Origin of the sequence: Spirosoma validum (assembly GCF_014699035.1) — a bacterium.
Classification (GTDB): Bacteria; Bacteroidota; Bacteroidia; order Cytophagales; family Spirosomataceae; genus Spirosoma; species Spirosoma validum.
On record NZ_JACXAA010000008.1, the window covers coordinates 57,672 to 173,014 of the forward strand.

111 protein-coding genes (2 of these 111 cut by a window edge) are annotated in these 115,343 nt (G+C 47.1%); 62 read left to right on the plus strand and 49 right to left on the minus strand.

Annotation, left to right across the window (positions count from 1 at the left end; genetic code table 11):
- The 6 genes from IC230_RS20535 to lepA form a co-directional block, all read right to left on the minus strand.
- Positions 1–1,075, minus strand: partial view of an AI-2E family transporter gene (locus IC230_RS20535; RefSeq protein WP_191040929.1) — the 5' portion only. 5 nt of this gene lie to the left of the window's left edge; only the first 1,075 of its 1,080 coding nucleotides appear in the window; the start codon lies at positions 1,073–1,075; its stop codon lies beyond the left edge, outside the window.
- 140 nt (positions 1,076–1,215) lie between these two features.
- Positions 1,216–2,598: an L-serine ammonia-lyase gene (locus IC230_RS20540; protein WP_191040930.1), complete on the minus strand. Its 1,383-nt coding sequence runs from the start codon at positions 2,596–2,598 to the stop codon at positions 1,216–1,218.
- 96 nt (positions 2,599–2,694) lie between these two features.
- Complete coding sequence (locus IC230_RS20545) at positions 2,695–3,450, minus strand: oxygenase MpaB family protein (protein WP_191040931.1); 756 nt, start codon at positions 3,448–3,450, stop codon at positions 2,695–2,697.
- A gap of 46 nt (positions 3,451–3,496) precedes the next feature.
- Positions 3,497–4,087 (minus strand): pyridoxamine 5'-phosphate oxidase family protein, encoded by a 591-nt coding sequence (locus tag IC230_RS20550; protein WP_191040932.1) that lies wholly within the window; start codon positions 4,085–4,087, stop codon positions 3,497–3,499.
- A 132-nt stretch (positions 4,088–4,219) separates the two neighbouring features.
- Entirely contained in the window at positions 4,220–4,867 is a 648-nt protein-coding gene (locus tag IC230_RS20555) for a carbonic anhydrase (RefSeq protein WP_191040933.1), read from the minus strand.
- 457 nt (positions 4,868–5,324) lie between these two features.
- On the minus strand, positions 5,325–7,112 hold the full coding sequence (lepA, locus tag IC230_RS20560) for a translation elongation factor 4 (protein ID WP_191040934.1): 1,788 nt from the start codon (positions 7,110–7,112) through the stop codon (positions 5,325–5,327).
- A gap of 462 nt (positions 7,113–7,574) precedes the next feature.
- Here lepA and IC230_RS20565 point away from each other — a divergent pair, with 462 nt between their 5' ends.
- The 4 genes from IC230_RS20565 (at position 7,575) to IC230_RS20580 (ending at position 10,758) form a co-directional block, all read left to right on the plus strand.
- Entirely contained in the window at positions 7,575–8,069 is a 495-nt protein-coding gene (locus IC230_RS20565; RefSeq protein WP_191040935.1) for an Lrp/AsnC ligand binding domain-containing protein, read from the plus strand.
- 118 nt (positions 8,070–8,187) lie between these two features.
- Entirely contained in the window at positions 8,188–8,727 is a 540-nt protein-coding gene (gene hslV, locus IC230_RS20570) for an ATP-dependent protease subunit HslV (protein WP_191040936.1), read from the plus strand.
- 134 nt (positions 8,728–8,861) lie between these two features.
- A complete protein-coding gene (locus IC230_RS20575) occupies positions 8,862–10,340 on the plus strand; it encodes a sensor histidine kinase (RefSeq protein WP_223860746.1) in 1,479 nt (492 codons plus the stop codon).
- Positions 10,294–10,758: a response regulator gene (locus IC230_RS20580; protein WP_191040937.1), complete on the plus strand. Its 465-nt coding sequence runs from the start codon at positions 10,294–10,296 to the stop codon at positions 10,756–10,758. The genes IC230_RS20575 and IC230_RS20580 overlap by 47 nt, the downstream gene beginning before the upstream one ends.
- Positions 10,759–10,845: 87 nt before the next feature.
- Here IC230_RS20580 and dacB read toward each other — a convergent pair whose 3' ends face one another.
- On the minus strand, positions 10,846–12,381 hold the full coding sequence (dacB, locus tag IC230_RS20585; protein WP_191040938.1) for a D-alanyl-D-alanine carboxypeptidase/D-alanyl-D-alanine endopeptidase: 1,536 nt from the start codon (positions 12,379–12,381) through the stop codon (positions 10,846–10,848).
- Between the two features lie 132 nt (positions 12,382–12,513).
- On the opposite strand from dacB, the gene IC230_RS20590 reads away from it, so the two are divergent.
- The 4 genes from IC230_RS20590 to IC230_RS20605 all read left to right on the plus strand — a co-directional run bounded on the left by IC230_RS20590 (position 12,514) and on the right by IC230_RS20605 (position 17,015).
- Positions 12,514–13,953 (plus strand): MBL fold metallo-hydrolase RNA specificity domain-containing protein, encoded by a 1,440-nt coding sequence (locus IC230_RS20590; protein WP_191040939.1) that lies wholly within the window; start codon positions 12,514–12,516, stop codon positions 13,951–13,953.
- A gap of 89 nt (positions 13,954–14,042) precedes the next feature.
- Positions 14,043–15,011, plus strand: coding sequence for an acetyl-CoA carboxylase carboxyltransferase subunit alpha (locus IC230_RS20595; RefSeq protein ID WP_191040940.1), 969 nt, complete (start codon positions 14,043–14,045; stop codon positions 15,009–15,011).
- A gap of 102 nt (positions 15,012–15,113) precedes the next feature.
- On the plus strand, positions 15,114–16,286 hold the full coding sequence (locus IC230_RS20600; RefSeq protein ID WP_191040941.1) for a hypothetical protein: 1,173 nt from the start codon (positions 15,114–15,116) through the stop codon (positions 16,284–16,286).
- Positions 16,287–16,304: 18 nt separating this feature from the next.
- Positions 16,305–17,015, plus strand: a complete 711-nt coding sequence (locus IC230_RS20605; protein ID WP_191040942.1) for a glycosyltransferase family 2 protein — start codon at positions 16,305–16,307, stop codon at positions 17,013–17,015.
- A 15-nt stretch (positions 17,016–17,030) separates the two neighbouring features.
- Here IC230_RS20605 and IC230_RS20610 read toward each other — a convergent pair whose 3' ends face one another.
- The gene (locus IC230_RS20610; RefSeq protein ID WP_191040943.1) at positions 17,031–17,990 is read right to left on the minus strand and encodes a sugar phosphate isomerase/epimerase family protein; all 960 of its coding nucleotides are present in this window, start codon (positions 17,988–17,990) and stop codon (positions 17,031–17,033) included.
- A 275-nt stretch (positions 17,991–18,265) separates the two neighbouring features.
- Between IC230_RS20610 and IC230_RS20615 the strand changes: the two genes are divergently transcribed.
- From IC230_RS20615 to IC230_RS20640, 6 genes are all read left to right on the plus strand, one after another.
- A complete protein-coding gene (locus IC230_RS20615; protein ID WP_191040944.1) occupies positions 18,266–18,907 on the plus strand; it encodes an HAD family hydrolase in 642 nt (213 codons plus the stop codon).
- A 57-nt stretch (positions 18,908–18,964) separates the two neighbouring features.
- Positions 18,965–20,116, plus strand: a complete 1,152-nt coding sequence (locus IC230_RS20620; RefSeq protein WP_191040945.1) for a site-2 protease family protein — start codon at positions 18,965–18,967, stop codon at positions 20,114–20,116.
- 127 nt (positions 20,117–20,243) lie between these two features.
- Entirely contained in the window at positions 20,244–20,825 is a 582-nt protein-coding gene (locus tag IC230_RS20625; RefSeq protein ID WP_191040946.1) for an RNA polymerase sigma factor, read from the plus strand.
- 6 nt (positions 20,826–20,831) lie between these two features.
- Entirely contained in the window at positions 20,832–21,584 is a 753-nt protein-coding gene (locus IC230_RS20630; protein ID WP_191040947.1) for a hypothetical protein, read from the plus strand.
- A gap of 19 nt (positions 21,585–21,603) precedes the next feature.
- Complete coding sequence (locus tag IC230_RS20635) at positions 21,604–23,502, plus strand: S8/S53 family peptidase (RefSeq protein ID WP_191040948.1); 1,899 nt, start codon at positions 21,604–21,606, stop codon at positions 23,500–23,502.
- Between the two features lie 145 nt (positions 23,503–23,647).
- Positions 23,648–26,449 carry a CHAT domain-containing protein gene (locus IC230_RS20640; protein ID WP_191040949.1) on the plus strand — a complete coding sequence of 934 codons (2,802 nt, stop codon included), beginning with the start codon at positions 23,648–23,650 and terminating at the stop codon, positions 26,447–26,449.
- Here IC230_RS20640 and IC230_RS20645 read toward each other — a convergent pair.
- The 4 genes from IC230_RS20645 to rpiB form a co-directional block, all read right to left on the minus strand.
- A complete protein-coding gene (locus tag IC230_RS20645) occupies positions 26,439–27,056 on the minus strand; it encodes a 3'-5' exonuclease (protein ID WP_191040950.1) in 618 nt (205 codons plus the stop codon). The genes IC230_RS20640 and IC230_RS20645 overlap by 11 nt on opposite strands.
- Before the next feature lie 144 nt (positions 27,057–27,200).
- A complete protein-coding gene (locus IC230_RS20650; RefSeq protein ID WP_191040951.1) occupies positions 27,201–29,330 on the minus strand; it encodes an FUSC family protein in 2,130 nt (709 codons plus the stop codon).
- Positions 29,331–29,357: 27 nt separating this feature from the next.
- On the minus strand, positions 29,358–31,121 hold the full coding sequence (locus IC230_RS20655; RefSeq protein WP_191040952.1) for an ABC transporter ATP-binding protein: 1,764 nt from the start codon (positions 31,119–31,121) through the stop codon (positions 29,358–29,360).
- Positions 31,122–31,233: 112 nt separating this feature from the next.
- A complete protein-coding gene (gene rpiB, locus IC230_RS20660; protein WP_191040953.1) occupies positions 31,234–31,668 on the minus strand; it encodes a ribose 5-phosphate isomerase B in 435 nt (144 codons plus the stop codon).
- A gap of 131 nt (positions 31,669–31,799) precedes the next feature.
- Between rpiB and zwf the strand changes: the two genes are divergently transcribed.
- From zwf to IC230_RS20705, 9 genes are all read left to right on the plus strand, one after another.
- On the plus strand, positions 31,800–33,299 hold the full coding sequence (gene zwf / locus IC230_RS20665) for a glucose-6-phosphate dehydrogenase (protein WP_191040954.1): 1,500 nt from the start codon (positions 31,800–31,802) through the stop codon (positions 33,297–33,299).
- A gap of 111 nt (positions 33,300–33,410) precedes the next feature.
- Positions 33,411–33,752: a cupin domain-containing protein gene (locus IC230_RS20670; RefSeq protein WP_191040955.1), complete on the plus strand. Its 342-nt coding sequence runs from the start codon at positions 33,411–33,413 to the stop codon at positions 33,750–33,752.
- A gap of 41 nt (positions 33,753–33,793) precedes the next feature.
- Entirely contained in the window at positions 33,794–34,516 is a 723-nt protein-coding gene (gene pgl, locus IC230_RS20675) for a 6-phosphogluconolactonase (protein WP_191040956.1), read from the plus strand.
- Positions 34,517–34,608: 92 nt separating this feature from the next.
- Positions 34,609–36,099: a capsule assembly Wzi family protein gene (locus tag IC230_RS20680; protein WP_191040957.1), complete on the plus strand. Its 1,491-nt coding sequence runs from the start codon at positions 34,609–34,611 to the stop codon at positions 36,097–36,099.
- Positions 36,100–36,552: 453 nt separating this feature from the next.
- Positions 36,553–37,785 carry an O-antigen ligase family protein gene (locus IC230_RS20685; RefSeq protein ID WP_317171809.1) on the plus strand — a complete coding sequence of 411 codons (1,233 nt, stop codon included), beginning with the start codon at positions 36,553–36,555 and terminating at the stop codon, positions 37,783–37,785.
- A 17-nt stretch (positions 37,786–37,802) separates the two neighbouring features.
- Positions 37,803–38,906, plus strand: a complete 1,104-nt coding sequence (locus tag IC230_RS20690) for an acyltransferase family protein (protein ID WP_191040959.1) — start codon at positions 37,803–37,805, stop codon at positions 38,904–38,906.
- A gap of 47 nt (positions 38,907–38,953) precedes the next feature.
- Positions 38,954–40,036 carry an acyltransferase family protein gene (locus IC230_RS20695; protein WP_191040960.1) on the plus strand — a complete coding sequence of 361 codons (1,083 nt, stop codon included), beginning with the start codon at positions 38,954–38,956 and terminating at the stop codon, positions 40,034–40,036.
- A gap of 28 nt (positions 40,037–40,064) precedes the next feature.
- Complete coding sequence (locus tag IC230_RS20700) at positions 40,065–41,264, plus strand: glycosyltransferase family 4 protein (protein ID WP_191040961.1); 1,200 nt, start codon at positions 40,065–40,067, stop codon at positions 41,262–41,264.
- Between the two features lie 50 nt (positions 41,265–41,314).
- Positions 41,315–42,421, plus strand: a complete 1,107-nt coding sequence (locus tag IC230_RS20705) for a glycosyltransferase family 4 protein (protein WP_191040962.1) — start codon at positions 41,315–41,317, stop codon at positions 42,419–42,421.
- A gap of 1 nt (position 42,422) precedes the next feature.
- On the opposite strand, the gene IC230_RS20710 is transcribed toward IC230_RS20705, so the two are convergent.
- Positions 42,423–43,274 (minus strand): polysaccharide deacetylase family protein, encoded by an 852-nt coding sequence (locus IC230_RS20710; RefSeq protein ID WP_191040963.1) that lies wholly within the window; start codon positions 43,272–43,274, stop codon positions 42,423–42,425.
- A 101-nt stretch (positions 43,275–43,375) separates the two neighbouring features.
- On the minus strand, positions 43,376–44,140 hold the full coding sequence (locus IC230_RS20715) for a methionyl-tRNA formyltransferase (protein WP_191040964.1): 765 nt from the start codon (positions 44,138–44,140) through the stop codon (positions 43,376–43,378).
- 298 nt (positions 44,141–44,438) lie between these two features.
- On the opposite strand from IC230_RS20715, the gene IC230_RS20720 reads away from it, so the two are divergent.
- The 4 genes from IC230_RS20720 to IC230_RS20735 all read left to right on the plus strand — a co-directional run bounded on the left by IC230_RS20720 (position 44,439) and on the right by IC230_RS20735 (position 48,080).
- On the plus strand, positions 44,439–45,371 hold the full coding sequence (locus IC230_RS20720; protein ID WP_191040965.1) for a glycosyltransferase family 2 protein: 933 nt from the start codon (positions 44,439–44,441) through the stop codon (positions 45,369–45,371).
- Positions 45,372–45,426: 55 nt separating this feature from the next.
- Positions 45,427–45,990, plus strand: coding sequence for a WcaF family extracellular polysaccharide biosynthesis acetyltransferase (locus IC230_RS20725; protein ID WP_223860764.1), 564 nt, complete (start codon positions 45,427–45,429; stop codon positions 45,988–45,990).
- Positions 45,987–46,754: a glycosyltransferase family 2 protein gene (locus IC230_RS20730; protein WP_191040967.1), complete on the plus strand. Its 768-nt coding sequence runs from the start codon at positions 45,987–45,989 to the stop codon at positions 46,752–46,754. Before IC230_RS20725 ends, IC230_RS20730 begins: the two co-directional genes overlap by 4 nt.
- A gap of 114 nt (positions 46,755–46,868) precedes the next feature.
- Positions 46,869–48,080 (plus strand): glycosyltransferase family 4 protein, encoded by a 1,212-nt coding sequence (locus IC230_RS20735; RefSeq protein WP_191040968.1) that lies wholly within the window; start codon positions 46,869–46,871, stop codon positions 48,078–48,080.
- Between the two features lie 824 nt (positions 48,081–48,904).
- Here the strand turns inward: IC230_RS20735 and IC230_RS20740 are convergent.
- The 4 genes from IC230_RS20740 to IC230_RS20755 all read right to left on the minus strand — a co-directional run bounded on the left by IC230_RS20740 (position 48,905) and on the right by IC230_RS20755 (position 52,678).
- On the minus strand, positions 48,905–49,687 hold the full coding sequence (locus IC230_RS20740; RefSeq protein WP_191040969.1) for a LytR/AlgR family response regulator transcription factor: 783 nt from the start codon (positions 49,685–49,687) through the stop codon (positions 48,905–48,907).
- Positions 49,684–50,808 (minus strand): sensor histidine kinase, encoded by a 1,125-nt coding sequence (locus tag IC230_RS20745; protein ID WP_191040970.1) that lies wholly within the window; start codon positions 50,806–50,808, stop codon positions 49,684–49,686. Before IC230_RS20745 ends, IC230_RS20740 begins: the two co-directional genes overlap by 4 nt.
- A gap of 162 nt (positions 50,809–50,970) precedes the next feature.
- A complete protein-coding gene (locus IC230_RS20750; RefSeq protein WP_223860747.1) occupies positions 50,971–52,065 on the minus strand; it encodes a sensor histidine kinase in 1,095 nt (364 codons plus the stop codon).
- 181 nt (positions 52,066–52,246) lie between these two features.
- Entirely contained in the window at positions 52,247–52,678 is a 432-nt protein-coding gene (locus tag IC230_RS20755; protein WP_191040971.1) for a DUF1801 domain-containing protein, read from the minus strand.
- Positions 52,679–52,871: 193 nt separating this feature from the next.
- Here IC230_RS20755 and IC230_RS20760 point away from each other — a divergent pair, with 193 nt between their 5' ends.
- Together IC230_RS20760 and IC230_RS20765 are read left to right on the plus strand one after the other, a co-directional pair.
- A complete protein-coding gene (locus tag IC230_RS20760; protein WP_191040972.1) occupies positions 52,872–53,945 on the plus strand; it encodes a sensor histidine kinase in 1,074 nt (357 codons plus the stop codon).
- A gap of 146 nt (positions 53,946–54,091) precedes the next feature.
- A complete protein-coding gene (locus IC230_RS20765; RefSeq protein ID WP_317171810.1) occupies positions 54,092–55,216 on the plus strand; it encodes a sensor histidine kinase in 1,125 nt (374 codons plus the stop codon).
- A 146-nt stretch (positions 55,217–55,362) separates the two neighbouring features.
- Here IC230_RS20765 and IC230_RS20770 read toward each other — a convergent pair whose 3' ends face one another.
- The 4 genes from IC230_RS20770 to IC230_RS20785 all read right to left on the minus strand — a co-directional run bounded on the left by IC230_RS20770 (position 55,363) and on the right by IC230_RS20785 (position 58,511).
- Complete coding sequence (locus IC230_RS20770; protein ID WP_191040973.1) at positions 55,363–56,397, minus strand: hypothetical protein; 1,035 nt, start codon at positions 56,395–56,397, stop codon at positions 55,363–55,365.
- 152 nt (positions 56,398–56,549) lie between these two features.
- Positions 56,550–56,924: a YtxH domain-containing protein gene (locus IC230_RS20775; protein ID WP_191040974.1), complete on the minus strand. Its 375-nt coding sequence runs from the start codon at positions 56,922–56,924 to the stop codon at positions 56,550–56,552.
- Between the two features lie 389 nt (positions 56,925–57,313).
- Entirely contained in the window at positions 57,314–57,754 is a 441-nt protein-coding gene (locus IC230_RS20780) for a DinB family protein (protein ID WP_191040975.1), read from the minus strand.
- Positions 57,755–57,806: 52 nt separating this feature from the next.
- Complete coding sequence (locus IC230_RS20785; protein WP_191040976.1) at positions 57,807–58,511, minus strand: esterase family protein; 705 nt, start codon at positions 58,509–58,511, stop codon at positions 57,807–57,809.
- A gap of 146 nt (positions 58,512–58,657) precedes the next feature.
- Here IC230_RS20785 and IC230_RS20790 point away from each other — a divergent pair, with 146 nt between their 5' ends.
- The gene (locus IC230_RS20790) at positions 58,658–59,512 is read left to right on the plus strand and encodes an alpha/beta hydrolase (RefSeq protein ID WP_191040977.1); all 855 of its coding nucleotides are present in this window, start codon (positions 58,658–58,660) and stop codon (positions 59,510–59,512) included.
- A gap of 78 nt (positions 59,513–59,590) precedes the next feature.
- Here IC230_RS20790 and IC230_RS20795 read toward each other — a convergent pair whose 3' ends face one another.
- On the minus strand, positions 59,591–59,860 hold the full coding sequence (locus tag IC230_RS20795) for a hypothetical protein (RefSeq protein WP_191040978.1): 270 nt from the start codon (positions 59,858–59,860) through the stop codon (positions 59,591–59,593).
- Positions 59,861–60,107: 247 nt separating this feature from the next.
- Between IC230_RS20795 and IC230_RS20800 the strand changes: the two genes are divergently transcribed.
- From IC230_RS20800 to IC230_RS20825, 6 genes are all read left to right on the plus strand, one after another.
- Positions 60,108–60,875 (plus strand): glycoside hydrolase family 16 protein, encoded by a 768-nt coding sequence (locus IC230_RS20800; RefSeq protein WP_394355502.1) that lies wholly within the window; start codon positions 60,108–60,110, stop codon positions 60,873–60,875.
- Between the two features lie 97 nt (positions 60,876–60,972).
- Positions 60,973–62,292 (plus strand): S8/S53 family peptidase, encoded by a 1,320-nt coding sequence (locus tag IC230_RS20805; RefSeq protein ID WP_191040980.1) that lies wholly within the window; start codon positions 60,973–60,975, stop codon positions 62,290–62,292.
- Between the two features lie 74 nt (positions 62,293–62,366).
- A complete protein-coding gene (locus tag IC230_RS20810) occupies positions 62,367–63,206 on the plus strand; it encodes a hypothetical protein (protein ID WP_191040981.1) in 840 nt (279 codons plus the stop codon).
- An 8-nt stretch (positions 63,207–63,214) separates the two neighbouring features.
- Positions 63,215–63,880 (plus strand): hypothetical protein, encoded by a 666-nt coding sequence (locus IC230_RS20815; protein WP_191040982.1) that lies wholly within the window; start codon positions 63,215–63,217, stop codon positions 63,878–63,880.
- Positions 63,877–65,001 (plus strand): sensor histidine kinase, encoded by a 1,125-nt coding sequence (locus tag IC230_RS20820; RefSeq protein WP_223860748.1) that lies wholly within the window; start codon positions 63,877–63,879, stop codon positions 64,999–65,001. The genes IC230_RS20815 and IC230_RS20820 overlap by 4 nt, the downstream gene beginning before the upstream one ends.
- A 158-nt stretch (positions 65,002–65,159) precedes the next feature.
- A complete protein-coding gene (locus IC230_RS20825; RefSeq protein WP_191040983.1) occupies positions 65,160–65,783 on the plus strand; it encodes a response regulator in 624 nt (207 codons plus the stop codon).
- A 6-nt stretch (positions 65,784–65,789) separates the two neighbouring features.
- On the opposite strand, the gene IC230_RS20830 is transcribed toward IC230_RS20825, so the two are convergent.
- Entirely contained in the window at positions 65,790–67,682 is a 1,893-nt protein-coding gene (locus tag IC230_RS20830) for a sensor histidine kinase (RefSeq protein ID WP_191040984.1), read from the minus strand.
- Between the two features lie 367 nt (positions 67,683–68,049).
- Here IC230_RS20830 and IC230_RS20835 point away from each other — a divergent pair, with 367 nt between their 5' ends.
- From IC230_RS20835 to IC230_RS20905, 15 genes are all read left to right on the plus strand, one after another.
- Positions 68,050–68,457, plus strand: a complete 408-nt coding sequence (locus IC230_RS20835; RefSeq protein ID WP_191040985.1) for a hypothetical protein — start codon at positions 68,050–68,052, stop codon at positions 68,455–68,457.
- Positions 68,458–68,550: 93 nt separating this feature from the next.
- Positions 68,551–69,060, plus strand: a complete 510-nt coding sequence (locus IC230_RS20840; protein WP_191040986.1) for a hypothetical protein — start codon at positions 68,551–68,553, stop codon at positions 69,058–69,060.
- Positions 69,061–69,106: 46 nt separating this feature from the next.
- Complete coding sequence (locus IC230_RS20845) at positions 69,107–70,120, plus strand: porin family protein (RefSeq protein ID WP_191040987.1); 1,014 nt, start codon at positions 69,107–69,109, stop codon at positions 70,118–70,120.
- Between the two features lie 119 nt (positions 70,121–70,239).
- Complete coding sequence (locus tag IC230_RS20850) at positions 70,240–71,088, plus strand: DUF3575 domain-containing protein (protein WP_191040988.1); 849 nt, start codon at positions 70,240–70,242, stop codon at positions 71,086–71,088.
- A gap of 62 nt (positions 71,089–71,150) precedes the next feature.
- Positions 71,151–71,729, plus strand: a complete 579-nt coding sequence (locus IC230_RS34510; RefSeq protein WP_191040989.1) for a hypothetical protein — start codon at positions 71,151–71,153, stop codon at positions 71,727–71,729.
- A 145-nt stretch (positions 71,730–71,874) separates the two neighbouring features.
- Positions 71,875–72,405, plus strand: a complete 531-nt coding sequence (locus IC230_RS20860; RefSeq protein WP_191040990.1) for a hypothetical protein — start codon at positions 71,875–71,877, stop codon at positions 72,403–72,405.
- An 18-nt stretch (positions 72,406–72,423) separates the two neighbouring features.
- Entirely contained in the window at positions 72,424–73,626 is a 1,203-nt protein-coding gene (locus tag IC230_RS20865; protein WP_191040991.1) for an IPT/TIG domain-containing protein, read from the plus strand.
- Between the two features lie 12 nt (positions 73,627–73,638).
- Positions 73,639–74,154, plus strand: coding sequence for a hypothetical protein (locus IC230_RS20870; RefSeq protein WP_191040992.1), 516 nt, complete (start codon positions 73,639–73,641; stop codon positions 74,152–74,154).
- On the plus strand, positions 74,151–74,468 hold the full coding sequence (locus IC230_RS20875) for a hypothetical protein (RefSeq protein WP_191040993.1): 318 nt from the start codon (positions 74,151–74,153) through the stop codon (positions 74,466–74,468). Before IC230_RS20870 ends, IC230_RS20875 begins: the two co-directional genes overlap by 4 nt.
- A complete protein-coding gene (locus tag IC230_RS20880) occupies positions 74,468–74,605 on the plus strand; it encodes an NDNF family FN3 domain-containing protein (RefSeq protein ID WP_191040994.1) in 138 nt (45 codons plus the stop codon). The genes IC230_RS20875 and IC230_RS20880 overlap by 1 nt, the downstream gene beginning before the upstream one ends.
- A gap of 38 nt (positions 74,606–74,643) precedes the next feature.
- Complete coding sequence (locus IC230_RS20885; protein ID WP_191040995.1) at positions 74,644–75,234, plus strand: hypothetical protein; 591 nt, start codon at positions 74,644–74,646, stop codon at positions 75,232–75,234.
- 25 nt (positions 75,235–75,259) lie between these two features.
- Positions 75,260–75,775 (plus strand): T9SS type B sorting domain-containing protein, encoded by a 516-nt coding sequence (locus IC230_RS20890; protein ID WP_191040996.1) that lies wholly within the window; start codon positions 75,260–75,262, stop codon positions 75,773–75,775.
- Between the two features lie 163 nt (positions 75,776–75,938).
- Entirely contained in the window at positions 75,939–76,508 is a 570-nt protein-coding gene (locus IC230_RS34670; protein WP_191040997.1) for a collagen-like triple helix repeat-containing protein, read from the plus strand.
- Between the two features lie 190 nt (positions 76,509–76,698).
- Positions 76,699–77,298 (plus strand): hypothetical protein, encoded by a 600-nt coding sequence (locus IC230_RS20900; protein ID WP_191040998.1) that lies wholly within the window; start codon positions 76,699–76,701, stop codon positions 77,296–77,298.
- A gap of 88 nt (positions 77,299–77,386) precedes the next feature.
- Positions 77,387–79,102 (plus strand): hypothetical protein, encoded by a 1,716-nt coding sequence (locus IC230_RS20905; RefSeq protein ID WP_191040999.1) that lies wholly within the window; start codon positions 77,387–77,389, stop codon positions 79,100–79,102.
- 53 nt (positions 79,103–79,155) lie between these two features.
- Here the strand turns inward: IC230_RS20905 and IC230_RS20910 are convergent, their stop codons facing one another.
- Entirely contained in the window at positions 79,156–79,791 is a 636-nt protein-coding gene (locus tag IC230_RS20910) for a LysE family translocator (protein WP_191041000.1), read from the minus strand.
- A gap of 173 nt (positions 79,792–79,964) precedes the next feature.
- Between IC230_RS20910 and IC230_RS20915 the strand changes: the two genes are divergently transcribed.
- Entirely contained in the window at positions 79,965–81,173 is a 1,209-nt protein-coding gene (locus tag IC230_RS20915; RefSeq protein WP_191041001.1) for an acyl-CoA dehydrogenase family protein, read from the plus strand.
- A 77-nt stretch (positions 81,174–81,250) separates the two neighbouring features.
- Here IC230_RS20915 and IC230_RS20920 read toward each other — a convergent pair whose 3' ends face one another.
- The 3 genes from IC230_RS20920 to IC230_RS20930 form a co-directional block, all read right to left on the minus strand.
- Positions 81,251–81,628 carry a VOC family protein gene (locus tag IC230_RS20920; protein ID WP_191041002.1) on the minus strand — a complete coding sequence of 126 codons (378 nt, stop codon included), beginning with the start codon at positions 81,626–81,628 and terminating at the stop codon, positions 81,251–81,253.
- 34 nt (positions 81,629–81,662) lie between these two features.
- Positions 81,663–82,094 (minus strand): SRPBCC family protein, encoded by a 432-nt coding sequence (locus tag IC230_RS20925; RefSeq protein ID WP_191041003.1) that lies wholly within the window; start codon positions 82,092–82,094, stop codon positions 81,663–81,665.
- 72 nt (positions 82,095–82,166) lie between these two features.
- Positions 82,167–83,132, minus strand: a complete 966-nt coding sequence (locus IC230_RS20930; protein WP_191041004.1) for a helix-turn-helix transcriptional regulator — start codon at positions 83,130–83,132, stop codon at positions 82,167–82,169.
- A 100-nt stretch (positions 83,133–83,232) separates the two neighbouring features.
- Here IC230_RS20930 and IC230_RS20935 point away from each other — a divergent pair, with 100 nt between their 5' ends.
- On the plus strand, positions 83,233–83,538 hold the full coding sequence (locus tag IC230_RS20935) for a GNAT family N-acetyltransferase (RefSeq protein ID WP_191041005.1): 306 nt from the start codon (positions 83,233–83,235) through the stop codon (positions 83,536–83,538).
- An 8-nt stretch (positions 83,539–83,546) separates the two neighbouring features.
- Positions 83,547–84,503 carry a polysaccharide deacetylase family protein gene (locus tag IC230_RS20940; RefSeq protein ID WP_191041006.1) on the plus strand — a complete coding sequence of 319 codons (957 nt, stop codon included), beginning with the start codon at positions 83,547–83,549 and terminating at the stop codon, positions 84,501–84,503.
- 69 nt (positions 84,504–84,572) lie between these two features.
- Here the strand turns inward: IC230_RS20940 and IC230_RS20945 are convergent, their stop codons facing one another.
- Genes IC230_RS20945 through IC230_RS20960 form a run of 4 tightly spaced genes read right to left on the minus strand, consistent with a single transcriptional unit; the run spans position 84,573 to position 88,181 of the window.
- Positions 84,573–85,316, minus strand: coding sequence for an ion transporter (locus IC230_RS20945; protein ID WP_191041007.1), 744 nt, complete (start codon positions 85,314–85,316; stop codon positions 84,573–84,575).
- Positions 85,313–86,014: a hypothetical protein gene (locus IC230_RS20950; protein WP_191041008.1), complete on the minus strand. Its 702-nt coding sequence runs from the start codon at positions 86,012–86,014 to the stop codon at positions 85,313–85,315. The genes IC230_RS20945 and IC230_RS20950 overlap by 4 nt, the downstream gene beginning before the upstream one ends.
- Positions 86,015–86,058: 44 nt before the next feature.
- A complete protein-coding gene (locus IC230_RS20955) occupies positions 86,059–87,465 on the minus strand; it encodes a carbohydrate porin (RefSeq protein ID WP_191041009.1) in 1,407 nt (468 codons plus the stop codon).
- 35 nt (positions 87,466–87,500) lie between these two features.
- The gene (locus IC230_RS20960; protein ID WP_191041010.1) at positions 87,501–88,181 is read right to left on the minus strand and encodes a response regulator transcription factor; all 681 of its coding nucleotides are present in this window, start codon (positions 88,179–88,181) and stop codon (positions 87,501–87,503) included.
- A 258-nt stretch (positions 88,182–88,439) separates the two neighbouring features.
- On the opposite strand from IC230_RS20960, the gene IC230_RS20965 reads away from it, so the two are divergent.
- From IC230_RS20965 to IC230_RS20975, 3 genes are all read left to right on the plus strand, one after another.
- Positions 88,440–89,774, plus strand: coding sequence for a TolC family protein (locus tag IC230_RS20965; protein ID WP_191041011.1), 1,335 nt, complete (start codon positions 88,440–88,442; stop codon positions 89,772–89,774).
- Positions 89,775–89,778: 4 nt separating this feature from the next.
- Entirely contained in the window at positions 89,779–90,882 is a 1,104-nt protein-coding gene (locus tag IC230_RS20970) for an efflux RND transporter periplasmic adaptor subunit (RefSeq protein ID WP_191041012.1), read from the plus strand.
- Positions 90,883–90,981: 99 nt separating this feature from the next.
- Complete coding sequence (locus tag IC230_RS20975) at positions 90,982–94,131, plus strand: efflux RND transporter permease subunit (RefSeq protein WP_191041013.1); 3,150 nt, start codon at positions 90,982–90,984, stop codon at positions 94,129–94,131.
- A gap of 44 nt (positions 94,132–94,175) precedes the next feature.
- Here the strand turns inward: IC230_RS20975 and IC230_RS20980 are convergent, their stop codons facing one another.
- Positions 94,176–94,379, minus strand: coding sequence for a hypothetical protein (locus IC230_RS20980; RefSeq protein WP_191041014.1), 204 nt, complete (start codon positions 94,377–94,379; stop codon positions 94,176–94,178).
- Positions 94,380–94,393: 14 nt separating this feature from the next.
- Positions 94,394–95,275, minus strand: coding sequence for a sterol desaturase family protein (locus tag IC230_RS20985; RefSeq protein ID WP_191041015.1), 882 nt, complete (start codon positions 95,273–95,275; stop codon positions 94,394–94,396).
- Between the two features lie 201 nt (positions 95,276–95,476).
- On the opposite strand from IC230_RS20985, the gene IC230_RS20990 reads away from it, so the two are divergent.
- Complete coding sequence (locus IC230_RS20990; protein WP_191041016.1) at positions 95,477–96,169, plus strand: RHS repeat protein; 693 nt, start codon at positions 95,477–95,479, stop codon at positions 96,167–96,169.
- A gap of 71 nt (positions 96,170–96,240) precedes the next feature.
- On the opposite strand, the gene rho is transcribed toward IC230_RS20990, so the two are convergent.
- Entirely contained in the window at positions 96,241–98,460 is a 2,220-nt protein-coding gene (rho, locus tag IC230_RS20995) for a transcription termination factor Rho (protein WP_191041017.1), read from the minus strand.
- Positions 98,461–99,021: 561 nt separating this feature from the next.
- Here rho and IC230_RS21000 point away from each other — a divergent pair.
- Genes IC230_RS21000 through lptC form a run of 3 tightly spaced genes read left to right on the plus strand, consistent with a single transcriptional unit; the run spans position 99,022 to position 101,689 of the window.
- On the plus strand, positions 99,022–99,813 hold the full coding sequence (locus tag IC230_RS21000; RefSeq protein WP_191041018.1) for a type III pantothenate kinase: 792 nt from the start codon (positions 99,022–99,024) through the stop codon (positions 99,811–99,813).
- On the plus strand, positions 99,770–101,065 hold the full coding sequence (locus tag IC230_RS21005; RefSeq protein ID WP_223860749.1) for a hypothetical protein: 1,296 nt from the start codon (positions 99,770–99,772) through the stop codon (positions 101,063–101,065). The genes IC230_RS21000 and IC230_RS21005 overlap by 44 nt, the downstream gene beginning before the upstream one ends.
- A 12-nt stretch (positions 101,066–101,077) precedes the next feature.
- A complete protein-coding gene (gene lptC / locus IC230_RS21010; protein ID WP_191041019.1) occupies positions 101,078–101,689 on the plus strand; it encodes an LPS export ABC transporter periplasmic protein LptC in 612 nt (203 codons plus the stop codon).
- A 42-nt stretch (positions 101,690–101,731) separates the two neighbouring features.
- Here the strand turns inward: lptC and IC230_RS21015 are convergent, their stop codons facing one another.
- The 10 genes from IC230_RS21015 to IC230_RS21060 all read right to left on the minus strand — a co-directional run bounded on the left by IC230_RS21015 (position 101,732) and on the right by IC230_RS21060 (position 111,506).
- Entirely contained in the window at positions 101,732–102,151 is a 420-nt protein-coding gene (locus IC230_RS21015; RefSeq protein ID WP_191041020.1) for a c-type cytochrome, read from the minus strand.
- Positions 102,148–102,825, minus strand: coding sequence for an SCO family protein (locus IC230_RS21020; RefSeq protein WP_191041021.1), 678 nt, complete (start codon positions 102,823–102,825; stop codon positions 102,148–102,150). The genes IC230_RS21015 and IC230_RS21020 overlap by 4 nt, the downstream gene beginning before the upstream one ends.
- Positions 102,782–103,234 carry a viral A-type inclusion protein gene (locus tag IC230_RS21025; RefSeq protein ID WP_191041022.1) on the minus strand — a complete coding sequence of 151 codons (453 nt, stop codon included), beginning with the start codon at positions 103,232–103,234 and terminating at the stop codon, positions 102,782–102,784. Before IC230_RS21025 ends, IC230_RS21020 begins: the two co-directional genes overlap by 44 nt.
- A gap of 87 nt (positions 103,235–103,321) precedes the next feature.
- Positions 103,322–104,992: a DNA repair protein RecN gene (gene recN, locus IC230_RS21030; protein WP_191041023.1), complete on the minus strand. Its 1,671-nt coding sequence runs from the start codon at positions 104,990–104,992 to the stop codon at positions 103,322–103,324.
- A 115-nt stretch (positions 104,993–105,107) separates the two neighbouring features.
- Positions 105,108–106,022 carry a type IX secretion system protein PorD gene (porD, locus tag IC230_RS21035; protein WP_191041024.1) on the minus strand — a complete coding sequence of 305 codons (915 nt, stop codon included), beginning with the start codon at positions 106,020–106,022 and terminating at the stop codon, positions 105,108–105,110.
- 115 nt (positions 106,023–106,137) lie between these two features.
- Positions 106,138–107,382: a bifunctional phosphopantothenoylcysteine decarboxylase/phosphopantothenate--cysteine ligase CoaBC gene (gene coaBC / locus IC230_RS21040; protein ID WP_191041025.1), complete on the minus strand. Its 1,245-nt coding sequence runs from the start codon at positions 107,380–107,382 to the stop codon at positions 106,138–106,140.
- Between the two features lie 103 nt (positions 107,383–107,485).
- Positions 107,486–107,800, minus strand: a complete 315-nt coding sequence (locus IC230_RS21045; protein WP_191041026.1) for a DNA-directed RNA polymerase subunit omega — start codon at positions 107,798–107,800, stop codon at positions 107,486–107,488.
- 80 nt (positions 107,801–107,880) lie between these two features.
- Entirely contained in the window at positions 107,881–108,777 is an 897-nt protein-coding gene (locus IC230_RS21050; protein WP_191041027.1) for an outer membrane protein assembly factor BamD, read from the minus strand.
- Between the two features lie 123 nt (positions 108,778–108,900).
- A complete protein-coding gene (locus tag IC230_RS21055) occupies positions 108,901–109,560 on the minus strand; it encodes a T9SS type A sorting domain-containing protein (RefSeq protein WP_191041028.1) in 660 nt (219 codons plus the stop codon).
- Positions 109,561–109,655: 95 nt separating this feature from the next.
- Entirely contained in the window at positions 109,656–111,506 is a 1,851-nt protein-coding gene (locus IC230_RS21060) for an OstA-like protein (RefSeq protein ID WP_191041029.1), read from the minus strand.
- Positions 111,507–111,541: 35 nt separating this feature from the next.
- Between IC230_RS21060 and tilS the strand changes: the two genes are divergently transcribed.
- Entirely contained in the window at positions 111,542–112,879 is a 1,338-nt protein-coding gene (gene tilS / locus IC230_RS21065) for a tRNA lysidine(34) synthetase TilS (RefSeq protein WP_191041030.1), read from the plus strand.
- A 62-nt stretch (positions 112,880–112,941) separates the two neighbouring features.
- Here tilS and IC230_RS21070 read toward each other — a convergent pair whose 3' ends face one another.
- The 4 genes from IC230_RS21070 to IC230_RS21085 form a co-directional block, all read right to left on the minus strand.
- The gene (locus IC230_RS21070) at positions 112,942–113,130 is read right to left on the minus strand and encodes a lipoprotein (protein WP_191041031.1); all 189 of its coding nucleotides are present in this window, start codon (positions 113,128–113,130) and stop codon (positions 112,942–112,944) included.
- A 93-nt stretch (positions 113,131–113,223) separates the two neighbouring features.
- Positions 113,224–113,751 carry a DinB family protein gene (locus IC230_RS21075; RefSeq protein ID WP_191041032.1) on the minus strand — a complete coding sequence of 176 codons (528 nt, stop codon included), beginning with the start codon at positions 113,749–113,751 and terminating at the stop codon, positions 113,224–113,226.
- Between the two features lie 28 nt (positions 113,752–113,779).
- Positions 113,780–114,562, minus strand: a complete 783-nt coding sequence (locus IC230_RS21080) for a glucose 1-dehydrogenase (RefSeq protein WP_191041033.1) — start codon at positions 114,560–114,562, stop codon at positions 113,780–113,782.
- 101 nt (positions 114,563–114,663) lie between these two features.
- On the minus strand, positions 114,664–115,343 hold the 3' portion of the coding sequence (locus IC230_RS21085) for a hypothetical protein (protein ID WP_191041034.1). The gene runs 532 nt beyond the window's last position; only the last 680 of its 1,212 coding nucleotides appear in the window; its start codon lies beyond the right edge, outside the window; its stop codon occupies positions 114,664–114,666.

Here is a 115,343-nt window from a genome sequence, read left to right on the forward strand (position 1 = left end):
CGTTTGCCCGTTTACCAATTTCAGCCGCTTCTTCTACTTTCGCTTCCGCCGTTGCTGCTTCTTTTTCCTGTTTCCTGTTATCACGCTCGAATACGCCAATCAGTACAATAAAGTAGGAGAGGAGCAGAGGCCCCACTACCAGACCAAGAATGCCAAAAATAGGTACGCCCAGTACAATACCTGCCAACGTAACGAGCGGGTGGATATCGCCCATGCGTTTCGCCAGCATGATACGTAGCAGATTGTCAATATTGATAATTACAATAACGCCGACCAGTAAAATACCAACTCCCTGACTAGTGTTACCCTGTGAGAGTTGAATCAGGCCAGCGGGTCCCCAGACAAGGGGTGTACCGAGTACGGGAATGAAGGCCATAAAAAACGCTACCGTTCCCCAGAAAAGCGCATCAGGCACCCCAAAAATCCATAGCGTTGCTCCTGTCAATACGCCCTGCACAAAACTTACCAGAGCTTGCCCTAATACGTTAGCATTCACGTTATTTTTGAGTGATTCGCCAAGTTCTTTCTGCGTGTCTTTTTTAAAAGGCAGGTATTTTTGCAGCCCCTTCTGAAAAGCTTCCTGGTCTACAAACATGAAATACATCGTGAAGAACATCAGACCGATGATCACGATAAAATCCAGTGCGCCACCGGCTAGAGAAGGCAGTAAACGACTCGCATAGGTACCACCCTGGCGAAGAATAGTTTGAACATTCTGCTGACTGGTGATCTTGTACCCTGTCAGATCTTCCGCTTTCTTAACCAGATTCAAAATGTCTTCCGTATGCTGACTGTAGTACTGAATCCGGTCAATAAGTAACAAACTCAGCGTCAGAAAAGGCATGATAATAACGACCAGCGAGAAAACGATCAGAAGCGACGTAACGAAAGGTCGGTTCCAGTTACGCTTGATCGCCAGCGCCGTAAACCAGGGTCTAAGAACGACGTAGAGAATGCCCGCTCCCAGAAAGGCTGAAATGTAGCCGCTGAGACCAAAAAGTATAAAACCAGCAATAATGATCAGGCTTGTAATGAGCAAAATCCGTTGTTGCTGGGGTGTGTAAATATTTGTCATAATTCAGAGTCCTTCCGCATATATTGGCGGCAGTAGATTAAAAACCTTTTAATAACCCTGAATTGTTTAAAAAAAGGAGGAGGGGAAGAAGGGGAGTAAAGGGAAGAAGAGAAGCCCTTCTACCCTTTACTCCCCTTTTCTTAACATTCTGTGGCACTCAACGCCAGTCCTGCTTCGGAAGTCTCCTTATATTTTGTCGACATGTCCCGGCCTGTTGCTTTCATAACCTTAATAACGGCGTCGAGCGAAATCTTCTGGAAGGAAGCGGCTCCTGACGTGGCCAGCAGAAAGGCGTTATACGCTTTCACCGCCCCCATGGCATTCCGTTCGATGCAGGGAATCTGGACGTAACCGCCAATTGGATCGCAGGTCATGCCAAGGTGGTGTTCGATGGCAATTTCAGCGGCTGCTTCGATCGGACCGATAGTTGCCTGATTCTGAACACAGCGGGTCAGGAAAGCAGCACCCATCGCCGAAGCTGTTCCTACTTCGCCCATGCAGCCCATCTCGGCACCGGAAATACTGGCATTGTGCTTTACTAGAAAACCGATCGCGGCTGCCGCCAGCATACCCGAACGTAGCGTAGCCCGGTCGTAGTGAAAATGGTGCTTCGCTAGATACGTCAGTCCCGGAATGACACCCGACGCGCCTGACGTTGGCGCGGTGACAACGATACCTCCGGCTGCATTCTCTTCGGAAGCGGCTAAACAATACGCATTCAGAAAAATCAGGAAACTGTCCGTGGACTGGCTCATTTCTTTGGCCTGCTGAAACAGAATCGGGGCTTTTCGGCTCAGCTTAATCGAACCAGGCAACGTTCCTTTATGCTTTAGCCCGCGACGAACCGCTTTGTGCATAAAGTCCAGAATCTGGTCGAGTCGTCCATTTACCTCCGCGCGACTACGTCCTGTCAAGGCCATTTCATTAGCCATCAACAGTTCATCTAACGTTAGGTTATGGTCAGTAAGCTGCTGCTTAAGCGCTGCCATTGTTCCGTAGGGGTAGGGTACCGTTTGCTGATCGGCATGAACTTCGGGTTCTCCTTTCCGGATGATAAATCCGCCACCAATGGAATAATATTCTTCCTCCACTAACGTAGCCTCACTCGATGTCAGTTTGAGCACCATTGTATTGGCATACGGCGAATCATAGCGTTTTCGCTCAAAATGAATCTGGTGCGAACCAACGTTAATTGTTCGATCACCCACCGGAACAGGATACGTAGTAGTTGGGTCACGTAACAGTTTCAACAACGCGTTGGGGTCAGTCGTTTCGGGTTGCCAGCCCATCAATCCGGCCACGATAGCGCGGTCGGTACCGTGACCTTTTCCCGTTGCGCTCAACGATCCATACAGGAAAATGTGAATAGCATCGGCTTGTTGTTGCTGCTCAACCGGCAAATTCGCCAACCGCTGCCGAAAATCGAAGGCCGCTTTCATCGGTCCAATAGTATGCGAACTCGACGGGCCTGGCCCAACTTTAAATAGATCAAAGACAGAAGTGGTAATAAACGAAGTATCCATGGTCGATGAAGTAGCGTAGGTTCGGTTTGTAACGTTGATTCATTGCTGTTACGTAATGTACTTAGTAACAACGAACAATAAGTCACAAACCGAAAACTATCTATCCAAAGCCCGGATCTGGTCCAGATAGTCAGTCGGCAGAAGCACGCGTTGTACTAGTGAGCGCAAGCCTAACGTATTGAGCATGCCATATAAACCAAGCGAATAGGTCAGTAGCGTTTTCTTTGGTAAATCGAGCAAACGACTTACTTGTTTTGGAACGAGCATGCCCTGAACCTGTCGAAGCAAATCGTACCGCCAATTTCCCAACTGCTCTCGATACCGCTGGAACAGCTTATCGGTAAATTCACTACGTACCAAATCCTGATTCAGATGGGCCTCACGGTCTACTTGCCAATCCGCATACGTGTTCGGAAGATCCGGTACGTGCATGCCTGCGCCAACCTCCCGAAACGTATGAAACAGTTCTTCCCGCTCCGAATTTGTAAGTGGACGATACAGCATTTCGTAGGCCCGTTCAGAATAATCAATCAGCATGTAAAGAACATCGCGGTAAGCCCAATCCGGAATTGAATACCCTCGTTTTTGTTCGACGCCTGTATGGATGGAGCCCATTCGGGCGATGGTCTGTCGGGCTTTGTCGTCCGGCTGAAAAACAATTTCCTGGGCGTACCGAACCGTTGAAAAGAGTCGGGCGATGGGATCTGCGGGTAACTTACCCGTAAAAAATAGCCAGTCTACCGCCCGGTTCAGGGCAAATTCGGCGGCTGACCCGGCAAATACTAATAATATTACGTCGGCATCGCCCCAAATTTGGCGAACGATGGAACCACGTTTCACAAAATAAGCCATTCCTTACTAGTCGTTAGTCGATAGCAGCGACAACGCTATAACGAATTCAGCCTATCGGTTCGTTTCCTGTTTCGGCTACTTTATCCTGTTGTAAGCCCAGGTGGGTTGGTAATCCATCGAGACTACTCAGATTCTTCTCCTGAATGTAGTCGAGTAAGCCATCCTGTCCTTTTTTCTCAGCCCAGGTAAAGTGAATATCGCGTTCCCCAACGTAGTTAAATAAAGGAACGCCAAAGCCGCAGGAGGTTTGCACCAATTCAATGTCGGCTACAATCAGTTGACGAGTACTTGGATAGATTTTAAAAGCAGGAGCGTACTGATGCCACTCAACTGTATCAGGCAGTACGGCACGACCTTTTCCATATAATCTGAGGATATTCGGAGCGCCTTCAAACGAGCAAAACATAAACGTAATACGTCCATTTTCGAGCGTATGCGCAGAGGTTTCGTTGCCGCTGCTAATCAGGTCCATATAAGCTACTTTTGTTTCACTTAACACCCGGAAGCAATCAAGTCCTTTGGGCGATACATTGACGTGACCATCAGCACTTAACGGCGCGGTACTGACGAAAAAAATAGATTGTTTTTCGATAAACGCCCGATGCGCCGGCTTGATGGAATCGTAAAATTTACCCACAGGTTTGTATGTATGTTGGTGATGCTGTATACATCCATGTTTTGTTGGCCACCGGGTTAATTGCGTTGAATCGCCTACGCTACTGGATTGCGAGCTGCATAAGCGATTCAACAGGCGAACTAACGAATATGCCTAACGTGGAACTCCGGCGTCTTTGAACCGGTAAATTTCCAGGTTTGGTCCCAAATCCTCAAGTGTAACCTGCATATCCTTGAGTTCTCCGTTGGCCAGATCGTATACCCAGCCATGCACCTTAATGTCCTGACTATCAAACAAACGCTTCTGGACAAATGATAGCTTCATCACGTTCATACACTGCTCCCGTACATTCAACTCGACTAGCCGCCGGTGTCTGGCTTCGGCGTCTTCAATAGAGTCAAGCTCATCGCGATATATGCGATACACGTCCTGTATGTTACGCAGCCAGGTGTTCATGTAGCCAAAATCGTCGTGGGTAGTGGATGCTTTGACGCCACCGCATCCGTAATGCCCGCAAACGATGACGTGTTTAACCTGCAAACTCTCAACCGCGTACTGTAATACGGCCAGCGAACTAATGTCGTTGTTGGGTACCAGGTTGGCAATATTGCGATGGATGAATACGTCTCCTGGCTTAGTACCCATAAAAGCGTCTGGCGATACCCGACTATCCGAACAGCCGATGTAAAGAAATTCGGGGGTCTGGTTTTTAGCCATGTCTGAGAAATAGCCAGGATCGAGTTGCAACTGCTTCTGCACCCATTCTACGTTATGACTGAACACCTTATCGTACAAACTCATAGACTCTCTTTGTTTTTAGTTTAATACTAGTATATACCAAACGATTTTCTTGAATACACTCTCCCTGCTCATATCACTTTGTGATCAGGCAAAGAAACTCACCTGGTTGAATTCACCGACTACATAAGTTCATTACTTGTTCTATTTACCATAAGTTTACGTAGCTAGGTGACCGAAAAATAGTATAAAAGCAGTTAAAGTACTTTACGGGTTTACTAAAATCTATTCTGTGACCAAACTGACAACAGGAAAGCCGTAGCCAAACCTGGTTAAAGTTGTCGAACGTCTAAGATGTTGCGTAATACCGTAAACTATCTGTTGACACATGGTGATATTAAAAGCAAATCCTTTTACCATTTTAACGCTGCCAAGCTTATTACATCCATGTTGCGCCCACTATTATCCTGACAAGCACAAAGACAGAAAAAGCCAGTTCGTTTCTGAACTGGCTTTTCTATTAACTGATTTTCAAAACTGCCATAAAAGCTGCCTGCGGAATCTCGACGTTGCCGACCTGGCGCATTCGTTTCTTTCCTTTTTTCTGTTTGTCGAGCAGTTTGCGTTTCCGGGAAATATCACCGCCGTAACACTTGGCCAATACGTCTTTTCGGAGGGCACTCAAGGTTTCTCTAGCGATAATTTTCTGGCCAATGGCCGCCTGGATCGCGATTTCAAACTGTTGCCGGGGTATTAACTCACGAAGCTTTTCACAGAGTTTTTTGCCCCACTCATACGCTTTGTCGCGGTGAACAATGGCTGAAAGAGCATCTACGGGTTCGCCGTTGAGCAGTACGTCTAACTTCACCATGTTAGACTCGCGGTTATCAATGAACTCATAATCGAGCGAGGCATAACCACGCGAAATGGTCTTGAGTTTATCGAAGAAGTCAAACACAACCTCAGCCAGCGGCATCTCGAACTGCAATTCTACACGATCCTGCGTCAGATATACCTGATTCTTAAGCAGACTCCGCTTGTCCATACAGAGACCAATGATAGCCCCTACGTAATCGGCTTTCGTTATGATCTGCGCCTTAATAAACGGCTCCTCAATCCAACTAATCGTACTCGGATCAGGCATTTCGGCCGGGGCCGATACCTGTAAATTTACTCCTTTCGTAGTCATCACTTCGAACCGCACGGAAGGCACTGTCGTGATGACAGTCATGTTGAATTCACGTTCGAGTCGCTCCTGCACAATTTCCATATGCAACATGCCGAGGAAGCCGCAACGGAAACCAAAGCCCAAAGCTGCTGACGTTTCTGGTTCCCAGATGAGAGCGGCATCGTTGAGCTGGAGTTTTTCCATCGCATCGCGCAAATCCTCAAACTCACTCGTTTCCACGGGATAAATACCCGCGAAAACCATTGGTTTTACTTCTGAAAAACCCTGAATGGCTACTTTCGACGGACGGTCGAGCTGCGTTATTGTATCGCCAACTTTGACCTCTTTGGCTACTTTAATACCCGAAATCAGATAGCCTACGTCGCCACATTCGATAACATCTTTAGGGACTTGTACCAGGCCAAGTGTTCCGACTTCATCGGCAATGTATTCCTTGCCGGTATTCATGAATTTGACCCGATCACCTTTGCGAATTCGGCCGTTCTTAACTCGGAAAATTACTTCAATACCCCGGTACGAGTTGAAATGCGAATCAAAAATAAGAGCTTGTAATTCACCGTTGGGGTCGCCTTTGGGGGCGGAAATACGTTCAACAATGGCGGCCAGAATCTCAGGAACGCCGATGCCTTCTTTACCACTAGCTGGAATGATGTCGTCGCGGTCGCACCCAAGCAGGTCCACCATTTCATCCTTTACTTCTTCAGGCATCGCACCTGGCAGATCAATCTTGTTCAGCACCGGAATAATGACTAAATCACTATTCATAGCCAGATACAGGTTCGAGATGGTCTGCGCTTCGATACCCTGTGCGGCATCGACAAGTAGTAAGGCTCCTTCACAGGCAGCAATCGAACGCGACACTTCGTAGGAAAAATCCACGTGTCCCGGCGTATCAATCAAATTGAGCGTATACGTCTCGCCTTTGTAGGTATAATTCATCTGGATGGCGTGGCTCTTAATCGTGATGCCGCGCTCACGCTCCAGGTCCATATCATCCAGCAACTGCGCCTGCATATCGCGGCTGCCAACAGTTTTGGTAAATTCTAATAATCGATCGGCCAGGGTACTTTTACCGTGATCGATGTGGGCAATGATGCAAAAATTACGAATGTGTTTCACGTTGGAATATCGGATCGTCGCTGCGACGGAGGAGTCTTACGTAATAAACGGCAAAAATACGCATAAAAAAACAAACGCCGGACTCATCAGGGAGCCGGCGTGTTCAATTACACTTCATCAACAAACTAAAAGCTGTAGGAGGGGGACTCGAACCGCCCACGGTGCAGTTAGCTACAGTACAACTCTGGTGGTCAACCCCAGTCGCCACGAGGGCGGCATTATGCTGCGTTTATCCTTTATCACCACCCCCGAGACAGGAGGGCACGTCTGCCAATTTCGACATCCTACAGTGTGAGAAAAATATCAAGAAGACCGGCGTGTGACCCCGCTCGATCAACTTGACAATACAAAGTTAACATAGCCTGACATATTATTGCAAATTTCACATAAAAAATTCTTAAAATTTACAATTCGTTCAAATTGTAACTACTTTTGTTGACACTCATCAAAAAAACTGCTGAAATGTCCGAGAAAAATTTAGAAATTGATAATACGGATCTGAAGATATTGAGTTTGCTGATGCAGGACGCCAACATGGCTTACACCGAAATTGGCAAACGCATCTTTGTTTCAGGCGGCACGGTGCATGTCCGGATGAACAAGCTAAAGCAGATGGGCATTGTATGCGGATCGCAACTGGTTATCGATCACGCTAAGCTTGGCTGGGATATCAGCGCGTTTCTGGGTATTTATCTGGACAAAAGTTCGCTTTATGAAGAAGTTTCCAAACAATTAGAAAAAATTCCTGAGGTTGTTAACGTCCATTACACGACTGGTATTTATAGCATCTTTGCCAAAATCGTTTGTCGTGATACGCAGCACCTGCGCGAAGTTCTTCATGACAAGATCCAGAAAGTGAGTGGTATTCAACGTACTGAAACCTTTATCTCACTCGAAGAAAGTATCAACCGTTCGATTCCATTTGCGGAGGGGAAGGAGCATGGGGCGGAGGGGTAAGGGTAGGGGGCGCCGGAAAGACACTGTAGGTAGAACTCTCCGCCCTTACCCCTCCGCCCCCTGCTCTTGAACCCAAAACGCCTTTTCATGCGTTATATCTCCCAATAACTCACAATTCATGCAACCTAAAATTCACGCAACAACAGTGGTCGGCATTCGCCACAACGGCCAGGTCGCACTGGCAGCCGATGGGCAGGCCACTATGGGAAATACTGTCGCAAAAAGTAATGTTCGTAAAGTCCGCGTTCTAATGGGCGGTAAAGTGCTGGCGGGATTTGCAGGCTCAACAGCTGATGCTTTCACGCTGATCGAACGGTTTGAAGAAAAATTAAATGCCTACGGGGGAAACCTCAAACGGGCCGCTATTGAATTAGCAAAAGACTGGCGTACGGATCGATACCTACGAAAACTTGAAGCCATGCTGATTGTGGCCTCCAAAGAAGATCTATTACTTGTATCAGGCACCGGCGACGTAATTGAACCCGATAATGACGTAGCTGCTATTGGCTCGGGCGGAATGTATGCCCAATCGGCAGCCCTTGCCTTGAAAAAACATGCGGCTGGACTATCTGCCGAAGAGATGGTTCGGGAAAGTCTGCACATTGCGGCTGATGTGTGTATCTATACGAACCATAATTTGGTAGTTGAAACGTTATAAAACTGAGTCATTTCTGCTTTTGGCAACCAGAGCTCTCTTCCACTTATATTTGTGGTAAGTAAGGAATTGATCCGTGTAGATTCTGAGGACCAGAGCATCCACAGAATTTACAGCATAGGATATGCCCTGACGTTATGAAAATTCGAAACCAATTTGCCTTTAGAGTAATGAGCCGACGTATTACGTTAGGGTTCATTACAGCTATGGTGCTGATTGCGTCGGGTTTTGCCATATCCTTTTATAGTTATAGCCAATACAGCAATGACATGCAGCGGGTACGGCACACGTATGAGGTGGTGGGCGCTCTCCAAAATACCTTGTCGTTAGTGAAAGATGTTGAAACCGGTTCCCGAGGTTATGTTATTACGAACGATACGACGTATCTGGAGCCCTATCGAACCGGGCTACGTCAATTGCCAAAACAGCTAAGCCAGCTTCGGGAACTTAACAACGAAACCAAAGTTCAGCAGGCAAATCAGGTTCAGCTCGAAAAGCTGATTGACGCCAAACTAGCGGTTACGAAGGCCCGGATTGGCATCAGGCTTGCTGACAAGAAAAATTTTGCGGTAAACAAGGAAAGCAAGCATCAGATGGATTTGCTCAGACGCCACGTTGCGATGATGGTGAATATGGAGCAAACACTGATGGATATCCGAAATCGTCAGGCAGAGCGCTCGTTTCGTAATACGCTACTGATCATTTTTGCACTGTCACTTCTAACGTTTCTGGTCTTAGTGATCTCCTACCGATTACTGGAACAGGAACTGCTACGTCGACAGGAGAACGAGGATCAACTGCGTGACTATGAGGTTAAATTGAAAAGCCAGATTCGGCAACTCGAAGCCTCGAATGAAGAGCTGGAGCGATTTGCTTTTGTGGCCAGCCATGATTTGCAGGAGCCGTTACGTAAAATTCAGTCCTTTGCCAACCTGATTACGGATCGCTACGGTAATCTGTTCGATGGCGACAGTATGCTGTTCATGGGGAAGATTTCGAACTCAGCCGAGCGGATGTCTAAACTCATTAAAGACTTACTGAATTTTTCCCGGATATCGAATCATCAGGAACGATTCAGGACTGTACAGTTGAGTGAGATTGTTCAGCGTATTCTGGATGATCAGGAACTACGTATTAAAGGACTGAATGTGCGCGTTGAAGTTGGTAGCTTACCCGCTGTTGAGGCCGTATCCAGCCAAATGGATCATTTGTTTAACAATTTGATTTCAAACGCACTTAAATTTATTCGTCCCGATATACGCCCTTTGTTACGCATTCAGGCCAGGCCGGTCAATGGGGGGACCTATGCTGGTTTAATTCCTGATCAACGGTATGTTGAGATCACGGTTGAAGACAATGGCATTGGGTTTGAAGAGAAATATCTAGAGCATATTTTCAAAGTTTTTCAACGATTGCATGGTAAAAGTGCCTTTGAGGGCACCGGTATCGGACTAGCCATCTGCAAACGGGTTGTTGTATATCACCACGGGTACATTACGGCTCATAGCCAACCAAATGAGGGCACTACGTTCGTGGTCGTTTTGCCCGAAAGCCAATCACTTCAAAATTATGACCGACCAACTTCAGCCGAAGCCTATTCATATCCTGCTGGTTGACGATGACGAAGACGATCGCTATCTTACGAAAGAAGCTTTCCAGCAGCATTATCCATCCAGTCGTATCTCGTTTGCGGAAGATGGAGAAGATCTGCTGGATTTTCTGAAGTATGAAGGGCGCTATACGGGTGCTGCTCATACCTTGCCTGAACTCATCTTGCTAGACCTGAATATGCCCCGTAAGGATGGTCGGGAAGCACTGCGCGAGATCAAGACCAATGAGCAGTTTCGCCACATTCCGATTGTGGTGTTAACAACGTCTGACGCGAAAGACGATATTGAAACGTCCTATTTTAACGGGGCTAATAGCTTCATTACCAAGCCGCCAACCTTCCAGCGCTTAAGTGAGGTGACTAAGGCAATTGGTCAATACTGGTTTAATGTCGTAACGGTCTGCGAGCATTCCAGCGAGGAATAACGTAGCGTGGACCGCCGGTCCGCGTAGCCGCCGGTTAATTTATAGAACCTATTATTAGCCGGCGGTTATGCGGCCCGGCGGCCCACGCTACATGTTGACCATTGCTACAAAAATCTTTTCTAACTCGTTTGTTACAATCCGGTTTTGACCGGGCGTGAATTTGTTGACCAGTACGCAGAAACTCATCCGTTCGCCGTTAGCTGTTGTGAAGTAGCCCGCGTAGGCACGAACCCCTTCGATCGATCCGCTCTTAGCCCGAACATTACCCGCTGCAGCTGTACCGCGAGCCAAACTACGTACTGTCCCCGTCTGACCAACGATTGGAATTGTCTCATAGAAGGCAGGAAACGATTTTTCGCGTCCCATCGCGCTGAGAATGCCTGTCATATTGTCAGCCGTGAGGGCACCAACGGCTGATAAGCCACTCCCGTCCCGAATCCGAAAGCCGTCCAGATTAACCCCTTTTTCTTTCCAGTAGTTAGCTAAAATTTTCAGGCTGGCGTCGGTCGACTGGACTGTTTTGTTCAAGGTCAGCGCCGTAGTACGTAGCAAGGCTTCGGCGTAAAGATTAATGCTCTGGAAATTCGTTTGTTGAATTAACTCCGTAAGCACCGGTGATTTATGCTGATTCAGCACAGTTCGCTTGCCAGACGTACTAATCGTTGTCGATAAGCCACTGCCTATTGACGTGGGAGGATTACTAATCGTTACGTTAGTCTGAACCAGTTGATTTTGCAGCGCGTAGGCCGTAAAGTAAGCCGGATCGGGTAAAGCACCTTTCACACTGAATTCATTGGCAGGTTCGCCCATCGGCACTTTTCCTGTTAGCCACTGCTGATTCTGAAAAGGCGCTCCCAAAATATTGACCTGATCGCCAGTATTGGCCGCGTCAGTTGTCACGGTATTTCGGAATATTAGATAGGGAAGGAGCGGGTCAGTACGTAGTACGCTGGCCGATGTGCCAATGGTTTTTCCGGGTCTGAAGAAAACCCGATACAGATTTTCGTTGATATTCAGCGCACTCAGACTAGCGCCGTAATAATTGCCTAAATCGCCATAGGGCCACGTAGTGGGGGTAGTCAAATCGGTGTACAAACTGGCATCACCAACGATTGTACCCTGAATGCGTCGGATACCCGCGGCTCTGACGGCTTCCGACCAGCTTTTCAGTAAGGCGGGTAAATCATAATAATTCGTAAATCGCCAGCTACCCAGTGAAGGGTCACCAGTGCCCCGAATATAAAGGTTTCCTGTTAGAGTACTATCCTTGATGGTGCCGTCGTACTCGAGTGTAGTGGTGTACGTATAATTTGAGCCAAGTACCGCCAGCGCCGTTGCGGTTGTAATCAGTTTCAGTGTTGAAGCGGAGGGCAGGCTTTGTCGAGCGTTGTAGCCGATAAGTTCTTTGCCATCGCTTACGCGCCGAACCGACAGCGCTACGGTACCAAAGCGTACAGCCGAACCAGTCTGAAATGCTTCTACTAACCTGAGTACGTGTTGAGTGGTTACTGAATCGGTAGGTCGCTGATGCTGTGAATAAGCTGGGTTCGGATTATAATAATGAACGAAACAGGTAAGCAATAGAGTTGATAAGCAAGACTGAAATAAGGGAATAAAGCGCATTTGGGAACGGTTAGGCGATTCGAAGGGTATTTCGTACTTTTGCAAACTTACACATTAACGCCGTTCGACTTGCCTTAAAATCGACCTTCAGGAATATTGAATACACGACATTGATTAGTTAAAGTTGTACGCATGAAATTATCATTTCTGGGGGCGGCCCGGCAGGTAACGGGTAGTATGTATCTGCTGGAATTGGAGGATGATTACCGCATCCTCATTGACTGTGGTTCCGATCTGGAACGGTCCGGTCCACGGGATGCCAACGGTCAGACAGCCCCCGTCGTTACTCATCCGGGATTTTTTCCGTTTGAGGCTTCAAGTATCAATTTAGTTCTGTTGACTCATGCCCACGTGGATCATTCGGGCAATCTGCCCAATCTGTTTCGCGAAGGCTATGAAGGCCAGATTCTGTGTACTGAACCCACGTTTGCCCTAACCAACGTATTACTGAAAGATGCGGCTTCGTTGAACCAGAAACGGATCAACGAACTGAATGCCAGTAAAAAACAGCGTGTAAAGGACCGGCAGTCGCAAATGCAGAAAGACTTGTTTCTGGATAAACAAGTCCGCGATGCCATGGAGAACGTAGTGCCGATTGGTTTCAACCGCAAGTTTCGGGTTACTGATGGGGTAGACGTTACGTTCATTCCAGCAGGTCACCTGCTGGGGGCAGCCCATATCGTGATTAACGTAGTGGAAAACGGTGAGCGGAAAAGCATCTGCTTTTCGGGCGACATCGGCCGCAAAAACTATCCTTTATTGGTTGATCCGGCGCCTGTACCTTCGGTGGATTATCTAATTTGTGAGAGTACCTACGGTAACCGGCTCCATGAACATACCATGTCGCCCGAAGATGCACTGGCGGATATTATTCAGCGGACGTGTATCGACATTCCCGGAAGGCTAATCATTCCCTCATTTAGTGTTGGCCGAACGCAGGCGCTGCTTTACACACTGAATCGACTCTATACCGAACGCGATTTTCCGCCGATCAAAGTGTTTTCAGATAGTCCGATGGGATACGAAAGCACGAAGATTTATATGCAGCACGTCAAGATGTTAAACGGCGAGGCTAAAGAATTCTACAAGGAAAACGAAACGCTGTTTGATTTCGAGAATTTCCAGTTTCTGGAATCATCCAAAGCCAGTAAGGCCGTGTCGAACTATGGCGAACCCTGTATTATTATTTCCTCGTCGGGCATGGTGCAGGGTGGCCGGGTTGAGTACCACGTCGCTGAGAATATCAGCAATCCATACGCAACCATTCTGATTATAGGTTACTGCGCCGAAGGAACGCTTGGCTGGCGGTTATTAAACGGGCAGCAAACCCTTAGCATCAAAGGCAAAGACCATCAGGTGCTGGCCAACATTGAAAAAATAGATGTATTTAGCGGTCATGGTGACCGAAGTGATCTGATTAATTTTGTGGGCATGCAATCGCCTGAAACGCTTAAATCGGTTTTCCTGGTACATGGCGAATACGAGAGCATGGAGTCCTTTAAGGATACGTTAGCCGAAGAAGGATACCCACAGGTAATTATTCCAAAAAAAGGCGAAAGCTTTGAACTATAAGGAGTAAAGGGAAGAAAGGGAGGAAGGGGAAGAAAGAAATAGATACTTTTCTCCCTTTCTTTCCCTTCCTCCCTTTCTTCCCTTCTTTTATGAGAACATACCTCGATTTTGAAAAACCCATTGCCGACCTTGAAGCGCGGCTGGAAGAGACCAAAAAACTAGCTCAAACCAGTAATGTTGATGTCAGCGAAGCGGTAAATGTTCTGGAACAGAGCATTGACAAACTGCGCCGGGAAATTTTTCAAAACCTCACGCGCTGGCAACGTGTCCAATTGTCGCGTCATCCCGATCGCCCCTATACGCTCGATTACATATCGCTTATGTGTAATCAGTTTGTTGAACTACATGGCGACCGCACTGTGCGTGATGACCCGGCTATGGTCGGTGGTTTCTGCGAACTAGGCCGCAACGGCGGACCGGACCAGACCGTCATGATTATTGGCCAGCAGAAGGGACGTAATACCAAGCAGCGCCAATATCGAAACTTCGGCATGCCAAATCCGGAAGGGTATCGGAAAGCGTTACGTCTGATGAAGCTGGCCGAGAAGTTCAATAAACCGATCATTACGATGATCGACACACCAGGGGCTTTCCCGGGTCTGGAAGCTGAGGAGCGCGGCCAGGGTGAGGCTATTGCCCGTAATCTCAAAGAAATGTTCATGCTGACGGTGCCTGTCATTTGCATCATCATCGGCGAGGGGGCTTCGGGTGGGGCACTGGGAATTGCCATTGGCGACAAAGTGCTGATGCTCGAAAATACCTGGTATTCCGTAATCTCGCCCGAAAACTGTTCGACAATTCTCTGGCGGAGCTGGAATTTCAAAGAACAGGCGGCTGAGGCTATGAAACTGACAGCCCGCGATATGCAACTAAATAAGCTGGTAGACGACATTGTTGAAGAACCAATCGGTGGTGCGCATAACGACCATCAGGCTATGGCTAACCATCTGAAAACCGTTATCCTCGACGCATTGGCTGAACTAAGCGCGATTGATCCGCAGGAACGTATTGAGCAACGGATTGATAAATTCTGCTCGATGGGCGTCGTTGTCGAGTAATAGGAACCATAATGGTTTTATCGCTTGAGTTCTTCCTATAAGTCTCCTTAGACTTCTTTACCGGCGAGCGTTTACCCAGTTTCTAACTGCTGTTTTTGTTGTATGATTGAAAAAAAACTGCCACAGATTTATTATGGCTTAATTACAGTTACCTTTTTTATATTACTCTATTTTTCTATAACCCTGCTGGCAAGAGGAGATGAAGGTGGAGCCTATCTGCCAACGTTCCAGCAAGCGTACGAGAAATGGCCTGCTTTGGATATGAGTCCTTACTGGGCTGTCTCGTCTTTCTATCTGTGGATTATTGATGGCATTTTATATGGCTTAGCCAGTCTAGGGCTTCTGGGTGATTACTTACTGCTAATTGGACGTGTCTTTTCTTTACTCTGCTGGCTGATTTTAGTGTGCACACACGCTACGTCGGGTAAATACAAAGCGATGGCTATTCTATTTAATCCCTACGTATTAATTTATGCCAGTCGTGCTCACCCGCTTTTGCCGGCGATTTTACTTTTTTATCTCTTCTGGATACTAATCCGTCAAAATAAAAAAATCGGGCTTCTCTTTTTATTGTTTGCTGTTAATTTTCAGGTTTTCACCGGTGGAGCGATTGGCTTGTTTATGCCTAAATTTCCGCTTGTTAGAAAAGAAGTGTTGCGCGTTATAGGTTTCGGTATCGTGGCTATTTCTGGCGTGCTGATTACCTGGTATACCTGGGGTGGTGTTTATCCTGTAAAATTTATCAATCACACGTTTTTTCAACATCAACACGTAAACGGAAAGCCGTCCTTTGGGTATCCATTTACGGTATTTATGCTGGCAGGAAGCACCATATGGTTAGCCGGAAACAGAACCATTAACGAGATTAAACAGCACCAGGCCTATTCATGGGCAGTAATTGCCTTCATGATTATTGCTGCCATTGCTCTTTACTTTATGGCAAACATTGTCGCGATTGCGCGTGAAGCCAGCCAGGTAATTCTGGGTAATCACTATCAGATCGGATGGATACTGCTATACACTTTAATTGGGTTAGGCTGGCTGCGCGTTCACCGCGACCACTATCCGCTAATTTTCGGATTACTGGGGTCGGCCATATTATTAATCACGCTTCCCTATCTTTACGAGCGGATTTCCATCTTTGCGACGATAGCTCCCTGCTTAATCTGGTGCGGTCTTTCAAAAAATGAAGATCAGCAGCATCGTCTTCTGTTACCTGTATGCTCTCTATTTGTGATGGGGGCTATTCTGTACCAGATGTATGGGTCACTTTGATTTAATTTTAGCTAACCAATGAAACTATCCATAATAGTACCTGCCTATAATGAAGAAAAAACCATTGAAAGAATATTAAAAAAATTAGTTGATATCCAATTGCCGAGTCAGGTTGAGAGGGAAATAATTGTTATTAATGATTCGTCGAAAGATAACACAGAAAGCGTCGTCACGAATTTTATTCGTTTAAACCCTTCGGCAGAAATCAAGTACGTAGCACATGCCGTCAATCAGGGGAAAGGGGCTGCTTTACATACCGGCATTCAGAAAGCAAGCGGTGATTATCTAATCGTTCAGGATGCTGATCTGGAGTATGATCCGGAAGAATTTAACATTTTATTGAAGCCTGTTCTCGATGGATTTGCTGATGTCGTATATGGCACGCGGTTCATGGGCGGGAACGCGCATCGCATCCTGTTTTTCTGGCATACGATTGGGAACAAATTCCTGACGTTCTTGAGTAATATGTTTACGAATCTGAATCTAACGGATATGGAAACATGCTACAAATTATTTCGATCCGATCTGATCAAAAACATACCTCTAAAAGAAAAACGATTCGGCTTCGAGCCGGAAGTGACGGCCAAAATTTCTAAAGTTCCGGGTATACGTATCTACGAAGTGGGCATATCTTATTATGGCCGAACTTACGAGGAGGGAAAAAAAATAAACTGGAAAGACGGTTTTAGAGCCATCTATTGCATCATTCGGTACGGTCTGCTCGGTTGATTTCGAGTGTCAATCTTAACGGGTAGTCGTACTGCTTCCGGAAGGACTCACTGCGGCTAAAGCTTTGCTTACTTTTTCGTAAAAGACAGGTACCTTTTGTCGTGGATCACCTTTGCCCAGCGTTTCAATGGGTAAATACCCCCGATAGCCAGATTCGCGCACAATTCTCATGATTCTGTTCAGATCCGTTTCTGTTTCCCGACCATCGACAAACAGGTTTTCTTTGAGCTGCCAGGTAGCTGCATACGGAGCCACGCGGGCAATCTGCCCGTAAGGGTCCCCGATTTTAAAGCTGCCAATGTCCAGATTAACGGCCAGCCATTCGGAATTAACCTGATTTATGATCTCGAGGATATCATCAGCCGTTCGGATAAAATCAGCGTGATTTTGTAGAACAATCAGTACTCCTTGCTTAGCGGCATAATCCGCACACTCGCGAAGGGCATCGACAACCCAGGCAGTAACTTCTTTGCGATTGTATCCGGCAGGCAATTCTTTTCCCGTACCAGCGAAGACACGTAGCACCGGCGCTCCTAAGCGGGCAGCCAGACCCGTCCACTGTCGGACGAGTTCGATCTCAGCTTTCCGACGGGTCAGGTCGGGTAAGGTAAAGTCATTACGTACCCCCGTCCCACTGATGTCGAGGCCCAGCCGAAAAGCTTTTCGCTTGATCTGATAAACATAGTTATCATCAGGCAACGTTGGGTACTTTGGAAAGTAATACCCTGTCGGATCAACGGCATCGAAGCCAAGTTCGGAACAAAACGTGAATACCTGTTCGAGCGTCATCTGGCCGCTCATCAGAGGCTCATTGAATGAATAGAGGTTACAGCTTAACCGGAGCGGGCCTGACTTATCGTTTCCTGCATTCGTTATTGATCGCCTATCTAACGTAGTGCCTGCGGTTGCCACGAGGGGTATACCGGCAACTGCGGATTTAAGAAAAGCTCTACGGTCTGGCTGAAGGTTTCGCATGCATATATAAAGCTATCGTAAGCGTGTTTCTACTAATTTATTGAGTAACGATTTTTTATTAACACGCTGATTGTTAATCATATAAATGTTTATAGAGACACGTGGATTTATACCTTAATAAGCAAGCTCTGATTTTTTGGATAGAAGGAACAATTCATCCGATTTAACGTGTAAAATGCTGGCACTCGATTGCGCTACTCATTTTTTATTTTGTCAGAGAATCTAATCTTATCTTTGGCTTCCAGTTTATAGATGGCCTGATCTGAACGTAGCGAATGGATTCTGTACTCAATAAAGCAACGCTGAAAAATCTCATTTTTGACCTTGGCGATGTCATCATCCCCATTGACCTGACGGCTCCCGTTCGAAACTTTGCCATGCTGGCGAACCTGCCTGAAGATGAAGTACGAGCCATCTGGAAACAACACGACATCTTTAAGCATTATGAAACTGGCCTGATTGACGACGAAGCTTTCCGGGGACACGTTCGGCGACTGCTTAAGAATGATTCATGGGCGGATGAAGTCATTGATACAGCCTGGAATACAGTCCTGCTCGATTTACCCGTCGAACGCATCGAACGTATCAAAGAGTTGAAAGCGAACCATCGTTTGTTTCTATTGAGCAACACTAGCCCCATTCACATTCGGCGGGTTAACCAGGTATTGACGAACATGAATCAGCCAACGTTAGAAAATCTCTTCGAACGGGTAATTTATTCCTACGAAGTTAAGCTGATGAAACCGTCACCAGAAATCTACCAATACGTATTAAATGAAGCTGGCCTAAACGCTAAGGAAACGGCCTTCTTCGACGATAATGCTGCGAACATTCAGGCCGCAACCGCGTTAGGCATTCAGGGCGTACATGTGCAGCCGCCAAAAACAATTGTCGATTATCTGAAAGATCTGGTGTAGTGCGGGTGGAAACCTGTACTGCCAATCATATAGCGGGTTTCCACCCGTACTACACGCATGAATCCACGTACCCGAATGTACCTCCTGCATGGAGGTCTTTTTTTGATTACCCTCATTACCACCACATTGTCTGGAGCCGAGTGGATGTTTGGTCGGTTGTTTATTCCATTTGAGGGTATGAAGCCCTTAGGCTGGGACGAATTTATCGCAGGCTTTCAGTTCTCAATACCTTTTCTGTCTATTCTGACCGTCCATGAGTTTGGCCATTATTTTACGGCCAAAGCGAACCGGGTACGCGTTACGTTGCCCTATTACATTCCGATGTGGCTGGGCATTGGACAAAGCATTGGTACGTTGGGCGCGTTTATCCGCATTCAGGATTACATCAACAGTCGCCGAAAATATTTTGACATTGGTATTGCTGGTCCGTTGGCCGGGTTTGTCCTGGCGCTGGTTGTGTTATGGTATGGGTTTACGCACCTGCCACCACCAGAGTTTATCTTTACTATCCACCCCGAATATCAGAAATGGGGCCTTGACTACGGAAAATATGCGTACCAGAACTTGCCTGAAGGGGGTGCCGTGGGCTTGGGAGACAATTTACTATTCAACTTTTTCAAAACCTACGTAGCCGACCCTGCCCGTGTGCCGCACCCCTATGAAATGATTCACTATCCATACGTATTGGCGGGGTATCTGGCCTTGTTCTTCACGTCGCTCAATCTGATTCCGATCGGGCAATTGGATGGAGGACATATTCTATATGCACTTATTGGCCGTAAGCAATTTAGCTGGGTAGCCCCAGTCTTGTTTACTGGTTTTGCCTTTTACGCCGGTCTGGGTATGTTCAAACCAACCGACTTTGCGGTGCTATCCGATGAAGCATTTTTCTCGGAGTTAGGCTCGTTTGCCTTATACGTTGTCTTTCTGTTTCTGGCTTTTTCGCGCATCAGCGAAAATCGTATGACGTCGCTGCTCATAACGCTTAGCGTTGTCGTGGGGCAACTACTACTATCATGGCTCCGGCCCGATTGGGAAGGGTATTCCGGGTTTATGATCTTTGTGTTTGTATTGGGCCGTTTCCTGGGCATTTACCATCCTGAAACAGAATTGGAAGAACCTTTAGATCTAAAGCGGCAGGTGCTGGGATGGATCGCCCTGCTTGTTTTTGTCCTTTGTTTTAGTCCGCGACCTTTCCTGATTTCATAGCCGATATATACCGTTCGATAAAGTCGAGTGTTGACGTAGACTAAATGAGGAATTTAGGTGCCAAGTCCCTAAAGAATTCCTAATAATCATTATCTTACAGTCTCATAATGACTTGCTTATTCATTCTATGGGACTTTTTTCCAGACAGCCGTCCGATGCTGATCTGATCGCGGGTATACAGACCGGTGGCACCCAGCGTCGGCTTTATGAAAATAAGTTATACGAAAAATACCAATATCTAATTACAGATGGTACGCGGAAGCATCGCCTGACTGAAGACGAATGCGCTAGTGTCTACTCCGATACCATGCTGACGGCCTTTGATAATATCACTAAAGGTCAGTTTGAAGGGCGTTCGAGCCTTAAAACGTATCTATATCAAATATTTACGAACAAATGTGTTGACGCAATTCGAAAAAAGACGACTAATCGAAGTAGCGTCCACGATGCCTTCTCGCTCGATGATTCGCTGATGCAGTTGCCCGATGAGTCCCGGTCAATAGTGCAGACGCTCATTGCCCAAAGTGACTTCGAACGGCTGCAGCTGTATTTACGTGAGTTGGGTGAGAAATGTCGCGCCATGATTTTATCCTGGGGCGAAGGCTATTCCGACGACGAGATTGCGCAGGCGATGGGCTATAATTCAGCTGCTGTTGCAAAAACCAGCCGATTACGATGCTTGGAAAAATTACGTGAACGTTTTTCGTAAACTACGATGAAAACTGATCTGGAAACGATTGAAAACTATTTAACTGGTCAACTCCCGTCCGACGAACGAGCCCAGTTTGAAGCTACGCTACGTACCGACCCCGACGTAGCGAATGCCGTGGCGTTTTACCTGATGACAAAGCAGGTCGCTCAGGATGAAGCCCGTGAGCAGCGCCGAACTGAACTGGATGCGTTACGTACGAAGAATGTACCCGTCCGTCCACTGTGGAGTGCTCCAATGCGCTGGGCCGCAGCTGCCAGTGTAATTGTCCTGCTAGGATTAGGCTGGGTTTTCTTTCGCCCAACAGACTCAACCGTTATGGCAAGCCGGCTGGCTGATGAATACGTAGCAGAACATTTTAGGCAATTACCACTGACTATGGGAGGAGGTCCCTCTGGTTCCAGTTCGGAGGATAGTGTAAAAACAGCCGTTAGCTTGTTCAACGATGGGAAGCTTGCTCAAGCAGAACTCATATTCCAGGACGTGTTGACCCGCCAGCCAAATATGGATAGTGCCTTGAAATATGCGGGGATTGTTTCCCTCCGGCAGGGAAATTACGACAAAGCCATTACGTTATTCCACCGTCTGAGCCAACAGCCCGATTTGGTGGCGAACCCCGGCACGTTCTATGAAGCGCTGGCCCATTTGAAACGCGGACAACCGTTGGATAAAAGCCAGGCTGAAAAATTGCTTGAAGAAGTGATTAACAAGAACTTGGAGGGAAAGCAAGAGGCTGAAGTTCTGCTTAATCAGTTATAAATGTTTAAGGTCCATTCACATGTCTACTGAATCCACTCCCTTACAAAGCGAACGTCCTGATTATGGCAAAAACCCTGACGACTATAATCGAGGTGAGAATCCTCCTGTTGACGACAGAAGCCGCCCGCCCCTAAATAGAATCGGCCATCGTGCTAATCCGCTACTGAACTTTTTGAATAAAAAGGTCGTCGCCGAGTTTAAGGGTCCGAAGGGCGGCTCACCTAACATGCCCCAGTATGCCATTCAGAAGCAGAAAATTGTCACAATGACAGAGAGCCTGCTAAAGCTGTTGCAGGGAGAAGATCCTGACAAAAAGCTATTAATAGGTACAGCGAAGCGTCAGGTTGAAAAGGATGAACTAGATGAACCGTTAACGTCAATAATCAGTGATCGTGCTAATCGGCGTATTATCCCGACTGACTGCCCGGATATATCTTCGGATGGCGTGGTGATGTACACAGTTTTGCTGGACTGGGCGGAAGATACCAAAGAAACGTTCCCAGATGTACTTATTAAGGATTTGGAATCGGGAGAAACAACCCGCTTTGATACGCAGACAAACAATTTTCTGGTGGTTAGTGGTATGGAAGATGATGGCGGAGACCCCCACAATCCGCCACCGGGCCCCCCAGTTACAGGATCAGGGCCGTTAAACACGCAGATAAGTGATTTCAAAGTAGCGACTGAGGACGATATCACCCATTACCAGAAGCTTAACGGACAGGATAAAGGCCCATCTGTGGCTGTGATCGATACCGGATTGAAATTTAATCTTCATGCATCCCAATGGCCTGATGGCGCTTACTCGTATCGACAGGCCAACGGGAACAAACGACAGTTTAAATTAGCTTACCAGGACCCATCCGTCAATGCATGCGAAGGTGTAACGGCGAGTAATCCGCTTGGTTACTGCGCGCTTCAATCCTATCGGGAGGATGAATCGATCACGAAAATAATGCCGCTACCACTCGGGGCTACCATGTCAGCGCTTGAACGTAATGAGCGTATACGCAAGGTGAAAGACAGTCCTTATGATGATTTTCGGCTATTCGATAGCGTGACGGAAACGACCGTCCAGGAAGCTCGGCACGGTACGTCGGTAACGGCGATAATTCAGCAGAATGGCGACGATGCCCCCGTGCTGGTAGTCAAATCGTTCGATAATATGGGTTTTGCCACCCTGTTCGACGTATTGAATGGGTTTAATTATATACTGCATCGGTGTGAAAGCGCTAACATCCGGGTGGTAAATGCCAGTTGGATTTTTGGTCGGGATGAACCCATGCTGAGGGTTAAAATTGAACAGTTGATGGAGAAAGGCGTGTTTGTTGTGGCGGCTGCGGGTAACGAGCGGCAAACCTCCGACCGAAATTTAGACATAGTAAAGGTCTATCCAGCCTGTTACAGCCAGAAATATCCAAACGTCATTACTGTTACGTCGGTCCGGAAAACGTATCTTCCTCCGAAGCTCATGTCATATCGGGGCGATTCTGTTGTTGGAAAACTGCTGGGCTTCGCCATAGGAAAGCTAGGCCTGTTTGATTTTTTAAACAAGGCTGGTAATCTGGTTGATGCTGTACTGCCAACCCGTGGTTACATAGCCGTTGAAAATTATTCGCCGAGCGATGTGAACGTGGGAGTTGTCAGTACGTTTGGCTTCTTCCCCAGTCCGTTCCGAAAGGGGAAGCCGATACGGGGTAGTTCGTATGCGTGTGCATTCATATCCGGATTTGTGATCAAACGCTTACGTACTGGTCATGATCCTTTGCCATTGCTCTCATCAATTCAACCTATGCGCAGTCGTATGATGGCGGCTCGCGAGAAATTGCTGGAGGCTATGAGTGGAAGAGACCAGGAGAATTTAGAGCCAGATTACGTAGCGGGCGGCTATTACTTGGCTGGCCATGACGTTGACTAAAATGTATTGTTAGTCAGAGTCAAATTTAAAAGTACTTCAACCTTCTAATTGGGACAAGACCTGACAGGTTAAAGCCTCCTTCGGTAGGTTAGTATGCTTTTTGTAGTAATCAAGGAGTAGTTTCTAGGTGTTCTTCCCAACTACTATGCGTTATTACTTATTTCACAAATGCTTTATAGCCTGGATAGCGCTATTTGGGCTATCTTATCATGCGATTGCCCAATGCCCGGCCCGAACCCAATTACAGACTAGGTTGCAAAGGTTGTCGGATGCGGCCGATATAACAAAGACTGCTAAAATCGATGCTGCACAGGTCCAGGCGCAGGTTACTGTTTTGCAAAAATGGCAGCGGCAGTGGCAGCAGTGCGGCTATCCCCTTGACTCAACCTATATTAATGGTTTGCTGCAGTTGGGTCTGGTTCATTACTACCGGGGTGAATTACCGGAAGCAACCCAGACTGTGCGTCAGGCAATTCGGTTGTGCCAGACAGCACGTGCGGAAAGAAGCGTTGACCAACCCGCCAAGGCGTATTACCGATTAGGGATGTTATTGGTACATCAGAATCAGCCCGCCGTAGAGACACTTAAACAGGCGGTTCGTCTTGGGCAGGGCATCCGCTCAGCCGATCGGTGGATGGGTGGAGCCTGTTTATACTTAGCTAATGCCTATTACTCAGCAGGTGATTATCAACAAGCTCTTAGTATTGCCAAGCAGGGCGAGCAAGTGGCCAGCCATACCACTGACTGGCCACTAATAGCCAAATTATTACTGGAAAAAGCAGAGACATTAAATGTATTGGAGCAATATAGCTCCGCCCGTCAGGCTGCCGAACGCGCTATCGCCATGTCGGAGCGGGGCGACTATCAGTCTATAATGGCCAGAGCTTATAGACAAGTAGGGATTATAGCTGAAAATCAGGAGCAATTTATCGATGCGCTACGATACCGCCAGCGTGCGTTCGAGATTGCCCGAACTATTAATGATCCTACGGCTCCCGACTATGCCGTGTCAGTAGGGAATCTGTATTACCGACTCGGACAGTATGATCGGGCTGTAGTTTATTTTCAGTATGGAGTCGACAACAATACAAACAGCTACGCTAAGGCTAACTCTCTGGATAAATTAGGGGAGGTTTACCAGAAAAAGAAAGCATATGATCGGGCTTTGCGGTATTATCAACAGGGCCTAACGACGATACCCATCCACTTTGGGAATCCGGCTATCACGGGCTTGCCCAATGCCCAGACCATCCAACTAGCCGATCAGAAAGAATACTTGCTTAGAATTATCCAGAATAAAGCCGATACGTGGCTTGATTACGCCAAAGCGACTACTAATCAACAGCGTCTTCATTACGCCCTCGAAACATATAAAGTGGCCGACCGGATGATTGATTTTATGCGCTGGGAACATATTGGTCAGCAGTCGAAATTATTCTGGCGGTATAAGACCCGAAGCATCTACGAACGAGCTATTGAAACCAGTTTTTTGCTGAAAAATACAGAACAGGCGTTTCACTTCTTCGAGAAAAGCCGGGCGGCTATGCTAGGGGACAAGCTGAATGAACTGGGAGCCCGGCAACAACTATCTCCGGAACAAACTGAAGAAGAAGAGCGATTGAGGCAGAATGTAAGCAAGAGGCAGATGGATTTTGCGGCTATTATAGCCAGCCAGCCTATTAACGACGCAGCTTACAGGAAGGCACAATCGGCTTTAAACTCAGAGCAGGATGAGCTGGATCAATTTCGAAAAAAACTGGAAAAATCGAATCCCGTATACTATCAAGTTAAATACGATACAGCCGCTACGTCCTTATTCGACCTACGCCAACATCTGAAGAGACAGAACGCTTCGTTTGTTTCGTACTTCGTTGGCGACAGCACGTTGTATGTATTAGGCGTAACCGCTGATACCTCAGTCCTATATCGCCAGCCATTACGTAGCTACGGACAAAATGTGAATGCATTCATGAATCTATTATGGATGCCCGAAGCTATGAATCGCCGAGCGAATTATCAGCAATTTCTAGCATTAGGAAGTAGTTTATACAGGCAGCTATTGGCTCCTGTTAACCTCCCCACCGGACGTATTATTGTTTCGCCTGACGGTTCATTTGTGCCTTTCGAAACGCTCAGCCGAAACGCTGGTGCGCCTGATTACTTGGTAAAGGATTATGCTTTCAGCTATGTTTATTCAGTACGTTTACTGTTAAAAAAACGAGTAGATAACCGATCGGAAATACGCGTTCGTGGTCATGATTTTTTAGGGATTGCCCCTGTAAATTTTGCTGCGACGTTAAAGCAGGTCGCTTTGCCCGGTTCCGAAGAAGCTTTGGAACGTACGGCTAATGGATTTCATTCGCCAACATTATTAACACACGATAACGCTACCCGCCGGGCTTTTTTGAAAGAAGCTACCGACGCCAGTGTCATTCAGTTGTTTACCCACGCGACTGCCGATAGCTCAGGCCAGGAGCCCCAGCTCTATTTTGCTGACTCAACATTAATGCTTTCTGACCTTGGCGACGGTGATCTCTCGAACACAAGGTTAGTAGTCCTGGCGGCCTGCAAAACGGGGGTCGGTGCCAATCAGCGGGGCGAGGGCGTGTTTAGTCTGGCACGTGGATTTGCAGCTCTGGGCGTACCAAGCGTATTGACAACGCTCTGGAGCGTTCAGAATGAGGCTACCTATAAATTGACTGAACTGTTTTACAAATACATACACCAGGGGTTACCCAAAGACATTGCACTACAGCGTGCCAAACAGGAGTGGCTCAGCGAGGTCGATCAGACTAACCAATTACCAAACTTCTGGGCTGGGTTGATTATCGTAGGCGATACTGAACCGCTCCCACGTAGTAATTACAGTCTATGGATGGTATTACCACTGCTGGCGTTGGCTGGGTCTGGAGTATGGTTCTGGAGAAAACGAAAATCTAAAGGGTAAGTTTCATAGCCTCACTCAGTTTAAACACCTCTTTCAGGCATTTAGCAGTTAATTCAGCGTCTTCAAGGGCATTATGAAAGCCGTCTTCCCGAGCGAAACCGAAATAGTTTGCAATGGCGGTCAGGCTCAAGCGGTCGGGAGCTTTACGGCCGTTTGCCTTTAATACCCGGAACGTAAAGTAAGCCAGCGTGTGAAGATCAAGCAGAACGCGTGAGTACGGCCATTTCAGCTTCTCGTAACGATATGCTTCTTTCAGGAAATTGATATCGTTGATAACGCTTTGCCCGCAGATGATTACGTCGCGCAGGAACGGCGTTCGATCCAGCTGCCCTTTTGGAACGCGGAGGCCAAGCTCTTTGCAAATCCATTCTTCCAGTTCTGGCAGTACGTCATACATCATGGGCGCATCTTCCAGGTCGGCCAATGAGAGGTTATGGATTTTTTCGGACGAGGACGAAAAGGCTTCGTGATTTTCAGGATAAACGTTTGTCAGGTAGCGACCGCCCTCAACCCAGTTATCGTCAAAAAGGACAGCACCAATCTGAATAATTTCGTTGTAATCCGGTTCCGGACCGGTCATCTCAAGGTCAAGTACTAAAAATGGCATATCAAATAAAGTTTACAAAGTTATCGATTTTAGTAACTAAAAGACCGTTTAATATATATTATGGAAAACTGTAGATTAATTTTTCAAGGGTATTTTTCTTTTCTCATATTGGTAACTTTCCATGTATTTGTATAAATAACTTCTCTAGTGTTTTACTCGTTCAACCAATTTCCCAATGTCGCTGCTGACTTGCTGAATAAAGGCTAGTTGATCACCCAGCAACTGATCGTCACCAGTTAGCATTGTTACGTTTGCATCGGGTGTTACTGGTTCTATGGCGGGTTTCAGCGAATCGATACCCAGCCGGCGCAGGCTTTCAGTCAGGGTGAATAATGCACGTTTAACGGGTTTTGCCAGGGAGGCCGAGTATGTTTTTGACTCATCCGATAACTGGGCCGACGTAATGGTGGCTACATTAGCCGACAAAATGTGATTCAGCACGACAAATTCATAGATTAGCTTTTCATTACGTTGCTTATGCTTTGGTTCCGACAGCATCCGATCGAAAGCAGCCGACAGGTTGGCCGATGTAACGTAAACGTCTTTTCGAGCCAGTTTATAATCGACCAGTTTGGCTGGCCTTCCTGACAAACTGTCGAGCAACAACTGAAGGTACCGGACGTTCGCTTTCAGTACAGCCTGCATAGGCTTCTTTAACTGGTCTGACTCCCACTGCGGAAACAATACGTAACTCGCTACAAACGCAATGACACCGCCTAGTAACGTATCGAAAAATCGTTCTTCAGCCGCACCTAAATAACTGACACCTAGAAAGTTGAATAGTATTAAAATAAATGGTGTGACGCAAATAACCATCACGATGTAATTAACCCGCTGAGCGCTGTATGTGCCTAGCATGAGCAATACCATGAAACCGAACTGCACAGTTTTGTTCGGCAGGAACGTGAGAATAAGCACCCCAATGATACCACCCGCCAACGTACCGATAATCCGTTCGATGTTTCGCTGTTTGGTCAGACTGAACGCTGGTTTCAAAATAACCGAGATGGTCAGCAATACCCAGTAACTATGATGGCCGTAGGGGAGAAGTTTGGTAATGACAAACCCCAGCAACATGGCGATCGCTACCCGAACGGAATGCCGAAAAACAGACGAGTCGAGCGTCAGGTTATCCCGAAAGGATTTCAGGTCAATTTCCTGGTGCGTGACAAAACGGCCATATTCCATTTCCTCACTGTTAATCGGGCTGATAGTCGTTACCGTAAGATTTTTTTGTATCCGAGTTAGCCGCTGACTCACCCCCCGTAAACTCACCAGCACTTTTTTCAGTACCAACGTACTGCCACCCTCATCGCTCAGGGCGTCTATGTGACGTTTCAACTCCTCCAGTCCCGGATTTATGTCGATTGGTTTGTGCAGCGGAACGGGTAACTGAATCGTCAGGCCAATATGGTCAAGCTCAACGGACAGTCGGCGAATGGATCGGGAAATTTGATTGAGTATACCCGATTTGCCAAAACGTTCGCGGATGTCGGAGTAGTCATAATACATGGCGATGATCTGATCATATAGATCAACGACATCGACAAACGTTAGCAGCAACAGGCGGCCCGTTCGGGTTGATTCGGTAACAATACGCCGACTTTTGAATAAAACCTCCCGGACAGCGTCCTGTTTTTCGCTCACATCAACCTGCTGAGCAATCAGTCGACGGTAATCTGTATCTAACGGCGTCGCTACGTCGTAGAAATCAGCTTTGATGGCCATGAGCTTGGCGATCTCGTGGATGCACTGCCCTAATGCCTGCTGCGCCAGTCGGTACGGTTGCAGACGCGACACCAGTAAACTGATGGTGCTGTACCAAATACTGCCGAACAAAACCAGGACGCTCTCCCGAACCACACCCGCTGCATCCAGCGGGCGGTCGAGCATCAGGATCATAATCAATAAAGCCGCCGTTCCGACGGATGTTGCCCGATTGCCATAAATGGCGAACATGGAGAAGAAAAAACTGAATACCAGAATTTCTATGCCCAGCGTGTAGGGATTCAGACGGGCGAACCCCGTAATGAACGTGACCAGAAAGCTAATCAGCGCACTGGTTGCCATGGCGTTACGTCGATGCATAACGGGCCCGGGCGCATCGCTCAGGCTAACGTTCAGCGCCCCCAGCGACATAGCCATACCCGTCTGGAGCTGATCGAACTGAGCCAACACCAGTGAGGGTAGCAAAATAGACAGCGTTATCCGCAGCCCATCCGAAAAATACTGGCTGGACAGAAAATAACTGACTTGTCGACTTCGCTTGTTCATTGTGGACTATATTGGCTGGCGCTTGTTCTATTGCGTAACAACCGCCCCCGTTTTGCGTTCGCCGATTTGTTGTCGCCACATGGCATAATAAAGACCTTTCTGCGTCAGCAACTCGTCGTGGCTACCCGTTTCCACAACCTTGCCTTTTTCGAGAACGAAAATGGTGTTGGCGTGCATAATCGTAGAGAGCCGGTGGGCAATCAAAATGGTAATTTGCTCGTTCATCGCTGACACACTACGTACCGTATCCGTGATTTCTTCCTCTGTCAGGGAGTCAAGTGCCGACGTCGCTTCGTCGAAAATCAGCAGACGCGGGTGGCGCACCAACGCTCTGGCAATAGACAGCCGCTGTTTTTCTCCGCCCGACATTTTCAGACCACCTTCGCCAATGGGTGTGTCGAGCCCTAATTCGGACCGAGCCAGTAGATGCTCACAGGCCGCTTTGTCGAGCGCATCCAGCATTTCCGCTTCGGTGGCATCGGGTTTAACGAAAGCTAAATTCTCACGAATGGTTCCGGAGAACAGGTGCGTATCCTGCGTAACGAAACCGATTTGCCGACGCATTGGGTTAAACCGAATGTCTTTGGTGGAGATGTCATTGTAATAAATTTCACCGCCTACGGGCCGGTAAAGCCCGACTGACAGCTTGACCATCGTTGATTTCCCCGAACCCGATGGTCCAACAAAGGCGATGGTGTCGCCAAGCGTGGCTTCAAACGAAACGCCATCGATTGCATTCTGATTGGCCCCGTTATGCCGAAAAACGACTTCTTTAAACCGAATCCGTTCAATCGGACCAACTTCGATAGGGGATTCGGGATTGCGTTCGATCGGCTTTTGCATCAGTTTCTCGAAATTGGTCAACCCCGCTTCGGCTTCCCGATAAGCAAGAATAATATTGCCCAAGTCCTGCAGGGGATTAAAGATCGATACGGAGATAAACTGCATCGAAATCAACTCGCCGGTGCTCAGTACGTCGCGGAAGATCAACCACAGCAATGTAAAGAGAACCGATTGTTTCAGGATATTCAACGTAGTGCTTTGCCAGAACGATAACAAACGGACCCGCCGAACCTTAAACATTTCCAGTTCAAAAATACGACCCGTTTGTGCCTTCAGACGTCGTATTTCCGGAAACGTTAAGCCAAGGCTTTTGATCAGTTCGACGTTACGTAGCGATTCTGTAATGACACCCGACAGTAGGGCCGTCTCACGATTGATCGATCGCTGGGTGGTTTTGATCTGTTTGCTGAGTAAACCCGTTAGTCCGCCCAGCAGTAGCACACCGATTAGAAAGACCGGAACCAGCGCCCAGTGTTTTGTGATGGCGTACCATATCAAAAATCCCATCCCCACAATAGACGAGAACAGGACGTTGATGAACGAGTTGATGAATTTCTCTGTGTCGGTACGTACCTTTTGCAGGATCGACAACGTAGTACCACTGTTCTGATCGCCAAATTCCTGATAGGATAGACGTAGCGTTTGTTTCAGACCGTCGTTGAAGATGTCGGTGCCAAATTTCTGGACAACTAATCGCGTTACGTATTCCTGAAATGCTTTGGTAATATTCGAGAGAACGGCTACCCCAACCGCTATCGCTAAAAGTTTTAATACACCTCTAACTTTGTCAGTATCAGTTTTCTGTCCGGGATGTGTAGCGTATTCGTCAATAAGTTTTCCGAAGATGATCGGATCGACAAGCGCGAGAATCTGAGCAATACCAGCCAAGGCTAATGCCAGCACGGCCAGCCAACGATAAGGCTTTAAATACTGCCAGAGAACGCGCATAAACAATGGGGTTTGGGGTGAGGGGCAAAAGGTTTAGGGCGGAGAGCTTCATGGATAGCCAAAGTTGCCTTTCGCCTAAAAAACCTATGCCCCAGACCCGTTACCCTAGACATTAATACGTGTCCAGTTCCTGAATCCGGGCCAGGTGGCGACCGCCTTCAAAGGGCGTATCGAGCCAAATCTGAACCAGTTTCAAGGCTGTTTCTTCCGACATCATTCGTTCGCCAAGCGATATAACGTTAGCGTCATTATGCTGACGACACAAACGGGCCGACTCTTCATTCCAGCATAAACCAGCCCGAACTCCTCTGACGCGGTTGGCAGCTATAGCCTCACCGTTACCTGATCCCCCCAATACAACACCCCGTTCGACCTCACCAGCCGCAACTGCTTCGGCAACAGGGCGAATGAAAAGGGGATAATCAACCGATGGCGTTTCGGCATAGGTACCTTTGTCGATTACCTCGTGGCCGAGGTTGATGAGGAATTGTTTGATAGCTTCTTTGTAGCGGAAACCAGCGTGGTCGGAGCCAATAGCGATTTTCATGATAAATTAAGAGCAGATGAAAACAAGGCCCAAAAGTAGTAGAATAGCGGCCTAACATGAAACCTTACCGGAGTAAACTTGTTCGGAAAACAGACGGGCGGTAATTTGCGCCCCGTCAATACAACTGACTCATGATTCCAGCAACCAACCAGCGGCCACCTGCTACGATACTTTTTATTTTCGGCGGCAGTGGAGATCTTAATCTTCGCAAACTAACGCCCGCGCTATACAACTTATTCATTGATAAGTATTTATCTGAAAAATTCGCTGTTGTTGGTTTAGGCCGCAGCAAGTATACAGACGAATCGTTCCGGGAGCGTCTACTGGAAGGTGTTCAGTCATTTTCCCGGCGTAAAGATGATCTGGATGATACGTGGAAATCGTTTTCGCCCAGCATATCTTATTTGCAGATGGATGCTGATGATGCGGGGGCCTATCCGAAATTGTCTGATTTTGTAGCGGCAAAGAAAAAAGAGTGGGGCGAAGAGCCCAACGTCGTCTTTTATCTGGCTGTTGCGCCCCAATTGGTGCCGGATATTGCAACTAATCTAGGTAAACTACCGCTCTGTGGCGAAAAATCGCACGTCCGCATTGTGGTCGAGAAACCGTTTGGACACGATCTGAAAACGGCGCAGGAACTGAATGCCTTATTGGGCGGACTGTTTGCGGAAGAGCAGATTTATCGAATTGATCACTATTTAGGAAAAGAAACGGTACAAAATATTCTGGCGCTTCGGTTTGCCAATTCGTTGTTCGAGCCGATCTGGAACCGGCGCTACGTGGAATACGTGCAGATTACCGCTTCGGAAACGGTAGGACTCGAAGGTCGTGGCGGCTATTACGAAGGCTCGGGAGCGTTACGGGACATGATCCAGAATCACCTGCTGCAGATGCTGTGTATGGTAGCGACCGAAGCGCCCATCTCGTTCGAAGCCAACGAGGTGCGTAACAAAAAAGTAGACGTATTGAACGCCATTCGTCGGATTAGACCCGAGCAGGTGAACGATGTTGCCGTCCGTGGACAGTATGGACCTGGTGAAAAAGACGGGAAGAAGATTCCGGGCTACCGCGAAGAGGAGGGTGTAAAGCCTGATTCAGCAACGGAAACGTTTGCCGCCGTCAAGCTTTATGTCGACAACTGGCGTTGGGAGGATGTACCCTTTTATCTGCGCACGGGAAAATCACTGCCCGAAAAAGCAACCGTTATTACCGTTCAGTTCAAACCCGCGCCTTATTACGCATTTCCGGAAGAAGCCACGCAAGACTGGCACTCAAACCAGCTGACAATTGGTATTCAGCCTGATCGGGATATTCGCTTACGATTTCAGGCCAAACGTCCGGGGCAAACGCTTGCCATCGACCCGGTCGAGATGGTTTTCAGTTATAAAGACGCTTATTCCAGCCAGGAACCGGAAGCCTACGAGACCTTGCTGCTGGACGTTATGACGGGCGATGCTACGTTGTTTATGCGCGCTGATCAGGTCGAAGCCGCCTGGAAAGTAGTAACGCCGATTCTGGAAGCCTGGGAAAATCAAACTCCTGATTTTCCAAATTATGCACCTGGTTCCTGGGGTCCTGAAGCCGCCACGCAACTAATTGAAAAAGATGGATTTCACTGGACCATGAAATAAATGCGGTCCAGAGTCAACAAACGTTGATTGAGAGTAGCTAACGCAAATTGATTGCTTTCCTACCCATTGCTACGGACTAACGACTGTTGACCACTGACGTACTGAAAAATTATGACAACCCAACTTGCCGCCCTTTTTGTTGACGATCAGGCCTTGCCGTGGGAGACGGTTGCTGAAGGTGTGAAACGTAAGATTATGACGTATGATGCCAACCTGATGATGGTCAAAGTGGCGTTCGAAGCGGGTGGGATAGGCGCTGCACACAGCCACGTCCATACGCAGATGAGCTACGTAGCGAGTGGTGTCTTTTCGATAACGATTGACAACGACACACGCGTCGTTCGGGCGGGTGATGCCTATTATATTCCGCCAAATGTTCGGCACGGAGCCGTTTGTGAAGAAGTAGGCATGCTGGTAGATATTTTTACACCCATGCGCGAAGATTTTGTGTAAGAGTCTTATCTGCACTTACAGTATTACTTTAAGAAGATAGTATGCAACTCATCGTTAAGAAAAATCCAACTGAACTGGCCAAAGCTGCTGCCGATTTTATATCAAAACGAATAAAAGAGGTTTTAGAAACGAAAGATCAGTTCACGATTGCCCTATCAGGAGGAAGCACACCTAAGGCTTTACATGAATTGCTCGCTAAACCGCCTTATTCTCAACAAATCCCGTGGGCACAGCTACACATTTTTTGGGGCGATGAACGCTACGTGCTGATAGAAGATGAACAGAGCAATGCAGGTATGGCCTACGATACGTTGCTCGGTCACGTTTATACACCCGAATCCCAGATTCATATTTGGCGGACAGATCTTGAACCCGAAGCGGCCGCAGCTGACTATGATCGTGTTCTTCACACGTATTTCGGAGATACGGGGCCTACGTTTGATTTGGTGTTGCTCGGCATGGGCGATGATGGACACACACTCTCACTTTTTCCGGGGACTGAGGTTATCCACGAACAAAACGCCTGGACAAAGGCTTATTTTTTGACCAAACAGGATATGTATCGTCTAACACTGACGGCCCCTCTGGTCAACCGGTCGTCATGCATTCTGTTTCTGGTAGCTGGACCAAAGAAAGCTGAACCGCTTAAAGAAGTACTTGAAGGAGAATACAATCCGGATAAATATCCATCGCAAATCATCAAGCCAGAAAATGGAGATCTGGTTTGGTTAATAGATGAAAAAGCTGCTGCTGATTTAGAGTAAAGAGTATCTAAATTCATACTACCGCAATAAATTCATATTTTTAATATTATAAGTTAAATAACTGTATTTTAGATAAACTTTTCTACTAATATATGAGATTGGTTACTAGTTGGCTGGTGACTTTGCTCCTGCTATTGAGCTACTATACGTCAACTGGGCAATACGATTCTCTAAAGAGAAACACGCAATTTTATTCGGAAGTCGGTACGTTGATGACGACGAATCGAACGGTACCTTTCTGGCAACGCGCAAATCAATATGGTACTGTACCCTTAACAGGCTCACTAGGTACAATTCGTTTCGGTGTTTCATCGGATTACCGACCGTTACCAGCTCGTCGGATTGATTGGGGATACGGTCTGGAAGTGGTAGGTAACACAAGTCCCTGGGGGCAGCAACTGATTTTACCACAGGTTTATATAAAAGCTCGCTGGAAGAATCTGGAAGTGTATGTAGGGCGTCGTAAAACTATTGTCGGACTGGTTGATACGCTATTGACGTCTGGGTCGTATGCTATGTCGGGTAATGCGTTGCCCCTGCCTACGATTCAGCTGGGAACGCGGGGATATGTACCCATTCGCTTTACAAAGGATCTAATCAGTATAAATGCTACGTTCAATCACGCGTGGTTTGAAACCGCTAATCGGCAGGTCAGCCACACCATGCTTCATCAGGCTACGTTCTACGCTCGATTAGGCAAACCCTCGTGGCCCGTTCGCCTGTATGCAGGCCTTAATCACCAGGTGGTGTGGGGTGGTTATTCACATTCATCCAATCTCCTCCCGGGTGTATCCAACAATGGAAAATTGCCATCCAGTTTTAAGGCCTATCTATATGCAGTTGCGGCTTTGTCTGACAGTGATTTGTCTATTGATGGCAATGTGTCGTCATTCGACGAAACGAATCGAATTGGGAATCACCTTGGCTCACTAGACGTTGGGGCCGAATTCGATATAGGCAATTCTACTTTTCTAATCTACAGGCAAAATCCATATGATACGGGGGCGATCTGGTATTTAACTACGATTGCCGATGGGTTGAATGGTTTGAGTATTCGTCGTAAACAGCCAGGTGAAGGGTTCATATCCGTTGACCGTGGACTTTTTGAGTTTTTGTTTACGGCCGATCAGGGTGGAGATCAGTTTGTTCTTGAGGACCCATATCGTCGAGGCAAGGTTAATTACTTTAATAGTTCGCAATTTGTTGATGGATGGACAACCCGCGGTCAAACCATTGGCACTCCGTTTTTAACTCCTCAGGGGGAGATCTATCCATGGGCACCTTACGGCCCTATCGTTAATAACCGCGTATCGGTTCTCCACCTGGGACTGATGGGGCACGTTGGTAAAGAGGCAACCTGGCTACTGAAACTTTCGAATAGCAAGAATGTAGGTACATATGATGTTTCATTCAATAGGAAGTTAGAACAGTTCTCAGCAAGTCTGCAACTATTAACTCCCATCCGGTTGCCTGTTTTGGGTCTGGCTCAATTAAATACAACGGGCGCAATTGATCGAGGAACCCTACTACCCGACGCAACAGGGATTTATATCGGCCTGCGTAAAACGTTCTGTTCGTTTTAGCTACTACAGACTAAGACGCCACTGTACGATGCGCTTCCCTGTTACGTTGAATAATCAGCGATGGGTAAGGTTTTATAAACAAATAGCGCTATTTTTGTTGGTCAGTTTTCCCAGAAAAATACAACTGTTGATTGACTGAACGCTCAGGTTTTCTTGCTGCGCAGATAGTAAATAAATGGCTTTGCTGGCTAAATTGGTACGTAATGCAGTGTTTTCGAAACGATACTGAATTAGGTCAATTGCCGAAATAATAAAGGTTGGTTTATAAATCAGAACATACCGTCGAACGCGTAAACTACAAACCGTAGCTACAAATCGTTTATGACTAGTTTAATTCGTTTACTGCAGAAACTCGACTATATACGCCTGGTCGTAGGTATCTGTATTCTCATAGATGGCTACCCGTTGATCTTCTTTTTTAGGGATACGTTACGGTTTGCAACGGGAAGTACTGTGTTCACCGCATTAGGGTTTGCTGGAGGACTAGTGCTAATGGTGCCATTTACCGTGTTCCGTCGATTGTATCGTTTCGACGTTATAATGTTCTGGACGAGCATTGCCTTTATCGCGTTCAGTATTTTCTACATGTATGTTTATCCTCCCCTCGATAAGGTAGATTATACCAGGGAGATGATCTATTACGCATTCATTATTATATTTTTGTTTCTATTGATCAACATTCCCAATGATATTATCCCTGTCGTTGTTCCTGTGATCGTATTTTTTACCTTGGCATCAAATCTGGGGCTAGTTTATTCCTTGGTGAAAGACCCGTCCTGGGTTATTGGTCAACGAGCAACGATCGTGTTAAATGATAGTGACGATGGCTCCGGAAACCCCCACGTATTTGCACGCAACGCATTTATGGGAATTGTGGCCTGTATGATCTGGCTGGTACGTCCGCAGACTAACTTTTTGGTACGATTGCTGGCTTTGTTTTCGGGTATATTCAGTGTTGTTGTTTTGGTGCTGACGCAAACCCGTTCGTCGGTTGTGGCATTAGGACTAGCCATTATTTTATTTGTAGTCTATAATGTCCGCCCTACCCAGATTCGAACAGCTGTTCGGGGTATTTTTAAACCCGGTCCGCTTATTGTTATCGCAATCGGAATTGTCGGATTGGTTGTTTTTTTTAACAAGTACAGTGATTTATATTATATATTAGAAAGCTATGTATATGGCTTTATTGAGCGTAACCTGGAGACAGTTTATGGAGCATTAGGGCTGACATCAAAAGGGGCGGATTATAAAGCTGTTATAGATGATTCGGTGGCAAACCGGACTGGTAACTTAAATTTACTGACGAATACGCTTACCAGCCAGGCATATATGCTCATTCCCGGCTATGGCTATAAATTTTCGTACATTGATATACCTATGCTGGAAGCCTTTACAAATCAGGGTATTCTTGGTTTAATTTTATTTGGAGGAGTCACCGCAATGTCTGTGCGTCATAGCCTACGAGTTATGCGCACTGATCCGAACGATTTAAACACCTTTCTGGCTTATTTTTACGTACTTATCTTTGTCTATACCTTCACGGGAGGGCGGCCTTACGACATTACGTTCTGGTTTCCATTGGCCCTAATGACCCGGTTTATGGGGGTCGAACATTTATTCCCGTCTTACTTGTCGAAGCATCCTGTGGAGACTTCCTATCTCGTCGTTAAGGATGGGGATAGTTAGAGGATTATGACCACCCTATGCCACTACCTCAGCTTACCTTTACGCGCTTCATTGCCGCATTGATCGTTTTGATTTTTCACGGTGCTCGGAGCACTTATCCATTTACGGTTTATCCGGGTCGATATTTCATTGAATATGGTCATATTGCCGTTGTCTACTTTTTTGTTTTATCCGGCTTTATTTTAACCATTACGTACCGGTCTTCTCTTGAGCGAACCGGTGCATTAAATCGAGGCCAGTTCTGGCTGGCTCGGTTTTCCCGGATTTATCCACTTTACTGCTTCGCGTTGCTAATGACGATGTTCGTCCAGACAACGTACTATAATGTATCCGTAACACCCGCCCAATTAATAGCTAGTTTGAGTCTAATGCAGGCCTGGCTTCCGTCTCTGGTTACTACGCTTAACGGGCCGGGCTGGTCGTTATCAGTTGAAGCTTTTTTCTACGCACTTTTTCCGTTGTTGCTGCCACTACTAATGAATCTGCCTAACCGGGTGTTAGCAGGACTTTTGGTAATCTGCTGGCTTAGCGGTATTGGGTTATATCATTTGTTAGATAGTCAACCTAAACCCGTGAATTTTTCCTCCGACGAATACCATAATCTCATTTATTATTCGCCCTGGATGCACTTGGCTACGTTCGTTAATGGTTGCCTAAGTGGTTTGCTTTTCTGGCGTTACGTACGGCAACATAAGCCCTCTCCAGCCCGAAATCGGCTCGCCTGGTGCTTGTTGGTGCTGGGGTTGATTGGCCTGATCGTAATCGTTCCTCAGGATCGACTTATGATGTATGCCCAGGGAGGGATGCTAGCCCCGGTTTTTATCTTATTTATCACGGGACTAGGCTTACAAACCGATACGGTGCTAACCCGCCTTTTTTCATGGCTTCCGCTGGTATATCTGGGCGAGATCAGCTATGGACTGTATATCCTGCAAATGCCCGTAATCTGGCTGTTTAAAAAAGTTGATCCCTTGTCGCTGGGCGATACGTTCCAACGGGATATCTTCACGTTTGCTGCACTGTTTCTTGTAACAATAATCTGTTACCACCTTATTGAACGTCCTGCTCAGACGTATATTCGTACCCGCTGGCATCCCAGACTAGCGCATTCCAATTCGTAGCGAGAAAGATCGCCCGTTCTCAGAGCCTTATCTCATTTGATCCATTTATGTTGACTTCTGCAACTCCCCCAAGAAAGGTATTTGACACGATTCAGATTCTTAGAGGATTAGCGGCATTAATCGTTGTTCTATTTCACCTGTCTCTGGGAAACGAACGACGTGGACAACAACCGCTTATTGGGGGACTTTTTCAGAATGGATTTGCCGGCGTCGATTTATTTTTTGTGATCAGTGGATTTGTGATCATGCATACATCTCATCGGTATTTTGGTACACCCGACTATTTCGCTACGTATATTCGTAAGCGACTGATCCGAATTTATCCAATCTACTGGATTACATTCGTCGTTATCGTTGGTGGCCTTTTGTTAGTCGAGTTCGTCACAAAAAAATCGGTAGGTTTTCTGCCAACGTCCTGGGATTTGATCGTAAGCGCTTTTCTCCTTTTGCCCAACCATCCTAATATCAATGGTGTTACGTGGAGTTTGAGTTTTGAATTATATTATTATTTGTTATTTGGTCTGCTAATCCTCTCCCGACAATTATGGTTACTTATTGCTATTGTACTGACCCTGTCAGGAGTTGCTACGTTAAATCCAAACGTATTCACACCTTACCCGCTACTTACCTTCTTTTTTAGTCCCTACAATCTGGAATTCGCTTCAGGGGTATTAATCTGGTGGCTTATTCATCAGTATAAATTCAGTACACCGATCTGTTTTCTTCTGTTATTAATTTCGGGCGTTTGGCTATTGGTAAATAAAGGTACTTTGTTTGAAGAGCCTGCCAAGCGAACCATCCTCTACGGACTGAGTTCCTTTCTATTGGTGCTTTCTTTCACGGGATTAGAACGTAATGGCTGGTTTCAGCCTTCAGGTCTTAATCGGCTCCTGATGAAGATTGGTGACGCATCTTACCTGATCTATATCTTTCATTTCCCATTTCTTCCTTTTTACGGGCGATTACTGAACGCAGTACCTAATACGTTGGGACAGCATATAGCGGCCCTTTTGTTTACCGTTGTACTGATTGTTGTCTGCATTGATCTTCATAGTCGTTTTGAAGCGCCTTTGGTGAAAAAATTGAATTTGTTGTTTAAACCAGTTAGTCCGAAACCAGATAACGGATAGTGTATATTTGCCCTCTTTTTTCCTGTAAATGCGTATTCTGATCGTTCATAATATTCTTTGGGCACATTACAAGGCCAGTGTATTTCAGGCACTTCAGCAACTTGTTGATCAGCAGACAGACGTTACTGTAAAGGTTTTGCAAATCGCTCGCAACGAACGTTCCCGGGCTGATCTGGAAACAGCATCGGACGTAGGTACTCTGGTTTATGCCTACGACTACGATTTACTCTTTGATCGATTTCTGGAAGATATTAGTCTTCGTAGTCGGACAAGATCCCTATTACAGCGTGCCGGAGCATTTAAGCCAGACGTTATTCTATTAACGGGTTACTACGATTTTGCTCAAATTTTTCTGCTCCTATGGGCAAAAGCGAAAGGTATTCGCGTCGTCATGCAGAACGAAAGCACCTTGGCCGATCAGCGGCAGGGAGGATGGAAAGAACAATTCAAACGCCGGATATTCAGCTTATGTGATGGATTTTTCTGTTTTGGAACACAATCCGCCAATTACCTTATTCAGTTGGGCGTTCCACCCGAAAAAATTCTGCTACGTAAGAATGCCGTCGACAATGACGCGCTTCGAGTTGCCTATGAAGAGGCCCTGCCGAAGCGAGTTCAGGAGCAGCAGCGATTGAGCGTACGGCCTAATAATTTCATCTTTGTTGGTCGATTGATTACGTTTAAAAACTTACAGACTCTGCTCACGGCTTTTGCGGATGCCAATGAAAAATCGTCAAATGCACAGGAATGGGGGCTAATTTTGCTTGGGGATGGTCCGGAAAAGGTTTCCCTTCAACAACAGGCGGATGAATTAGGGTTAATCGATTCGGTTCAATTTATGTCAGGTCGCCCCTGGTTTCAGGTGCCTGATGTACTGGCGTTAGGTAATGTGCTGGTATTGCCGAGCTGGTCAGAGCCGTGGGGGTTAGTGGTCAATGAAGCCCTGGTTTGTGGTTTACCAGTCATCGTGTCTAATCGGTGCGGTTGTGTTCCCGACCTGGTTCACGATAAAGAAAACGGTTTCGTTTTCGACCCAGCTCAACCTGACCAGTTGACGGATTTACTCCTGCGATTTATGGATGACAAAGTTGATCTGGGACAACTGAGCGAATCAGCCCGGCAAAGTGTTATTCCGTATTCGCCAAAAGCAGTGGCTCTGGGAATGCTCAACGGATTTAGGAAAGTTAGTCAATCAAAGGTGACTCAAACGGCTCAAAATCAGCACTAGCGAAGCGCAACGTACTTTGGCGTTTCGTTGATTAATTCAGCTTTTAACGGATGAAGATATTTTTTTCGGCTGGTTCATTTTTTCCGGCGCAAATTGGTGGTCCTGACAATATTATGTACTGGCAGGCCAAAGCACTCACCCAACGAGGGCATCAGGTTTGGGTAACAACAACCGATGATGGCATTGGCCCTGAAATCGAAAAAGACCGTTGGCTGACAACTGATTTTGGCCGCGGAATTTACGTCAAAACGGCTATTCACTACGTACCCCTGAAATTGCTACTGGCCTCATTGATGCCACTGTGGCGGTGTGACATTGTTCATTTATCGAATTTATATTATCCATCTTCATGGTTGCTGGCTCCGCTGGCCTTGTTATTCGGTAAAAAGATTGTCTGGACGATTCACGGCGAGCTGGACCCGGATGCGATGATCTACAGTACAGGCCGTAAAAAAGCCGTCCTGAATTTTATACGGATGATGACAAAGCGAATTGTTTTTCATTCAACCTGTGATGCTGAGACGCAATACGCCAAAAATCAATTTGGCTCAGGTGTTCGTATCGTTCAACTCCCTTATTTTATGGAACTGACCCCCAGACTGACCCGAACGCCCGGCGATTACTGGCTCTACGTCGGACGAATCCATCCTAAAAAAGCGATTGAACGACTCATTGAAGCCTTGCCGCTCGTTCGGATAAAGAAACGGCTGAAAATCATCGGTGATTACCAGAATGAGTATGGCCAACAACTAATCGAATTAGCGAATCGAATAGGCTACGGCGATCAAATTGATTTTCTAGGCCACAAAAAAGGAACGGAAAAATACCAGCTGATGGCCGATAGCTATTGCATGGTGATGCCATCGCATACCGAAAATTTTGGTATTGTCGTGACTGAAGCACTCACCCAGGGCACGCCCGTGATTGCCTCGCTGGGCACGCCCTGGAAAATTTTGAGTGATCGTAAGGCTGGTTTCTGGTCGTCGAACGAAGTACAGCCGTTAGCCGAAACGCTTAACCAGATGGCCGATTTAGATTCCGCTACGTATGAGCAGTATCGGAAGAATGCGACTAAGCTGGTAGAAGAATACGATATCACGAAAAATATCCAGCAGTGGGAAGCGGTCTACCAGCAAGTACTTGATAAAAAGCTATAAATCAGTTGACTCGCTTTGTTACTACGTTCGACCAGTCAATTTGGCTGTCTGCCTGGGTTAAATCGACGAAGGGGAATTCGACAAGCAACCGTTTGAGTTTAGGTAGGCAATTTTTAAGGCCGTAATACGATTTGAACTGCCGCGCCCGACTCAGTCCGGGAATCATGGGCTGTCCGGCGTCGAAATCACGGGGGTGAAAATACGTCATCACGTAGTTAGACTGGCGTGTAAATCGTCGAATGACCTCGTAAGGAAGTAACCGAAAATAGCCCCCGCCCGAGAAAACCAGATCCTGCCCGAACATGGCTGCCGTATTCATCGGAAATTCTTTCAGCAACGTACCGCCTACATCAAGATAACCCGGCTCGAACATTCCCAACTCGGCATCGCCCCCATGTGCGCGACGGGCCGAGAATACGGAACAATCAATTTCGATACCCTGCTCAACCAGAATTGGAAAAACCCAACGGTTAAATTCTTTGATGGAAAAACCCGGTGCCCGATAGGACCGAACTTTTTTGCCCGTCAGATCCTGCAAATGCTTGATGGAACGTATTAAATCGGTCTGGAAATCAGCAGGCGTTTGCTCATAGGCAAGTTGATGAGCGTAGGAGTGAGTCGCAATTTCATAGCCGGCGGCATCAATTCGCCGAATTACATCTGGGTGCTTATCGGCTACCCAACCGAGGCAGAAAAACGTAGCGCGGCTGTTTGTATCGGCCAGAAGCTGGAAAATACGATCCATGTTCTCGTAAATCCGCGTTTCGTATCGACTCCATTCGGCTTCGGTACGTGTCGACGCATTATCCAGAATATGAAACCACTCTTCAATATCGAATGTCAGGATGTTCATAATAAAAGGAGGAAGGGGAAGAAAGGGAGGAAAGGAAGAGAGGGGCATTTAGGAATTAGCTCCTTTTCCATTTCCTCCCTTTCTTCCCCTTCCTCCACTTTTCAATAAAACCGCTTGCCGTTGGCCAGGAAAGCTTTTACGTCGTCTCGCGTGGGAAAGGTAAAATAGGTCATTTGAGACGCATCGTTCTCGATCAATTCATACTTGCCTGAGTGAATTTTTTCTATAGATTCCAGAATGGCGTCCATGCCCATCTTCTTGGTTATGTCGATCAGTTCGGCCTGACTCATAGTGCCAATGGCCAGTTTTTTCTGTACCAGAATTGGGCCACTGTCAATCCCTTCATCAACAAAAAAGACCGATACGCCCGTGTGCGTTTCACCATTTTTTAGCACCCAGAATGAAGGCATCAAACCCCGGTATTTGGGCAGCAGCGCTGTATGCAGATTGATACACCCATACGTAGCAATGTCTAACAGTTTTCGCTTAAAAATCTGGTTGCCCGCAATTGATACCAGCAGATCCGGCTTGTACGCCCGAAGTTTATCCAGGTTTTCGTCTTTATTGATATTCCCTTCGATCTGAACCAGCGGAATGTTTCGGTCGGACAGTACCTTGCGAACATTGTTACGGCTATCTAATTTCGACGCTACGTACTTAAACCCGTAGCGCACAAAGAAAGGCAACCCAAAGATGTCATACGTTTTTTTTATCTTGTCACTGAAGCTTTCACGCTTGCCAAACGGTGATACATCAAAAACCACCGTTGCCACGACTTCAGCATAAGGGGGTAACTTTTTCAGCAGGTAGTCAATATTACGAGCCAGGTAGAATGGGTCATCCTGCGTGAGAATCACAAGACGCATAAGCAGTTATTGGATAGTTGCCCACAAAACTAACTATTCTGGCGTAAAACAGACGTGTACTATTCACAGAACTGCTATATTCTGAGGTAGGCCGTTTATCCATTACATCATGAATCGATAAAAAATAGTACAAAAACAATATGATATTCCCGTAATGTATCGTCGCAGGCTTTGTCCTATATAAAAAAAGTTATAATATTGCATTGTTTATCAGCTGGCAGTCACTGGGTAAATTCATCGTCTTTTGCTGGAAAAGAATAGGAATAACCCAATTAGTTTACAACGTATTATCGAACGCATGACTGATGTCTCCGTCATCATTCTGACACATAACGAGGAAAAACACATTACTCGCTGTTTGCAGAGTTTACTGCCGTTTACGGATAAAATATTTATCGTCGATTCGTTCTCAACAGATCGAACCGTTGAGATTGCCCGTTCGCTGGGGGCCGTTGTCGTTCAGAATGCGTGGGTTAATTATGCTACGCAGTTCAACTACGGGATTGAACATACGCCTTTCACAACAACCTGGTTGATGCGGATGGATGCCGACGAATACGTAATGCCCGAATTAGCGGACGAGATAAACCGCCGACTCATGGGTTTACCTATTTCGGTAGGGGGCGTGTATGTGAAACGTCGGGTATTTTTCCTGAATCGCTGGATGCGGCATGGCGGTTTTTATCCAATATGGCTGTTACGATTGTGGCGCCGGGGGGATGGATTCTGTGAGCAAGTGTGGCATGACGAACACATCAAGCTTACGAAGGGTGAATCGATTCAGTTTGATCATGACATTGTTGATCACAATCTTAATAACCTAACCTGGTGGACGCAGAAGCATAATCATTATACAATTTTGGAAATGATTAATCTGCTGAACTACCGTTACCAATTCGATCAGGCCGAGAAAGTACAACCCAAACTCTTCGGAACGCAGGATCAGCGGATTCGGTATCTGAAAGAAAAATACGCGTCGTTACCCTTATTTACTCGCCCGATTCTCTATTTTATTTATCGATATTTTGTTCGACTAGGCTTTCTGGACGGGCGCGCTGGCTTCGTGTGGTGTTTTTTACAGGCACTGTGGTATCGTTTTCTGGTTGACGCTAAACTAATGGAGGTTAGGATTCGGGTTGGTCAGGACAAAGACGCAATTATTGATTATTTCCGAACGGAATATGGCAAAGACCTTAGAGCAATCCGACCGCAACAGGTTAGTCAATCCTGAATCGGTGACACCTCTGCACGAACAGGCACCGCTCAATACAGAACCCAGCGCATCAATGAGCCAGCCAAATGGAAAAACCGATCTGTCGCAGTTCAATAACAGTTGGTACAATCCCGGTCCACGATGGAAAGTCTTGCTGTGGTTTCTGGTAAATGCGTTTTTTCTCAATACGTATTTACCCATCCCAGTCAGTCTTAAAGTAGCTGTCTTACGGCTGTTTGGCGCGAAAATCGGGGAAAACGTGATGATCAAACCTGCTGTAAACATCAAATTTCCCTGGTTACTTCGGGTGGGAAACTACGTCTGGATTGGAGAGCAGGTCTGGATCGATAACTTTAGCGAAATTGTGATTGGGGATCATGCCTGCCTATCGCAGGGAGCTATGCTTCTGACGGGTAACCATAATTACAGTTTGCCAACTTTTGACCTGATGCCTAGCCCCATTACGTTAGCGGAAGGTGTCTGGATAGGCGCTAAGTCAGTTGTATGTCCGGGCGTTCGTTGTGAGTCCCATGCTGTGCTGGCCGTTAACTCGGTTGCCACACGTTCTTTGGAAGCATACGGTATTTATCAGGGAAATCCGGCCGTTTGGGTCCGACAACGAAAAATTAAAGCGTGAAAGTATCCATCATAACGGTTGTCTACAACGGGGCGGAATTTGTTCGGGATTGTATCGAATCGATTCTCAATCAGACCTATCCGGACATTGAGTACATAGTTGTCGACGGAAAATCGACCGATGGTACAGTCGATATTGTGCAGTCGTACGGTAAGCGAATAGCTCAGTTTGTGTCAGAACCCGATAAAGGTTTATACGACGCGATGAACAAAGGTATTCGTCTGGCAACAGGCGAAGTGATCGGACTGCTTAACGCCGACGATTTTTACCGGCACAACCGGGTAATCGAAAACATGGTTGCTACGCTGAAACGAACGGATAGCGACGCGGCTTACGGCGATATGATTTATGTTGATCGGACTAACGTTCAAAAAATAAAAAGGTACTGGCGTTCAGGTTGGTATACCGAAAATGCGTTCCTTTGGGGATGGATGCCCGGCCACTTGTCGTTCTTTGCAAAACGATCGATGTATGAGCAGTATGGGCTGTTTCGGCTTGATCTGAAGAGCGCAGCCGACTATGAATTGATGCTACGTTTCATTCATAAAAATAAGGTCAAACTGGCTTATATGGATGAAGTGACGATTGTCATGCGTATGGGTGGAGTTAGTAACAGCAGTGTGAAAAACCGCCTGGAAGCTAATCAGTCAGATCGGATAGCCTGGCAACTGAACGGGTTAAAGCCTTACTTTTTTACCTTTTGGTTGAAGCCACTACGGAAAATAAGCCAATACGTCACCAAGCCACCAAAACGACCAGATTGATAACAATCAAGCCGTTAAATCAAATAAGTTTGCATTTTTTGACAAACCGTTCATTTTTATAGACCTTATCGGCTTCAATTCGTAGAGCCATATCTTCAAGTAAACCCACACATTATGAATATAGACTTATTTATAGCTTATCTGCAACATAAATGCGGTGACGACCTGTTCATGCTGGGTTTATACCAGTGTGTACTGGCTTTTTTAGTCGCCTGTTTTGTTTCAGTAGTTGCTATTCCTGTCGTTATTAAAATTTCCGAATTAAAATCGCTGATGGAGAAACCCGGCGAGCGTCGGTCGCATACGACACCAACGCCAACATTCGGAGGTATTGCCATATTTGCGGCCATCCTGATTGCGTATTTTTTGTGGCCGAGCATTGACCAGACAGATATCTATCGTACGAACCTTTCCATTGTCGGAATGACCATCCTATTCTTCGTTGGTATTAAAGACGATCTGGTTGGCATCGACCCAACGAAAAAGATTTTGTTTCAGGTATTGGCCTCGATCATCCTGATTTTCTTTGGCGAACTCCGTGTAGATTATTTATACGGAATAATGGGGTTCCATCACATTACCGAAGTCGTTAGTATTCTACTTACCTGCTTCATTTTCATTGCCCTGACTAATGCGATCAACCTTATCGACGGTATTGACGGGTTAGCCGGGGGAATTGCGACGATCGCCAGTGGTACGTTTGGCGGTTGGTTTCTACTGACAAACCATTTTACCATGGCTTGTCTGGCGTTTACGCTATCGGGCGCGCTGATTGGCTTTTTACGGTTTAACTTTTCGAAAACCAGTAAAATATTCATGGGTAATACTGGTTCGCTGATTATTGGCTTTATGCTGGCATTCTTCGCTGTGCGATTCGTGAACCTTAATGCGTCGTATCGCTATGAACCAACAGCGTTTTTCAATGCGCCAATCGTTGCTATCGTGATTCTGATTGTTCCGATCTTCGATACATTACGGGTATTCTTGGTACGTATTCTGGCCGGTCGTTCGCCTTTCTCGGCAGACCGAAACCATATGCACCATATTCTGCTGGATAACGGTCTATCGCACATAGGTGCTACAGCTGTGCTTTGTGGGGCGTCGTTGGTCAATACGATCATGTTTTTCCTGTTACACCGGAACATAACCAATACAGCATCCCTGATCATTTTAGGTTGTCTATTCGGACTATACATGTTTATCAGCTTCACGCTCAAGATGCGCGTCATGTACATGTCGACTCACCCACGCCTTCGTAAATCGATGCTGCACCGGGAGTGGAAGAACAGCGTAGCCGGTCGGCGCCGTATCGTCGATTATCTATAACATAATAATTACTATGCAAAAAGCCCTCCGGAAATTTCCGGAGGGCTTTTTGCATTTAGGTGACCCCGAAGCGATTCGAACGCTTGACCGTCTGCTTAGCTTACCAACTACAGTTTTCGCTGCTATACGTACTACTGACGCACATTTGTGGTCTGGACTATGTCTTCACCCTATTCGCCACTCGGCGTACGTAGGTGGTTGCCGTTTAGTCTCTACACCTTCCCCATACAAGTAGAGGCTTGGCTCGGCGTTGTCATTAACCTAAGTCATCAAGATGAAGATTTGCACTAAATGTAAAATTCAGAAATCCATTGACAATTTCTATAAGTCCAAGACTCATAGTCAAGGGGTAATGTGTTATTGTAAAGCCTGTTTCAATCGAAAGGCTGTTCGCCGATGGATTGAGTGTAAACGACAGGCGATTTACTACAAAGGTAGCCAATGCGCAGATTGTGGTTTACATCTTTCAAATACTCATTACTCCGTTTTTGAATTTCATCACTTAGAGCCATCCGAAAAAGATCATGATTGGACCAAACTTCGTCTAAAATCATGGTCAGCTATCCAAACGGAACTAAATAAATGTATTTTACTTTGTGCTAATTGTCATCGAGTACGACATTCAAGATTAGAAGAGTTCGCCGAATTTGACAACATCCCATAAGCAGTTTCCTTACTTATGGCTCCTAACAATAAAGGCAGATGCTCTATCCAACTGAGCTACAGGGCCAACTTAGCTAACCCATTTGTAATTATGAAAATTACACAGGATCAATAAGTGCGTCAAAAATACGCAGATTGTGGGTATTCTGCAAAAAAAAGGACTATTTCCCCATCCACTGTTTGAAATCACTAACCCGTTCACGGCTGACGAGAGCCTCTTTGTCGAAAACGGGCCGAAGGCTGAGGGCCAGTCGGTTACCGAAATAAGGTTGCATCTGCTCCACGGCCTGGTGGGTAACTAAGACGCCCCGATTAATGCGAAAAAAACGATTCGGATCGAGTGCGTCGGCCAGTTCATCGAGCGTGTAATCAACCAGGAATTTCTGACCTGAATGCATGGCAAAGAAACTGTATCGCTCATCTGTGTAAAAATAAGCAATGTCGCCGACCTCAACCGAGAGCATACGCTGTCCCTGACGTACCAGAAACCGCTGGCGATAATTACGTGGAGTCTGTCCCTGAAGCTGTTGCAGGAGCTTTTCAATTTTGAACTCCGGTGCTTCTACCGACTGCCCACGCAGGTCTTCGTATTTTTGAAGGCTACGCTGTAAATCCTCACGCTGAACGGGCTTAAGCAGGTAATCGATGCTATTGACCTTGAAAGCCTGTAAGGCATACTCGTCGTAGGACGTAGTGAAAATCACCGTACTACGTACTGGAGTCCGCTCGAAGATTTCGAAACTCTGTCCATCGGCCAGTTCAATGTCTAAAAAAATCAGGTCTGGATCGGGTTGACCTGCGGACCGACGGCCTTCCAGCCAAGCCACAGTATCTTCAATACTGGCGGTAACGCCCAGAATAGTGAGCGTGGGCGATACTTCGTGCAATAACTTCTGAAGTTTGCGTACAGCTAATTCTTCATCTTCAACAATCAGGGCGTTCATGCGGTGATCAAGGCAGTTTGGAGTAACGGTAATATAACAGTAAACGAATCGGGTCCGGGTTTGATCACGGGTTCGATTTGACTAAGTAATTGATATTTAGACCGAATGTTCGACAGGCCAACCTGCGTTGACTCGATTTTAGCCAGCTCAGATCGGGCCGTTTTCTTCTGGAGGTTATTGCTGACTAACAAGCGGCCATCCGACGTAGTTAAAATTTCTATGCGTAACGGTCGGCTGGCCAGAATAACATTGTGCTTCACGGCGTTTTCGACCAGCAACTGTAGCGTGAGGGGCGGCAGGCGGTGTTGCCGAAAATAATTATCGACTTGGATATTGAGGTGTAAACCAGCTCCGTGTCGGGTTTTGAGCAAGTGATAATACGAATTGATAAAGGCTAATTCTTCGTCTAGTGTAGTTAACTCGTCGTTTTCATCTCCAGACGAATCCTCGCTTGAGGAGCGGTTCGTCTGAAGCATATATCGGTAAACGCGAGCCATCTGATCCACAAACTGCTCCGCTCGCTTCGGTTCGTCGGCGATCAATGACGAGAGGGAATTTAGGCTGTTAAACAGAAAATGCGGATTAACCTGGCTTTTGAGACCTTGCAGTTTACCCTGCAGCGTTTCTTTTTTAAGTTTCTCCTTATTCACCTGGTGCTTCTGCCAACGGCTTAGTGAGTAAGAGGTTTCGTTAACACCTACCAGCAATAAAATGGCTATCAAATTAAAACCACATACAATCACTAAAGAATCAGACGTGAGCTGATAACCAAAGGGGCGGAAACGAATAAAAAGCCAGGTATATATGGTTAAGAAAAAACCTGAGATGCCAATAAAAACCAGCGCCATCATGCCTGCGCGTACTACCGTTTGACGTAGTTCGGGATATTTTCTTACAACTGCATCGGCTGCCCAGTCATGCGGTATGAAGGCGATTGTCGTCAATACACAAATAAAGGCAGTTGCCTTTACGAGTACGTGCCAGCTGTGCAGGTAATCATGTCCAAAGACCAGATAACTCAGGATCGGCGTAAACCAGGGTATCAACAGAACGTACGACCACGCTCCACGCCTTGAAAGACGCAGTGAACGGCAAATGCGGTCGAGTATAGGTCTGTTCATGGTTCGTTTACTAGTAGACTCTGGGGCTGCTCATGAGGATAAAGATAGAGGGTAATCCTACAAAATCAGTTGTGCGTATTGAATCAATTGTCTAAACCGAATCGTGAAAAGGAGAAAAGTAAGAGTTAACTGTATCGGGTTATCGATCATGTTCAGCTACGTTTATACGATTAGTAACGGAAGAGCAACCTTGAAGTAATCGTCGGTTGTTTCGACAACAACAGCTTCTGAACTCAGTAGTTCATACCGGGCCACGAGGCTAACCAGCCCAGCCCGGATGGCTTCTAACCGGATGGTTCGTTGCTGACGGTTGTTAATCACCTGAAGCCAGCCATCGGGGGTAACGTCAATACATATCACCAACGGCTTACCCGTCGACATGGTATTATGCTTAACCGCGTTATCGACCAGGGTTAATAAGCTGAGTGGCAATACACTACGTGTCAGGAGCATGCTACTCACATACGAAGGATGGTCAATACGCAGACTGGTTTGGTACCGTACCTGCAACAGGTCAGCATAAAGACTAATGAATTCTAACTCGGCCTGCAACGTAACGCATGCACTTTGGTCATTCGATCGACCGCTTTGCAGCATATACCGGTAAACGCGGGCCATTTTATCGACAAATTCCTCGGCTTGTTTAGGTTCTTCGCCGATAAGTACCGAAACGGAATTGAGCGCATTAAACAGGAAGTGCGGATTCAATTGCCCTTTTAACGTATCATACTGACTTTGGAGCGCCTGACGTTGCAGGTGTTCATCTTCCTGAAGTTCAAGTTTCCACTGCGAGTACGTATAAAACAAGCCTAGAGCGACGCATAAAAACGCATCGGAAAGCAGCCCAACTATCCAAACTGGCCGTACTGCCAGCCAGGTAAACGGTACGCTTGTTAGTGTACTATACGCACAGACATAAACAATGGATAGTCCTATCGTGAGAGCGCCAATGAACGTTAGCATGACCAGCGTACGAGGTACGGTCTGCTGCATACCCGGATAATGCCGAATCGACCAACGTACTGTTAACGTGATCAGAACAACAGAGAACCAGTAAAGACTGAATGCTAACGCGGTCCCGATGACAAACGTGAATGGATTCCTGAAATACGCTGAACCGATGAAGTAATAGTTAGCCAGCAGAAACAGCGGAGGCATTAGCCGTACGTGCCAGCGCCACTCGCGCTCGCAAAAAAAACGAGGACGGTAGCTATCGACTCTGCTTGGGGGAGACCAGTTGGTAAGAAGCGGCATCATGGATCAGACAGCAAAAATGCCCATGTCCGTATCAATTTTCAGACCGTTAGTGTATCGATTGTATGAAATGCTGTATGAATTGAGAAAAATAGCGTATGAATTGTAAAAAAAAAGTTGAACAGGTTCCGTTCGATAAATATGACACGTAGTGAATGTCCCTGATAGTGTCTCAGTTTGACATTTACTTTTCACTTGTAACCTCAACCCCGTATCGTATTGCCGCTTCAAGTATATCCATGTGTATATCGTTTAGCGTTTTGAACTTAATGCAATAGCCGCTCACGCTTGCCTTGCCGAGTTTTTCTCCATAGGTCTGGGCTAAGTGTTTCTTATCGTCAATACCAAGGATATAGACTGAGATTCCGGTTGAGTTCGCACTGATACCTATCTGATAAAACTCTCTGGTTTTTCCATCAGCATAGTGTATGGTGTGAATTCCATAGCCTACAGCAGGATTAGAAACAGTTTTATTTTCACTGTTTTTTCCATCCAGAAACCATACTTTACAGGCTGGTATTACGTGCAGAATAAGGTGGTGCAACGCTTGCATGTCGCTGCGTTTTGGTTCAGGCTGGCTAGTAATATACGCTTCGATTTGCTCTTGTATGTTCATGTGATTCAGCTAGTTATAGATTGCTAGTTTACCTTTTCAGGGTTGGGTTTATTTTTAGTCATACACTAACGTCAAACTGAGACACGATCATGTCCTTGATTGGACTGGAAGTCAGCAGATTTCCCGCATTTCGCTAAAACTGGTTAAATTTAGCCGCTTAAATTAGCCCCAATTAGTTTGGGAATTATTACGCATGGTTCAAGCCCTCTACCAACTAGTAGCCAGGAATTTCTCGAAATGGGAATTGAGGTATCATGCACTGTTTATTCCGGTCCTGATTCCTATTTGCAATTACTATTTAATTGGACTGGATTATTTTACAGATCTGGGTCTGTTTATCGGAGGGACGGTGTTACTGATCATTTTATATGTTCTGACGACCTGGCTGATAGCGAAAGCGGTTCGTTGGGCAATCAGTTATTACCCTGCCGTAGAACAGTCTACGCAGCGTACACTGACGTTGCTGGTTGTGCTGAGCACGTTATCTGCCGGAGCTGTTTTATTTGATGTGTTTGTGTACAGCCTGATTCCTGCGTTTGGAACCAAGTTTACCTGGGTACGTATCCGCCCGATTCTGATACTGACTCTGCTATTTGATTTTGCATTCTGTACCGTACTGAGTCTGTCCTACGCTTACCAACAGTGGCACAACGATCAGACTGCGAACGAACATTTACGAGCGGCTACGTATCAGCATCAGCTCGACGCGCTAAAAATGCAGATCAATCCGCACTTTCTGTTCAATAGTTTAACCTCGCTTTCGTCGCTCATTGGTGAAAATAAACAGCTGGCGAGCCAGTTTGTTGACGAACTTTCGAAGGTATATCGGTATCTCCTGCAGGCAAATACCCATGAGCTGGTTAGTCTGCAAACAGAGGTGAATTTTATGACCAGCTATAGCAGTCTGCTACAAACCCGCTACGGCTCAAGTTTGTCCATCACACAGAACGTCGACCCAGCGTATCTGGAGGGTAGCTTGCCTACATTAAGTTTACAGACACTCATCGATAACGCCATGAAACACAACGTAATGTCGCCGGGAAAACCATTGATGATCAGCATTCGGACAACGTCAGATGGCGCGGTACTGGTGGAAAATAATCTACAGCGTAAAGTGGTTAAGGTTGAAACGATGCAGGCCAATCTGGAGAATCTGACCGCCAAATACCGACGGCTGAGTAACGCTGAGGTTCAGGTGGAAGAAACGGACACGCATTTCAAGGTTTTGCTGCCGTTGCTAAGTAATCAACGGGTAGGAGAGGGCTGATTTTCCGTGAACGAATGTATATTAACCGGCGAGTGGTAGGTCTTTTGTTGCCGGTTGTGGTTTCACGACTCCCGCATCGCTTTACTCAAAACAGCGCCTGAAACAGGCATTTGGAAACATTCAGATAGGACCGTAACGAATACTGTGTGCAACTTGCGCTCCCTATTTACACATTCGTTGACCAGTCTATTATGAAGCAGATGGCTACTGACCTATACCGGCGATTGCCGCGCATTCGGCCTCAGACTCAGTGGCACTTTCTGCTGTTGTTTCCGTGGTTTATTCCGCTACTGACGTATTGGGTCATTGGCTCCCGTTACTGGACAGAACCCTGGATTTTTATAACCGCTACGATCCTCAACCTGTCGATTGCCGGATGCTGTCTGGTTACGTTAGATCTGGTAACCCAGCATGTCATTAGCCGCTATCCCAATTTGGGGCAGACCTGGCAACGAGTCTGGCGGTTAATTGTCGTGTTCATGGTGATAACGCCCTGTTTCGTCTTTGGTACAATAACCGCCTACAGTTACTTCCATTTATTTGGCTACGTATATGATCCTGAAACGTTGTCAATTGGACGTATCGCTCTCGTTAATTTAATTGCTAACCTGTTATCCGTAGGGATTGACGAGAGTACATACTCTCTGAAAAAATGGCGTGAGAATAAACTGGAGAAGGAGCAGCTAGAAAAAATTAATATACAGAGCCAGTTGGAAAGCCTAAAGAACCAGGTTAATCCACACTTTCTGTTCAATAGTCTTAATTCACTCTCGTCGCTGATTGACGAGGAACCCGAAAAAGCCGAACAGTTTGTCGACGAGATGGCTAAAGTATATCGATACTTGCTTCAAACCAATGAGGACGTATTGACAACGCTGGACACAGAACTAGGTTTCATTCAGTCGTATTATCACTTACTCAAAACCCGCTATGGTGCTGGAATTCAACTGACGGTAGATATTGTTTCTCAGGCGCGTACGTATCAATTGCCTCCACTTACTTTGCAGATGCTTGTCGAGAATGCGGTTAAACACAACGTCATTCACGCCAGTAAGCCTTTACTGATTGAAATTCGGACGACCGACGACGGCCAATTGCTGGTACGTAACAATCGGCAGCGACGAACCAGCGGTCGGATTGCGTCTAACCAGGTTGGCTTATCGAACATTTCGGCCAAGTATCGCCTGCTAGCCCAAACTGATCCTGTCGTTTTAGCCGACGATGATTATTTTACGGTTATGTTGCCGCTGTTAAAACCAGCCCACGCCTGATACGGCGCCAGTTTGATTAGTAACGCGGTTTGTATATCTATCATCCAATGAAAAAACCCATGTCGATGATTGTACAGGAAATCCATAAGGAGTTCCGTGTGCAACCGTCGACATGGGTTTATTTATTGGCTAATAGATGCCGGTTGTTATCCCTGAATGGGCCGATCTAACGTATTAGTCTCATCTTTAGACTCGGTTCCTACCTTAGCACCGTATCCGGCAGCCGCTACGCCAATCAATAAGCCAAAGAAACCGAAAATAGCGGCTTTCGATGCAGCCGAAGCCGTCGCGTCTGCTGCCTGCCGGGCTTTCACTTCAGCTTCTTTCTTCGTCTGTTCAAACTTAGCCGCTGCCTGTTTGTAGGTGCTGATCCAGTTGTCTACGATTTGTTCAGATTCGGCCCGGCTTTTACCAGTTCGTTTCATAACCACATTCACCGCATCTTCCCGATCCACACTGTTGACCGTAGCCTGACCCTGTTTAAACAACCGATCGAATAGACCACCCGCAATATCGTCCGAAGACTGAGGGTCGACAGCGGCCCGACTGGCGGCTGCTTTTGTCTGCTGACCAGCCTGATCGGCCTTACGTTCCAGGGTATTTGGATTTAGGTTTTCATTACCTGTCTGCCGTAACAGTTTGTTCGCTTCCTGCTTCAAATCGTTCAGATCCAGGTTTTGTAAATCAATCCCATTCTCTTTCAACTGGCCCTGTACCGCATTACCAATGCCGGGTGCGGCTGCCGCGACAGCAGACCCAGCGGTGCTAACCAGGCTACCCACTAGTCGTCCCGCCCCACCTATAAGACTGCCAAGGGTCGTCGTCAAAAAATAAATCGTTATTAAAGTAGCCAGACACCAGGTGAGTATCCCGTGAATGATACCATCGAACAGGCGGGGCGCGCTAGCTAGCCGACCAGCAATCCAGCCGCCTATAAATAAGGAAAACAGGCTGCTGACGATGTACCACACAGCACTTCCCGTACCTAGTCCAGCGGTCGGATTTCGTTCCGTTACCGGGTCAATAGTGCTTAAACCAATACCAACTCCTAATAAGGTCAGTAACATCTGGCTCACAATGGCCACCAGCACCCCAGCCAGGATGGCACTCCAGGAAATCCGTTTCATAAAATTGTTGCGGCCGTAAGCCGACTCAGTCGAGTAAGAAAGTGTACGTTCCATTTTAATTGATAATAACTTAGAGAATTAGCGAAAGAAGTAAAAAGGCCCTAATCCTTTCGGGCGTTGAAAGCGAATCTCGTCCGCTATGCGTTGAGGGATTCGCTTTTGTATTTTATGACATGTTGAGTAAACCAGAAGAAGCCACGAGTTCGTCAACTAGCCTTGAAGGTGTCGCGGAGTTTATCAACACCTGACTTTGCGTTATCCGCTAGTTGATCCGCTTTGTTATCTGCTTTATTGGCGTAGCCATCAAACTCATCCTGTGCTTTATCGGCCAGTTGACTCACGTTGGTTTTGATGTTGTCGATAGTTTGTCCAGCCTGTACTTTGGTTTTATCCCATTGGTCTTGAACGTTCTTGGTCTGGTCGCTCAGGGCACCCGCAATCTGTTTACGTAGTTTTTTACCTGATCGAGGTGCCAACAAAAGGCCAGCTACCAGGCCAGCAACTAGTCCTGTTAATAGACCTGACCGATAAGCCGGATCCGTGAGGTAATCCTGGGGATACTTTCTTTTTTCAAAAAGCATGGTTTTGATATGATTAATTTTAAATGTAATGAACAGTCAAAATCATGCTTAAAAAGCGTGCCAGGAAATCGGTTAGCGGTTAATGGATTAAAAATAAGTACTTTTCGTAAAGAATATTACTTATGTATGTAAAAAAATGTAGGTATTTTTACTCAATATTGGGAAATACTACCCCATCTCTACGGGAAAGAGGGAACTACTCATGTTTGAGTAGCACTTAGCAAAAAGCGTATATACTGTTTTGGCTCCCGCTTGATTAGACGGACTTTATAAAGCGACAGTATTGTAAGTTACCTGTGTTCCCTCTCGTTTTGTTGAGGTCTAGGCGGTCCCGCTAAAACTAACCAATCTCATAAACGGTATTTTTATTACCTAAATGGACGTTAGCGTTAAAGTAACGTTTTCAGGTGATGCTCTAAATGCACTACGTAATCTTCGATAAGCCAGCCCAGTGTATAAGCCGCCGAGTTGGACGTAGTGAGTTGGACTGGGTGGGCTAGCGTCTCTGCCGAAAGGAATTCGACTACGTAGACAATCTGTGTATTCAGGCTTTGCCAAAGGGTTATTAAGTGCTCGATTGGTAAATCCTGATAATGATTGACAATAACTAATTGATTCTGACTATAGGACTGAATCGGATACGGTCCATCAGCGAACTGCGCATCCGTAAATCGTTTTAGGTTATTAATTGCTGAATCAATCAAATGGCCTAAAATTTCTTTCCGTGACCATTTTTCAGGCACCTTTTGTGCCAATTCCGTTACAGATCGCGTAGCCAGGCGCGCAGGAACCTCGGCAATATGAGTACGTAGTCGATGAAGGGCATCCATGGTTTAAACGTGTCTTTATGTAAAATGAAAAAGCGGCTTGAGGCCGCTTTAATTAAATCATACTTAGATACCTCGGGAACTGATCTTTCCAGACTGGCCAGTCGTGATTACCCCAGGGCGTTACGTCCAGTCGATGTCGGATACCTTTATTTCCCAAAATACCCGACATCTTGAAATTAGCGTCTTTACAGAAATCATATTCCGACGTACCCAGAACGATATTCATGTGATAGAATTCGTCATTCTGCGCATTGGGCATAAAATCGGGTGGATTATTAAAATATACGTTATCGTCATAATATCCACTCAGAAACGACCGGATGTTGAAAGCCGCGCCCATTGACAGCAAATGACCTACCTGCTCAGGATGTCGAAACGCGAAGTTCAGGGCATGGTACCCGCCAAACGAAGCGCCTGAAACGCCGATCTTTTTGACATTACACTCACGCTGAATGCCCGGTACTAGTTCCTCATGCAGAAAACGATCATACAATACGTGGTTCCAGATACGGGTTCCGGGATGTAGATGTTTGGCGTACCAACTGTCGCGGTCGATGCTGTCAATACAATATAATTTGATTTTACCCGTCTCGACAAACCAGCGGACGGTTTCGATCAGGCCGAAGTCTTTGTACTCGTAATAATGTCCCATTGAGGTCGGAAATAGCAATACCGGGTACCCCCAGTTGCCATAAACCAGCATCTCAATATCGCGACCGAGATGGTGCGAATACCATTTTCTATAATCTTCCTGCACAGTAGTGTTGGGTTGATGAGCACGTTGAAATTTCGGATGAAAATAGATGAAATAGCTGGGAACGGCAATGTCAATCGGCAGTTACTTATGAAAAATCCCTATTTTGCAACTTGATGACTACCGTACTTTTGACATTTCTTGCGCTTATGGCTGATCCTTTACTGGCCTCAATTCATGCTGAACCGCCTACCGTAACGGTCAGGCGGGATGACTCGTTATACTCGGTTCCCCTTAAACGTACTGTTCACCTGGATATCGTTTTCCCACCTGCTTATGACGAGTATCCTCAGAAACGTACCGGCGGGGAGCCGCTGCCGGTCCTGTATCTGAACGACGGTCAGGATTTACCCCGCCTGCGTATGACGGACGTATTGGATTCACTTTATCAGAAAAAAGCCATTCGTCCCTTCATACTGGTGGCTATTCACGCGGGCGACCGAATTCAGGAATATGGAACGGCTGCGCAGGCCGACTATATGCACCGGGGCAGCAAAGCTGGTTTGTATACCGACTTTGTTCTGACCGAACTATTGCCTTATATCAAAAAGCATTATCGGGTTAGTGGCGATCCGGCGAAGTCAGTTTTTGCCGGTTTCTCGCTTGGGGGCCTATCTGCGTTCGATCTTGTATTTCATCATCCAGACCGCTTTAGTAGGGCAGGCGTTTTTTCGGGCTCGTTCTGGTGGCGTAGCAAAAGTTCCGAAGAAGGTTACCGCGACGAAACGGATCGAATCATGCATGATCTGGTCCGTAAAGGCGTATACACCCCCAGTCTGAAATTCTGGTTTGAAACCGGCACCGACGACGAAACCAGTGACCGGAACAACAACGGCGTAATTGACTCGATTGACGATACGCTCGACCTGATCAGCGAACTGGTCAAAAAAGGCTACAACCGTGAGCGCGACATTCGCTACGTAGAGGTTCAGGGCGGCCAGCACAATCAGCAAACCTGGAGCCAAATCATGCCCGATTTTTTAAAGTGGGCGTTCCCCGAGTAAACTACCCACTCTGATTCGACACCCCACGCTAATCCCTTTATTTTCAAGGGGAGGGATTAGCGTGAGGTAACGTTATGCTCAGAAAAAATCACTGATTGCGGTTTTGATTTGGTTGGTTGATACGATAAACGGTTTTTTAGTGATCGTAATCGAAACAGGTGTTTGCTGCGTTGAGTCAGGACTCATCACCTGATACGTTCCTTCGACTGCACCAATACCAGTTTTTATCCGAAACGTTCCTGTGCTTGTATCGCCCAAAAACTGACCACCTTTTTCGGTAATGGCTGAACTGGCTTTAGTCGTAAACTGACTGGCCGTTCCGGGAAAATCAATTGTGAATGTGCTCATGGTTTCTCCAGAGTTTCGATGGTATAATGAATATGAAGCGTGGTAATGCTACGTTGAAAGTAACCGTTTGCTAAATCCATATTGGTTTACTACGTAATAAGACGCATCTTTTACTGAAGGTTTTCGGAAACCGACTAAAATTTTACGCTTCGAGAAGTTCGAAAAAACAGAGCGCTTCTATAGCAAATCTCACTACGTAATGAAGCAACTGATTCTAATCAAAATCATTGGTGTTTTAGCCATTTTCATGGCCTGTCGAAGTAGTGAACCAACGTATCGAAGTACGTCAAGTGCCCGCAAACTGGTATGGGCCGATGAGTTTGATAAAACGGGTTTGCCCGACTCGACCAGATGGAAATACGAAACAGGCGGCAACGGCTGGGGTAATAACGAACTCCAGTTTTATACTGCCCGACGTAGTGAAAATGCCCGCGTTGAAAATGGCAAATTGATTATTGAAGCTCGTAAAGAAGCGTTTCAGGGGCATAATTACACTTCTGCGCGACTCGTTACGCAGGGTAAACAGACTTGGAAATACGGACGTATCGAAGTGCTGGCCAGGCTACCCAAAGGCGTTGGTACGTGGCCCGCTATCTGGATGCTGGGCAACAACATTTCTACCGCCGACTGGCCTTTGTGTGGCGAAATCGACGTTATGGAACATGTTGGATATGACGAAGGCGTGATTCACGGCACCGTCCATACTGAAGCGTACAACCACGGTAAGCACACAGAAAAAGGCGATACATTACGCGTCAACAACGTAACGTCGGCTTTCCATCTCTATGCCATCGAATGGACCGCCAGTCAGATCGATTTTTTGGTCGATAACCAGAAATATTACAGCGTTAAGAAAGCCGATTTGGGTGAGAACGTAACGCAGTGGCCCTTCGATCAGCCGTTTTACTTACTTCTAAACGTAGCCGTGGGAGGAAACTGGGGCGGTAAGAAAGGTGTCGACGAACGCATCTGGCCCCAACGCATGGAAGTTGATTATGTACGGGTGTATCAGTAGGAGAGGAGGTGGCCGGAAAGAGGAATGAGGCATCCCCCTTTTATGGGATGTTGTGAGATAAGAGCGGTTAGTACTTTTGGTGACAAACAGCTTAGTTATGAATGAATTAGTGAAAAAAGGAAATTATGCTTTGTTTCTTGCTGATTTAGACGACGTTAAGGTGCTGTATAGCCAGGGAAAAATTAAAGCGTCTAATAACAATAAATTTGCAGAACTGCTTGGTGTATCACCAACGCCTGCCTCTTCACCTGGGTGGGCATGGGTTTTTGACGATCGTACCGATGTAATTGACTCACTTGGCAAAGCTGATCAGCGCCTGTTTCTTCGTCTGTTTAGGATCATAAGTTTAAGTAACAACTTAGCTGATTTATTACCAAACTTAAATCCTAATCGTGTTCAACTAGGCCTATCCGGTAATGGTAATGAAAACTGGTTAAGGTACTTATTTACAAATCTGCATACTTCACAGACTCTGCGTATACTAAAGCAGCTGATGCCTAATGTCTTGAAAATTAGGCCTGGACTAGTGCCTCGTCTCATTAATGACACCGGTTTTTACTATATAGATTCCACGTTAATCCAGATACAACGAAAGCAGCGATTAGTTCATCTTGCGAGAACGGACTTCAGTGTCCAGGAGTTAAAACAAGTCGCTCAGGACCAACAGCTCAGAGATGGTATATTCACCCTATTAGATTATCTGCCGGAGAAGTACATCAATTCACATGGCCAAAATTCAGTTAAGCTCGCTCGTTCGGTAGCAAGCTTAGGGACTAAATCGACTATTCCTTTCGAGTTTGTTTCGTTAAATTATCCAACGCGTGAAGACATAGCGAATCAGAGAAATGTATCGAATGTCCGACTTTATATGGCCTTTAGTAGCCCTACTGTATTAAGCTTGTCCGAAGGAGACGTATTATTTGTTACTCATTCGTTTCTTGAAACAATTGGGCTTCCAACTTATCCCGTTCTGTGTGACCAAAGTGTCTATTGCATTTCCCAATGGTTAGAGTTGAGGGGAGTAACTATTTTGTTTTCAGCTGGTGGGAATAAAAATTCACGCCAGAATTTGAAGACTATTTTTGGGTCAGGAGGCTGGCCAGGCATTGTTGTGGGAGGGGTGGATGCAAATGGGCAATTCGTGCAGAGTAATTATGGCCCACAGGTTACCTGTTATGCTCGCCCCAGCAGTAGTATGCCTGATTTTGATGAGTCATCTGGAGCAACATCATTTGTTGCTGGATTGGTGGTTCGGGCTCAGACTTATGCCAAAAAACGAGGCAGATTTTTAACCCCGGCTGAAGTCAGAAGCCTTCTTGGAAGTTGTGGGCCAATAAAATCCGTTGAAATGGCCGGTCCTATCTGTTTACCCGAGTGGGAAAACCTAGCCATTGCCATTAATACGCTCATACCATAGTGTTGTCTGGAATAGCAGGCAATCTATTCCGGCTACAGTTTTTTACTTACTCACCATTTATCCCTTAATTCATTATGCTACCGCAAACTAACACAACGCCGTTACGGGATGCCTTCGATTTCTTCACAAATTATCAGGGTAAGCCGAATCAGAATGAAAAATACCAGACTAAGCTGGCTGACCTTACCCGGGGCCCAGGCCGTTGGTCTGAATTTCAAAACTTTCTTCATTATTTCTTAGCCTATTATCGAGCCGAAAAAGGGGTTACTGCCTGTAGCCAGCTACCCGATGTGCTGAACTTGAGCGTTCAGAAAAAGGCTTTGCTACGCACACTTGACTATTTCGAACGAGGCAAATGCCTAAACATTAAAATTTGCTTTGGTCTGGATGAATGTATGATCCCTCAACTGATTGTTTCAGGATCATTTTATTATTCAAACAAAGCTTTATCCATAAGTTTAGTGGATAATCCGTACAAAAAGGAGGTCAGCGGTGGCAATGGGAGTAAAAAGAAAATAGGCCATTACGTATTGAATTTTGGAAGACAACTCTCACTAAAGGTGGCTCGTGACTTATTAAAACGCTTCGAAGCTGCTGTTACGTCTGGTTTAGACGCTTCTAATGCCGATCTACGTGGGTATAGTCTTGATATAAAGACATTTAAATTACTACTGACTGATTCTCAATATTTGGGTAAAGCCAAGGATATAGTGATTCGAATGGGGATGAATAACGACGGACTTGATGATTCTATACCCAGTCATTCAGGGCGTGTGCGTATTATGTTGCTCGAATTTGCTGATGCTAAGAACAGCGCGGGTAAATCGTTTTATATGTGCGCCGGGTCAGTTAAAGATGACTCCGACCCTACCGAGTGCCCTCCTCGACAACCGTGTAATGCTACAATTGACTAATAAAGAGTGTGTCTCTGTATGATATTTTAGACTGGCTCTGGTACGGCTTTATGATCGTGATCGTCTGGCCTATTCTCACTGGCCTAATTGTCTGGCGGCAGTTAGATCGCCGGGAACGGAGCCTCATTGCATTTTTGCTAAGTTTACTGACGGGAGAAATCATAGCAACTATTCTTCGATTTAGCATGATGCGTAATCACTTTATGCATTACGTAGCGACTCTAGCAGTACTGGGTCTTATTCTTTTTTTTTATGCCAACTCTGGCCGGAGTCGTTGGATCGTTACATCTATAGTAGTAGCTATAACTGTGTCAATACCCATTGAAGTGTTCGTCTGGACGGGCTTCAACCAGATTAATACGGTTACTGAAACATTAGCCTGGCTTCTATTGACAAGTCTGGCTTTTATCAATCTAAAGCATTTGTTGGATTCGTCGGCGGAAGTTTCGTTACGGAAAAATCCATTTGTGTATTATCATACTGGTTTTTTTATTCTCGGTTTCTTTAGAGCCGGAAAATCGTGTTTTGTGAGATATTTTATTGAGACCTCGCTTGATTTGTATTTCTTCATGGACACGCTCGTTGTCATTATGGGCGCGGTAGCCTATAGTTTATTTGCTCTGGGGATTCTATACAGGCAACGACTTTCGGTATCTTCTAACGCTGTGGTATGAATTTACGTTGTTGGATGCTATTCGGAATGCTTGCGGATTTGATCTGTAGTTCTGGTCTGGCCCAGCCTGTTCGAATCAGTCATGTTGAGCCAGTCAGGCGTCCATATGCCAGTGCTGTTTCCTTCTCCTATCGACAAGGAGATTCTGTAGTGCATCTGAGCTATTTTAATAATAACCTCATTATCTATCTGGCATCTGAAGACCACAATCCAGAATATAGATACAAAGTCAGTAGTCTTTTGCCGCAGTACGTGAATACGCGAGATACATTTGTTGTATTACCTAACTTGCCCAATGGGGAGCTGTTATTCGAAGTACAGAACATCCATCAAAGTAACTTTCCCCCCGCTCATCTGAAAATTATTGTTGAATCACCGCTCTGGTTACGCTGGTGGTTTTTGCCCATGATGTTCCTGTATGGGTTATTGTTTGTCAGTGCTTTTCTTTACCTCTTCTATCGCTACCGTCTTCGTCAGTTCATGCGTCTGCAACGGGTACGCGACCGTATCGCTCGTGATCTGCACGACGATATGGGTAGCTATCTTAGTAGCATCAGTATCATGAGTCAGACAGCCCGCCGATCGGCTATGAAAGACCCGGCTAAAACCCAGGCTACGCTCGAACGTATTGGCCAAACGGCCCGGCAGGTGATGGACTCGATGGGTGATATTGTCTGGAGTATCAACCCTACGCATGATTCGATGGAGCAGGTCGTTGCCCGCATGACGGACGTAGCATCGAGCCTGTTTGCCTGGAGCGCCGATCAGGCTGTACACGTAGCGTTGGATATGGACGTAGCGGCTGAGGTGCGCCAGCTAAGTTTATCGGCCGAAAACCGGCGTGACTTTTTTTTGATCTATAAAGAAGCCGTTACCAACGTAGCGAAATATGCAAAAGCTAGTCACGTACGCGTTTCACTACGTCGGGAAGGAGCAAATCTGGTGCTGGTGGTTCAGGATGACGGGCAGGGGTTTAATACGCAAAGTCCGGTGCGGCAGAATCCATCAGGCGGTAACGGACTACGGAATATGCAAACGCGGGCAGCCCTGCTCAACGGTACGTTAACCGTTGAGTCAACCATCGGGCAGGGAGCGAATGTTACGTTACGTTTCCCGGTGTAAATTCTGTGCCATACCATCCCCCAAATATGGGATAGCCGGTGGTCAGTCTTTGTGTGTACCTTTACAAAGAGCGAAAGAGCGCCCTAACGGAAGCTGAAAAACGCACGGTAATCGTTCACTCATTCACTCCGCTCCGGCGGTTCGATTTTGCTGTTCCCATGCCAATACGTGTTCTGATTTATGAAGACAATGCGCCCCTGCGTGAAGCGCTCAGTACGTTGGTCGATGATGCCGATGAGTGTACGGTGGTAGGTGCCTTTGGTGACTGTTTGCACGCAAACGGTCAGACGTATCAACTACAGCCCGATGTCGTACTGATGGATATTGATTTGCCCGGTCGGGATGGGATTCAGGCCGTAACGAGTCTGCATCGGGAGTTTCCGACGGTAGAGGTTATTATGTTGACCGTTTTCGATGACGACGATCGCGTATTTCGCGCGCTTTGTGCCGGTGCATCGGGGTATCTGCTCAAACAAACTTCTCCCGATCAGATCATTGAGGCTATTCAATCCGTTTATGCCGGGGGAGCGCCCATGTCGCCAAGCATTGCCCGTAAGGTAATTCAGACGTTTCCCTCCCGATCTACGCAGTCGGCTAATCTTGACCAGCTTACCAGTCGCGAAAGTCAGGTGTTACATTATCTGGCGCAGGGCATGAGCTACAAACTCGTAGCCGCCGAACTGGGTGTTGGAATCGAAACTGTCCGAACCCATATCAAACGGATTTACGAAAAATTGCAGGTCCATTCCGTGGTCGAAGCCGTGTCAAAATACCGAACGTAGCGTACCTTACGACATTGCCGAGAGCGTAGTGGTTTGTTGAGCGGAAGGTGTGCTACGTTCCGATTCCGGTAGAGTTGGGCAGTTCACCCGGATAACTGTGCCCGCTCCCGGATTCGATTCAATAGAAAGTATGGCGCCGATTTGATTGGCCCGCGCCTGGATGCTACGTAGTCCCAAACCACTGAAATCAGTGGTCTGGTCGAAACCCATGCCATCATCACGAATGCTGAACAACACCGTCGGGGGCGTCGCCTGTAGCATGAGCCAAACGTTTTGCGCCTGCGCGTGGCGTAAGCAGTTAATCAGGCATTCTTTGGCAATCATGTGTAATTCACGCCGTTGTTTCTGGCTAAGACCATGTACCGCGTCTGTTTCGGCCAGATCAATATGTAGTCGCGTGGGCGTATCCGCAAACAGATTATAAGCCGTTTCACGGATACGCAGCCCCACGTGCTGAAGCGAATCGCTGGACGAATTGAGGCTCCAGACAATTTCCCGCATACTTTCCATAATCTGCCGGGCCGTTTGGCCAATAGTGCTGAGTCGCTGTTTGGCTCGTTCATCCGATATGTAACGGGCCGTCGTCTGGCTTAAGATGCTAATGCTACTGAGTTGAGAGCCGATTTCGTCGTGCAGGTCGCGGGCAATTTCGTCGCGAAGGGTATTGAGCTTCACCTGCTTCTGTTCATTATGCTGCAACTGTTCGATCAACTGTGCCTGAATGCTTACTTTTTCCTGCCGGATTAGCTCATGGCGCTGAGCAATACCCAACGCAAACATCAGGATTTCCAGCACGTAACCCGTCGCAAAAATGGCGACTTCTGTATCATAGACCGTTGGTAAGTACCCAAAAAAACTACGATTAATGATGGAACCTAATCCGCTGATGAAAAAGAACAAAATACCCCAGAACAGGAATTTAGTGACAGCATCATAGAAACGCCAGAGCGTATAGAGAGTGAAAAAGCCGAATAATAGTAAACATACGTCAACCGCCCGATGTACCTGTTGCCAGACCGGTACGGTGAATTTATCGACAGTGATAAAAACATCGCCAAGGCCCAGCAGAATAAAGACGCTGATCATGGCTGCATACAGATGGTCAAGTTTGGGGGAGCGTGCTCGTAACTGGACGTATTCCCGTAGAAAGAGCCCATACGCGGCCAGCGACCAGAGCATAAACGTAAGCGAAAAGCGACTCACAAAACCCACCGAACGTAGCAGCGGCCATCCATCCATAACGTGCAGATAGTCGTCGTGTATGACGCTACGCAGAATAACCAGCAGCACAAAAAGAGCGTAGTAGAGCAGAACGCGTTCCCGCAAAATAATGTATTGGGTGCCTGTATACAGGAACATAATCAGCAGACAGCCCACGAAAATCATCCCTAACATTCGAACAGGCAGATGAGCGGCAAGCTGACGATCCAGAAATTGCTGGTAACCTGCCCGACTGAACAGGCGCGGATAAAGCAGGGCCGTGTTCGCAAACATTTTATTGCGGTAAACAGCTTGTAGATGAACGGTTTGTGCAGGAGGGAGCTGGAAGAGCACTCCGTTTCGGTGCTGAAAGCCAAATTCCGGGTACTGATCAAGCTGAAGCAGATGAGCCGGATAGAGCCATCCAGATCGGCCTAGTAGGGTACGTTTCAAGCCATTGATGCGATAAACGTCTATTTCGTCTACTTCCTGAAACAGAATGACATCAACTTCTGTATTCGTCGGATTAAGCAGCGTATACGTAGCAGAGGTAGGTGCATACTGAACACAAGTTGTTAATGGTAAGTCAGCGCGGCCGTTGTCGAACGGGTACGTAAATGTTTGCGCCAGACTCGAAAAGCCAGTAATCAGAAAAAGTAGCGAAAGAAGCCCTAAGCGAACACATCTATGGCGAGTCATCGTATCGAGTGGGTGTGAATGGTAGCTAAACGAGCAACCTGTAAGCTAGTCGATATTTTACGGAAAAATAGTAACAAAACCCGTGTTTGCCCGCTGGCTTTTAGCAAAAGGTAATTCGTTACGTTCTGCCAGTGAACGCAAATATCGTTTGGTGGATGCAGGCAGCATTGTAAGAATGCGACATGACTACGTCATCAGCCTGGCCAATTTGATTACAGAGTAGCCTTTTGCGTACTTTCTTCTTCCCGGAATGTCCCACTGGGGAACCATATATCCCCCTTTTATGGGATTTTACAGCGTGTGCCATCCTGCGAATTTTGAGGCAGTCATTTACATCTGGGACTAATCGCTAAAACACCATTTTCTCATGAACACAAGGTTAATCGCTATCCGCACCATTGCCTTTATGATGTTTATCATACTACTGACAGTGGGTTGTAAGAAAAAAGAAGAGGAGGTCGATCCTTACGCCTTTCTGAAAGGAACCTGGCAATACGCAAACGGTGCCGAATGTGTATTTGACGCCACGACGAAAACCGCAAAAGGTACCAAAGTTCCCACCAACAATACGATCCACAAATTTGTGGTGGGTGAAGAGTATTGGCGCAACGTAACCTCGACCGGAGCCGATGCCTGGAGCTATGAGCAGATCGTTCGGTTTCCGGATGGTAAGACGGTTGAATACCGCAAAAGCACGATGACCAGAAAAGATGCTAATACGTTGTCGATGGAGACCCCCGGCCTGAGCGATTCGGGGATGAAACGAGTACAATAGAGCCGCCTGACAGGCTATATACCTGTTTGGGGGATGGTTTCTCCGGTTTTGCCTGCTGGCCTTTGAATTAATAAATAGCTGTTCACATCGATTATGAAATCATTAGTTATCCTTCTGACGGTCTGCGCAATAGCCGTGCCGTCATCGGCTCAGGTGTTGCCCCACCGAATGCGTGTTGGTCTTTCAGTAGATCTGTTGGGCGCTACGTTGGGTATTGGTACTCAGGTGCATGGGTCACTACGTATCTCCGACGATTATCGGGCTTTCGATGACAAACATACGTACATCAATCTGGGCATTGGAGTAGGGGGCGGTTTTACGGGCGGTGCCGGCATGGTCGGTCAGACCGTACCGCATTACGTGACGTATGGTATAGGCCGGGGAAGGGCTATGGTTGAATTTGGGTATGCTGGCGTCTGGATGGAAAAGCAAACGATGGAAACGGTGATGACGTCGGGGGGTACTTTTCGGGATCGACAAACGAAATGGGTTTACGGTGCGGCACCCTTGATCGGTTATCGGTATACAGCCTATAGTGGCTTTCTGTTTCGTGCTAACCTAACGATGGTTCTGCCCGGCGTATCGGTCGGCTGGATTTTTTGAGGAATGTATTGATAGTGCTATTCACACTTTTTCTTACGCGTTATCCATGAAAACACAACTCACACTCCTTTTTTTATTGGTGGTCAACGTAACGATTTATGCACAAACACGCCCCAAAACACGTAGTGTTGCTGCGAAGCCCGTTCCCCAAAAATTAGCAGAACCGGCTGCCGAGCGTATAGCGGCACGAACACGTGCCAAACTTGATTCGATTCAGAAAGTACAGGCGTTGGCCAGAGAAATGGCCCGGCAATTATTTGTAGAGGATTCTTTGCAACGGGCCAGGCAACTGGCAACTCAACAAGCCGAAGCCAGATCCAAACCAGCACACAGCGTATCAACGAACCAGGCAATGGTTAGCCGCCCAACTGCCCGACCTGCTACAAGGAGCCCGTTGCAGGGTTCAGCGAGCCACGAGGTTGCCCGGCGAGGCATTTTGTTTGGAGTACGGGGAAGTTTGCTCCTGAACAAACCGACTATTTCGGCGGATGTTGATGATCCCGGTGAGCCATCGTACTATCTGGCTCCTGGCGCGGCACTGCTCGTTTCTATTCCGTTTGGCGATAGCCCGCTATCGCTTCAACTGGAGCCCGGTTATGCCGAGCGCGGGGGGCTATTTACGGCAAAGGGGCTTATGAACAATGGGGTAGATCGCTACGAAGATAAAACGACCTATAAACTGCAATCCCTGGAGCTGCCCGTGTTATTGCGGATAGAACCTATCGTTGGCCCTATAAACATAATTGTTACGGCGGGAGTAGACGTGCGCTATCTACTGGGTGGAACGTCTGCGTATAAGGGTGCTGAGTACAACATACGAACAGGAACACTGGTACGTTCGAAGGCAGACAGCGAGTCGATTCAGGTAGATAAATTAAATCGCCTGGATGTGGGCCTGGTAGGTGGTCTTGGGGTCGTATTGCCTACGTCTTTCGGGTACGTATTTATTGATGGTCGTTATCATCATGGGTTAATGAATCTGGCTAAAGAGCAGAAGTCGGCTTTTTATCAGCGCGGTTTAAGCGCGAATGTGGGTATACTTGTTTCGCTTCATCGATGATGGTCAAAAAAACATGCTGGTCTTCCCTATCACCCTTTTATGGGATTTTGAGAGAGTAAATAGCTACCGAGCTTTGAGTCAGCTAAATAACTAATCGGCGGAATAGACCGCTTCTATCCATGAAACCATTTTTCGTTCTTACGCTCGCACTGCTTCTGGGTAGTCAAATGCTTCAGGCACAAACTACGCGCAGATCAACAACAGCTACTGCCGCCCGGCGTATAGAGCCAACCACCGAACAGACAGCCGCCAGAGCACGGACCAGGCAGGATTCCATTCAGAAAGTGCAGGCGCTGGCCAGGGAAATGGCCCGGCAGATGATGGCCGAAGATTCGGTTCGGCGGGCCAGACTTGCCGGAGTCGAAGCCGCTAAAACCGCTGCCGAACAGCCAGTAGCAAAAAAGTCCACACAGCCCGAAACAACCCGACAGACGATTGCATCAGCAGAACCGGTTCGCACTCAGTCGGTATCAACGGCACCCAAAGGAGTAATCTCGATTGGCCCATCGGTCCAGTTTAACAGTGAATTGGAAACTACACTGATTGGAGGTTCTGTGGGCCTGGGCTATGCCGTTGGTCGAAAAGTAGGGGTTCTGGTAGCGGCTGACTACCATACCGGAAATCATACGGCTGTTTTTTCGACCATTGGCACAACCCTGACGGAAAGTTATACGACATCGTCCATTACGTTACGTCCTGAATTTCGATTTTATCCCAGACGCTCGTTCGAAGGGTTTTTTATTGGCTTGAACGGTACGTTGATGAGCTATAAGGCGGGTGGCTTTAAGAGCAATAAGCTGATCGTAAACAGCGAAACCGCTGGTGGTGGTGGGCTTGTGATGGGTGTAAACATAGCAACGCCGTCGCGACTGAATTTCGAGTTTGGAATTGCCGGAGCAATCATCACCGGGGCCAACGACGAAGTAATTGTCGGCTCGGGAGCACTACGTATCGGGTACGTTTTTTAAATAATTTACTCGGCGTATATACATAATCGTTAGTTTGATTTTCCATATAAATCAGTAAAATCATGAAACTACTACGTAACCACACCTTGCTTTTGATTAGTACGTTATTGTTGGGATTGACTGCCTGCAAAGGCCCACAGGGGGACCCTGGCCCCAAAGGCGACACGGGCGCAACGGGGCAAACCGGCGCGGCCGGACAGACCGGAGCCACTGGTGCGACCGGAACGGCCAATGTGATTTATAGTGATTGGATTAATGCTGATTGGAGCTTATATGATAGGCCTCAATTGAAACAGATGAAAATTATAGTACCTGCAATCAACTCAACATCTATAGCAAAGGATGCGGTATTGATGTATTGTAAGCAATTCGGGACAAGTTCTGTTTATCCTCTGCCTTCTTTCGGCCGCTGGGGTAACGTCTGGTATTCATTTGAGATCGCTAATTTCACTTTTAACGGACTGATTGTGGAAGTGAAGTCAACCGACGGACATGTGTTGGACGAATATGAGACGACTGCGTTACGGGGCAACAGGTTTCGCTACGTTATTATACCGGGTAGCATTAGGGCTGGCCGCAAAGCCGCTGTCGACTACAGCAATTACGAGGAAGTTAAAAAAGCCTACAACCTGCCTGATTGAGTACCCCCTGATCTGAACAGTTAATTTCATACCAACCATGACACTCCGTTTTCTTATAATTGTCGGCCTTATGGGGCTGACCCTAGCGAGCTGTAGCCGTTCGGTTACCTCTACCGGCAGCAGTGCTCCCGCACGAACTTATGCTATGCTACCCTTCGATGTGCAGATTGAGAAAAACCTGCAACTCAAAAAAACAACGGCTGATAGGCTACGTGTGCAGGAAGAGCGCGAAGCCTATCAGTACCAGAGTGGCGTGTTTCAGTACCTGATGGATCGAAAAAAAGATTTTGCCGTCAATTTTCAGGACATCGACGATACCAACACACTGCTCAAACGTAAAGGCATTACGTATCAGACACTACGTAGCATGACCAAAACCGAGATGTGTCAGGCGCTGGGCGTAGATGGGGTCATTAGCGGCCGGTTTCAGCGCAGAGAAAACCTCGATCGCACAGCCTCACGCGTGCTGGATCTGGTGAGTCGGCAAACGGAAAATTTTGCCCTGAGTCCTAAACAAGGCGAAGCCAACCTGAGCCTGACGCTCTACGATGTTGCCGAGAAACGCGTGGTCTGGACGTATCAGAACGACGACTGGAACAGCAGCTATCGTAGCCCCGAAGAAATGGCGCAGGGGCTGATGGCACGTGCCGCGAAGAAATTTCCGTATCGGCGATAGTAACCAAACAGATTCATTATGAAAACCCAATTGACTATACGGCACATCGTTTTCTCGCTGCTGGTATTGGCAGAATTGATGAGTGGTTGTAAAAAAGAATCGGCTCCACCCGTTACGCCCGCTACGTTAACGATTCGAAATGTGAGTCCGTCGAGCGGGCGGGGCGGAACGGTGCTGACGCTGACTGGCGAAAATTTCGACCCAGCTAACTTTTCAGCAACGGTCAATGGCAAAGCGGCAACCGTTGTGCGGGGGTCTGTTACAACGACAACTGCACAGGTTGAAGTACCAGCCAACTGCGGAACGGGTCCGGTTGACGTAATTACGGGGGGTAAAAGTGGGCGTGCTCCTAATGAATTCGAGTACCTTTTTAACCGGTTTACCGAAATGGTCTATTACATTCAGGATGGCCGGCTATGGAGTATGGATATTTTCCAGGGGCGAAAACGGGGTGCTATGGCTTCTTCGGTACTACGGTATGATAATGCCGAAATGCTCTTGCTGGGACGACCCGTAACAGGAACGGACTACCATCGGATGATTATTTTCGAGAATAACGGCACAGGGGGAGGGGGGTACAGCGATCTGCGCGATGGGGGGGGCATTGATGGCTTTGTGAGCGGAACGTATGGTTCTGGACGGACCGGTGGATGGCTGGGTGTTCAGTCGGCAACGGCCAGCAAAGTCCGGCCAGGATCACTATACTTTCTCTGGAACAAGCGCGATGTGTATGATGGCTCTTTTCTGGGCTTAAACGGCACTTTTTTGCAGTCCGACCAGCTACGTACGCGTTACGGCAACGATATGGCCTTTGTCTGTGAGGCTGGTGGGGTATTGTACGTGCTCCAGACTAATGGCACAGTGCTTTCCAATCGAATCACTACAGCTACGGGGGCTATTCAGCCTCAAAGTGCGGGTAATGTGTTGTCCGTAAACTTCGGAGGCTTTAAAGCGGTAACCGATCTCAATAACGCGTTACTTTTCATTGCCAACGATGGCCTCTTGTATCGTTACGCCCTTGCCGCGAATACGTTAACGAAACTCCCTCCAACACAGGGAAAATGGAACAATGTCAAGGCCATGACAGGTGTTGGCGATTATCTGATGGTTGTCGATGGCGAACAACTTTACCGGGTTGACCCTCAAACCGGAAGCTCCGAAGCGGTTGGCAGTGAACGGCTTCTGATACGTACCAACAATTTTGCCGGATATCATAACTAACGCCTTCACAGTATGAAAATTAATAAACTCCATTGGCTTGCTCTCCTGGTAATCGGGATTGGTACACAGGGCTGCAAAAAAATGAACGAAGAACTCTTCCCGCTGGCGGGTACCTGGAAACCGGCCGCCGAACGGACTACCCGCATCCAATACGTGTCGGGTGGGCAAACCTACGACAAGGCCTATACTAAAACCGTTACGCCTTCCACTACGTTGCTGGTTTTCGGGAAAGACGGTACGTTCACAGAAGGAAGCTCAAATGGAACCTACGCGCTTGAAACCATCAACGGCGAACAACGGGTAGCCTTAACGTCGGCATCGGGCAACAGCCAATCGTTTGCCTACGAATTGAATGGCAATGTGCTGAACATGAACCTGGTATCCGTCTACGAAAAAATGTCGGCCACTGATCGGCTGACTGTTGGGAAGGCTATGGGAGCGGGTTTGTCGTCAGCCGCCTTTCCGGGCCTTAGTTCGGCCACCAGCGTAAAAGACATTCGCGTTACGTTTAAATACACACGGCAATGAAACGAAAAATTGTTCTATTCACCGTATCCATACTATTGCTTAGGTTAACCGGGTGCAAAAAAAACGAAACGGCAGTAACGCCTGATGATCCACTTCCGCAATTTAGTAGGCAAACGGCCTCTAAGATCAATGAGATTAGTTATGAATCGGCGAAAGTAACTATCGCGGTTTCAGGCACAGGTACCAGTCCACTAAAAAGCTTCGGATTGGTTTATTTCGAAACAGAAACGCAGCCCAAAATTAGTGCCGGTAGTCGAGAAGAGTATACCGTTCCTGTAGGGAGTGTGAATCCAAAACATCACTCACGTTCGTAATGAATGGTCTGAAGCCAAACACTACGTACTATGTTCGTCCCTTTGCCACGAATGGCAATGGAACGGCCTATGGAGATGCGTTCGTGGTTACAACGAAACTGGTAACCTATAAGATAAAGGTCTATCTGGCCAAATAAGAGTTATAAAAATCACCACACTTAAACAACCAACTCCAATGGCAGCTTTATTGATCGACGACTTCAATACCGCAATGACCCGAACGACATTGGGAGTTCACACAGAGCAAACGCGGTATCAGTCTGTGAATCCACAGATGGCAAGAATGATACGTTTCGCCGTTACGGATGACCCGCATAATCAGCAGGGATCGGTGGAGGTACGTAACGGGCTTCTGATTGTCAGTGCTGGCTACGACAGTATGGACGGATTGACGTTACAGTATGGGGGAGGAATTGATCAACAAAATGGGCAACTCGCACTCAAACCGCTGCATCTTGATTTTACGAAATTTAAAAACCTGCTTATCTCCTTTAACGGAAGCACGCAAAATCTGAATATCAACGTAGTGATTTTCTCGAACAGCGGCCGAACCAGTTGGTCTGACAATACAGAATCTGTAGTCTGCAAAACGGAGGGCAATCGAAATCCAAAGCAACTGGTTGTTCCGACAGCTTCATTTGTCGATAATTTGGCTACCCATACTTCCTACAAGGCCAGCGACATTCATGTTATACACATCGGTATCCAGAATCTGGGCTTTATTGGCGGGCACGATTACGCGATTACAAAAATTGAGCTTCTCTAACGGTGTTCTATACTCTTAAGGAACCATGCCCACATCACGTGTCATTACCGCCATGCTGGTTATCGCTATGACTGCCTGCACACCCGATACGCCTGATGTATCAACCTCAGCCCCTGTCAATTGTGATGGAGCCGGTGGCGAAGTTATGCACTACGATACAGATGGAGCCGGGGTTTGGTTGCCGGGAGCCTTTACCCCAAATTCAGATTCTGTGAATGATACGTATGCGGCTAGAGCCAATTCAATCGAGCAGTTTTTCATCACGATTCGACAAGGCAACCGGGTTGTTTTTCAGTCGGCTGACTACACGAAGTCGTGGGATGGTAGCATTGCAGGAAAACCAGCTCCTGAAGCGAACTACGCAGTAAGCGTGGAGGGGCGTTTTACGCAGAGTCGGCCCTTTTCACTGCAAACCCACCTTAATTTGATACGTACCTGCCTAAATAAAGATGGAACGAGCTGTACATCAGGTGATCAGTTTACGGATCGAGGCTTCATTACAGGTAGCATCAGTGGCGATCCGCTTTTGAATTGTCCATGATACGTATCGGTCATCGACTCGGTTGTGTAAGTCGGTAAGAAATGACCGTTCGCTCAAAAGGCCGCCTGCTTGTGTTTGCTCTAATTGAGTTATGGCGACTAACTGATTGGTGCAAGGATGCACTATCATTTGTCAAATTAATTCACACGAAATCTGTACTATCATGTTCCAAACCTCCATTCCTCAACTCCTACGCACGCTGCTGCTGGCTTTTAGCATTACGTTGTTTTTTGTAGCCTGTAAATCTGGTGAGTCCGGTGAATCCGGTGAACCCGGCCCACAGGGTCAAGCCGGTCCGGCAGGCCCAACAGGTGCAACGGGCCCAGCAGGACCACAGGGACCGGCTGGGCAAAATGGAAATGCCAATGTGATTCAGATAAGTTACGGCGCAAAAAGCTGGGCCAATACGGTAGACGCGTCGGTTGAGTTAAACCTAACGGGCGTAAACGCTGATTTTGTTAGCAAGAGCGCTTATTTTACTTACGTCACTACGGGTACTCTGTGGTATTCTATTCCTGGAGGAGTAAGTTCTTATGGCGAATTCAGAACATACATATCGCCGGCTGCTACGTCTACGCTGTTTATTAAACGATTGACCACCGGAACAGTCTTAAGTGCCACGGCTGTTCGGGTAGTACTGATTCCAGCCAATGACCTCCGCAATGGCCGGAAGGCCGCCGTCGATTACACCAACTACGAAGAAGTAAAGCAATATTATAACCTGCCCAACTGACGTAGTAATCGCTTTACACTTGATTTCTCCATTGAGCCGTTGTCTGATCAGACAACGGCTTTCTTCGTAAGGTTTGGTTTTCACTTACCTATTGCTGAAAACGGGAATTGAAACAACGGTCAACGTAGCATCGTGTTACTTTCCACATTGGTTTTTTCGACTAACTCAGTACTACGTCCTTCCTCAAACCATGAAATTATCTCACTTTGCCTATAACAAACTGCTGGCTGTAGGTAGCTTCTTTGCCTGGTTTACGTTGCTCACGGTTGGCATCACAATCAACTCAGGAATCTATCTGGGCAGAATGACCAGAGACTGTGGATCACTGCAGGATTTTCTGATTGTCATGCTTGCTTACACGCCTACCAACGTAGCCCTCCTGGTCGTACTGGCTGGCTTGTCGGGTGGACTGACCAGCAACCTGGCCGCTGATAACTATTTTCGGTATATCGACCGCACAAAACTAGACCCTACCTCGCCCGATTTTCAGCGCTTACTTTACATGACCGAAAGCCCGATTGTGTCGGCACTGAGGGGATTTCTGGTGTATATGATTTTTATTGTTGGCGCTAATTTGTCGATTACTTCAGAGGGCGATACGGTAACCACTATTTTTAATATGGCACAGAAAATAGATGATAGGGCAGCCCCCGCTTTGTATTATCGGTTTTCGCTAACCATATCACTATTGGCGTTCCTGGTCGGTTTCGACCCGTCGAGACTCGGCAACTGGATTAACTCGGTGCCTGTTGTTGGTAGTAAACCGGGCGCGAGTATGCCAAAGTCTTAATGCCTGCTGCGCTGATTCTTTGTCTGCTAGGTAATTGACATGAGCAGTTTTTGTGTAGTTTGAGGAGCTAATCAACCTCAATACGACCATGAATCGGCTTCTACTCACTGTATTCGTTTGGATTTCGGCATTAACAACCTACGCCCAGCCCATATTCTCTGTTACGTTCCCATCTACGCAGTCAGCAAAACCGCTCGACGGACGTGTCTTGCTCATTCTGGCAAAGACGAATAAAGTTGAGCCACGTCAGCAGGTGAGCGATGCAGTAGAAACCGCTCAATTGTTTGGAATCGACGTTGATGGACTCAAACCAGGGCAGTCAGCTACGGTCGATGCCCGTGCGTTCGGTTATCCCAAGCGTAGTTTAAAAGACCTTGCACCCGGCGACTACTACGTTCAGGCCGTTCTGCATAAATACGAAACCTTTAAACGCAGCGACGGCCATACGGTGAAGCTACCGATGGATCGGGGAGAGGGACAGAAATGGCAGACTGCGCCGGGTAATTTGTTGAGTAAACCGCAGAAAATCACGCTACGTAGTGGTGCAAAGCAAACGTTTGCCGTTGTGATGGATCAGGTGAACCCACCGATTCCAGAGCCGAAAGACACGAAGTTTATCAAGCATATCAAAATTCAGAGCGAACGACTGACCAAATTCTGGGGACGGCCCATGTACCTCGGTGCCCACGTATTGATTCCCGCCGGATTTGATGAACACCCCGAAGCCCGTTACCCGCTATGCATTTATCATGGACACTTTCCCGACGATTTCGCTGGTTTCAGAGAAACACCTCCACCCGCCAACATGGATACGACCGATTACATTGAGCGGTTTCATATTCATGGGTATAAGAAAATCGTAGCCCAGGAAGCCTATGATTTCTACAAAAAATGGACAAGCAAAGATTTTCCCCGAATGCTGATCATCGAGATTCAGCATGCAAATCCGTATTACGATGATTCCTATGCGGTCAATTCTGAAAATCTGGGTCCCTACGGCGATGCCATTATGTACGAACTCCTGCCCGAAATTGAAAAGCGATTCCGCGGAATTGGGCAGGGTTGGGCGCGTTTTGCGTATGGTGGCTCAACAGGCGGTTGGGAGTCACTGGCTGTGCAGGTTTTTTATCCCGACGAGTTCAATGGTTGTTTTGCGGCATGTCCTGATCCCATTACGTTTGACGCCTACACCAATTTCAACCTGTACAAAGACAAAAATGCGTACTATGCCGAAGGACCGTTTCGCCGAACGCCCCGACCCGGCCAACGGAATTATCTCGGGCAGGTGAAATGCACGACCGAAGAATCGAACCATCGCGAATTGGCTTTAGGAACACACTCGCGCTCCGGCGATCAGTTCGATATTTGGGAAGCCGTGTATTCACCTGTCGGTAAAGATGGCTATCCAAAACGAATCTGGAATAAGCTTACCGGTGAGATTGACAGCACGGTTGCTACGTACTGGCGGGAACACTACGATCTGATGCACATTCTCCGGCGCGACTGGAAAACCCTCGGACCGAAGGTGACCGGCAAAATCCATATCTACTGTGGCGATATGGATAACTACTACCTCAACAATGCGGTCTATCTGATGGAAGATTTTCTGAAGAGTGTAAAGAATCCATCGGCTGGTAGCGAAGTGGCTTACGGTGACCGTGCCGAACATTGCTGGAACGGTGACCCAACGCAACCGAACTACATCAGCCGCCTGCGATACAACACGATGTACGTCGATAAAATCCTGAAACGTATTGAAGCGAATCATCCGCCGGGCGCTGATCTGAAAAGCTGGCGATATTGATTGGATGAATACGTAATTATTGTGACGCGGCCCGGCTGCGTTACAATAATTTATTATTTTGAACCCGTCAAAGCCACCTTCACGCCGAGTCCGATCAGAACGAAGCCGCAGGCTTTATTGATGGAAGAAGAAAGTTTGACACTACGTTTCAGTTTCGCCGAAATAGCCGACGCAAAACTGACCAGAATCAGACACCAGATACTTCCGGTAATGGTGAACGTAACGCCAAGTGTGAGAAATGACAAAAACGTATTGGTTGATGCCGGATTAATAAACTGCGGCAGAAAGGCCAGGAAAAACAAGGCCATTTTTGGATTCAGTATGTTCGTGATGACGCCATCCAGGTACACTTTTGACAAGCTGAGCGACTTTCGTTGAGTCGGATCGTCCGTTGCAAATGAGCGCCTGTTTCGCAACATTCTATAACCGATGTACAGTAAATAAGCTGCCCCTGCGTAGCGGATAATAGCAAAAAGCAGGTCTGATTTTGCTACAATAATGGAAAGACCGAGGGCGGCCATCGTCGTATGAATCAGAATACCTGTAGCGATCCCAAGTACCGACATGATGCCCGCTGTTTTACCCTGACTGATACTCCGGCTCAAAACGAAAATGGTATCGTTTCCAGGTGTTACGTTCAGCAAAATGGCTGATAAGACGTAGGTTTCAAAGTTGATAATGCCGGTCATTGAGATTGGGCGATTTCTCAGGTTGGTAGTCAAATATAAGCTGACTTTGAGCGATTAGCGTGGGTAATAACCCTATTCCGGTTAAATTGAAGGGTGTACACGATTATTTGGCAGTATTTTATTGAAATAAGGTCTTTTTGGTAACAAGCCCTCCAAATTGTAGTTGATGCAGTATGCAAGCCACAACCCTAACTTCGCCCCGAACGAAGGTAGATTCGTTCGAATCGCCTGACTTTTACTGCATTGACGATCTGTTGACGTCCGAACACAAGCTGGTTCGGTCGGCTGTGCGCAACTTTGTAAAACGTGAGATTACGCCCATTGTGGAAGACTGCGCCCAGCGCGGGGAATTTCCCATGCATCTTGTTCAGAAATTCGGGCAGATCGGGGTATTTGGGGCAACGATTCCGCCTGAATACGGTGGGGGAGGCCTTGACCAGATTTCCTATGGGTTGATGACGCAAGAAATCGAGCGGGGTGACTCGGGGATGCGTTCATGCGTATCCGTTCAGAGCTCGCTGGTGATGTACCCGATCTTTACATTTGGTACGGATAAGCAGCGAAAAAAATACCTGCCACGGCTGGCGAAAGGTGAACTGATCGGGTGCTTCGGATTAACGGAAGCTAACCACGGATCGGACCCAGGTAGCATGGAAACCAACTTTATCGAACGTAGCGATTACTACCTGCTGAACGGGTCGAAGCTCTGGATCACCAACGCACCCATTGCCGATATTGCCATTGTCTGGGCCAGAAACGATCAGGGAAAAATTCGAGGACTGATTGTTGAACGGGGCATGGACGGTTTCACAACGAATGAAATAAAAAACAAATGGTCACTGCGGGCCAGTAGCACGGGCGAACTGATTTTTCAGGATGTACAAGTACCGAAAGAAAACCTGCTTCCCGAAGCGTATGGACTAAAAAGCGCATTGAAATGTCTGGAACAGGCTCGCTATGGGATTTGTTGGGGTGCTCTGGGCGCGGCTATGGAATGCTACGAAGTGGCCCGGCGGTACGCGCTCGAACGGATTCAATTCAACAAACCGATTGCGAGCTTCCAGCTGATTCAGAAAAAACTGGCCGAAATGCTTACGGGTATTACGCAGGCGCAACTACTTTGCTGGCGACTCGGGATGCTCAAAAATGAAGACAAAGCGACCGTCGCACAGATTTCGCTGGCCAAACGTAACAATGTTGAGATGGCGCAGCGAGTTGCCTCGGATGCCCGTCAGATTCTTGGCGCTATGGGCATTTCTGGCGAATACCCGATCATGCGGCATCTCATGAACCTGGAATCGGTCAGTACGTACGAAGGTACACACGACATTCAACTCCTGATTCTGGGTGCTGAAATCACAGGCATTCCGGCGTTTAAATGATTGAATGATCGAGTTGTTGAATGAGTGAATTCGCTACACATTCTAGTTTTTATTCACTCATTCAACAACTCGATCATTCAATCATTGGATTTATACGTAACAAAATCGATGCCAATGCCGTTGGGATCGAGAATCGCGAAATGACGGTCGCCCCAGGGTTCATCCCGTAGATTGATGGCAATGGGGACGTCTAGTTGTTGTAGACGATCATGTTCTTCGTCAACATTTGGTAATTCGATTGTCAGGAAAAGGCCTTTTCCATCAAATTCAGGCTGGAAAAGCGGCTGCTGCGACGGGTGATTGGGTAACAAAAAAGCCAATTCTGCCTGCTGATTGGGCGTGTGCAGCAGGAGATAAAAATCGTTTTCGAACGTAACGCCGAAATTCAATACGTTGCAGTAAAAGGCTTTCGTTTCAGCCAGTTTAGTCGTGATAATTCCTGCGTTTAGTTTCATATCCGTAAAGGTTTGTTGAGGTAAATGAAAATCTTTAGCGTTCAGCAATTTCCTTTATCTGCTCCAGGAGCGTACCGGTAGTGTTTCTGGAATGATTATATCCTTCTTCTGTCGCAAAACCTTCCTGCGTCCAGGTGAACGTAGTGCGGTTGTCGTCCTGTCTGACTAAGGTATACGTGATAATCGAGTAGTTTTCGGGTTTGTCTTCAGCCCCCGAGAAGCCACTCCAGTAACTATAGCTTAGGCGTTCTTCTGGTACACTTTCCAGAATAATGCCTTTATCCCGATACGATTGATCCTGGTATTCTCCCTGAAAGATGATCTCACTGCCAACGAGCCAGTCTGTCACAGTTTCGGTTCCGTACAGATACTCCTTAATCAATTCGGGGTCAGTCATGACAGTCCAGACTTTTGATGGACTGGCATTGATGTCGATGGATTGAGAAACAATCAGGTCACGTCGCATACATGTTGGGTTAGTTGCGTTGCAAAGATTGTCTGGTTTACTGACAACGGTATGTCAGTAGGTAAATGACCACTACGTCTCGTTAACCATTGGATGAACGGCATAATGCGACTGGATTTCGTCGACCAGGGCATGCATCATCGTATGAAGTTGAGCGGGCTGTTCGATTGTGACCGCATTGCCATACATCAGCAGCCAGCGGGCTAAGCCTTCCAGATAAGGCGTCTGAAAACGCATACGTACCTGTTCGCCAAGATCATGTTCCTCCTGAAAACCATAGGCATATCGCTGTTCATGCATAAATCGGGTGACAGATTTTGGAAACAAAATGATGGCTTCAACCATTGGCATGTCGACGCCCATACGGTCAAGATATTCCTGCAGGGACAGCCGCTCCCGACGGGCAAAGCGCTCACCCGTATCGGTAAGGTGCCGAATACGATCGACCCGAAAGTCGCGGTAGTCCTGACGGGTATGACAGAAAGCAATCAGATGCCAGGCCATGCGATAATGATATAACCCAACAGGCTCTACCTCGCGTTGCGTTTCGGCATCGTTATACTGCGAATGATACTGAAGCTGGAGTACGTGGTTCTGGGCGATAGCGCGCTGAATGTGGGTCAATAGCTCCCCAGAATAAGGCTGCCGCCAGGTAGATTTCGCTACGTTGATGTGTGCATCGAGATCATCCAGGTGCTCCTGATCCGATCGCTTCATGACGGCTTTTATTTTGAACAAGGCCGACTCAAATTCAGTACGCACGGACTCATCGGCCCATTGTTCGATAAGTTTGCCACCCATCAGAAGTGCGCTGGCTTCGGCGCTGGTGAACATAACAGGCGGCAAATGATAATCCGTCAGAAAATAACCGATGCCGGCTTCGGCACCAATCGGTACGCCTGCTTCTTCCAGGGATCGGACATCACGATAAACGGTCCGCAGACTGATGCCGAAGCGATCAGCTAACTCCTGAGCCCGAACAACGCGTTTTGTTTGCAGATGAATCAGGATGGCAGTAAGGCGATCAAGACGATTCATAGGATGGGGTAGGTGTAAAGTCAGTTGCAAATTAAGAGGGTTCGGCTGAACAAGTTGCTGCTTTTTTTCGTACCATCTTTAACGCTATACTAACGAAATTATGAACGCAACGGAAGTCCGCAACAATACCCACCGGCATCGTTTTGAATTAGAAACCGATGGTAAACTGTCGATCGTCGTCTATGAGAACGTCGATGATGAAACGCTCGCACTGGTCCATACCGAAGTAGACCCCAGTCTGGAAGGGCATGGGATTGGCTCGAAGCTGGTCGAAGGAGCATTACAGTATATTGAGGAGAATAACCTTAAAATCGTCCCTCTTTGCCCGTTTGTTGAAACGTATCTAAAACGCCACCCGGAGTGGAATCGGGTTGTATCAACGACCTATAAAACCAGCGATTTCTGAAGACCCCAATGAACCGTTTTTTGCTTGCTCTGGCTCTGTTGACGCTTATTCGCGTCGATACATTTGGTCAATTGGCGAATTATCGTGTGTTTTTTGGTGTCACAACGCGTAAGCCTCAGCAGGTGGTGCTACGTCGGTGGCAGCAAAACACGCAAACTCGCTACCTGGTCCTTAATCCACAAACACTCGAAACGTCGGTTATGCCGCTTTTAGCAGATGGTGTTAAGGTATTACCCTGGAACAGCGTATTGAAACAGGTTAGTCCGACACCGTATGGCCGAGCCATGCATGCTGAGCAGCAGCGCGATAGTAATTTGCAGGATGCGGGTATTGAACGAACGGACACAACCGAGCGCGGCTTCAGTCTGACCGTCGATCTTTGTCCGTCGACAAAACCGTTGACGCGTTCGGTCTTTGAGCAATTGATCCGTGCCTTTGAGCCAGAAGAAAAACCAATTCCTGTAACCATTACCATTACGGGACTCTGGATGGAAAGCCACCCGCAGGATCTGGATTATCTGAAAAGCCTAGTCAGTCGGGGAGAGCTGGCTATTACGTGGGTGAATCACTCATACCATCATCGATACAATCCTCAACTGCCACTGCCCGCCAATTTTCTGCTCGAAGCGAATACGAACCTAAGTGATGAAGTACTCCTGAACGAACAGGCTATGCTGCAACGTGGCCTGACACCGTCTATTTTCTTTCGCTTTCCAGGTCTGGTTTCCGATAAAGCTGTATTCGACAGGATTCTGGCGTTTGGCTTGCTACCCATTGGGAGCGATGCCTGGCTAGCCAAAAATCAGCCACCTAAACAAGGAAGCCTGGTGTTGATTCATGCCAATGGCAACGAACCATTGGGCATTACGGATTTTATTAACCTGATACGGCAGAAATCGCCAGCCATCGAAAACAAAACCTGGCTTCTTTACGACCTCCCCACCAGTCTGGCGAAAGAGAAGTAAGTGCCTTGAGTAAAACATCGCCACGGTTTGCGTAGCCTCCTGACTAGGCCAAACTGTCGACCAGGTTATTTACTTTTCCCTTTTCTCCAGGTCTTCGATTTTTTGGCGGAGTTGGCGCACTTCGTCAATCAGTGTTTTCATGTTGTTATCCGTCTGCTGCTGATCATCTTCCACGAAAAAATTAGCCACGTAACCTGTAAACGTACCGAATAAACCGACCCCCGCTACCATCAGAACTGCTGCAATGAGTCGCCCGAACGTAGTAACCGGAAATTTGTCGCCGTAGCCAACAGTTGTGATCGTTACAAACGCCCACCACAGCGCATCGGAGGGGGTTTTGATATTCGCTTCGGGAACCCGTTCGACGTAGAGAATGGCAATGGCGCCAAAAATCATCAGCAGAACAGAGCTGAGTAAGACAACCGCCAACGTACCATTAGCCCGATCGCGGAAGAGGTAGTTCAGAAAATCGCGAATGGAACGAAACGAACGGACCATGCGCAGAATACGGAATACACGGACTAATTGCCCTAGTCGGAACCAGTCTAAAGCCGGAATGCTGGCGATTAGGTCAATCCAGCCCCAGCGCAGAAATTCCCATTTGTCAGGCGCCCGGTACAGGCGTAGAAAGAAATCATACAAAAAATAAAGGCAGATGCCCGTGTCAATCTGGTCGAGGATTTCCCGCCCTTGCTTATCAATCGGAATCAGTTCCCGGACCAGCAACGCGATGACCACATAAATCGACAACACCAGCATGATGACCTGATGAAGCGTTAGTTTTGTCGTCACAGGCTTTTTGAGGGTATTCATGATTTTGGCGGCTTGGGTGGGTGAACGGGCGAAATGCGGTCGCCTTTCTTTACCCAACGCCAGACATCGGTAAGCAGCGCCGGGTAAAATGTGATGCCGATGCTATAATAGCTCCCGTTGAAATTCTGGTCGATAGCCGTCTGGAATACGGCCACCCGATAACCGATTTGCGCACTTAAACCCACCCATCGTGTTGCCTTCCATTGACCGTATACACCCACCTGCGCGGGCACCAGAAAATTTCGTCGGGTTCGATCAACCGGCATGTTCTGACGAAGGTTCGTAGGAAGGGCATAGGCAATACCGCCACCAAGCTCGACTGGCACACTAACCATCCATTTTTTATTGTTCGTCATGTTCCACCAATACATGACGCTCAGATACCACATGTCGGTTCGGGTATAGTAATCCAGATTGATACGCCGGGCCGCGTCACGTCGCCAATCAATTAGCCTCAGGTACGTAGCGTAATTAATCCAGTAATAACCCAGAGTCAGTTGATGGCGTTTAACGCCAAACTCAATACCAGCGTTCACTCCCCAGACGTTAACGTGCTGACTTTCAAGGAATGAGTCCCGAAAATCGAGGTTGAAGGCTGGCCTGATTCTGGGACGTACCGGGTGCAGCGTATCAGCCGACGTAAGCGAATCAAGTCGGGGTGCTAAAAGTGAAAAGGCGAGTAGGCAAGCGGCAATCATGATGCTTCACTAACCAAAAAAAACGGTTTGGGTTTACGTAGTGATCAAAACTCAACGTGCGTACGTAAGGCGAACAAATTTACGGAGCCGCGATCTCCGTTGTAGCCCGGATGCTGAACCAGTTGATAATCTAACGTTAAGTAAAGCGTGTGCGCCAGCCGGGCTTTGTAAAAGATTTCGAGACTGTGTTCGGGTTTGTAGTTCGGCAAACGTCCGTCGCCCAGCATAAAACCCGATCCGCCCGCGTTCAGAAAAGCGGCATGATCGGCCGAAATTCCGTTCTGCGCTACGGCAATACCCGCAACATCATTTTCACGCTGCCAGCGCGTGCCGCCAATATACGCACCCAGTGTGAAACTTCGGTCGATTTCGGTAAATGCCCAGGTCGCCGTTCGGCCGTTGTTCCAGCTCGCCCGGGCAAAAAGTCCACCGATAGCACCAAGGGGCTGCTCAGCATTTAAACCAAATCCGTATTTAACCCCACCGTAATCCGTTCCGGTAAGAATATACGCGGGCTCAGTTGGATAAGTACCTGCCTGTAGCAATTGCGTGGCCGACGCGTAGGTTGGCGCTTTTGTTACGTTGCGGAACGCCAGCAAACGCACGGTGCCTGCCCGACGTAACAGCCTGAACGCATGTTCGAACTCAAGGGTCAGTGCGTTATTTTTAGCGATAGTCCAGTCCAGTACGTTGCCGTTTGCAACAGTGGGCATGAGGGAAGCCGCAGCCCGAACCGCATAGGTTGGGCGGATGTACTCGACCGCCAGTCCCCAGGTGTAACCACGCGTATTGGCCGGGTAATCCCATGCGCCCATGTTCATGAGCGACCAGTTAAGAAACTGGCTTCGTGGGTCGTGGGCATACGAATTGTTATCAAACATGTCGGCAATGGAAAATTTGCCGGCCGTAATGACCATGCGGGAAGCGGGGATCGATTCTTCAACCTGATTAGCCTCTGATTCAGCGTCTTTCGAATCGCTTCGGCCAATCGGAATAATCTGCTCGATGTAAAACCGGGCTATGTACAGAGCTGGTCGGGCGCTACCAATCCGGAAGGTTTCACCGTTCGGGAAACCGGCAATCCCTACGGCGGGTACATACAGGCTTTCATCATTGGGCGACTGACTATCCCGATGGCCAACCCCACGTCCACCAGCCAGTTCAGGGTTTACGTACACTGCGGCACCGCGCCACAAACGGCGTCCCAGAAAAAGGGTTGTCGTAACCGAAAGGGCTGTATCGGGTTGTTCGCTCAGTGTATTATGGCCGTCGTAACCTGCACCGTTGAAACGAGTGTGCCCCTGCGCGATGGTGGTAAACTGAAAATGAAGACTCCAGTTTTTTAGCGAATCGAGATAATTGTTGTTATTATCTTGCTGAGCCTGAACGGTTTCGGGTAGTAGGGGTAAAATCAGGCAAAACCAACGTAGCAGAGTTCGGTCGTGTAGCATAAATACGTTACTCGAAAAAATGAACAAGTGTTTGTTCACAACCCCGATTTAAGAAGATAGCCTACGCCCGTAGCGGTATGGATGAGTTTGTGCTCAAATTCCCGATCTATTTTCTTGCGGAGAAAATTAATGTAGACCTCTACTTTATTGGTGTTACAGATCGCATCGTTATCCCACACTTTCGCCAGAATCTGCGATTTCGAGACAACCCGCCCCGCATTCTCAACCAAAAACGTCAGGAGCTGAAATTCGCGGGCGGTCAGGCTAATCCGTTTGCTGGCGCGGTAGGCAACTTTTTCGGCAATGTTCAGCTCCAGATTATCGATGCTTAGAATAGTAGGTGAGTTGAAACCGCCTGTTCGGCGTCGGTGCAGCGCGTAAATACGAGCAAGTAATTCGTCGGGATCGCACGACCTGACGACGTAATCATCGGCTCCGGCATATAGACCCTTGACTATGTGGGCGGAGTCCTTCCGGGTCGAGATGAGCATAACCGGCGTTGAGTCGTTTTCCTGGCGCAGTCGTCGGATTACGTCAAACCCGTCCATACGGGGCAGTTTTGTATCCAGTAAAATCAGATCAAATCGACCGTGTAAAGCGATGGCAAGACCCGTATAGCCATCGGTGGCTACTTTAATAATGTACTGACGCTCAACCAGAAGTTGATGCAATGCATCGAGGTATACAGGATCGCTTTGAATCAATAGAATTTTCATACGCCGATAACGATCGGTTTAGTTTTGGCCGCTAAAGTGTCGCGTCAACTTTAAAAGCGATTTAAAGACGAATTAAATCTCATTTAAAAAGGAGCTTTAGCCACTAAGTATTTCTACCCGGATTGGCAGGGAACAGAGGTGAACGGCACAATCAGTCTTTTTAAGGAAGAATTAATAACCCTTTAATAGCACCTTAACGGCCACGTGGCTACTTGCCGCCACAATAAGCCGGATTCTAGTTTATTCTGTGTTTCAATTATGTCTCGTCCACGAATAGTTTCCCTTTTTAGTGTCGGTCTTCTGTTGAGCTGGCTAAGTATTTTTTCACCTCTTTCCGCGCAAACACCGGCCCAGGTCAATACAACCCCTATTGATACCGTTCGGCAGAGCCTGCCCCAACTCGAACAGCAGTTTCTGGAACGTAATTTTCAATTGTTGGCGCAACGGTACCAGGTCGATATTGCTGATGCCGCTATCACACAGGCTGGTCTGCGTCCGAACCCAAATTTGTGGTTTCAGGGAAACTTATATAATCCCAACACACAAAAATTTTTGCAATACGGGGCTCCCTCACAGGCCGATAAAGATGCCGGTACCTACAACAGTGGTTACTATGCGGTGCAACTGCAGCAGGTAATTCTACTGGCAGGCAAACGCAGCAAACTGGTAGCTCTTGCCGAAAGTAACCGCTCGCTGGCGAAACTGGCTTTCCGTGATATCATGCGTACGCTTCACTATCAACTTTATACGACCTACGCCAATCTCTATTACGATTTACAGGTAGTTCGCCTGTTCGATGACGAACTAGCGCGGCAACAACGCTTGCTCGAATCGTATCGGATTGCGCTTCGGACAGGGGGCGTAGCGCCGTATGAAGTAACCCGGCTTGAGGTAGCCATTCGGGACCTTCAGGCCAACAGCGCGAATTATCATACGCAGATTGCCGATGAGCAGGCAACCCTGCGGGTGCTGCTACGTCAGCCCAACAAAACGTTCATTCTGCCCACCGAACTTCCTGCGCTGCAAACGAATCTCCCTGCACTGGCTACGGCACTCGACTCGGCCCAGACCAATCGACCCGACATTGGCCTGTCGCAGGAACAGATCAATAATGCGCAACGTAGTCTGGCGCTGGAAAAAGCTCGCCGGACCCCCGATTTGACAACGGGTGTATTTTTTGAGAAATATGGAAACGCGTATAACAATTTTGTGGGCTTTCAGGCCTCTATGGATTTGCCCATCCGAAACCGAAACCAGGGAGCCATCCGGTCAGCCGAAACGACGCTCAAAAGCGTAACGAGTGGCCTGGAAAATCAGCAGACCATTGTGCAGAGTGACGTACTGAATGCCTACGATAAGCTAAACACGTATTATGATCAGTTAAATGCCCGGCCCGAGGGCTATCTGGATCGAATTCAGAATATTTCCGTCGAAGCAACCAAAGCTTACAATGCCCGCACGATTGGTTTGCTGGATTATCTGGACAAAATCCGGACCTATCAACAGGCGCAGCTGAATAACATTAACCTGCTCAATAATCTTTATAATACCCAGCAATTGCTGAATTACACAACCAACACCCGTTTCTTTTAACTTCATGAAAAAGGTAATGTTCATCGTGGCCACGGCAGTGGTCCTGGGAGCCTGTGGCCGTAAAAATCCGGAGACGGAGAAAGTGCCAACTTCAACCGCTGATTCAACAAGCAGCTATTTGACCGATTCAGTACGTCGGATGAACCCCGAAGCCGAATTGACGTTGAACGGCACCGTTACGTTTGACCAGGACAACGTTGTGCGGGTGTTTCCGCTGGTGAGTGGTAACGTTCAGAAAACAACGGCTTCGCTGGGCGCTTACGTCCAGAAAGGACAGGATCTGGCGCTGATCCGCTCAGGCGATATTTCAACCTATACGAATGACTACCAGGCGGATAAGTCGGACCTGGAAGTAGCGGAACAGCAATTAAAAAACGTATCCGCGCAGTATAAGTCGGGGTTTGCATCGGAAACGGATTTCCTAACGGCTAAAAATAACGTTAAAAAAGCGCAGGATGAATTGAGCAAGTCATCGAATATTCTACGGGTATACGGCGGCAGCACGGCCGGAACGGGTCAGCCTTCTTTTGCGGTAAAAGCACCGATTGCAGGTTACATTGTTGAGAAAAACGTGAATACCGGTCAGGATTTGCGATCCGACAACCAGAATCCGCTCTATACCATTTCGAGTCTTCAGCAAATCTGGGTGATGGCAAACGTGTATGAACAGGACATTCCCGAAATTAAACAGGGGCAATCGGTTGATATTCAGGTTCTGGCCTATCCTGACAAAACCTTCAAAGGGGTCATTAGTAATGTCAGCAGTGTGCTGGATGAGCAGGCACGGGTCCTGAAAGTACGTATTGTTCTGGACAACAAAGATGGGTTGCTGAAGCCTGATATGTTCGCCACGATTCATGTCCATCTGCCTCATACGGGCGAGTCCGGGGGCGGTGAAGCGCTGGCTGTTTCGCAGAAAGCCGTTGTCTTCGACCGTGATCATTACTACGTCATTGTGCAGACAGGAAAAGACAAATACGAAGTCCGGGAAGTGAAAGTACTGCGCAATACGACTCGCTACGCCTTTATCGAAGGGGGTAACCTCAAACCCGGCGATACCATCGTGACGGAAGGTAGCTTGTTGTTATACAATGATTTAACGGACTAAATCAATGATTGAATGATTGGGTGCCTTAATGGTTGAATACGCTTCTTTGCCAAACCATTCACTCATTCGATCATTTCCTCATTCTACATTACTCTTCCCATGAACAAGTTCATTCGCAGTATAATCACCTTCGCGCTGACGAACCGGTTTGCTGTTTTTTTCGGTATCGCGATTATTATTGTCGGTGGGGTAGTCGCTTTTCTCAACACGCCCGTCGAAACCTTCCCCGACGTAACAAATACGAACGTTATTGTCATCACGCAGTGGCCGGGTCGCTCGGCGGAAGAAGTTGAGCGGTTCGTTACGTTGCCGCTCGAAACCGAACTAAACTCCGTACCGCGTAAAAGTACCCTTCGGTCGGTATCGCTGTTTGGGTTGTCGGTCGTTACGATGATCTTCGAGGATGGCGTCGACAATTTTACAGCCCAAACCAACGTAGCGAACCGGATTGCCGCCGTCGATCTGCCCGATGGCGTATCCGCCGAAGTCGAGCCACCGTACGGACCAACGGGTGAGATTTACCGCTTTACGCTGGAGAGCAAGACAAAGGACGTAACGGAACTCAAAACTCTTCAGGACTGGGTTATCGAGCGTCAGATCAAAAGTGTACCGGGGATTGCCGACGTCGTGAGCTTCGGGGGTAAAGTAAAAACGATCGAGGTTGATCTGAACCCGACATTGCTGGCTAACTATGGATTCACGGCCATCGATGTCGATCAGGCAATTCAATCGAGTAACATCAACGTTGGGGGCGATGTCATCAAACAGGGGAACCAGTCGCTGGTCGTGCGGGGTATTGGCTTACTGACCAAACCTGAGGACGTAGCGGGGATCATCATCGACAACGTCAATGGCGTACCGATCAAAGTCCGGGACGTCGCCACGGTGAAGGAAGGCTTTCAACCCCGGCTGGGCATTGTCGGTCGCGACAAACAGGACGACGTCGTGGAGTGTATCGTGGTGATGCGCAAGGGCGAAAACCCAAACGATGTGATTCCGGCACTGAAGGACAAGATTAATGAACTGAATACGAAAATCTTGCCTAAAGACGTCAAAATCAAGACGTTCTATGACCGCACTACCCTTAACAATTACACCTTACATACGGTTGGCGAGAACGTATTGACGGGTATTTTCTTAGTAACGCTCATCCTGTTAATCTTCCTGGCTGACTGGCGTACTACCCTCACCGTCGCCATTGTCATTCCGTTGGCGTTGTTGTTTGCCTTCATCTGTCTGCGGGCCAAAGGCATGACCGCTAACCTGCTCAGTATCGGTGCGTTAGACTTCGGAATTATTATTGACGGCGCCGTCGTGATGGTTGAAGGGTTGTTTGTGATGCTGGCCCATCGGGCCGAGAAGATGGGCATGATGAAATTCAACCGACGCGCTAAACTAAGCTGGATTGTTCAGAATGCGACGGAACTGGGCAAATCGATTTTTACCTCGAAAATTATCATCATCACGGCTTTGCTCCCGATTTTCACGTTCCAGAAAGTTGAAGGTAAACTGTTCAGTCCGCTGGCTTGGACCATTGGGTTTGCGTTAACAGGTTCGCTGATTGTGAGTCTTACACTCATTCCGTTGTTGTGCAGCCTGCTGTTGAACAAGAACGTCCGCGAACGGCATAATCCCGTGGTTAGTGGGCTGGAGCGGGCTTACGTACCGGCGCTTAACTGGGCTATTCGCAAACCTGCTTCCATTATTGCTATTGCGTTGGGCGCACTGGGCTTCTCGCTTTACCTGTTCCTGTTTCACATTGGCTCGGAGTTCCTGCCGCAGTTGAATGAGGGCTCAATTTACGTGCGGGCGAGTTTACCTTATTCTGTCGCGCTGGACGAAAGCTATGCCTACACCCGCAAATTCCGGGCGATTTTTGAAGAGTTTCCCGAAGTTCGGGGTGTTATTTCGCAGACGGGTCGCCCAAACGACGGCACCGATCCAACGGGCTTCTTCAACAATGAGTTTTTCGTTGACCTGTACCCAAAAGAAGAATGGAAGCGTGACATTACGAAAGATGAGCTTGTCGCGCAGATGCAGAAAAAACTGGCTCGGTTCCGGGGTGTTTCTTTCAACTTCTCGCAGCCCATCTCCGACAACGTAGAAGAGGCCGTATCGGGGGTGAAAGGCTCCATGGCCATAAAAATCATCGGTCAGGATTTGAACGTACTGGATAAAGAAGCGACAAAAGTTTTCAACGTCATGAAAACTGTACCGGGTGTAAGCGATCTGGGTGTGTTCCGCAACCTGGGCCAGCCGGAATTTCGAATCATGCTCGATCCGCAAAAACTAGCGCTGTATAACGTACCCACCGACGTAGCTCAATCGGTCATTGAAACAGCCATTGGCGGTAAAACCGTAACCCAGTACTACGAAGGCGAACGACACTTCGATATTAAAGTGCGTTACGATGAAAAATTTCGGTATTCACCCGAACTGATTGAAAACCTGCTGGTTCCCACACGGTCAGGCAGCAAAATCCCGCTTAAAGAACTGGCTGATATCGGTACGCGTTCGGGGCCCGCGTTCGTTTACCGTGAAAACAATGCCCGATTTATTGCCATTAAGTTCTCCGTACGTAACCGCGATCTGGGCAGCACCATTGCTGACGCGCAGAAACAGGTAGGGGCGAAGGTTAAATTGCCCGAAGGATTTCAGATGCGCTGGGCGGGTGAGTTTGAGAACCAGACGCGGGCGGAGCGCCAACTGGCGATTGTAGTACCGATCAGCATCACGATCATATTCCTGATTCTGCTGTTCACGTTTGGCAGTGCGCTGGATGCTACGTTGATTATCCTGAACGTACCGTTTGCGCTGATCGGTGGCATGCTGGCGCTCTGGCTGACCGGCATTAACTTCAGCATTTCGGCGGGGGTAGGATTTATCTGTCTGTTTGGCGTATCGGTGCAGGACGGCGTTATTCTGATTAACCGGTTTAAAGAAAACCTGCATAATAAACTGCCAATCAGCGAAGCCATTCGCGAAGGGGCCCTGACGCGGGTACGACCGGTAGTTATGACGGCCCTCATGGCCTCCCTTGGTTTATTACCCGCTGCGCTTTCGACGGGGATTGGCTCTGAAACCCAGAAACCGCTGGCCACGGTCATGATCGGTGGCCTGATGACCTGTACGGTTCTGTCGCTGCTGATTCTGCCCGTTACGTATGAACTGATTCACAGCCGCCGGGCGCGGAAAGAGTTGGCCCGGCACGAGTCGAAAGCGGTTGAGATGCCGCATCATCCGCAATAAAACCGAAGAGGGGGCAGGTTTGAGAGCCTACCCCCTCTTCGGTTTTATTGCTTTATCCATTCCTTAAAACTAGCTGGACGTTGTTTCAAATAACTGTAATAAACACCCAGCAACGTATTGAGAAATACTCCGCTTAGTAAAATAGAGGTTTTACCCTTTAGGGTTGGCGAACCGAGCGTGATCACGCTCGTTATTCCCCAGACAATGACCATGCTGATAACGATTAGCACCTGTTTAATTCGTAGCATATTCTCCTGATAGATTACGCGTGCTCAGGTACGGTCGCCTGATTTTTGCGAAGTTGCTTCGTCGTTTTCCGGGACCCATCATGACTCCAGCCCGGCGGACCAAAAATATAGCCTAAGGCAGTACGTAGTGATTTGGCCCGGCGAATGTCCTGACTAATAGCCGTCCATTCGTGAAAGGCGATACGTACTGGATTATGGGAATTGATGTTGGTCGTCAGACCGTAAGTCGGTCGATTCCGTTCCGGCTCGAAGGTGCCGAACAGGCGATCCCAGATGATGAGAATGCCCGCGTGGTTTTTATCCAGATAATCCAGATCAGAACCATGATGGACGCGATGATGAGAGGGCGTATTGAAAATAAACTCGATCGGCGCGGGAAGTTTATTAATGAGTTCCGTGTGAATCCAGAACTGATAGAGTAAGCTGATGGCTTGCATGGTCATTACCGCTACGGGCGAAAAGCCGATCAGGGGTAACCAGACCCAGAAAATAAAAGCGCCGGAGATATTCCCCGTCCAGGTTTGACGTAGCGCCGTACCCAGATTGTATTTCATGGAGGAATGGTGCACGACGTGAGAAGCCCAGAAATACCGGCTGCTGTGACTAATTCGGTGAAACCAGTAGTAACTGAAATCGTCGGCGAAAAATAAAAGTAGCCACGCCCACCATTGGGTCATATCAATGGTAAACAGACGAAATTGGTAGACGAACGAATAAGCGCCAAAAACAATGACTTTTCCCACCAAACCAATAATAACATTGCCAATTCCCATGGATAGGCTACTGACCGTGTCTTTGGCATCGTAATAATCTTTCTGCTGTTTTGCCGTGATGATGACTTCGGTTACCAGCAGAATGATAAAACCGGGAATAGCGTATTGAATCAGATCTCTCATATTATTTCTGATTTTTATGCAAGTTAACGCCTAATTTACGGCCAATCAAAAGTCAAAGATCATTATCACCGTTGGATGAAATGATTAAAAACGTTTTAATACATTTGTCGGGAATTTTACTGTCAATTCGTTAATAATATGCTAACATCACTACGTTCCTTACTAGTCCTTTTACTTTTGGCAGGTAGCATTTTTTCCTGCATGGACCATCAATCCCGCCCAATATCTCCCTTAAAAGTGCGGTTGAAAACAACGGATAATGTTAATTTCGGAGGCTTCCCATTTAAAACAGAGTACAACTATGATGCAAACAACCGAGTAACGTCTTTTACTACGTCGATAGGGTCTAAAGGCGTGTATCAGTATGATGAACAGAACCGTTATAAACTGTTTGACTATTACCCGAATGCCTCAGACCAGACAGTCGCCGAAGAAACCTATTTTGTTTATAACACAAGCGACAACAATTTTCAGGCAAATACGGGTGTTCTTCGAAATGGCTTTTTTGAAGGTGTCCGGGAGTCGCGTAACTACATACTTAATGCCAATAAGCGGGTCTTACAATTTACGGGTTTTGCCAACATGATATATAATGGAGAAGTTTACGACTACACAGGGGATAACATAACTAGCGTGGGTTTTGTATCAACTCGTGTCGTTGAAAAATATAACTATGAATATGATGATAAACCCAATACGTATTATGGGCTAATTGCACCAGACATTAGTGGGCTACGACGGTTTAGCAGAAACAACGTAACGAAAATTATTAGGGATAATGATAAGGTAGTCATTGCTGAATATACATACGAATATAACGCTCAAGGTCTACCCACGAAAATGAAGGAGAAGAATGGTCCTGGCCAGGTGATCTATACCTACGAGTCGTATTAGTTGCCGAAAAAAGACTAAAAAAGAAGGCCCAGATGAATTCATCTGGGCCTTCTTTTTTAGAATAAAACAGCTTACCGGTTCATTGAGATCAGGAACTCTTCGTTGTTACGAGTGCCTTTCATGCGATCAAGCAGGAAATCCATTGTTTCCATGGGATTCATGTCGGCCATATGCTTCCGCAGAATCCAGACGCGCTGTAAGGTCTCTTTGTCTAGTAATAAATCTTCGCGACGTGTTCCTGATGCCATTACGTCAATGGCTGGATACACCCGCTTGTTGGCTAACTTTCGATCAAGTTGGAGTTCCATGTTACCAGTGCCTTTGAATTCTTCAAAGATCACCTCATCCATTTTTGAGCCAGTGTCAATCAGGGCGGTAGCAATGATCGTCAGCGAACCGCCATTCTCTACGTTTCGGGCCGCGCCGAAGAATCGTTTCGGCCGATGCAGTGCGTTGGCATCTACACCACCCGACAGGATTTTACCGGACGAAGGCACGACCGTATTGTAGGCCCGCGCCAGACGTGTAATGGAATCCAGCAAAATCACTACGTCATGACCACACTCTACCATTCGTTTCGCTTTTTCAAGTACCATGCTCGACACTTTCACGTGACGGTCGGCCTGCTCATCAAACGTTGAGGAGATCACTTCCGCATTTACGCTACGTGCCATGTCGGTTACTTCTTCCGGACGTTCGTCAATGAGCAACACGATTAGATAAACCTCTGGATGGTTCTTCGTAATAGCATTAGCGATTTCCTTCAACAAAACCGTTTTACCCGTTTTAGGCTGGGCAACAATCATACCGCGTTGCCCTTTACCGATAGGAGCAAACAAATCCAGAACACGCGACGAATAATTTTCGGGACGGTTGCTAAGGTGAAGTTGCTCTTCAGGGAATAACGGGGTTAAATATTCGAATGGAATCCGGTCGCGGATTTCTTCCGTTGTTTTTCCGTTTACGGTTGAAACACGTAACAGGGCAAAGTATTTTTCGCCTTCTTTCGGTGGTCGGATGGCTCCACGTACCGTGTCACCCGTTTTAAGACCAAACAGCTTGATTTGTGAAGGCGATACGTAGATATCATCCGGGCTAGCCAGGTAATTGTAATCCGCTGAGCGAAGGAAACCATAGCCCCCATCCTGCATAATTTCCAGAACGCCCTCATTGTCGATGATGCCATCAAACTCACGAATGTGCTGATTATACTGACGACGGATGCGATTCTGATACTCCTGCGCTTCGCGTGCAGGCTGTTGAAGCTGTGGCTGCGATGATTGTCCTGTTTCAGGCTGCGGCTGTTGCTCCGTTTGGGCTTCATTGGGAGCGGCTGGCGTTTCAACCGCTGCATCGGTAGCCGACGCGGCAGGCTGTTCGGCCGTCGTTTGCATGTTAGCCGCATTATCGTCAGAAACAACCGTTGGGGTCAGAAACTCTTCGTCGGGCTGACCACCATAATTGATTGCTAGTTCATCGGTGACAACACGCTGTGTACGTGGACGTTGATCGCGTCGTTGGAGATTATCCCGTTGATTGCCGAAACCGGCGCCATTGTCGCGGGTAGTACGCTCACGGGATACGTCGTTCCGATCTCGGTTTGTGTCGAAACGTGGCCGTGAATCACGTGCCCCCTGTTGATTTCCCTCAGGACGTGGACTACGAGACTGATTTTGATCTGGGCGCACGTTGCGGTCGTTACGCGGATTTCCGGACCGTATGTTCCGGTCCGCTGGATTCACACTGCCATTACCATTGTATCGTTCACGACTGTTGTCATTCCGATCCCGAATGGGTTGGCTTCCGTCAGCTGCACTTTCGCGATTCTCATCGGAAGACTGGGCTGGCGCAGGAGTTGCGTCGGCAACAGGTGTTTCAAGCGATTGGTTTTCAGTGGCTTGGGTTTCAACGGGCGTAATCGACTCTACTACGTTCGCTGGGATTTCGGCAACAGAACTGTCAACTACAGGAACAGGAGCGCTCTCACGACGGGCGCGTTGGCGAACCGGGACGCTACGTTCAGACACTACGGTCGTGGGATCAGCCGTCTCTGTAGCTGTTTCTGGTTGGGAAACTGAGGCCGCTTTTGGCTGACGGCTACGCTTTGGCGTTTTTTCAGCAGATGCCGTTTCATCGGTTCCTTCCGGCCCCGGTCGTTCGGATTGCTGTTTTATTATTTCGTAAACCAGTTTTTCTTTCGTGAATTTACTAATGTTACGAATGCCGAATTGTTCGGCAATAGGGTGAAGCTCCGAGAGAAGCTTCATATCTAATTCTTCTTTTTTAAACATACAGGTCAGGTTAGTAATAAACCTTAAAATGACCGCTTGGGCGGTAAGGATGGAAGTTGGGGATCGTTGAAATAAGAAACGGCTGTATTGGCAGGCGGATAAGCAAACCGAAGTAAGCCAGATTGTGGGGCGGCTACTGATTGATAAATCAAATTAACCTTAACAGATTGTATAAAATTACGAGACGAAACTACTAGCAAAAGTATGAACTGGGATGATAGACCTATTCCAAACAGATCTGTCTGGTGGGGCCAGACGCGGTGGTTATCAAAACGCTTGGAAACGGACAGTTTGCCATTGCGACGGTCTGCCGTAGCTTTGGGCTGCTTTGCTGGAAATACTACCTACCACCGGATTGATGGTACAAATGTAATACGCTGATCCGGCTTTGTCAAGATAACATATTTCCGGGCGAAAGGTTTCCGGGTTTTCTATAAAATTGTTGGTAGAGCTGGTTCGTGTAAAAATGGGTCAGGAATTGTTTGCCGTTAAAAATCCTTAAAACGCCAGAGAATACCAAATATTGCTCATTAAATCGACGTTGACTGCTCGTAATACATAATGATCGATACGTATCATACACAAAATAAGGGGAAGCGAAATCTGGTTATAGACTGGGGTAATTCAAGTCTGAAAACAGCCTGGTTCGATGATGATTCATTAGTGCAAACAGGCCGTTACAGTACGTGGGAGGATTTGTTAAACGCCCTGGATAAACAGACAGTAGGTCATGTTCTGGTATCGTCCACAAGCCGACCTGCCGATGAAATTCGCGCTCAACTGATGCCTATAACGACTAATTTTTTAGTCTTGGACAGTCAAACGTTTGTGCCCATACGCAACGCTTACGACACCCCTACAACCCTTGGAGCCGATCGATTGGCCGCGGCAGTAGGAGCAACGGCATTGTTTCCGGGTCAGCCTTGTCTTGTGCTTGATCTGGGTACGTGTTTGACTGCGGATTTTGTTGATCAACAGGCTGTGTTTCAGGGCGGACTAATTTCGCCAGGAGTACGGATGCGTTTTCGGTCTATGCACGAACAAACAGCGCGACTGCCTTTGGTTGAAACACCAGTTGAGTGGCCTGTCTTGCAGACAAAGAATACGCGGCAGGCGATGCAGAGTGGTGTGCTAAATGGATTACTGTTTGAGATGAATGGTATTATCGAGACGTATCGCCAGGAATACCCTAATATTGTTGTGCTGGCTTGCGGTGGCGATATGCCTGCCTTTGAAAGTCGTTTGAAACCCCCGATATTTGCAGTGCCCGAATTGGTGCTGATTGGATTGAATCGAATTTTACGCTATAATGTTGATAATTTACAAGCGAATACGCCAGACATTACTACCTAGTTTGCTGGCTGTTGCCGTGACATCGCCGGTAATACTGGCGCAGGGATTAGGGAACTCACCCTATTCAGCTCTGGGTATTGGAGAGTTATATAGCTCAGGTAACGTAACAAATATGGGAATGGGCGGTGTTGGTATCAGCAATGCCAGTTCATTCTATCTGAATTTACAAAACCCTGCTTTACTGGCTCGTCGGACACGCTTCACTGTTTTTGAGGTAGGCCTGATTGGCGAAACAAAAAGTCTTAGTCAATACGTAAGTAACAGCTTGCAGAGCCAGCGAGCCACAGCTGGTAATCTAGGCTATTTGGCACTGGCATTTCCCGCCAATTCGCGATGGAATATAGCCGTAGGTCTGAAACCATATACTTACGTTAATTACAGCACGCAGCAAAGAACAGCTATACCCGGAGAAACGTATACGGCTGAATACAATTATACAGGGAGTGGAGGCTTGAATAAAGCGACGTTTTCCAATGGAGTCCGTATCACAAAAAATATATATGCTGGTGTAGAAGCGTCCTTTCTGTTTGGAAACATTACGTATTCATCTGATTCAAAAGTTAATACGGATGTTACACAGACAGATGTAAGTGTTACGCACCTGAATCGGGTGAACTATAGCGACGTTGTCTGGAAGTTAGGAGCAGCCTGGCGTCCGAAGCTGAGTGACAACTGGACGCTGAATCTCGGCGCAACCTACGATCCGCAAACGCGTGTTAAAGCTACTCAGACCGATATTTACCAGAAGAACTACATTGGGGCAATAGCCGATACACTACGTCTTAATTCGGATAGCCGGGCAACTTTCCCGCACCAGATGAACTTTGGTATTAGTCTGGAAAAGAATAATACGCTCCTGGTTGGGGTGGATGTTGGGTTTCAGCAGTGGAGCCAGTTTCGTACGCCTGACAATAGATCGGGTAACCTGATGGATGGGATGAACATTGCCGCGGGGGTAGAATACACGCCTAAAGCTAATTCGAACCGCTATCGGGATCTGATTACATATCGATTAGGCTTTCAATACAATCGCCTTCCTTATTCAGTTAATGGCCAGCAAATCAATGACATCAATGGTAGTCTAGGACTATCGCTACCACTAGGCTCTTATTTGGTTAATCATGTGTCTTTAGCTATTGTTGGTGGTCAACGGGGCGTATTGACAGGCACGCAAATTCGGGAACAATATGTTCGATTGGCCCTGGGTTTCTCGTTGAACGACTGGTGGTTCCGCAAGCAGGTCATTGACTAAATTTAATGAAGAATGAAGAATGATGAATTGGCAGAAAAGTGGAGAAAGAGGAATAACTCATTCACGAGTTGGCTACTTTGCACAGCACGGCATTCATTACTCATCATTCTCAATGCTTCATTTCTGTTTGTCGCCTGCGAACAACCAAAGCAGGTTAAGAAGGTAATTCCCTACAGCGGCCCTATTGAAGAGATCAATGATGTAAAATTGCTGTATAGCGAGGCTGCTCTATTGAAGGTAAGACTAACGACGCCTAAACAGTTACGTTATCTTAACGATAATCGACGCTATCCGAAGCCTGTTAACATCGTTTTTTATGGCCCTGCCGGAGAGGAAGTGACAACGCTACGTTCTGACTCAGGCCGTTATGATAAGGCAAAAGATATATACGTTGTAACGGGTAACGTAGTAGTTATTAATAAGCAGAAGCAGGAAAAGCTACTTACTCCTGAACTGACCTGGAATCCAGTTACCAAAAAGGTTTATACGGAAAAACGAGTGACTGTACTCAGCCAGTTAACCGGTGAAAAACTGTACGGAATTGGTTTAGACGCTAATCAGGATTTTTCCAAATATGCTATCCGTAAAGTGACCGGTGTTTTCAATGTACAGGGAGGTATTTAGTGAGCTGCTGATCACCACATCCAGTACGTACCAACTGACAGCTCATTTTTTACATTTCTCCAGAATCGGCGTTATCTGCTTTACCCCCGTCACTTTCGTTTCGTTACTCCACTCGTTGTAGATGTACGTAACTAATTCCGCCACTTCAAGATCGCTGAGTTGCGGTTGAGGAGGCATAGGCCGGTTATAGGGTTTGCCATTCACGACAATAGGTCCCTGCTGCCCATACCGAATCAAACAGATCACTGCGTTTTTGTCCGCTAAAAAATCAGATTTCGCTATGGGAGGGTACAGGGCGGCCAGTCCTTCGCCTTTGTTCTGGTGACAGTTAGCACAGTTGTTTTTATATACCAGAATACCTTCGGTGATATAGCGCTGTCGTTTTATTTCTTCTTCACTCTGACAGGCTGAAAAAGCAGATACTATAGCCAGAACTGTTACTAAACCAGCGAATCGCATCATGATTTATATTCAGCCAGCAGCCGGTCAATATCCTTCATTAGTTGGTCAACACCGGCTTCGGTCGTTCCGTCATAAATGCCCCGAATATGCTTTGCTTTATCGACCAGAATAAACGCCCCACTATGAACCGCCCCACCCGGTGCTGACGGATCAGACTGGGCGGTTACCAGATAACTATCCTGCGCAATATCGTAGATTTTTTCGCGATCACCGGTGACGAATAGCCATTGCCGACCCGTTACGCCAAGATTGTCAGCAAATTCCTTCAATACAGAGACCGAATCGTGGTCAGGATCGATGGTGTGCGAAAGCAGCATTACGTCGGGCTTATCCTTAAATTTTTCATAAACCCGCTTCAACTGCACCTTCATCTTGGGACATATCGTTGGGCAACTCGTGAAAAAGAAATCCGCTACGTAGATTTTATTGTCAAGCGTTCTGGCTGTTACAGTATCACCATATTGGCTGACAAAGCGAAAGTCTGGAATGGATTGGTAAACTGAATCCGTTACCGATTTGCCATTCACCATTTTTGTAACGGCTTCACGCTGTCCCAGAATGGGAAGTTTTTCATTCGTCGGACCACAGCCCCATGAAATCGCTACTAAACCGACTAATAAAAGGGAAGGCTTATTTTTTGCCCAGAAATTGAGTGGCTTGCTCAATACTGGCATTAACTTTTGTCTGAACATCCGTAATTTGATCTTTTTGGGCACCTAAATACTTTAGAGCCTCATCTGACGATAATTTGGCAAGCGTATCTCCATTATAACGGCTCATCCAGTTCATCATCAAACTGTCAGCAACTTTTAAATTGCGACTTAAACGCATAGCCTGATCTCGATCTTCATCGATTCGAAGGGTGCCAGAAGCGGTTCCAGTTGCTTTAATGCTATCCAGTGAAGCGATATGTAATTTTAACTGTTTTTGAAGTTTAAGCATATTCCCCATTTTGGGCATAACCTCATCGTGAATGGCAAATACTTCATTTTCGGTATCTTTTACTTCATCGCCCTTAGAACTACAGGACCAGCAGCTACTAGTAAACAATAAACCAACAATCATAATCGTAAATTTGTGCATACAGTAAGGGGAAAGAGTAGTATTAAACAATCAGGAGCCTAAGCTCTATAAGAGCTGTGTAACGGACTTTAACTATAACGTCAGACATCACTTTATAGTTACTGCACGTTGTTTTATGATTTCGCGAGCGTTTTTGAGCGCACTAGCGGACGGATTGTTACCGCCAATCATCTGGGCAATCTCATTGATGCGCTCGTCGAGGGAAAGCTTTTTGATACGACTAACAGTTTTGTCGGCCGAATGGTCTTTGTAGACAAAATAATGCGCCGTGCCCTGGCCGGCTATCTGATGCAAATGAGTAATGGCGATAATTTGGTGATTATGTGCCATGTCGCGCATCATATTGCCCATCTTAATCGCAATTTCGCCCGAAACGCCCGTATCAATTTCATCGAATACAATGGTTGGGAGCGATCGTTTGCTGGCCAGAATGTATTTGATGGCCATCATTAATCGAGAGAACTCACCACCCGATGCTACGTTCTTCAATTGTTGAGGCTTAATTCCCTTATTGGCGCTGAACAGAAACGAAATCATATCGACACCTGTTGGCGTGGGTTTCGTTTTTTCAGATGCTATTTTCAACGATGCATTGGGCATACCCAGATCGTGTAACAGGCTACCAATTTCTGACTCAATGGCTGCGAGCACAGCTTGCCGGGACTCCGACAGCACTTCGGCGCTAGTCTGGAGTTGCGTACGGGCCGCTTCGGTCTGGGCTTTTGCGTCCGCCAGCGCGTCGTCCAGATTAAGCACTTTGCTTACCTTCTGACTCAGCTCGTTACGTAAATCGATGAGACCTGCTACGTTTTTAGCCTGGTGTTTAGTCTGGAGTTGATAAAGCAGATTTAACCGTTCACGAATGGATTCAGCACGGGTGTCGTCTATCTCGACACGGTCCTGTTCGGTGCTGATCTCATCCGCCAAATCGCGCAACTCGATCAAACTACTCTGAGCCCGCTGTTGCAATTGCTCATATTGGTCGGATAACTTGCTGATATAAGCCAGGTTACTGACAGTACCCTTGAGAAAGTCAATAACGGACTGTTCCGTATTGTCTAAATACTCATAGGCTAGTTGCAGACGCTCTTTAATTTCTTCCGCGTTTTCGAGAATGTTGATCTCCTGCTCAAGCGATTCCTGCTCATCGGGCTGAAGTTGTGCTTTGACAAGTTCTTCGTACAGAAAATTATTGTAATCGAATTCTTTTCGCATCGACGCGGCCTCAACCTGAAGCTGATCGTAATGCAATTTTTTGGTTCGATACGTCTGGTAATCAGCTCGGTAGGCACGTAGCAAATTGTCGTTCTGCGCATACGTATCAACGATCTCCAATTGATATTCGTTAGAGCCAAGCAACACGGAGTCATGCTGTGAATGGATATCCATCAACTGACTCGTTACCCGTCGAAGCGTTTCCAGATTGACGGGCGTATCGTTAACGAACGCCCTTGATTTTCCGCTAACGCCAATTTCCCGACGGACGATGCAGGTTGAGGAATAGTCTAATTCTTCATCCTCAAAAATCTGCTCAATAATATACCCTGATACGCCAAACGTACCTTCGATAATGCACTTCTGCTCAGGATTATAGAGCACGCGGGTATCTGCCCGGTTGCCAAGTAGCAACCCAATGGCTCCCAACATAATTGACTTGCCTGCTCCCGTTTCACCCGTAATGATATTCAGTTCACGATCCGGTGTAAGTTCGAGTTCGTCAATCAGTGCGTAATTTTTTATGAGTAAATGCGATAACAAAATCAGTGCGTAATTAACGGGTGTGAGCCATCAGCCGGTAGTCAATAAAGATCAGTAAATACGACGATGTATTATGATTAATACGATTGACTGACAACTACAGACTGGCGGCTAGCTACTGTCCTTCGGTGATTAATTTTCGGTAACTTTCGGTTTTAGCCGGATCTAAATAAGCCAGTAAATCAAAGGCCTGTTTACGTTCTGCCGGTGTGCCTTCATACAAAATGTTGTACAGCTCCTGCGATTTTGCATCGAAAAATGAGTTGATCAATACCGAGTTTGGTAACTGTAAGCCGATTGTACGAATTGTACTCAGCAGGGCTAACGTTTGTTTCCGCACCTGCACCGGATTAACCGCAAAAGCATCCAACCCCAACCGATGGTACGTGTACAACCCATCACGAAAGGGAAGCAACTGCTGGTTTTGCAAATTCTCGATTAGCCAGAAGCGATTACGTCGATCCCCACCCGTTTGCCAGGCAGCATTGGGTGAGCCTTGTTGCGCTAAATTCGTAATAGCATAGGCCCGCTGGATAAACAGATTCCCGCCCTGCTTACTGAACGTATCATAGTCGACAGCCAGAATCACGTTCGCGTAAAACGCCAGTAAGGACGTAAGATCGTCGGAGAATTGATTGTCGCGGAAATAAACGGGAGTTGTCGGTAGATAAACGAAGTTAAAGGATCGATCTACATAGCTAAAAATAGTCGTCTCGTAGTTCGTACCATAAACGGGGCGCGTCACAATAATCTGCGCGGTTGCCTCAAAAACCCCCTGCGTTAGGGACTTCACCAGATTAATATTCAGGGAGCAATTAATTCGTTCTGAAACGGCAAACTGATCGTTACTCCAGCGCCGGTTGTTCATAAATTCGGTGATAATTCCCTTTAGCTGACCTACGTAAGAGAAATCAGTTTTTTGTTGCGCAAAGAGCTGATCGGAATTGACCGTCACCTGACAATTCAGTTCCTGCGCCTGTGCGGAACTGAATAAACAGCATAGTACAGCTAAGACATATATTGCTTTCATTCGTGCTGATTCCGGGAGTCTGTGGGTTAGTTACTATGCATTGGGTTCCATCGCGTTGACTGACGACTTTTGGAATCTAAAAATTAACCGAAGTTAGTTTATGTCAGTCCCATCATTATGCCTTAACGATATTCCGGGACTGGAGTGTATTCGCAATCAAATTTACTAAATCCTGCGCTACTTCCTCTTTCGATTTGAGTGCAAATTCGTGGGTTTGTTCATCTTTATCAATAACCGTAATCTTGTTGGTATCGTGCCCGAAACCAGCACCCGCATCACGTAGTGAATTTAACACGATCCAGTCTAAATTTTTTCTATGCAGCTTTTTGAGAGCATTCTCGCGCTCGTTATCTGTTTCGAGGGCAAAGCCCATGAGTAGCTGTTCCGGGCCTTTCTGATTGCCTAACGTAGCAGCAATGTCAGTGGTTTTTGTCAGCTCAAGCGAAAAGACCGTTTCATTCTTTTTTATTTTCCGATCGGCGGGATGGGCAGGCGTGTAATCAGCAACGGCCGCATTTAGCACGACTACGTCGGCATCCGCAAAAAAGCCTTGCGTAGCCTCGAACATGTCCTGAGCTGATCGCACGTCGATACGTCGAATACTAGGATCGGGGATAGGTAGAGCCGTTGGACCACTTACCAACGTAACGTGAGCCCCTATTTTCGCAAAGGCGTTGGCGATGGCGTATCCCATTTTGCCGGTCGAGTGATTACTAATATAACGGACAGGGTCAATTGGCTCCTGCGTTGGCCCAGCCGTAATGAGAATCTGCTTTCCCGCAAGAACGTTTATGCCCTCGCTCTGAGCCGTATCCGCTCCAAAATAATTAGTGAGCACAGTTACGATCGTTTCCGGTTCGGCCAACCGTCCTTCGCCTACCAGACCACTGGCTAGTTCGCCATGTTCAGCCTGAATCAGATGATTACCAAAGGATTCGAGCCGACGTAAGTTGTCAACAGTAGTGGGATGATGATACATGTCGACGTCCATAGCGGGTGCGAAAAACACCGGACAGCGGGCCGACAAATAAACGGCTGATAGAAGGTCGTCGCATAAACCCGTAGCAAAGCGGGCCAAAGTACGTGCTGATGCGGGAGCCACTACAAGAGCATCGGCCCATAGACCTAACTCGACGTGATTGTTCCAGCTACCCGTTTCACTCGCAACAAACGTTGATAAGACAGGCCGCTTTGACAACGTTGCCAGTGTCAGCGGAGTAATAAAAGCCTGGGCCGACTCCGTCATAATCACCTGTACGTCAGCGCCAGCCTTAACCAGCAACCGTACCAACAGCGCCGATTTGTAGGCAGAAATACTACCTGTCACACCCAGAATAATTCGTTTGCCTGCTACTGACATGTGATTCAGCGGTCGTTAGGTATCAGCTTAAGGACTTATTAAAACGTCATGACCGCACGGTAATGAATATCGTGCGGTCATGAAATAAATAAAATGGCATGCATTACTGCTGAACGTCCTCGTCATTATAGCGCCAGTAAACTTTACCATCCAGAAACTCATCGGTTGCAATGGAGGTAGGTTTCGGCATGCGCTCGTAAAATTTCGAGATTTCGATCTGTTCACGGTTTTCGAAGACTTCCTCGAGATTATCAACCGCTGAAACGAACTCTGACAGTTTGTTGCTGAGTTCCTCTTTGTTTTTCGTAGCGATCTGACGGGCACGTTTCGAAATGATTGAAACTGATTCGTACAGATTTCCCGTTTGAGCCGCAATTTTATCGTTGTTGCGGGTAATGATAGATTGATTCGTTGCCATAATTTAGTCGATAGTCATCAACCGATGGTTAATTATCAATAGGCGTTGTTAAGTATCTATTGACGAACAATTATCGGATTTTATTGATTTGATGCCGTCACTTTCGCAGGGGCATTCTTAAGTTTTTCTTTTTCCTTTTCGCGCTCTTTCTCTAATGTATCCAGGCGCTCGACTTCCTTAACACTTGTGTCGTACATTTTTTCGGCCTGCTTCAGAAACCGGCTGTTAGGGTATTTGTCGACAAATGCCTGATGATAACTGATCGCTTCCTGATAACGTTCCTTCTGTTTGGTCTCCAGGCTATTCTGCGCCAAGCTGAATTCAGCGTCAACCTTCAGAAAAGCCAGTTCTTCGTTGTACTCCGAATCAGGAAAATCTTTCTGAAAATTGTTGATCGAAATGACAGCTGATTTGTAAGAAGCAATATTAAAGCCGCTGGTTTTGTAATACAACCGGGCTTTCTCATAGGCTTTCCGTTCCAGCTTGCCACGCAAGTCCAGAATTAGCTTCGTGGCTTCGTCTTTATACTTACTGTCAGGATACGTATTAACAAAATCCTGTAGCGCTGAGGTTGCGGTTAGCGTGTTCGACTGATCCAGATTGAACGCAGGGGTGTCTTTGTACAGCGAATACGCGTACATATACATAGACTCCTCTACGTATTCAGAGCGGGCAAAAGTCTCGTAAAATTTCTTGAACAACGTACTACTAAGCAGATACTGTTGTTGTTGATACTGGGTGTAGGCGTAGTAAAACTGGGCCATTTCTGATTCTGTACTACCCTTAAGTACTGGAATCAGTTCTTCAAATAATAAACCAGCTTTGTACCATTCTCCCTTTTTGTAGTACTCAACGGCTCCTTTGTATTTTTCGTCATCAGTTCCACTTTTTTGCAGCTTTGAGAATGGACTGCAAGCTCCCAGCAGAAACGCTACACAAATCCCCAGTAGAACCTTAACAATGTGACGGTGTTGCATAAGTTTGCAAAGATACAAAAAAAATATAGGCTACACCGTTTAAACGACGATGTAGCCTATCATAGTACCAAAAATAATGAAGGATAGGTCCTGTTTATACAATTTTAACAAACAGGATATAATCTACTGGTGGCGAACGAGTAACCGTTTGGTTGCTACCTTATCACCATCCAGAGTAAGCTGATACAGATAATAGCCTGTGTCGAGGTTACGGGTTGCAATTCGAACCTTACGCTCGTTCCGATCGAGTTCATGGGAGGTTATTGGCGTACCTAATACGTTCAGTAGCGTTAATTTAGCTTCTCTAACTGACCCATTAAACTGATAATCTAATTCAGCCACTTCGTCAGCAGGGTTTGGATAGGCGTTAGACACCCACAATTTGTCACTGCTGTATAGGCTTTCTTCCTTAGTTTTAGTTTCCTGAATCACTGCTGGCCGTAAATCACTGGTAGCCGTGGATACGCTTTCGGTTGTCGCCGTCTTGGTTGTTGCTTTAGACGCTGATTTGGTCATTAGCAACGACCGATAATGCGCATTGATCGCTGTGTTTTTGTTCAGGGATATAGCCCGGTCGAGTCCTGACAAGCCCGGATTGGGTGTCATTTCAAATCGTTGAGAAGGCAAGGCTGGCGTAGTCGTCTTTCGGGTTGAAGCGGTTCGCCCCAGCTCGAGTCGGCTCCCCTTTCTGGCATCAGAATCTCGCTGGGCGACCTGCGCCCGGAGCGGGATTGTTGCCATTAGCAAGCCCGACACTACACCAATAAGTATAAATTGTTTCATAGAAGTCTACTACAGGTACACAGATATTCACCACAAACCTATCTAACTTAAAAGACAATGTCAACGGGCTGTTGTCTAAAAAATTGTTAAAACGGTCAATTAATATCTCTTTGAACGAGTTTCTTAGCCAATGGTTTAATTGTCGTCTTCTTTTTTTGTATTTTTTTAGCAACTGGTTGCTCTGCCGGGGGAATTTCCATCCATAGTACTTGCCCTTTCGTAGGCTTTTCCGATTCCCTCCAGCGAAAACCGTCCAACTGCTGTACGTCTTCCGTAATTTCTTTGGGTGGAATAAGTTGTGAATCCGGATGGCCATAAAAACGAATCCGCCCAACTTTATTATCGGCAAACTCGATATTCATTTTACTGGATTCAACATGGTTCAACCCGATCATCCTGTTTTTTTCGTCAAGGGCATAATAAAGACTTTGTCCATTGCCATCCACAATCACCCGGTCCAGCACAGTTTGTTCCTGAACACCAGCAGTTGTCGACGCAGGTGATGTGCTGTTTTTTACCATTACGCGTTGAGCGGGGGAATTCGTTGCAACGGTTGACACATTACGTTGGACGCTGGCCATAGCCGCCGATTGATTAACTGGAGCTCCGGTCACAGCGGGCGTGAGCGTATCGGAATGGACCCGTTTCGTAACGAAATAAGCCGTAATCGTCCGGCCTTTTACCTGATTGTAATTTTGAAGGGTATCGAGCGAAATAATGAACGACTTAGTTTTCATAAACATCGTATTGATCCGATTATTCTTGAGCAGTACGCGCATCGAATCGGCTTCCATCTGATATTTATTCTGACTCCAGACAATCGGTTTTTTGTAAAAATAAATCGTAGAATCGGCGGTACTATAAATGAGCGAATCACACTTGCTTTGCAAATCTGATTTGTACAGAAATACATTTTTTTGCCCCAACAGTCGACGTGTATTTGTGACTTTGTTATCGAACGAGAACAACGTATCGGCCCGTAGATAAAGCGTATCATTTGTGGTTTCGTTGGCAAGACTTTTGGCTACGGCATGACCAGTTACCCGCGAGATACCCGCTTTACCGTTGTACCGAACGTGATCGCCAAGAATAACGGCTTTACGGTCTTTGGCAACCATGATTACGTTACCTTTTGCAATACCCAGCTCCGATACGTTATCATAATAAAGCGAGTCACCGGTTAGGCGGTATTTAGGGGTTTCGACCGTAGCCCGCCGTTGAAAATTCGATATGCCCGTTACGGTATTATACTGCCCTTCAACGGCCGTTAAAACACCCTCTTTATTTTTGATTTTCGTTGGACCCTGGAACGTAGCGATTCGGGTAAGCGAATTGTACAGAAGAGAGTCGGCCGTGATCGTACCTTTCGGGTTGACCAGAACTACATCCCGGTAGAAGGTAAATAATTTTGTTCGGGTATCGTAGTAGCCTTCACGGCTGGTCAATACGTTCTCTTTATCGACAATACGACCCGGTACCGGATAGTGGGCAATGCCCGAGAGCATATCATAATCAAGCTGGGCGGTTGTTAAGGTCATTTTCCGGTCACGCATGACGACGTGGCTACGCATGTTGGCCTGGCGGGTATTGCCATAGTAAAGCATGCTATCGCCCTGAACCGTAATCGTGTCGCCCTGTACCAATCTAACATTCCCATAAGCCTCGATAACATTCGTTGTTACGTTCTGGATAGCGAGATTGCAATACATCAACACGCCTTTATGCCGTAGCCTGACGTTATTGTGTAACTTTCGCACAGCCTGACCAGGGATGTTGAGAACCACCAGGCTATCGGCATGGAATAACTCTACTTTATCATTCGCACCACTAGCCGCAGGGGGGCGACTGGCTGGCGGTGCGCCAACCTGAGCCAGGGCATCAGTGGTTAGAAATAGCAAGCCGAACCCAACGAACGCGACAAAGAAGCGGGTAAGTGAACGAATCATATTGACAAAACTACGGTCTTAGAACCGTGTACCGGATGTTAGAACGGGATTTTTTAGGATTTATTAACGATAATCAACTGTTCGGTCCAGCCGACAAGGTGCTGCTGGCGGTTAGTGGCGGGCTAGATTCCATTGTCATGGCGGAGCTGTTTTACAAAATTAGTCAGCCATTTGCTATTGCTCATGTTAACTTCGGTTTGCGCGGTACTGAGTCCGATGCCGATGCGTTTTTTGTACAAAACAAAGCTGAGCAGTACGGGGTTCCGTTTCACCTGACCCGCTTCGATACGGCTGCTGTGGCTAATGAACGTAGTATATCCATTCAAATGGCCGCTCGTGAACTTCGCTACGCCTGGTTTCAGCAGCTTCTTCAGGAACATCAATACGGTTGCGTCGCAACAGCCCATCACCAGAATGATGTACTTGAAACAATACTGCTTAACCTAACTCGCGGCACAGGTATTGCGGGTTTACGGGGTATCGCCGTTAAGCAGAATCAGGTTGTTCGGCCGTTGCTATTTGCTACGCGTGACCAACTAGCAGCGTATGCCGAAACGCAAAGATTGACGTACCGCGAGGACAGTTCCAATGCTGAAGATAAATACGCCCGCAATAGAATCCGGCATCACGTAGTACCTGTACTCACGGAGGTGAATCCGGGGCTATGGCAGACATTACCACGTACCACTGAGCGCTTACGGGCCAGCGAAACACTGGTACAGGCTGAACTAACCCGCTCCTGGCAAGCTATCCACGAGCAGTATGGGGAGAAAATACTTTTGCCTATTAGCAAGTTGTTGACACTGGCAGAACGGGCGTTTTGCTTATCGGAGTGGTTAAGGCCAATGGGTTTTACGGTCGATCAGACAGAGCAGATGAGTAATGTACTTAGTCAACCCGTTGGGCAAGTGTTTTTGTCGGCAACGTATCGGGTAACGCATGAACGTAATGGGCTCATGCTGGAGCCATTGCGTTTAGTACCTGATTATGAACTTAAATTAACCGAATGGCCAGCCGAACCTATTGCCGTGGCAGGGCAATTCACACTGGCTGTCGAATTCATCGATAAACCTACCGACTTTCAGCCAGTTACAAAGTCAAACGTAGCGGTTCTGGACGCGGAGAAACTGACGTTCCCAATCACAATTCGTCCCTGGCGGCAGGGCGACCGTTTTCGACCACTGGGGTTAAGTGGGCACAAACTGGTCAGTGATTTATTAAACGATCTTAAACTAAGTCGTTCTGAACGGGAGAAAACGGCAGTTCTGTTGTCAGGAGATTCAATTGCCTGGGTGATTGGGCGTCGAATTGATCACCGCTTCCGAATAACGCAGGCAACCAGACGAATTTGTCAGCTTACGTTTCTGAATTGATACTGAACAGTATACACAAACAGCCTGATAGATTAGCAGGCTGTTTGTGTGGGGAAAAACGCTTACGAATTCTTCACGTGCTTTTTATGAACCGTTTTAGTCGTCTTCGTTGCGGCCTTGGATGAAGGCATGGTTTTCTTAACGGTCGTTGTGGTTTTACTGGCTGGTTTATCCTGCGAGGGTGAATTAGCCAGCGTTACGTTGCCTGAAAGAGCGGCTATAGCGAAGATAGCCAAAATTGATTTTTTCATGGTTTTGAGAATGGTTTACTTCCTGAGCGATATTGCTCATTGAAAGAACAGCCGGTAGTATTAAAAGCTGATGAACTATAACTTAAAAGAGGCTTAAAGTGTTATTAAGCGCGCCGTGACAGACAATTGACCTATGTGTCGCATCGTGTGCTCAGCCGCGTGGACCAGTAAGCCAATTACTGTTGAGGGGAATTGTGCCCGGCCAACTCCACGCGGTTCGGTTAAGGTCCCTTCATCGGTATGACGGAGTTGGTCAAGTGCCTGGTCAACTTGTTCGCTAAAATGCTGGATTAATTCCTTCATAGACGGCGTCGGCTGGGTTGGGTTTTCTTCGGATGCCAGTGCGGTGAGCTGGTCTGAGGAGAGGGATTCTCCACGAGCATACGTAAAGGTTCGGTCCAATACGCCAGTCAGGTGTTGCAGATGGAAACCGACAGAAGCTACTGACTTACCGTTGCGATCAGTAGGTCGTTCCCAGAGTAATTCGTCCGGAAAGTCGTGTGTCAGTACGTTCAGTTCTTCGCGTGCCTGCAGGAGCGCATGAGCAACAGGCTGGAGTAGGGGAGGAATATCGGGAAGAGGACCGCGTAACCAAACTTCGCGGGTTTCGAGAGGAGGCATAGATACGTAGTGAATAGTATTGTGGGAATTAAATTACTGTTCCGCCATCTGCATAAAACAAACTCCCTGTACTGTAAGAGGAGGCATCAGACGCCAGAAACAAGGCCAGTGGACTAATTTCGTCAGTGGTGCCCATGCGCGCAATCGGAATGCGTTTGGTGAAATGATCCAGAATTTTGTCGTCCTGCCAAAGGGCCTGACTGAATTTCGTTTTGATAAGACCGGGGCAAATCGCATTGACACGGATTCCGTCGGCTCCCCATTCTTTAGCGAGCACTTTGGTGAGCATATTGAGCGATGCCTTGCTGACACTGTAAATCCCCAAGCCAGGATCAGGCGTATGACCAGCAATGCTGCTCATCATGATAATGCTTCCACCGCCCCGCTCTTTCATGCTGGAGTAGCACAATTTACTCAACTCGAAAGGAGCTTTTACGTTAGCCTGCATAATCTTATCAAAGGCCATTCCGTCGCAGTCGAGCGAAGGACCAAACACTGGATTAGAGGCTGCATTATTCACTAAAATATCAATCCCACCATAAACGGAAATCGTTTTAGCAACTAACGCTTGTAGTTGATCCATATCGCCAACATGGGCTGCAACACCCGTTGCGTTGCCACCTTGCGCCTGAATGTCCTGGGCGAGTTCATCGCAGGCATCCTGTTTTCGACTACTAACAATCACATTTGCCCCGAAGCGAGCATACAGACGAGCGATTTCCTCGCCAATGCCTTTGCTGGCGCCGGTAATGATGGCTACTTTACCGGTCAGGTCAAACAGGGCTTTTTCCGGAATTGGTTGGGCTGGCATAAAAAAGAATTTAAACACAAAAGCGCAAGACTTTGCTACGATCGCAAAAGCCGCTGCGCACGTTACGTATTCTTGGCGCCTTTGCGTTTAAAAATTAAAGATTATTTCTCGAAGAAGCAGACCGTACCGCCCACCCAGTCTTTGTTTTTATTGAAATTAACCCCAATCATTTCGCCCCGACTTAAGCGACTCAGGTTAGTCAGCAGGGTTGGTTTTGAGTCGGGCTTTGGCCAGATAAACAGCATACGAATCTCGCATTTCACTAATTCGTCGGGCGACTGAATAACCGGCTCGTATTTAACCTTACGCTGCAATAAATAACCATCGCGCTGATGAACCGGAATAGCGTCGAGATCGGCAGACGTAATGTTCAGCTTTACACCACTGCCCGCAAACGAAAACAAGGGTTTCAATACGTAGTTCTCCAGGTCGGCTGGATACTCGTTCAGGGCAGACAAATAGTAGCTGGCAGGTACGTAAGGACTTTTCAGTATAGGCAGCGTGTATTTGCTGATCCGGAAAAACCAGTTCGGATGACCTACCCAGTCAACATCCACGTCGTCGGTAAGGTGGAAGTCTGTCTTTAAAACCGGGAAGTTCTGTAAATCGTCGAAGATCAGCCGGTTATAAATTCGTTTAATACGTATCTGACGCCCATCTTTTTCATAATACAAAGCCCGTCCGTCTTTCCGGATTTTAGTCAGGCAGACTGGAGCAACGCCCGTGTATTTTTCTGTTAGTACAAAGTCGATCCGTGTTTTTTGCTTCTCCGGATAGATTT

Excerpts from the sequence above, each read along its gene's own strand:
- IC230_RS20540 (WP_191040930.1), bottom strand. The coding sequence starts at position 2,598 with ATGGATACTTCGTTTATTACCACTTCTGTCTTTGATCTATTTAAAGTT.
- IC230_RS20545 (WP_191040931.1), bottom strand. The coding sequence starts at position 3,450 with ATGGCTTATTTTGTGAAACGTGGTTCCATCGTTCGCCAAATTTGGGGC.
- IC230_RS20555 (WP_191040933.1), bottom strand. The coding sequence starts at position 4,867 with ATGAGTTTGTACGATAAGGTGTTCAGTCATAACGTAGAATGGGTGCAG.
- IC230_RS20565 (WP_191040935.1), top strand. The coding sequence starts at position 7,575 with ATGTCCGAGAAAAATTTAGAAATTGATAATACGGATCTGAAGATATTG.
- hslV (WP_191040936.1), top strand. The coding sequence starts at position 8,188 with ATGCAACCTAAAATTCACGCAACAACAGTGGTCGGCATTCGCCACAAC.
- IC230_RS20575 (WP_223860746.1), top strand. The coding sequence starts at position 8,862 with ATGAAAATTCGAAACCAATTTGCCTTTAGAGTAATGAGCCGACGTATT.
- IC230_RS20580 (WP_191040937.1), top strand. The coding sequence starts at position 10,294 with ATGACCGACCAACTTCAGCCGAAGCCTATTCATATCCTGCTGGTTGAC.
- dacB (WP_191040938.1), bottom strand. The coding sequence starts at position 12,381 with ATGCGCTTTATTCCCTTATTTCAGTCTTGCTTATCAACTCTATTGCTT.
- IC230_RS20590 (WP_191040939.1), top strand. The coding sequence starts at position 12,514 with ATGAAATTATCATTTCTGGGGGCGGCCCGGCAGGTAACGGGTAGTATG.
- IC230_RS20595 (WP_191040940.1), top strand. The coding sequence starts at position 14,043 with ATGAGAACATACCTCGATTTTGAAAAACCCATTGCCGACCTTGAAGCG.
- IC230_RS20600 (WP_191040941.1), top strand. The coding sequence starts at position 15,114 with ATGATTGAAAAAAAACTGCCACAGATTTATTATGGCTTAATTACAGTT.
- IC230_RS20605 (WP_191040942.1), top strand. The coding sequence starts at position 16,305 with ATGAAACTATCCATAATAGTACCTGCCTATAATGAAGAAAAAACCATT.
- IC230_RS20610 (WP_191040943.1), bottom strand. The coding sequence starts at position 17,990 with ATGCGAAACCTTCAGCCAGACCGTAGAGCTTTTCTTAAATCCGCAGTT.
- IC230_RS20615 (WP_191040944.1), top strand. The coding sequence starts at position 18,266 with ATGGATTCTGTACTCAATAAAGCAACGCTGAAAAATCTCATTTTTGAC.
- IC230_RS20620 (WP_191040945.1), top strand. The coding sequence starts at position 18,965 with ATGAATCCACGTACCCGAATGTACCTCCTGCATGGAGGTCTTTTTTTG.
- IC230_RS20625 (WP_191040946.1), top strand. The coding sequence starts at position 20,244 with ATGGGACTTTTTTCCAGACAGCCGTCCGATGCTGATCTGATCGCGGGT.
- IC230_RS20630 (WP_191040947.1), top strand. The coding sequence starts at position 20,832 with ATGAAAACTGATCTGGAAACGATTGAAAACTATTTAACTGGTCAACTC.
- IC230_RS20635 (WP_191040948.1), top strand. The coding sequence starts at position 21,604 with ATGTCTACTGAATCCACTCCCTTACAAAGCGAACGTCCTGATTATGGC.
- IC230_RS20640 (WP_191040949.1), top strand. The coding sequence starts at position 23,648 with ATGCGTTATTACTTATTTCACAAATGCTTTATAGCCTGGATAGCGCTA.
- IC230_RS20645 (WP_191040950.1), bottom strand. The coding sequence starts at position 27,056 with ATGCCATTTTTAGTACTTGACCTTGAGATGACCGGTCCGGAACCGGAT.
- IC230_RS20650 (WP_191040951.1), bottom strand. The coding sequence starts at position 29,330 with ATGAACAAGCGAAGTCGACAAGTCAGTTATTTTCTGTCCAGCCAGTAT.
- IC230_RS20655 (WP_191040952.1), bottom strand. The coding sequence starts at position 31,121 with ATGCGCGTTCTCTGGCAGTATTTAAAGCCTTATCGTTGGCTGGCCGTG.
- rpiB (WP_191040953.1), bottom strand. The coding sequence starts at position 31,668 with ATGAAAATCGCTATTGGCTCCGACCACGCTGGTTTCCGCTACAAAGAA.
- zwf (WP_191040954.1), top strand. The coding sequence starts at position 31,800 with ATGATTCCAGCAACCAACCAGCGGCCACCTGCTACGATACTTTTTATT.
- IC230_RS20670 (WP_191040955.1), top strand. The coding sequence starts at position 33,411 with ATGACAACCCAACTTGCCGCCCTTTTTGTTGACGATCAGGCCTTGCCG.
- pgl (WP_191040956.1), top strand. The coding sequence starts at position 33,794 with ATGCAACTCATCGTTAAGAAAAATCCAACTGAACTGGCCAAAGCTGCT.
- IC230_RS20680 (WP_191040957.1), top strand. The coding sequence starts at position 34,609 with ATGAGATTGGTTACTAGTTGGCTGGTGACTTTGCTCCTGCTATTGAGC.
- IC230_RS20690 (WP_191040959.1), top strand. The coding sequence starts at position 37,803 with ATGCCACTACCTCAGCTTACCTTTACGCGCTTCATTGCCGCATTGATC.
- IC230_RS20695 (WP_191040960.1), top strand. The coding sequence starts at position 38,954 with ATGTTGACTTCTGCAACTCCCCCAAGAAAGGTATTTGACACGATTCAG.
- IC230_RS20700 (WP_191040961.1), top strand. The coding sequence starts at position 40,065 with ATGCGTATTCTGATCGTTCATAATATTCTTTGGGCACATTACAAGGCC.
- IC230_RS20705 (WP_191040962.1), top strand. The coding sequence starts at position 41,315 with ATGAAGATATTTTTTTCGGCTGGTTCATTTTTTCCGGCGCAAATTGGT.
- IC230_RS20710 (WP_191040963.1), bottom strand. The coding sequence starts at position 43,274 with ATGAACATCCTGACATTCGATATTGAAGAGTGGTTTCATATTCTGGAT.
- IC230_RS20715 (WP_191040964.1), bottom strand. The coding sequence starts at position 44,140 with ATGCGTCTTGTGATTCTCACGCAGGATGACCCATTCTACCTGGCTCGT.
- IC230_RS20720 (WP_191040965.1), top strand. The coding sequence starts at position 44,439 with ATGACTGATGTCTCCGTCATCATTCTGACACATAACGAGGAAAAACAC.
- IC230_RS20725 (WP_223860764.1), top strand. The coding sequence starts at position 45,427 with ATGAGCCAGCCAAATGGAAAAACCGATCTGTCGCAGTTCAATAACAGT.
- IC230_RS20735 (WP_191040968.1), top strand. The coding sequence starts at position 46,869 with ATGAATATAGACTTATTTATAGCTTATCTGCAACATAAATGCGGTGAC.
- IC230_RS20740 (WP_191040969.1), bottom strand. The coding sequence starts at position 49,687 with ATGAACGCCCTGATTGTTGAAGATGAAGAATTAGCTGTACGCAAACTT.
- IC230_RS20745 (WP_191040970.1), bottom strand. The coding sequence starts at position 50,808 with ATGAACAGACCTATACTCGACCGCATTTGCCGTTCACTGCGTCTTTCA.
- IC230_RS20750 (WP_223860747.1), bottom strand. The coding sequence starts at position 52,065 with ATGATGCCGCTTCTTACCAACTGGTCTCCCCCAAGCAGAGTCGATAGC.
- IC230_RS20755 (WP_191040971.1), bottom strand. The coding sequence starts at position 52,678 with ATGAACATACAAGAGCAAATCGAAGCGTATATTACTAGCCAGCCTGAA.
- IC230_RS20760 (WP_191040972.1), top strand. The coding sequence starts at position 52,872 with ATGGTTCAAGCCCTCTACCAACTAGTAGCCAGGAATTTCTCGAAATGG.
- IC230_RS20770 (WP_191040973.1), bottom strand. The coding sequence starts at position 56,397 with ATGGAACGTACACTTTCTTACTCGACTGAGTCGGCTTACGGCCGCAAC.
- IC230_RS20775 (WP_191040974.1), bottom strand. The coding sequence starts at position 56,924 with ATGCTTTTTGAAAAAAGAAAGTATCCCCAGGATTACCTCACGGATCCG.
- IC230_RS20780 (WP_191040975.1), bottom strand. The coding sequence starts at position 57,754 with ATGGATGCCCTTCATCGACTACGTACTCATATTGCCGAGGTTCCTGCG.
- IC230_RS20790 (WP_191040977.1), top strand. The coding sequence starts at position 58,658 with ATGGCTGATCCTTTACTGGCCTCAATTCATGCTGAACCGCCTACCGTA.
- IC230_RS20795 (WP_191040978.1), bottom strand. The coding sequence starts at position 59,860 with ATGAGCACATTCACAATTGATTTTCCCGGAACGGCCAGTCAGTTTACG.
- IC230_RS20800 (WP_394355502.1), top strand. The coding sequence starts at position 60,108 with ATGGCCTGTCGAAGTAGTGAACCAACGTATCGAAGTACGTCAAGTGCC.
- IC230_RS20805 (WP_191040980.1), top strand. The coding sequence starts at position 60,973 with ATGAATGAATTAGTGAAAAAAGGAAATTATGCTTTGTTTCTTGCTGAT.
- IC230_RS20810 (WP_191040981.1), top strand. The coding sequence starts at position 62,367 with ATGCTACCGCAAACTAACACAACGCCGTTACGGGATGCCTTCGATTTC.
- IC230_RS20820 (WP_223860748.1), top strand. The coding sequence starts at position 63,877 with ATGAATTTACGTTGTTGGATGCTATTCGGAATGCTTGCGGATTTGATC.
- IC230_RS20825 (WP_191040983.1), top strand. The coding sequence starts at position 65,160 with ATGCCAATACGTGTTCTGATTTATGAAGACAATGCGCCCCTGCGTGAA.
- IC230_RS20830 (WP_191040984.1), bottom strand. The coding sequence starts at position 67,682 with ATGACTCGCCATAGATGTGTTCGCTTAGGGCTTCTTTCGCTACTTTTT.
- IC230_RS20835 (WP_191040985.1), top strand. The coding sequence starts at position 68,050 with ATGAACACAAGGTTAATCGCTATCCGCACCATTGCCTTTATGATGTTT.
- IC230_RS20840 (WP_191040986.1), top strand. The coding sequence starts at position 68,551 with ATGAAATCATTAGTTATCCTTCTGACGGTCTGCGCAATAGCCGTGCCG.
- IC230_RS20845 (WP_191040987.1), top strand. The coding sequence starts at position 69,107 with ATGAAAACACAACTCACACTCCTTTTTTTATTGGTGGTCAACGTAACG.
- IC230_RS20850 (WP_191040988.1), top strand. The coding sequence starts at position 70,240 with ATGAAACCATTTTTCGTTCTTACGCTCGCACTGCTTCTGGGTAGTCAA.
- IC230_RS34510 (WP_191040989.1), top strand. The coding sequence starts at position 71,151 with ATGAAACTACTACGTAACCACACCTTGCTTTTGATTAGTACGTTATTG.
- IC230_RS20860 (WP_191040990.1), top strand. The coding sequence starts at position 71,875 with ATGCTACCCTTCGATGTGCAGATTGAGAAAAACCTGCAACTCAAAAAA.
- IC230_RS20865 (WP_191040991.1), top strand. The coding sequence starts at position 72,424 with ATGAAAACCCAATTGACTATACGGCACATCGTTTTCTCGCTGCTGGTA.
- IC230_RS20870 (WP_191040992.1), top strand. The coding sequence starts at position 73,639 with ATGAAAATTAATAAACTCCATTGGCTTGCTCTCCTGGTAATCGGGATT.
- IC230_RS20875 (WP_191040993.1), top strand. The coding sequence starts at position 74,151 with ATGAAACGAAAAATTGTTCTATTCACCGTATCCATACTATTGCTTAGG.
- IC230_RS20880 (WP_191040994.1), top strand. The coding sequence starts at position 74,468 with ATGAATGGTCTGAAGCCAAACACTACGTACTATGTTCGTCCCTTTGCC.
- IC230_RS20885 (WP_191040995.1), top strand. The coding sequence starts at position 74,644 with ATGGCAGCTTTATTGATCGACGACTTCAATACCGCAATGACCCGAACG.
- IC230_RS20890 (WP_191040996.1), top strand. The coding sequence starts at position 75,260 with ATGCCCACATCACGTGTCATTACCGCCATGCTGGTTATCGCTATGACT.
- IC230_RS34670 (WP_191040997.1), top strand. The coding sequence starts at position 75,939 with ATGTTCCAAACCTCCATTCCTCAACTCCTACGCACGCTGCTGCTGGCT.
- IC230_RS20900 (WP_191040998.1), top strand. The coding sequence starts at position 76,699 with ATGAAATTATCTCACTTTGCCTATAACAAACTGCTGGCTGTAGGTAGC.
- IC230_RS20905 (WP_191040999.1), top strand. The coding sequence starts at position 77,387 with ATGAATCGGCTTCTACTCACTGTATTCGTTTGGATTTCGGCATTAACA.
- IC230_RS20910 (WP_191041000.1), bottom strand. The coding sequence starts at position 79,791 with ATGACCGGCATTATCAACTTTGAAACCTACGTCTTATCAGCCATTTTG.
- IC230_RS20915 (WP_191041001.1), top strand. The coding sequence starts at position 79,965 with ATGCAAGCCACAACCCTAACTTCGCCCCGAACGAAGGTAGATTCGTTC.
- IC230_RS20920 (WP_191041002.1), bottom strand. The coding sequence starts at position 81,628 with ATGAAACTAAACGCAGGAATTATCACGACTAAACTGGCTGAAACGAAA.
- IC230_RS20925 (WP_191041003.1), bottom strand. The coding sequence starts at position 82,094 with ATGCGACGTGACCTGATTGTTTCTCAATCCATCGACATCAATGCCAGT.
- IC230_RS20930 (WP_191041004.1), bottom strand. The coding sequence starts at position 83,132 with ATGAATCGTCTTGATCGCCTTACTGCCATCCTGATTCATCTGCAAACA.
- IC230_RS20935 (WP_191041005.1), top strand. The coding sequence starts at position 83,233 with ATGAACGCAACGGAAGTCCGCAACAATACCCACCGGCATCGTTTTGAA.
- IC230_RS20940 (WP_191041006.1), top strand. The coding sequence starts at position 83,547 with ATGAACCGTTTTTTGCTTGCTCTGGCTCTGTTGACGCTTATTCGCGTC.
- IC230_RS20945 (WP_191041007.1), bottom strand. The coding sequence starts at position 85,316 with ATGAATACCCTCAAAAAGCCTGTGACGACAAAACTAACGCTTCATCAG.
- IC230_RS20950 (WP_191041008.1), bottom strand. The coding sequence starts at position 86,014 with ATGATTGCCGCTTGCCTACTCGCCTTTTCACTTTTAGCACCCCGACTT.
- IC230_RS20955 (WP_191041009.1), bottom strand. The coding sequence starts at position 87,465 with ATGCTACACGACCGAACTCTGCTACGTTGGTTTTGCCTGATTTTACCC.
- IC230_RS20960 (WP_191041010.1), bottom strand. The coding sequence starts at position 88,181 with ATGAAAATTCTATTGATTCAAAGCGATCCTGTATACCTCGATGCATTG.
- IC230_RS20965 (WP_191041011.1), top strand. The coding sequence starts at position 88,440 with ATGTCTCGTCCACGAATAGTTTCCCTTTTTAGTGTCGGTCTTCTGTTG.
- IC230_RS20970 (WP_191041012.1), top strand. The coding sequence starts at position 89,779 with ATGAAAAAGGTAATGTTCATCGTGGCCACGGCAGTGGTCCTGGGAGCC.
- IC230_RS20975 (WP_191041013.1), top strand. The coding sequence starts at position 90,982 with ATGAACAAGTTCATTCGCAGTATAATCACCTTCGCGCTGACGAACCGG.
- IC230_RS20980 (WP_191041014.1), bottom strand. The coding sequence starts at position 94,379 with ATGCTACGAATTAAACAGGTGCTAATCGTTATCAGCATGGTCATTGTC.
- IC230_RS20985 (WP_191041015.1), bottom strand. The coding sequence starts at position 95,275 with ATGAGAGATCTGATTCAATACGCTATTCCCGGTTTTATCATTCTGCTG.
- IC230_RS20990 (WP_191041016.1), top strand. The coding sequence starts at position 95,477 with ATGGACCATCAATCCCGCCCAATATCTCCCTTAAAAGTGCGGTTGAAA.
- rho (WP_191041017.1), bottom strand. The coding sequence starts at position 98,460 with ATGTTTAAAAAAGAAGAATTAGATATGAAGCTTCTCTCGGAGCTTCAC.
- IC230_RS21000 (WP_191041018.1), top strand. The coding sequence starts at position 99,022 with ATGATCGATACGTATCATACACAAAATAAGGGGAAGCGAAATCTGGTT.
- IC230_RS21005 (WP_223860749.1), top strand. The coding sequence starts at position 99,770 with ATGTTGATAATTTACAAGCGAATACGCCAGACATTACTACCTAGTTTG.
- lptC (WP_191041019.1), top strand. The coding sequence starts at position 101,078 with ATGAAGAATGATGAATTGGCAGAAAAGTGGAGAAAGAGGAATAACTCA.
- IC230_RS21015 (WP_191041020.1), bottom strand. The coding sequence starts at position 102,151 with ATGATGCGATTCGCTGGTTTAGTAACAGTTCTGGCTATAGTATCTGCT.
- IC230_RS21020 (WP_191041021.1), bottom strand. The coding sequence starts at position 102,825 with ATGCCAGTATTGAGCAAGCCACTCAATTTCTGGGCAAAAAATAAGCCT.
- IC230_RS21025 (WP_191041022.1), bottom strand. The coding sequence starts at position 103,234 with ATGCACAAATTTACGATTATGATTGTTGGTTTATTGTTTACTAGTAGC.
- porD (WP_191041024.1), bottom strand. The coding sequence starts at position 106,022 with ATGAAAGCAATATATGTCTTAGCTGTACTATGCTGTTTATTCAGTTCC.
- coaBC (WP_191041025.1), bottom strand. The coding sequence starts at position 107,382 with ATGTCAGTAGCAGGCAAACGAATTATTCTGGGTGTGACAGGTAGTATT.
- IC230_RS21045 (WP_191041026.1), bottom strand. The coding sequence starts at position 107,800 with ATGGCAACGAATCAATCTATCATTACCCGCAACAACGATAAAATTGCG.
- IC230_RS21050 (WP_191041027.1), bottom strand. The coding sequence starts at position 108,777 with ATGCAACACCGTCACATTGTTAAGGTTCTACTGGGGATTTGTGTAGCG.
- IC230_RS21055 (WP_191041028.1), bottom strand. The coding sequence starts at position 109,560 with ATGAAACAATTTATACTTATTGGTGTAGTGTCGGGCTTGCTAATGGCA.
- IC230_RS21060 (WP_191041029.1), bottom strand. The coding sequence starts at position 111,506 with ATGATTCGTTCACTTACCCGCTTCTTTGTCGCGTTCGTTGGGTTCGGC.
- tilS (WP_191041030.1), top strand. The coding sequence starts at position 111,542 with ATGTTAGAACGGGATTTTTTAGGATTTATTAACGATAATCAACTGTTC.
- IC230_RS21070 (WP_191041031.1), bottom strand. The coding sequence starts at position 113,130 with ATGAAAAAATCAATTTTGGCTATCTTCGCTATAGCCGCTCTTTCAGGC.
- IC230_RS21075 (WP_191041032.1), bottom strand. The coding sequence starts at position 113,751 with ATGCCTCCTCTCGAAACCCGCGAAGTTTGGTTACGCGGTCCTCTTCCC.
- IC230_RS21080 (WP_191041033.1), bottom strand. The coding sequence starts at position 114,562 with ATGCCAGCCCAACCAATTCCGGAAAAAGCCCTGTTTGACCTGACCGGT.